The sequence below is a fragment of the Sinomonas sp. B1-1 genome (assembly GCF_050474465.1).
GTDB lineage: Bacteria > Actinomycetota > Actinomycetes > Actinomycetales > Micrococcaceae > Sinomonas > Sinomonas flava.
On record NZ_JBCHVF010000004.1, the window covers coordinates 55,739 to 166,958 of the forward strand.

The following is a 111,220-nucleotide window of genomic DNA, read 5'->3' on the forward strand; positions in this document are numbered from 1 at the left end:
TACTTCGGAGCGGCCGCGACAGCGGATTGGACGTCTTTCAGCCGCCCAGCATCCCCCGCAGGGTCAGGGCGTTGCGGACGGCGTTCCCGCCGCCGTCGTTGTTGAAGTACGCGAAGACTTCGTGCCCGGCGGCATCCCACTCGCGGATGCGTCCCGCCCACCAGCCGAGGTCCGCATCCGAGTAGGAGCCGGCGTAGAGGTGCTGGTGGTCGGGGCCGTGGAGCCGGACGTAGACGTGGTGGGCCGTGGCCTCGAGGATGCACGGCAGCCCGGCCCCGCTCATGACGCAGTACGCCGCGCCGTGGCGGCGCAGGAGGTCGAAGACTGCGGGGTCGTGCCAGCTCGGGTGGCGGAACTCGACGGCCGCGCGGATCCACGGCGGCAGGCTGCCGAGGAACCAGTCCAGCCGGGCGTCGTCGCGCGCGTGGTGCGGGGAGAGCTGGACGAGGAGCACGGCGCGGCGCGGCCCCAGCTCGTGCCACGAGGCCGCGATGCGGGCCGCCCATGCCTCGGGGGCATAGAGCCGCTTGGCGTGCGTGAGGCCGCGCGGGGCCTTGACCGAGAGGAGGAAGCCTTCGGGGAGCCGACGGCGCCAGGAGGCGAACGCCGTCGTGCGCGGCCAGCGGTAGAAGCTTGCGTTGAGCTCCACGGTTGAGAAGGTGCGTGTGTAGAGGCCCAGCCGGTCCCAGGGCCGGGTTCCCGGTGGGTACAGGGTGTGCTCCCAGTGGTCGTAGCTCCAGCCCGAGGTCCCGATGTGCCACGCCATGGGTTCAGCCTAGTGACCGCATCCGGCGGACCGGCGGCCTCAAGCAGACTGGGCAGCCCCGCTTCGCGCAGGGCCGCCCAGATGCTCATTGCCGGAGGCGGGGATCAGAGGTCCTCATGGAGCCCCCGCTTGTAGCGCTCGGGGAGCAGGAGCGTCGCAATCGCCGACAGCACCACGAGCCCGACGCCCATGAGGGTCAGCGCGAGCGTGCCGTTGCTCGTGTTCTGGAAGATCCATGCCGCCACGAAGGGGATCGGGGCGCCGAAGATGAGGCCGGCGAACGTCATGCCGAGCGCCGAGCCCGTGTACCGCATGCTCGTGGGGAGCGACTCGGCGAAGAACGGCGCCTGGGTCCCGGCCATGATCTGGATGCCGCACAGGGCCACGGAGATGACGGCGACGCTTGCGGGGTAGTTCATCGTGTTCATGATCGGGAACATCGTCGCGGCCGAGACGCCCATGAGGGAGAGGCCGAGGAGGAAGGCCTTCTTGCGGCCGATCCGGTCGCTCAGCCGACCGCCGAAGATCGCGGCGGGAATCGAGATGAGGTTCGCCATGACCATGAGGCCGAAGGTGATCGAGTTGTCGTAGTGCAGCTCCTTGGTCATGTAGTTCACGGCGTAGGTGACGCAGATCCAGAAGAGGCCGGCGGGCGCCGCCCAGGCGAGCACGAGCTTGACCACGGTGCCGGGGCGGCGGCGGAGAACTGCGAGGGCACGGTCCTGGGGCTCGTCAGACTCGGCCGCGATCCTCTGGCTCTCCTTGAACGCCTCGGACTCCTCGATGCGCCGGCGGATGAAGACGCCCACCACCAGGAGCAGGACACCCATGAGGAACGGGATCCTCCAGCCCCAGGACTCGAACGCATCCTTCGAGAGGAAGGCGGCGAGACCGGTGAGGGTCAGCGAGGCCATGGTCTGGGCGACAGGAGAGCCCGTGGCCAGCAGGCCGCCGAAGAATCCACGGCGCTCATCGGGAGCATGCTCGACCACGAGGATCTGGGCGCCGGTCGACTCCCCGCCGAGGGCGAACCCCTGCAGGAAGCGGAGCGCGACGAGCAGTGTCGGTGCGATGATGCCGGCCGCCGCGTAGGTGGGGAGCAGGCCGATGAGGATCGACGAGATGCCCATGAGGACCAGGGTGAACATCAGGACATTGCGGCGCCCGATCCTGTCGCCCATCGCACCGAACACGATGCCGCCGAGCGGCCGGGCCATCATGCCGGCGCCGAAAGTCGCGAATGAGGCCAGGACGGCGGTGTTGGCGTCGAAGGAAGGGAAGAACAGGTGCGGGAAGATCGTCGCCGAAAGTGTGCCGTAGACGGCGAAGTCAAACCACTCGAGGGCAGTGCCGAAGGTGCCGCTCGCGACGGCGCGACGGGCACCCTTGCCGTCGACGGTCGGAGCAGCTGGCGTTGACGTCATCATCGGCGCGGGCTGGCTGGTCAGATCAGACATTGGGGATCACTCACTGTAGTGGGCCAATACGAACAAGCGCTCGTCCATAACAGTAGATGTGATCGCGATCTCACACAAGAGGTTCCGCTAAAACATCAGGACATAGGCTTCGGATGTCTTGAAACGAACAAGCGTTTGCTTGATACTGAGGAGGTCGGCTCCCCGACTGGAGGCAGCCGTCGAGCAGCCCACAGGGCCGATAGTGCCGCCGACGCCACCTGAAAGGACACGACGATGACCGATACCGCATTCGACATCAACCAGAACACCGACATCTTCCGCGTACACCGTGCCGCCGACCTCGCGCCAGCGCCCGGCCAGACCTCCAACGCCCGCCGCATCTCCGGCGTCAGCCGCGAGAACAGCGCCGCGGACCGCATCTGGTTCGGCAAGGTCTACACCGGCCCCGGGGAGGTCTCCGGCGCGCACCATCACGGCGAGGCGCAGACGGGCGGCTACGTGCTCAAGGGCCGCGGCTACATCCGGTATGGCGAGGGCTACGGCCAGATCGTCTACCTCGAGGAAGGCGACTTCGTCTTCGTCCCGCCGTTCATGCCCCACATCGAGGGCAACGCGAGCAAGACCGAGGAGCTCATCTGGATGACGACCCGCACGCCGGACAACATCGTCGTCAACCTCGAAGACCAGGACATCGTCGACCTCGAGATCGACTACCGCTCCTGACATTCACGTCAGGACGAGGCGGAGGGGCCGGCACGTGCCGGCCCCTCCGCCTTGTCCTGGCCCTGCCATTCCACTCTGGTCAGACCGCGGCGCCGTGTGCGCCCGCGTGCTGGCGGTCCACCCTCGCATCAGCGTCGGAGACCCCCAGTTCGCGCAGGGCGAGCTTGGTGTAGTCGCGGACGATCTCGTCCAGGGACTTGCGGCGCCCCGGCTGGTACCAGCTCGCGATATGGGTCGCCTGCGCCACAAAGCTGTAGACGTGGATGCGGGTGTCGATGAGGTCCGCGAGGCCGGCCCTCCCCGCATCCTCCACCAGGCCCCGCAGGAAGGTCTCATACTCCTGGCGCTTGTCCACGATCTTCTGGTGCGCGTCCGGGGAAAGGGAGCGCAGCTCGGTGTTGCCGATGAACACGGTCTGCGCCCGCTCGGCGTGGAACCGCAGGTGGGCTGCCAGCACCGCCTGGAGACGGTCGACGGCGTCACCGGTCGCCTCTGCGAGGGCCTGCCGTGCGTGTTCGAGGAGATCGTCGATGATCCCGCCCATGATCTGGAGCAGGAGGTCTTCCTTGCTCTCGATGTGGTTGTAGAGGCTTCCCACCTTGAGCCCGACGGCCGCGGCGACGTCGCGCAGGGACGTCGCGTTGAAGCCGCGTTCGAAGAACAGGCGGGCGGCCTCCTCGCGGATGGCCACCGCTGTCTTGCGTTCCGCTACGGGCATCGCTCCTCCTATTTCGCTGCTTCGTCCATGCTAGCTCCCGAGCGTTCGTTCGCCACGGTCCGCGACGATTCGCTCAGTGCACGAGAAGATGGGACGAGCCGGCGGCGGGCTCGTGCCCGCCGCCGGCTCATGGATGGCCCTGCCCTCAGGCCGGGCTGGCCTGGAGCTCGGTGACGGCCTCGGCGTTCCGCTTCATCAGCGCGGTGCGGCGCACGACGCACACGAGCTCGTCGCGCTGGTTGTAGCCGCGGTGCTCGATTCCCACGATTCCGGTGTCGGGCCGGGACTTGGAGACGCGCTTGTCGAGCGCCTCGGTCTCGACGCGGAGCGTGTCCCCGATGAAGACGGGCTTGGGGAACTCGATGTCCCGGAACCCGAGGTTGCCGAGGGTCGTCCCGAGCGTCGTGTCCTGGACCGGGATGCCGGTGACGAGGCCGAGGGTGAAGATGCTGTTGACGATCTGCTTGCCGTACAGGCTCTTTGCGGAGAACTCGGCGTCGAGGTGCAGCGGCTGGACGTTCATCGTGAGGGTCGTGATGAGGAGGTTGTCCGCCTCGGTGACGGTGCGGGTGACCTCGTGGCGGATGACCGCGCCCACCTCGAAGTCCTCGTAGTACATTCCGGCCATGGTCGGCTCCTTGCCTCTGGTGCTTCTCTGTCAGTTCGTGCCGGCGACGGCGAGGGCCTGCCGGGCGTGGTTGGCGTGGGCCAGGTCGATGTGGTCTCCGCGGTACGAGACCGCGCCGTGGCCGTTGCGCCGGCCCTCCTCGAAGGCCTCGACGAGGCCCTCGTAGTAGGTGCGCATGAAGTCCGAGAGCCCGTACTCCTCGTTGGCGACGGGGGCGTGCGCCGGGTGGATGAGCACCTGCCCGGTGTACCCGAGCTGGTGGTTGGCGTGCGCGAAGGCGCGCAGTCCGTCGAGGTTGCGGACCTCCTGCCACAGGCCGAGGACGATGCTCCGCAGGCCCGCGGCCCGGGCGGCGAGGACCACCCGGCTGCGCAGGAAGAGCGTCTCCTGGCCCTCCGCCGTCCACGTGAAGCCCACCTCGCGCGAGACATCGGCATCCTTGGCCGCGGCGGCCATCACGCCGCCGACCCGGGGACCGGAGAGGATTTCCTCGACCTTCTGGATCGATGCCGCGGTCTCGAGGGACGGGATCAGCTCGACGCCCCCCTGCTGGATGCCGTGGGCGAGTTCGGCGGCGGAGACGAGCGCGTCGAAGCGGACGACGTCGTCGCGCGAGAACAGCTTCGGCAGGAGGAACCCTGCGAGGTTCGCGTGCGTGACCTCGAGGACGTCCGCCCCGAAGTGCACGGTGTCCAGCGCATTGGGCCGCACAAGGACGCCCTTGTCCGCCGTGTGCGACTCGAGGGCGTCGCGGGCGTTCGCGCGCGCCAGGGCCTTGTCCTCGTCGGGCACCGAGTCCTCGAGGTCGATGATGACCGCGTCGGCGTCGGAGGCGAGGGCCTTGTCGATCCAGGCGCGCTTGTGGCCCGGGACGAACAGGAGGGAGCGGTAGGGCTTCATGCCGCGGCCCCCTCGAGGACGAGCTGGGTGAGGAGCGTGCCGGCGGCGAGGGCATCGCCGACCGCTGCGTTGACGGCACCGACAGTCCCTGCGGCAGGTGCCGTGATCGGGTTCTCCATCTTCATCGCCTCGAGCACGAACAGGACGTCGCCGGCATCGACCTTCTGGCCCTCGGCCACATTGACCTTGACGATCGTGCCCTGCATGGGAGCCTTGACGCTCCCGTCGGAGGCCTTGGCCTTGCGCGCCTTGGCGCTGCGGCCGGTGCGCTGCCCCGCCGCGCCGGCGGCCTCGGACGGCGGCGCCGCCGCGCCTCCCGCGGGAGCGCCCGGGGCCGCGGGCCGGTAGGCGGGATGCCCGAGGTCCGGGAAGACGGGGATGGTGTAGAAGCGGCCACCCACTTCGACGTCTTGGCGCGAGTACTCGTCGGGGTCCTCCGAGAAGTCCACGCTCTCCTCGAGCCACCGGGTAGAGAACCGTCCCTGGCGGAAGTCATCGTGCGCAACGATCGTGAGGGCTGCGGGTGCCGTCGTGGGCACTCCGACGATCGACAGCTGGCGAAGCCCGGCGGCGAGGCGGTCGAGGGCCTCGTCCCTGGTGGAGCCCCGGGCGATGAGCTTGCCGATGAGGCTGTCGTAGTACGGGAGCACCTCGTCGCCGGACTCGTAGCCTGCGTCGAAGCGCAGCCCCTCCCCCTGCGGGGCCTCAATCGTCTCGAGGGGACCGGGGGCCGGAAGGAAGAGTCCCTCGGCGACGTCCTCGGCGTTGATGCGCGCCTCGACCGCGGCACCGCTGGGCGTGAGCCGGTCGAGGATGGTCAGCGGCTGGCCGGCTGCAACCTTGATCTGCTCGGCGACCAGGTCCACTCCGTGCACCATCTCGGTGACCGGGTGCTCGACCTGGATGCGGGTGTTCATCTCGAGGAAGTAGAAGTCCTGGCCCTCGACGAGGAATTCGACCGTGCCCGCGCCGACGTAGCCGACGTGCTCGGCAAGGCGGACGGCCGCGGCGCCCATGGCCTGCCGAGTCTCCTCCGCGAGGCCGGGGGCCGGGGATTCCTCGATGAGCTTCTGGTGGCGGCGCTGCACCGAGCAGTCGCGGTCGCCCACGTAGACCGTGTTCCCGTGGGAATCGGCGAAGACCTGGACTTCGACGTGCCGGGCGTTGGTGAGGTAGCGCTCGAGGTAGACCTCGCCGTTGCCGAATGCCGCGGTGGCCTCGCGGGTGGCGGCAGCGACGGCGTCAGCCGCCTCGGCCTCTGAGTGGACCAGCCGCATGCCCCGCCCGCCGCCACCGGCGGAGGCCTTGACGAGGATCGGGTAGCCGTACGTGGCTCCGAACGCGACGACGTCGTCCGCGCCGGTGATCGCACCGTCCGAGCCGGGGGCGAGGGGAACCTCGGCGGAGACGGCGACGGCACGGGCCGCGACCTTCTCCCCCATGGTGGAGATGGCCTCCGCCGAGGGCCCGATGAACGTCAGGCCAGCGTCGGCGACCGCACGGGCGAACGCGGCGTTCTCGGAAAGGAAGCCGTAGCCGGGGTGGATGGCCTGGGCTCCTGTGGCGAGGGCGGCCTCGATGATCTTGGCCCCGTTGAGGTAGTTCTCACTGGCCGCGCCTGGGCCGAGGTCGACGGCCTCGTCCGCGAGGCGAACGTGCATCGACTTCGCATCGGCCTCGGAGTGGACGGCCACGGCGGCGATGCCGAGCGAACGCGCGCTGCGGATGACGCGGACCGCGATTTCGCCGCGGTTGGCGATCAGGATCTTAGTGAACATGGAGGGTCGTCCTTGTGTCGGTGGAGTCTGCGGCGGCGGCCGGGGAAGTCCGGCGATCGACGCACAGGTTCTGGGCCTGGCCCAAGGTCTCGATGGAGGTGGTGAGCACGGAATCGCGCCTGAGGTACTCCTTCGGGTCGCGGCCGTCACCCACGCCGCCGGGGGTGCCGGTCAGGATGACGTCGCCGGGACGCAGCGTCGTGATGGCCGAGATGTAGCGGACGAGCTCGACGGGGCCGAACACGAGCTCGCCGGTGCGGGACTGCTGCTTGACCACTCCGTCGACGCTGCAGGTGATCTCCAGGTCCGGTTCTGTCCCGGTCTCGTCGGCGGTGACGAGGTACGGGCCCAGCGGTGTGGTCGTGTCGAAGGTCTTGCCCTGGAGCCACTCGTTGGTCCGGCGCTGGAAGTCGCGTGCGGAGACGTCGTTGGCGACGGCGAACCCGGCGATCGCGTCCCGGGCCTCGGCCCCGTCCGCGTGGGCCACCGTTCGGCCCACGACGACAGCGAGTTCGCCTTCCCAGTCGACGGCGCCGGATCCGGCGGGCAGCACGACGTCGTCGTGGGCGCCCACAAGCGCATCCGCGAACTTCGCGAACAGGGTGGGGTACTCGGGGAGGGACCGGCCCATCTCGAGGATGTGGTCCCGATAGTTCAGGCCGACGCAGATGACCTTGCCCGGCGTGGGCACCACGGGGGCGAAGTCGGCCTGGGCACGCGGGACGGGCGCGCCGTCCACGTTGCCTGTCCAGTCGGGGGCGCCCGCCTCGAGCCAGGCGCGGACGTCGGCGAACCTCAGGGGCACAAGTCGGTCGCCGTCGAGCGCGGCGGCACGAGTGCCGTGCTGGGTGCGGATCGTGGCGAGCCTCATGCGCTGATCCATCCGAGCTGGGCCTTGAGGGCGCCCTTCTGGAGCTTGCCGGCGGCGGTGCGCGGGAGCTGGTCCGGGGTGAGGAACACCATCTGCTTGGGAATCTTGTATCCGGCGAGGTGCTCGCGCAGGAAGCTGGCCAGCTGGGCCGCCTCGGCGGTCTCGCCGCTGCGGAGGACGACGACGGCGCGCACCTCCTCGTCCCACTTCGGGTCGGGCACGCCCAGCACCACGGCCTCGAGGACGGCGGGGTGGAGGTGGAGGACCTGCTCGATCTCGGCGGAGTAGACGTTCTCCCCTCCCGTCTTGATCATCTCCTTGAGGCGGTCGCGGAAGTAGAAGTAGCCGCGCTCGTCGCGCACCGCGAGGTCCCCGGTGTGGAGCCAGCCGCCGCGCATCGCCTCGGCCGTGGCGTCGGGGCGCCCATAGTAGCCACTCATGAGCGACGGGCCCTTCACGCAGATCTCGCCGAGCTCGCCCGGCGCCACCTCGTTGCCGTCCGGGTCCTGGAGCTGCGCCTCCACGAGCAGGTACTCGGTGCCGATCGATCCGTCGACATCCGGGTTGAGCATGTCCGCAGGCTTGAGGCGCGTGACCATCGGTCCCGCTTCGGTGAGGCCGTAACGGAAGAAGAGGTCCGTCTCGGGAAGGGTCTCGGCGAAGAGCTGCTTGTCCGGCATGCGCAGGAGGCCGGCACCGGTGTGCAGGGCCTTGAGGTTCTTCCGGATGGCGGGGTCGGACAGGACGCCCTGGTCCATGAGCCGGCGCATCATGTTCGGGATCATGAAGGTGTTGGTGATGGACTCCCGGCCCACGAGGTCCACGACGGTCTCGTCGCTGAACTTCGGGGCGATGACACTCGTCGCCCCGGCCACGAAGTGCGGCACGAGCCAGCACAGGAGCGCCGCCGAGTGGAACAATGGTGTGACGATGAGTCCGCGTTCGCCGGGCCGGCTGCCCATTCCGCAGTCGTACATCTCGTTGATGGCATTCGCGAGCGCCGCCCCATGGGACAGGACGACTCCCTTCGGGATGCCGGTGCTGCCCCCGGTGTAGATGACGCACAGGGGCGACTCGGGCCCTGCGACCTCTTCGAGGGGGCCCGATCCAAGGCGCAGGGCCTCGAGCTCGACGCCCTGCCGATACACGGCGGGAAGCTCCTGCTCGGTGGCCGCGAGGATCTCGAGAGCCTCCTCGAGCAGGGGAAGGTGGGCTTCCTCCACGAGGATCGCCTTCGCGTCCGTCTCGAGGATCCCGTTCGCGAGCTCTGCGGGCGCCCAGCGCCAGTTGTAGGCGATGTAGACGCCGCCGCTCGCAGCGGCGGCGAGGAAGGCCTCGGCGTTGAACACCGAGTTGCCTGCCAGGACGCCGACACCGCTGCCGGGCGTGATCCCGGCCTTCCGCAGCCCCCGCCCCAGCTGCCAGGCCCGCTCGGCCGCCTCGCCGAAGGTCACGCGTCCATCGACGCCGACGAATGCCTCGCGTGCGGGATTCCGGCGGGCGTTCAGGCGAATCCAGTCTCCTATGGTTCGCATCGTGTGCCTCTCTGCAGCAGATGGTGCCTGTTCGGCGCCCGGGCCATACCGGCCCGCCGTGTACGAACAAGCGTACGTTAGAAATTGGTGGTGTTCAAGAGACCTGTGCGAGGCCGAGGCCGCGCAGGGCGAGCTGGCTGTAGGTGCGGCCCAGATCCTCGACACCGGACCGCCCCTCGCTCCGGTACCAGCCCGCAACGTGCGCCGCCTGGGCCAGGAGGCTGTACAGGTGCACCCGCAGGTCGAGCGGGTCGGCCGCCTCCGACGCCGCGGCGTCCTCGATGACGCCCGCGAGGAACTCCTCGTAGGCCTTCCGTCTCCCCACCACGGCCTCGCGGCCCTCGGCAGACAGGGAGCGGAGCTCGGTGTTGCCGACGAAGACCTCGGGGGACCGCTCGGCATGGAAGCGAATGTGGGCCGCCACGGCTGCACGGAGCCGTCTGGTCGGCGTGGCCTCTGCCGCCACCGCCGAGCGCGCCTCGACGAGCAGGTCGTCGAGCACTGCGCACATGATCTCTGTCAGGAGCGCTTCCTTGCCTTCGATGTGGTAGTAGAGGCTGCCGACCTTGAGCCCCGCCTCGGCTGCGATCTGCCGCAGGGCCGTCGCGTCGTAGCCCTGCTCGAAGAAGAGCCGGACAGCCGCGGCCCGGATGCTGGCGAGGGATCCGCCCTCGGCGTCGGCCGCCATCCGGCCCTCAGCTCGAGGCCGTCAGGTCGATCTCGACCTCGTCGGCGATGAACCACTGCATGCGCTCCAGGAACTCCTCCTCGTGCGCGAAGAGACGCTCCGCCTCCTCGCCCGCGTACGCAGCCCTGACGTCGGCGACGCTGTCGAACCACAGCTCCGCCATGCCGTTGAACGGCCACTCCTTGCGGTGCTCGATCGCGGGGTTCTGCCGGTACCGGCGGATCCCGGGGAGCTTCCGCACGAGCACGGGATGCTCGACGTTCCACTTGTGGAGGAATTCCTCCCGTGTGATGCCGGGCTTGGCGTTGAGCACGGCGATGACCTTGACCATTGCTTCCCCTTGCCTCAGACCGGTGTGACTGCCTGGCGACGCTCGACGGGCACAGCCTTGCGGCGTCCGTAGAGGTCGAGGCGGTGCATGAGGTCCGAGCGCAGTCCGTTGGCCGGGACGACGGCTTCGACGGCGTTGGCGTTGGCGATCTTGAACACGTCGATGCCCTCGGCGTACTCGGCGTGCTTCTCCGCGATGAACGCCTTGCGCTCCTCGGGGTCCTCGATCTCGTGGATCTGGTTGTAGTAGATGCCGTTGACTGCCGCGTCCGGCCCCATGAGCGCGGGGCGCGCGGTCGCGAGCGCGATCACGGCGTCAGGGTTCATGGGGGCGCCGGACATGGCGAGGTAGCCGCCGCCGTAGGCCTTGCGCACGAGCACGGTGATGCGGGGGACGCGGCACTCGGACACGGCGAAGATCATCTTGGCACCGTGCCGGATGATGCCCTGGCGCTCCACGGCGGACCCGATCATGTAGCCGGCGATGTCCACAAGGAAGATGATCGGGATGTTGTAGGCGTTGCAGATCCAGATGAAGCGCGCGGCCTTGTCAGAAGAGTCCGGGAAGATCGAGCCGCCCATGTGCTTCGGCTGGTTGCCTACAAGGCCCACCGGACGGCCGCCGATGCGCGCGAAGCCCGTGAGCATCTCGGGCGCGAACAGCTCCTTGTAGGGGAACCACGTGCCCTCGTCGACGAGGGACTCGACGAACTCCTCCATGTCGAAGACCTCCGCCTCGCGCAGCGGCACGATCTCCTCGAGCGTGCGGCCGGGGCGGGGCTCCGCGGGCGGCGCGATCGGCGCCGGCTGCTCCCAGTTGGACGGCAGGAAGGAAAGCCACACGCGGATGGCGGCGATAGCCTCGGCGTCGTCCTCGGCGAGCACGTCGCCGAGGCCTGAGACGGTGCAGTGCATCTCGGCGCCGCCCATCTCCTCGAGCGTGACCTTCTCGCCGGTGACCATCTCCGCCAGGCGCGGGGACCCGAGGTACGCGGTCGCGTGGCCGCGGACCATGATGGTCAGGTCGCAGAGGGCCGGCACGTAGGCCGACCCCGCCGGGGAGGGTCCGAAGAGGGCGCAGACCTGCGGGACGCGGCCCGAGATCTGGACCTGATTGTAGAAGATGTTGCCCCACGCGTGGCGGCCGGCGAAGCTCTCGAACTGCTCGTCGATGCGCGCGCCGGCGGAGTCGAAGAGGTAGACCAGCGGGATGCCCGCGGCGACGGCCTTGTCCTGGGCTGCGGTGATCTTCTCGAAGGTGCGGTTGCCCCACGTGCCGGCCTTGACGCTGAAGTCGTTGGCGATGACGCAGACCTCGCGGCCGTCGACGCGGCCGAAGGCGATGACGACGGCGTCACCGGGCAGCCCGTCCTCGAAGCGCGCCAGAAGGCCGTCCTCGATGTACTCGTTGTCGTCGAACAGGAGCGCGAGCCGCTCGCGGACCAGGAGCTTGCCGGAATCGATGATCTTGCGGCGGTTCTTCTCCGAACCGCCGAGCCGCGCCCGCTCGGTCTTCTCCGCGAGGAGTTCGTGGACGGTCTGTGGCCGCTCCGGCGCCGCAGCCTCCGGGGCGTTGGGGTCTGCAGCGTGCGGAATCGTGGACGTGCTCATGTGGGCCTCCCCGAGAAAGTCCTGAAAAAGGTTGATGACCCCAGTATACGAACAAGCGCTCGCTAGTCTAGTGTTGATCCTAAGGGCACGTAGCCTTCGAGAGACGCAAGGAGTGACATGCAGGCATTCAATGAGGACCTTGCCGCAGTCGGGACCGACTCCCCCAAGGGACGGCCGGACCACAGGTGGGACGCCCTCGTCGAGGGCGACAGGATCCACAGTCCCGGCATCACCATCACCGAGGCGCACCTCGTCCAGTGGGCCGGCCTGACGGGCGACTGGGTGTCCCTGCACCTCGACGAGGAGTACGCCTCGAAGACTCCCTTCGGACGCAGGATCGGCCACGGCCCCCTCACCCTGTCCGTCGGGCTCGGCCTTCTGACCCAGACGGGCTACTTCTCCAACGTCGCCGCCTGGCTCGGCCTCGACGAGGTGCGCGCCGTCCAGCCGGTCTTCATCGGTGACACCATCCACGTCGAGGCAACCGTCCGGCTCGCGCGCGAGACCAAGAAGCCCGATGTCGGCCTCTGGACCCTCGACTACACGGTCGTCAAGCAGGACGGCAGCACGGTCATGACCTTCACGAGCAGCTTCCTGGTAAGGCGGTAAGCACGATGACGATCTCCTCCCACGCTCTGGCCGAACCGCACGCCGTCGTGCGCTCCGTCCTCGCAGAGCACGCCCCCGCGGACCGGGTCCGCGAGTTCGACGAGGCCGAGAAGTTCGACCACGAGCTGTTCCGCGCGCTGGCCGGCGCCGGACTCCTCGCCGGGGCACTCGACGAGTCCGGCAGGCTCAACCACGCCCATCAGGCCGCGGTCCTGACCGAGCTTGCGGCGGGTCCGACCTCGATGGCAGTCGCGTTCGTCGTCCAGTACATGGCCGTCCAGCTCCTGAACGCGCATGGCACCCCCGCCCAGAAGGATGCCTATCTCGCGCCTCTGCTAGCAGGAGACGTGCACGCGTCGTTTGCGCTCAGCGAGCCCGACGGCGGCACCGACGTCGCACGGGCCATGAAGACCACCGCGACGCGGCTGCCGGACGGCTCGTATTCCATCTCGGGCCGGAAGCGCTGGATCGGCGGCGCGATGGACTGCGGCTACCTGCTCCTGCTCGCCCGCACGACGGAGATCGGGCCGTCGGCGATCGAGGGCATCACGACCTTCATCGTGCCCCGTTCGACGCCGGGCATCGTCACCCGCGAGATCGACACCATGGGGATCCGGAGCCTCGCCCAGACGGACATCTTCCTCGACGACGTCGGCGTTCCCGCGGAGAACGTGCTCGGAGAACCGGACCGCGGCTTCCGCCAGGTCATCGGCACCCTCAACGGCGAACGGCTCAACGCGGCCGCCGTGGCGCTCGGGATCGCCAGGGGCGCGTTCGACCTCGCCCTCACCTGGGCCACGTCCCGCGAGGCCTTCGGCCGCCCCATCGGCGCGTTCCAGGCCCTCCAGCACTCCCTCGTGGACGCGCGGCTCAAGATCGAGGCCGCCGCACTACTCCTGGACCGCGCAGTGAAGGCCGCCGACGCCGGTGACCCGAGCGTCGACGTCGACTCCGCCCTTGCGAAGCTCGCCGCCTCCGAGGCAGGCACGTTCACCACGGACGCCGGGATGCGGCTCATGGGAGGCTGGGGCTTCGCGCGGGAGCTGCCCATGCAGCGGTATTTCCGCGACGCCCGCCTCTACACCTTCGCACCGTTGACCGACGAGATGATCCGGAACTACCTGGGCGAGAAGATGCTCGGCCTGCCGAGGTCCTACTGATGCCGCTCGGGCTGGAGCGGCTCTTCGAGCCGGCAGAAGTGGGGGGCCAGACCTGCCCGAACAGGATGGTCCTCGCGCCGCTGACGCGCAGCCGCGCGCGGGAGGACGGCGTGCCCACGGCACTGATGGCCGAGTACTATGCCCAGCGGTCAGGCGCCGGCCTGATCGTCTCCGAGGGCACGGTCGTCTCGCCTCAGGGAGCCTCCTACGCGAGGGTTCCCGGGCTCTATTCGCCGGAGCAGGTCGAGGGCTGGAAGCCCGTCGTGGGCGCCGCCAGGAGCCGCGGTGCGATCGTCTACGCCCAGCTGTGGCACGTGGGACGGCAGGCGCACTCCTCCGCGCAGCCGGACAGGCTGCCGGGCTGGGCACCGTCGGCCATCCCAATCCTGAGCGCGCAGTACCGCTCCCCTGCCGGCCGCATCCCGTTCGAGGTGCCGCGGGAACTGAGCGCCGAGGGCATCCGTGGCGTCGTGGGCCAGTTCGCGACGGCTGCTCGGAACGCGCTCGAGGCGGGGTTCGACGGCGTCGAGCTCCACGGCGCGAACGGGTACCTCATCGACCAGTTCCTCAACGCCGGCTCAAACCAGCGGGCGGACCAGTACGGCGGCACCTTCACGAATCGGATCCGCTTCCTCGCGGAGGTCCTCGACGCACTGGGCGAGGTGATCCCTCTGGAGCGTGTGGGGCTCCGGCTCTCCCCCTCGTCCACGTGGATGGACATGCAGGACCCGGACAAGAGGGGCCTCTACTCCGCCGTCGTGCGCCTCGCCTCTGCGCGCGGACTGTCGTACCTGCACCTCGTGGAGCCGGGCATCGCGGGGTCGACAGAAGCAGCAGACGCCCGCGACACGGTGGTGTCCTCTGCCGAGCTGGGGGCGCTCTTCAATGGTCCGCTGATCGTCACCGGCGGCCACACCGCCGAGTCCGCGGCCGCTCGCATCGAGGCTGGCACGGCAGACCTCGTGGGCTTCGGCCGGCTGTTCATCGCGAACCCCGACCTGCCGTTCCGCTTCCAGACCGGGGCCGAACTCGAGCCGCTGCGGCGCGAAGGACTCTATGCGGGCGGCGCGGCCGGCTACACCGACTACCCACACCACCCTGACAACCCCCATTCCACCCGGAAGGAAGACCCGCTGTGCGCACTCTCAACACCCTGATCACCGGCGCCGGCGGAGGCATGTGCCGCGGCATCAACCGCCGCATCGCCGAAGCCGGGCACACCGTCCTATGCGTGGACCTCGACTCCGAGCGCGCCGAGGCCGCCGCAGCGGCCGTGCGCGGAGACGGCGGGAAGGCCTTCGCGTTCGCCGCCGACGTGACGAGGGCGGACGACGTCGCGAGCCTGCGCCGGGAGGTCCTCGAACAGGTGGGGCCCGTCCAGGCCATCGTGAACGCGGCCGGCGTACTGGACCGCAAGATGCTGCTGGACCACGACGCAGAGTCCTTCGCCACGGTGCTCGGCATCAACCTCGTAGGGCCCTTCGCGGTGATCCGCGAGTTCGCGCAGGACATGATCGACGCCAACTTCGGCCGGATCGTGAACGTCTCCTCCATCGCCGGCACCACCGGGTACCCCTACCCCAGCTACGCGGCGTCGAAGGCGGGCCTGTCCAACCTCACGCGGTCCCTGCTGATGGACTTCTGGGGCACTGGCATTACCGTCAACTCGGTCTGCCCCGGCGTCGTCGACACTCCCATGGTCATCCAGGAGGTCCGCGACCAGGTGCCGAACAAGGTCCCTACCGGACGGATCGTGGAGCCGGAGGAGATCGGGGCACTCGTCGCGTTCCTGCTCAGCGACGACGCGCGCAGCATCAACGGCGCCGACCTCATGATCGACGGCGGCGCCACGCAGATCTTCCGGCTCTTCGACCCGCAGCACGTCTGATGGCGGTCGAGGTCACGGGAGTCGGCCAGCGCGAGGCGTGGCTCGCGAAGCGTTTTCCGTCCGTGGAGCGGCTCGATGACGGGCTCTGGTCCGTGCCTGTCGTGTTCCCGGGCAACCCGATGCGGTACACCCTGAGCTACGTGCTGACCCAGGGCGACGAGTGCCTCGTCATCGACCCAGGTTTCGACAGCGACGAGGGCTGGGCCCAGCTGGTCGCGGGGCTCCGGCGCGCCGGTGTGGGCGCAGGCGAAGTGACGTGCATCGTGGCCACCCACTTCCACACCGACCACCTCGGGATGGCGCGACGGCTCGCCAAGGCCTCGGGCGCACCGATCGGGCTGGGGGCGGCCGAGCAACGGCACCTCTCGGTCTACGACGACGCCGAGCAGGAGGTCGAGCTGGACCGCGAGCGGATGCGCCTCTGGGGTGTGCCGGAGGGGCGGATCGAGGAAGCCGCCATGTCGGTCGGGGCGCTCGAGCACCTGCGGGACCTCGCGGACGCGGACTTCCGCCTCTCGTCCGGCCAACCGGTGCCCTTCGGCTCCCCTCATGGCGAGGTGCGGGTGGTCGAGACCCCGGGCCACACGCCGGGCCACCTATGCCTGGAGCTCCCGGGCCGCGAGATCTTCTTCAGCGGAGACCACCTCCTTCCCCGCATCACGCCCAACGTCTCGCTCGAACTGCGCGGCGACCCCAACCCGGTGTCGAGCTATCTCGACTCACTGGCGCTGGTCGAGCGAAGCAACCACTATGAGGTGCTTCCCGCGCACGAGTACCGGTTCCGGGGACTGGGGGTCCGTGCCCGGGAGCTCCGCACCGCCACAGAGGAGCGGTCGCTCCAAGTCCTCGAGGCCGCGTCCGTCCAGCGTGACCCCAGCGTGCACTCTGTGGCCCGGGACATCTCCTGGTCGCGTGGTTTCGGCTCGCTGGGCGGCCTTCAGTTCCGGCTCGCACTCAGCGAGACCGCCGCGCATCTGCAGCACCTCGCCGTGCAGGGACTGGTGGGGGGCGTTCGGGGCCTGCCTACGCTTGCGCCCCAAGTCCCCATGCTCAGGTGAGCCCCACGCCGGTGAAGCGCGCGAGTTCGTCCAGCAGGTCCTGCTGGAAGTGCTCATCGTGGACGGACGGGTGCGGCTCGCGGCGCCGCTGGTGGTGCCAGTAGCCGCCGCTCGTGAGGGCGTCGGGATCATCGCTGGTCGCGAGCCATTCCTGGGTGAGGTGCCCGAGGCGAAGGTCGTCCGGGGCTCCGCGCCCTCCCATCCGCGTGGGCACCCACCCCGGATCCACGGCGTTGCTCAGGGTGTCCGGCCAGCGGGCCGCGACGGCCGCCATCAGGGTGGTCACGAGCAGCTTGCTGTCCGAGTAGGAGCCCGTGGCGCGGCCGCCGCTCCAGTCGAGGCCAGCGAGGCGGGCGTGGCCGCTGTAGTGCATCCCGCTGCTCAGGTAGACGAGCCGGTCCGGCCGCCGCATGAGCGCGGTGAGCAGGTACGGCGCGACGACGTTGACCGGCAGGACGTCACGGCTGCCCGAGACGCCGGCGTTGTGGATGATGGCGTCCATGCGCCCCAGCCGGTTCGCCTGCTCGGCGACGTCCCGCACCTCCTCGAGGTGCGCCAGATCGCCGACGACGGCGTCGGCACCCGCCCGGATCAGCCCGTCGAGAGCGGAGAGCCGGTCGGCGTTGCGCGCGTGGACGACCACCTCGTGGCCCGCGCGGAGCAGCGTCTCGGCCGCCGCCCTGCCCAGGCCGTCGGCGGACCCCGTGACCAGGATCCTCATGTGCCTCACCTCCCCCACCCATGATGGCAGGACCGTTTGCGGCAGGGCCCCTCGGGTAGGTAGGCATGAGCGCCGGACGTCCGGGGCCGGTGCCTGACCTCAGGAGTGGCCATGGCTGCCTGCGACATGTGCGGAAACGAGTACGACAAGACGTTCACCCTCACCCAGGGCGACAGGTCGGGGACGTTCGACAGCTTCGAATGCGCCATCCACGCCTTTGCCCCCACGTGCGGGCACTGCGGGTGCCGGATCCTCGGCCACGGGGTCGAATCGGGCCAGGGCATGTACTGCTGCGCCCACTGCGCGCAGGCGAGCGGGGTCGAGGGCCTCGCGGACCGGGTGAAGTAGGCCGTGCCGGCTCCTCTGGCGGGCGTCCTGTTCGATGTCGACGGGACGCTCGTGGATTCCACTTACTTCCACACGCTCGCGTGGTGGCACGCCTTCCGCCGCTTCGACCACGACGTGCGCATGAATGCGATCCACCGCTGCATCGGCATGGGCGGGGACAAGCTCGTCGACAGCCTGCTGGGCCCGGAACGGGACAGGTCCCAGGACCAGGAGGTCATGGACACCCACGCCGCGGTGTTCTCCACGTTCTGGCCGCACCTGAGGGCGTTCGACGGCGCGCGCGACCTCCTGGCCCGCTCCCGGGACGCGGGGCTGAAGGTCGTCCTCGCGTCCTCGGCCCGGGAACAGGACCTTGGCGCGCTCCGGGCGGCCCTCGGCGCGGACGACGTCGTGGACGCGGCCACGAGCTCCGCCGACGCCGAGCAGTCCAAACCCGCACCGGACATCCTCGTGGCGGCACTCAAGGCTGTGGGCCTCGAGGCGTCGGAGGTGCTGTTCGTCGGGGACGCCGTGTGGGACGTGCAGGCCGCCGGGGCGCTCGGCATCACCACCGTCGGCGTGGCCTCCGGCGGGTACAGTGGCGCGGAGCTGACCGATGCCGGCGCAGCAGAGGTGTTCGACTCACCGCGGGACCTTCTGGACGGCTTCGAGGGGAGCCTGATCGGGAAGCGGCTGGGGGCCAGCGCGGCACTGCGGCCCGCTCCGTGAGGTGACGGGCCGCCGTCGTGCGCCTGCTAGCGGCCCTCCGTCCAGTCCCGGTCGTTGACGAACTCCCCCGGGCGGAGGTCGATGAAGGCCGCGCCGTCGAGGCCGAGGGACTCGGCGCTGGCCTGCAGCGACGAGGTCTTGGCCACCGAATCCCAGTGGCCCGTGTCGAGACGGTGGTCCATCGCACTGATCGCGGCGATGTTCTCGGCGACGGTGAAGTTGCAGTGGCCGGTGCGGTCGACGAACGCCTGGCGGAGCAGGGACTCGTTCCCGGCCCGGCGGACGGTCTCGGCGTACTCCTCCTGGTACTCCACCGGCGCCAGGAGGTCAACGTTGGTGTGGGTGGCCAGGACGGGCACCTGCAGCTTGCCGGTGGGGGTCGAGGTCTTGAGCATCCAGGCGAGGGCGTCCTGGCTCGGCGTGATGGCCGCATTGCGTGTCAGCGTCGCGAGGTCGGCGGTGAGGTCGGCGCCGGCGAGCCCGTACATGTACCTGATCTGCTCGCGCTGCGGTGACGCGCGGACCAGGGCCGCGTAGTCCACGCCCGCGTTCCACCCGCTGTCCCCGCCGGCGGCGTCGACAATGGTGTACCGGCGCTCGATCACCGTGGGCAGTGTGTCGAGGACGAGCTGCGCCTGGGCGGCAGCGAGCGCCTCGCGGTTCTGGGGGTCGACGCCGTCGAGCTGGGTGGGCGTGTTCAGCAGCGCGGCGACGAGCGCGATGCGCGCCCTGCCCTCGGCGGTCGTGGTCGCCGTCTGGAGCGCGGCCTTGAGCGCGGCGATGGTCTTCTGGGACTGCTCCGGGGTGGTGAACCCGGTCAGCTGGACGTCCTGGCCGGGCAGCAGGAGCTGGGCCGCGGCGTACGCGGCGTCGAGCTGGTAGTTGTTCAGCGCGACGCCGCCGCCGACCAGCCCGCACGTGCTCACGGCGCCGTCGATGCCAGCGCCGGGGACCTCGGCGAGGAGGCTCGTGATGAGCCCGCCCATGGAGCGGCCGACGGCGATGACCCGGGACGCCTTGCCGAACTGGCCCTGGACCGCGGCGAGGGTGTCGAGCTGGTCCTGCACCGCCGAGCCCAGCGCCCAGCCCGTCGTCGCGTAGGACGACGACGCCACCGCGTAGCCCCGGGCGATGAGCTCCCGGGCGGTGGGGGCGAACGAGGCATCCCACGCGGGATTGCTGGTCCCTCCCCGGAAGCCGTGGGAGAAGAGCACGAGCTCCCCGGTCCAGTTCGCCGGAACCTCGGCCTGCCACGTGGCACCGTCGGGGAGGGTGCCGGTGGCCACGGTGCTGGCAGCCGCAGCGCTGGGGGTGGCGCCGGCGACGGTGCTCGCGGCGGGGGCCGCGGACGCCGGGGCGACGGCGCCCGCGGCCGTGGCGAAGGCGGCGCAGAGGGCCACCGCCGAGGCGAGGACGGGCTGGCGCAGCCGGGGAAGAGAGACCATCAAATTACCTCCGCTTACGAATAGTTCACTTAATGAACTGATCCTGATCGCTCGCGGAAGGTGTGTCAAGGGTCACAGGGAAGACGGCGCCGGCGGGGCCGCGGCTAGAACGCAGCCTTGGTCAGCAGACGCGCAAGCTCCAGGCGCTCCTGGGGGGTGAGGTCGCCGAGCGATTCCTCCGTGGCGGCGTCGACGGCGGCCTTCGCCCGGGCGTAGAGCTCGCGACCCGCCTCGGTGGGAACGATGACGTTCGACCGCCGGTCGCGTGGATCGGCCGTCCGCTGCACCAGCCCGCGCCGCTCGAGCTCGTCGAGGATCGCGACGACCCTGCTCGGGAGCATGACCAGGAACTCGCTGAGCTCGCGCTGCGTGGGATTGCGGCCGCTGCACACCACGGCGAGCGCCGAGTAGCTGCGGACCTTGAGCCCCAGGCCCGCGAGCGCGCGGTTGGCGTCCGCGGAGCCGAGGGATGCAGCGCGGGCCATGAGGAAGACCGGCTCGGCCACGAGGCCGATCCCGCCGAACCGTCCAGAACCCGCGGGCCCCTTCCCGCCGGGCCCTGCCGACGCGGTGCCGGTCTCCGCGGGAGTGGGGGAAGCCATGGCAACGCTCGCTTTCAGGACGGGTCCAGCCCATCCTATCCGCGGGCCCGACGTGTCAGGATGGGCTATGCCGGACCGCCTGATGCTGCTGGACGCCGCCTCACTGTACTTCCGCGCCTTCCACGGCGTGCCCGAGTCGATCAGGCGCGACGACGGCACGCCCGTCAACGCGGTGCGCGGGCTGCTGGACATGATCGCCCGGCTCACCGCGGACTTCGAGGCCACCCACCTCATCGCCTGCTGGGACGACGACTGGCGGCCTCAATGGCGGGTCCACCTCATCCCCTCGTACAAGGCGCACCGGGTCGAACGGGAAGTCTCCGGCGGTCCGGACCTGGAGACCGTCCCACCCGGGCTCGTCGCGCAGGTCCCGCTGATCCGCCACGTGCTCGCAGTGGCGGGCATCGCCGTCGTGGGCGTGCCGGAGCACGAGGCCGACGACGTGATCGGCACCTATGCCGCCCACGCCGAGTCCCCGGTGGACGTGGTGACCGGCGACCGCGACCTCTTCCAGGTGGTCGACGACGCGCGGGGCGTCCGCGTCATCTATACCGCGCGAGGCATGAAGAACCTCGAGGTGGTGACGGACGCCGTCGTCGTGGGCAAGTACCGGGTCCTGCCCGAGCAGTACGCGGACTACGCGGTGCTGCGCGGCGACGCCTCGGACGGGCTGCCCGGCGTCGCCGGCATCGGCGAGAAGTCCGCCGCGACGCTGCTGGCACGCTACGGCACGCTCGAGGGGCTCCTCGAGGCCGCCGACGACCCGGACAGTGACATGCCCGCAGCGGCACGCACCAAGCTGAGGGCGGCCGCGGACTACCTGAAGGTGGCACCCGACGTCGTGAACGTCGCCCGCGGCCTTGAGGTGCCCCCGCCCGCCGACGCCGGGGCGCAGCTGGGCGCGGTCGACGGCGATGCCCGCCTCGAGCTCGAGCGCCTGGCCACCGACTGGAACCTCGGCGGCTCGGTCAAGCGGTTCCTCGCATCGCTCGACCGGTACCGCTGACCGGACAGATACCGCTGAAAGCCACGGAAGAGAAGCCCACAGAAGGGAGAGGGAGAGATGGGAAAGGTCATCGTGATGAACCACGTGACGCTGGATGGCGTCATGCAGGCGCCGGGGAGGACCGATGAGGACACGCGGGACGGATTCGAGCACGGGGGCTGGGCCGTCCTCCGCAGCGACGAATCGATCCCCGAGGCGATGGGAGAGCGCATGGGCCACTCGCACGCCTTCCTCTTCGGGCGCCGCACCTACGAGCAGCTGCTCTCCTCCTGGAACGACCAGGGCGGCCCGTTCAAGGACGCGCTCAACTCGACCCAGAAGTACGTCGCCTCGGCGAACCCCTCGGCGCGCCTGGACTGGCCGAACTCCACCCTGCTCGGCGGGGACGTGCCCGCTGCCGTCGCCGAGCTCAAGAGGGAGTCAGAGGACAACCTCGTGATCATGGGCAGTGGCGTCCTCATCGCCTCGCTCCTGCCCGCGGGCATCATCGACGAGTACCTGCTCATGATCCACCCCCTCGTGCTCGGCAGCGGGCACCGGATGTTCGATGCCGGAACCCGCGTCTCGCTGCGTCTCGCGGACTCCCGTCCCACGGCCACGGGAGTGCTGATCGCCCGCTACGTGCCTGACCGCAGCTAGCGCCCGCCATCGCCCCCAATCCGCCCGGGCCTGCCGCGCCGAACTGGAGCCATGGGCGAGAACATCCTGATCGGCTTCCTCGGCGGGCTCATCACCGGCATCTCGCCGTGCATCCTGCCAGTCCTCCCGGTGATCTTCTTCTCCGGCGGCCTCGACAGCGCGCGGCAGGCGTCGCGGTGGCGGCCGTACCAGGTGATCGCGGGGCTCGTGCTGAGCTTCAGCGTCGTGACGCTGCTCGGCTCGCTCGCGCTCTCGGCGCTCGGGCTCCCGCAGGACGTGCTGCGCTGGGCCGGGATCGTGATCCTGGCCGCGGTAGGAGTCGGGCTCATGGTCCCGCGGGTCGAGGAGTGGCTCGAGAAGCCCTTCTCGTGGATCCCGCAGCGCCAGGTCGACGCGCGGCGCGGCGGATTCGGCCTCGGCCTGGCGCTCGGCGCCGTGTTCGTCCCCTGCGCGGGGCCGGTGCTCGCCGCGATCACCGTCTCGGGCGCCACCGGTCGGATCGGGCCGGAGACGGCCGCGCTCACGCTCGCGTTCGCCGTCGGCGTCTCGGTGCCGCTGCTCGTCTTCGCCCTCGCCGGCCGCCGGCTCGCCGAGCGGCTGACGTCCTTCCGCAGGCGCCAGCGCGGCATCCGCATCACCGCGGGCGCACTGATGATCGCCCTCGCCGTGGGGCTGGTCCTGGACGTCCCCGCGGCGCTCCAGCGCCTCATCCCCGACTACACGGCATCGCTCCAGGACAGCCTCCGCCCCTCCGCAGGCACGCCGTTGGACCTCGGCGGCCTCGTCACCGAAGAGAACCGCGGCCTCAGCAGCTGCACTCAGGGCTCGACCGCGCTCCAGGACTGCGGCCCCGCGCCCGAGCTGCGCGGCCTCACCGCCTGGCCGAACTCCGAACCGCTCAGCCTCGAGGGGCTCCGCGGCCGAGTCGTGCTCATCGACTTCTGGGCCTACTCGTGCATCAACTGCCAGCGGTCCCTGCCGCACATCGTGCGCCTGCAGGAGGCCTACCGGGATGCGGGCCTGACCGTGATCGGCATCCACACGCCCGAGTACGCGTTCGAGCGGGAGCAGCGCAACGTCGAGGACGGCATCCGCCAGCACGGCATCACCTACCCCGTTGCCATGGACAACTCCTATGCGACGTGGACGGCGTACCGGAACCGGTTCTGGCCCGCGCAGTACCTCATCGACTCCAACGGGACCGTGCGCCACATCCAGCAGGGCGAGGGCGGGTACGCGGACACGGAGCAGCTCGTGCGCGAGCTCCTCGCCCAGGCCAGACCAGGCGTCGCACTCCCCGCGCCGGTCGAGGACGGGACCGCCGCAGGGCCGCAGGCCGGCAGCACCACGCCCGAGACGTTCCTCGGCGTCGCCAAGGAGGGCAACTACTCCGGCCCGGAGCCCTACCGCTCCGGACCCGGCACGTTCACCTACCCGGAGCAGCAGCGCGCGGATTCGTTCGCGCTCTCGGGCAGCTGGCAGCTCGAGTCCCAGCGGATCGTCGCACGGGAGCCAGCGGACGCGCACGACGCCGTTGCCTCACCGGGCGCCGCCGCGTCGCCTGCCGCTCCTGTCCCCTCAGGCGTCCGGCTGAGCTTCCACGCGCGCCAGGTCCAGGCCGTGGTCGGGGGGACGGGGACGCTCACAGTCCGCGGCCCGGACGGCGAGCGCACGCTCGACGTCGGCGGCACGCCCCGCTCCTACCTCCTCCTCGACGGGGAGGCCCAGCGCGAGGGGACTCTCGAGGTCGAGGCGAGCGCCGGCGTCGAACTCTACTCGTTCACGTTCGGGTGAGGGCCCACCGGGTAGACAGCCCGCACACGGGCGAGAAGGATCTCCACCATGACCAGAACCCACCGCATCGCTGTCATCGCCGGCGACGGCATCGGCAAGGAAGTCGTCCCGGAGGGCCTGCGGGCGCTCGGGGCGGCCGCCGAGGCCTTCGACTTCCGCCTCCAGACCACCGAATACGACTTCGCGAGCGCCGACTACTACCTGCAGCACGGCAAGATGCTCCCCGACACCTGGTTCGAGGAGCTGCGCGGCTTCGACGCAATCTTCTTCGGCGCGGTGGGCTGGCCGGAGGTGGTCCCTGACCACGTCTCGCTCTGGGACAGCCTCCTCCAGTTCCGCCGCCACTTCGACCAGTATGTGAACCTGCGGCCCGTGAAGCTGCTGGCGGGCGTGAAGAGCCCCCTCGCGAACCGGGCGCCCGGCGACGTCGACTTCTATGTGGTCCGCGAGAACACCGAGGGCGAGTACTCGAGCGTCGGCGGGAGGATGTTCGAGGGCACCGACCGCGAGACGGTCCTCCAGGAGACCGTGATGACCAGGACCGGCGTGGACCGCATCCTCAGGTACGCGTTCGATCTGGCCAAGACCCGGCCCAAGAAGCACCTGACCTCCGCGACGAAGAGCAACGGCATCTCGATCTCCATGCCCTACTGGGACGAGAGGGTCCAGGAGATGGCCGCCGGCTTCCCCGAGGTGAGGGTGGACAAGTTCCACATCGACATCCTCGCGGCGAACTTCGTCATGCACCCCGACTGGTTCGACGTGGTCGTGGCCAGCAACCTCTTCGGCGACATCCTCTCGGATCTCGGGCCCGCGTGCACGGGAACGATCGGCGTGGCCCCCAGCGGGAACATCAATCCCGAACGGAAGTTCCCGAGCCTCTTCGAGCCCGTGCACGGCTCCGCCCCGGATATCGCCGGCAAGGGGATCGCGAACCCGGTCGGGCAGATCTGGAGTGCCGCCATGATGCTGGACCACCTCGGAGAGGCCGCGGCAGCCGCCGCCGTGCAGCGGGGCTTCGAGGACGTCCTGGCCCACGGCGGCCCCGACGTGCTGACCCCCGACCTCGGGGGCCGGGGGACCACCGAGGCGCTCGGCAGGCGCATCGCGGAGGAGATCACGGCGGTGGCGCGGCTTGGTGGGTGAGGGCGCTACTGCAGCGCGTCCGCCCCGGCCTGGGCTACGGTGTGGTCGTTCTCGACGGTGCTGCCGCTGACGCCCACGGCTCCGACTACCGCGCCGTCGATTTTCAGCGGGATCCCGCCCGGGAACGTGATGAGCCCGCCGTTGGAGACTTCGATGTTGTGGAGCGGGCCGCCGGGCTGGGACAGCGCGCCGATGTCACCGGTGTTCATGTCGAAGAAGCGCGCGGTGCGGGCCTTCTTCTGGGAGATGTCGATGCTGCCGATCCACGCGCCGTCCTGCCGGCCGAACGCCTTGAGGTTGCCGCCGGCGTCGACCACCGCGATGTTCATTGCGGTGCCGATCTCGCGGGACTTCGCGAGGCTGGCCTCCACGACGGCCTGCGCCTGCTCGAGCGAGATGTCGTTCATGCCCTTCCCATCCTTCCGCTTCCGCCGCGCCCGCGCGCGGCCCGGGTGCCCCCCGAGGGAAGGCTACGTCCGGGCAGGCCGATCAGTCCCGGGTTCGCGCGCCCCGATTTCGGGCGCCCGCCGCCGCGGGAAGCCGAAGCGGTCCAGGTCCTCCGCCGCACGCACGACGGCGCCGCCCGCCCGCCGCCGTGCCTGCCCTTCCAGCTCGGCCACCTCGGTGTACCGCGAGGAGAAGTGGGTCAGCACGAGGCTCCGGGCGCCCGCGCGTCCTGCGATCGCGCCCGCCTGCCCGGCGGTGAGGTGGAGGTACTGCTCGGCGAGCGCGGCGTCGTCGTCCGCGAAGGTGCACTCGGTGACCAGCAGGTCTGCGGCCTCGGCCAGCTCCTCGGCGCCCGCGCAGGGTGCCGTGTCCATGACGAAGGCGAAGCGCTGGCCGGGCCGGGGCACGCTGACGTCTTCGAGCCGCACCCCGCGGAGCCGCCCCTCGCGCTGGAGGCGCCCGACCTCGGGGCCGGCGATCCCTGCGGCCGCGAGGCGCTCAGGCAGGAGGGTCCGCCGCGCGGGCTCGGTCAGCCGGTAGCCGAACGCGTCGATCCTGTGGCGCAGCGGCCGGACCTCGAGGTCCTCGGCGATGTGCCCGGCCGCCCCGTGCGGGACGAGGCGCAGGTCGACGCCGGGCGAGGCGACCGCGACGAGCGCCCGCACCATCGGCTCCCCCGACGCGGGGTAGTGCAGGTGCACGGGGTGCTGCACGCCGTCGAGCGCCATCCGCGAGAGCACCCCGGGCAGGCCGTAGCAGTGGTCCCCGTGGACGTGGGTGAGGCAGATGCGGGTCACCTGCGTGGCGGCGACGCCCGCATGGATCATCTGCCGCTGGGTCCCCTCCCCCGGGTCGAACAGGAGGCCCTCGCCGTCCCACCGCAGGAGATAGCCGTTGTGGTTCCGGGTGCGCGTGGGGACTTGGGAGGCCGTGCCGAGCACCACGAGTTCGCGCATGCTGCCCAGTATGGGGCGTGGCCGGTGTGAGGGGGGCACTGACAGGGCACCCCTCAGGCAGGTGTTCCGCCGCGCACTCTGGGTAGGGTACTTCGGGGAAAACATCTCGCCCGAGATCCGGGCGCATCCACCACCGCGAGGAGACGCATGCTGACCGCACACGCCTATGCCGCCACGTCCGCCACCGAACCGCTCGTGCCGACGACCATCGAACGCCGGGACCTGGGCCCGCACGATGTGCTCATCGAGATCAAGTACGCCGGCATCTGCCACTCCGACATCCACACCGTCCGTGCCGAGTGGGGCCCGGCGCCGTACCCGCTGGTCCCCGGCCATGAGATCGCCGGCATCGTGGCGGAAGTCGGCTCCGCGGTGACGAAGCACGCGGTCGGCGACCGGGTCGGAGTCGGCTGCATGGTCAACTCCTGCGGCAAGTGCGTGAACTGCCGCAAGGGCGAGGAGCAGTTCTGCCTCGAAGGGAACACCGGAACCTACGGCGCAGTGGACCGCGACGGCACCATCACCCAGGGCGGCTACTCGACCCACATCGTCGTCACGGAGGACTTCGTCCTACGCATTCCAGACGGCCTCGAGCTCGACGTCGCCGCACCCCTCCTGTGCGCGGGGATCACCACCTACTCCCCGCTGAGCCACTGGGGCGCCGGCCGGGGCAAGAAGGTCGCCGTCGTGGGTCTGGGCGGGCTCGGGCACATGGCAGTGAAGATCGCCGCCGCGATGGGCGCAGAGGTCACGGTCCTCTCCCAGTCCCTCAAGAAGCAGGAGGACGGGCTGCGGCTGGGCGCAGCGCACTACTACGCCACGGCCGACCCGTCCACGTTCGAGCAGCTCGCCGGCTCCTTCGACCTCATCCTCAACACGGTCAGCGCCCAGATCGACCTCAACGCCTACCTGTCCCTGCTCGCGGTGGACGGCGCGATGGTCAACGTCGGTGCGCCCGCCGAGCCGCTCTCCGTCCAGGCGTTCTCGCTGATCATGGGGCGGCGCTCCTTCGCCGGGTCGCTGATCGGCGGCATCCGCGAGACGCAGGAGATGCTGGACTTCTGCGCGGAGCACGGCATCGGAGCGGAGATCGAGGTCATCCCGGCGGAGAAGATCAACGACGCCTACGAGCGCGTCCTCGCCTCGGACGTCCGCTACCGCTTCGTCATCGACACGGCAACCCTCGTCTCCTAGCAGCCGCGGAGCCGGTCCTGTTCGCGTGGGGGTCTGACGGGTAAGAGTGCCCTGTCCGAGACCTACCCACGCGAACAGGAGCCGAGGATGCATCTCATAGGCAGGGCGGTCCGCGGGGCGGCTGCGGGAGCGGCGGCAACGGCCGCGATGACGGCGGTCTTCGGGGCCGCAGGAGCCTCGGGCATGATTCACCGTCAGCCGCCGGAGAGGATCGTGCGCACCTTCTTCCCCGGGGTGTCCCAGCCGGGCAAGGAGGGACTCGCCCTCGCCTCCCACTTCGGCTATGGGATGGCCGGCGGCGCGCTGTACGCCTGTGCGGTGCCGGGGCTGCTTCAGGAGCCGGGGACCGGCACGGCCTTCGGCGCACTGGTATGGCTCGCCAGCTACGAGGGCTGGCTGCCGGCGCTCGGGATCTTCCCTCCCGCCCACGAGGACAGGCCGTCGCGGGCCGTGAGCATCTTCCTCGCCCATCTGGTCGCGGGTGGACCCTCGGGTGGGCGGCACAGCGGCTGCGGCAGAAGGCCGCCGAGCGGGACGCGGATGCTACGGGGCGCCCCGCCCGGCGGGCGTCCGCGGCCTAGCTCCGCTGCAGCTCCTCGCGGGCCTCGGCGATGGCCTGGGTGAGGCGGTTCATGATGCCCGCCAGGAACTCCAGCTGCTGGGGCGTGTAGTCGGCGAGGACGGGCAGCATGTGCCGCACCATCGGGTCGAACATCTCCCTGCCGGTCTCGCGGGCGCTCGGCGTCGGGGTCACCTCGATCTGGCGCCTGTCCTCGCGCGAGTGCCTGCGTTCGAGGTGGCCCGACGCCTCCAGCCTGTCGATGACTGTGGTCATCGCCGCGGAGCTCAGGACGAGCCGCTCGCGGAGGGCACCCGGCGTTGTGGTCTCGCCCTGCCGTTCGGCCTCCATGACGGCGTTCAGCGCATGCACGTCGTTGCGGGCGAGCCCGTGCTTGCGCCGGACCGTCTCGGCGTAGCGGTCCGCCTCGGTGGTGAACTTCTGCAGGAGGAACAGGAGCTCGAACCCCGGGGCGGCGCGGAAGGCGTCGTGCGCGTGGCCGGCCGCCTCGGACGCGACCTCCACGTTCTCCGACCAGGCGAGGTCCGGCGGCCCAGGGTGTCCTGCCGCCTCGGTGCCGCGGGACGGTGTCGTCTCGTGGGGGTCGGGCTCATGATGCACGGAGGACATTCTAGGCTCGCCTCCTTCCCTCCGACTGGCCGAGCGAGCGGTACTCGTCCAGGGCCGCGGCCCTCGTCTCGGCCAGATCGACGCTCTCCTGCGGGTAGTCGGCGCTCCCGAGCTCCGGGATCCACGCCTTGGCGTAGGCGCCGTCGTGGTCGAACTTCTTCCCCTGGGTGCGCGGGTTGAAGATGCGGAAGAACGGCGCCGCGTCCGCACCCGAACCGGCCACCCACTGCCAGTTGAACGGGTTGCTCGCGGCGTCCGCATCGACGAGCGTGTCCCAGAACCACTCCTCCCCGACCCGCCAGTGCACGCCGAGGTTCTTCACGAGGAAGCTCGCCGAGACCATCCGGACGCGGTTGTGCATCCACCCGGTCGCCCACAGCTCGCGCTGGCCGGCGTCCACGAGGGGGAATCCGGTGCGGCCCGTCCGCCAGGCGTGCAGCAGCTGCTCGACGCCGCCGCCGGAGGGACCGGTGGCGGAGGGACCGGCCCCGGAGGGGTCGCCGGGCGTCCACCAGCCGTAGTCGTCGAACTCGGGCCGGAGGTTCTCGGTGGCGAGGTCCGGGTGGTGGTACAGGGTGTGCCACGCGAACTCACGCCAGCCGAGCTCCGAGGCGAAGACGGCGCTGCCCTCGGGCGCGGCCCGGCGCCGGTCCGCGACGGCGTGCCACACCTGGAAGGGGCTGACGTGGCCCCAGCGCAGGTACGGCGAGAGCCGGCTCGTCGCAGGCCTGCCGGGAAGGTCGCGCGCCTCGGGATACTCGACGAGGGCCGAGTCTGCCGTGTCCGGCCCGACGAAGCCCTTCAGCGCCTCGAGCCCGGCCGCCTCCCCGGGGGTCCACGCCCGGGCCAGCGGCCCGGACCAGTCCGGCGTCCGCGGGAGGAGGGCCCAGCTGCTGAGGCCCTCCCCCCGGGGCACCCGGTCGGGCGCCTCCCGCTGCGGCCGCGGCATGGGGAGGGGGTGGCGGTGGTCCCGGCCCGAGACCTCCTTCCAGAAGGGCGTGAACACCTTGTAGTGGTTGCCCTGCTGCGTGGCCACCTCCCACGGCTCGTGCAGGAGGGAGGCCTGGAAGCTCTCGGCCTCCCGCCCCGCTGCCCGCACGAGCGACTTCACCGCCGTGTCGGCGCGCCGCTCCGGGGCGCCGTAGCGCCTGTTCCAGACGACGAGCTCCGCACGCGCCTGCGCGGCGACCTCGGGCACGACGGCGGCCGCCGGGCCCCGCCGGAGCACGAGGGGAACGCCGAGGTGCTCCAGGGACGACGCGAGATCCTCGAGGCCGTGGTGGAGCCACCACCGGGCGGCCCCGCCGAGAGGCCGGATCCCGGGCGAGGATTCGTCGAGGACGTAGAGCGCGACGGTCGGCCCGTGCGCGAGGGCGGCACGCAGGGCCGGGTTGTCGCGGACCCGGAGGTCGTCGCGGAACCAGACGAGGGACGTGCCGTGGGCTGTGGTTTCGGTGTCGGTCATAGGTGCATCCAGACGGAGATGAGCAGGAGGGTGACGACGAAGCCCGTGACGTAGTTGAGCCAGAGGAAACGACGCCATCCCGCGCGGGTGGCGCCGGCGTCGTCATCCGTCACGGTCCAGAAGGCGCCCGCGTTGGCCGCGTACGGCAGGACGAGGATCGCCGCGAACCGGGCCGGGCCGGTGGCCGCCCCCGCGAGCGGAAGGAGGAGGGCCCCGGCAGCGAGGTAGGCCAGGACCGCGAGGCGCACGGTGGGCCGGGCGCCGAAAAGGGTCGCGATGGAGCCGATCCCGGCCTCCCGGTCGGGTCCGATGTCCTGGACCGCCCCGAACGCGTGGCTCGCCATGCCCCACAGGAAGAAGGCGCCGAGGATCGCGAGGGCCAGAGGGCCTGCCTCGCCGCCCGCGAGCGCGAGACCGTATGCCGCGGGTGAGACGAAGTGGGAGCTCGAGGTGGCCGAGTCCAGGACCGGGCGTTCCTTGAAGCGGAGGCCGGGGACGCTGTACGCGGCCACGGCGAAGAGGGAGACCGCAAGGACGGCCCAGCTCGCGGGAGGTGCCCCGGCGACGAGCGCTACGACGAAGGGCACGCATCCGCCCCACACTGCCCAGAGCGCGGGCCGGTGCAGCGGCGGCGGCAGGACTGCTCCCTCGGCCCCGCCCTTGCGGGGGTTGAGCACGTCGGAGGCATAGTCGAACACGTCGTTGGTGCCGTACATCGCGAGGTTGTAGGGCACGAGGAAGAACACCGTCCCGAGGACGAGGCGCCAGTCCACGCCGCCCCCGGCCAGGAGGTACGCCGCCGCGAACGGGTACGCGGTGTTGACCCACGACAGGGGCCTGGAGGAGATCAGGAGCGCGTGGGCCAGCCTGGGCAGTCCCCCGGGCAGGCGCCACGGGCGCGACGCGATCGGTTCGGCTGTCATTTGTGCCCCTCCACCGGTGTCTCGGCTAGTCGTGTGGCGTGGTCTCGTCGCCCCGCCCGCTCTGGTCGCCCCGCCGGCTCGGGTCCTCCGGTCCGTTCGGCGCGCGAGAGGCGAACCCACAGCGCGGGCAGGAGGACGGCCGCGGCGAGCGGGTAGGCGAAGTCCTCGAGGGGGGCGAGGCCCACCGCGAGCCCCGAGAGGGCCGCTGAGGCGTAGGAGAACAGCCCGACGGCGATCATCACGTTGTCGAACACCGCCGTCAGCGCCAGGAGGGCCACGCCCGCGATGAGCAGCGGCACCCAGGCGAGCGTGCGGCGTCGTGCGCCCGGGCGGGCCCCGCGACGCCGGGCCGAGAGCAGGGCGGCGAGCCCGGCGGCCGTGGCGAGGAACACGAGGTCCAGCAGGAGGTAGCTCACGGGGCCTTCCCTTCCTGGCGCGCCGCACGCAGCGAGAGGACGTGGACGGCGCCCGCGTAGAGGGCCAGTGCCGTGTAGCAGAAGAAGGCGAGGAACACCGGCTCCTCGAGCGGCAGCTCCGGGCCGAGCATGATGCCGGTCATGTGCGGGGACTCCCGGTGCAGGAAGATCCCTGACGCGATAGCCGCCAGATCCCACGCGAGGAAGAAGGCAGTGCCAGCCAGAACGGTGAGGGCGGTGGCGCGGGGTGCGCGCCAGAAGGCGAGCCGGAAGCGCGCGTCGAGCAGGGCTACCCCGACGGCGGAGGCGAGGAGGGCGGTCAGGTAGGCCATGCGACCCCCTCCGCCCGTGCAGCGTCCGCGAGCGCAGCTCCCCGTGCCGCGGTGCCGGCAGCGGCCTGCCCGCGCAGGGCGACCAGCGGTGGCCCGACGGGTCCGGCCCGGCGCTCGCCCCGCACGCGCTTGAGCACGAGCTCGGCGCTGATGAGGCACATCGGGACGCCGATGCCCGGACGGACGGACGCCCCGGCGTACAGCAGGCCGGAGACGGTGCGGCTCGCGTTGGCGGGGCGCAGGAAGGCGCTCTGCCGCAGCGTGTGCGCGAGCCCGAGCGCGCCGCCGCGCCACGCGTTCACGTCGTGCTCGAAGTCGGCGGGGCCGAAGGTGCGGCGCACGACGACGCGCTCGGCCAGATCCGGGATGCGGGCCCAGGCGGAGATCTGCTGGATCGCCCTGTCGGCCACCTCCTCGACTGCGGCAGCGCCCGCTCCGCCGATTCCGCCGCGTCCCCAGTCGGGCGCAGCCGCCGAGGGCACGAGGACGAACAGGCTCTCGTCGCCGGCCGGTGCGACTCCGGCGTCCGTGGCGCTGGTCCGGGAGACGTAGATCGACGTGGTCTCGGCGGGGGTGTCCCCGGCGCCGATCCGGGCGAAGTTGTCGCGCCAGTCGCGCGCGAAGAACAGGCTGTGGTGCGCCAGCTCGGGCAGCGTCCCGCGCACCCCGAGGCACGCGAGGACGGCCCCAGGGCCCGGGTCGCGCCGGTCCCACGCGCGCTCGGGATGGGTCCTCAGCTCCGCAGGGAGGAGCTCGGTCTCGAGGTGGTGGAGGTCCGCGGCGCCCACAACGACCGAGGCACCCGTGCGGTGCTCGCGGCCCTCCGCGTCGGTCCACGCGACGCCCTCGACCCGTGGGCCCCCCGGCGCCGGGCCGGTGAGGATGCGGGTTGCGCGGGCGCCGGTGCGGATCTGCACGCCCGCGCTACGGGCCAGCCGCGCCATGGCTTCCACGAGCGCCGCGAAACCGCCGTGTGGGTACAGGACGCCCTGCGTCAGGTCGAGGTGGCTCATCAGCTGGTACAGGGCGGGGGCCCGGTAGGGGGTGGTGCCGAGGAAGACCGCCGGATAGCCGAGGATCTGCCGCTCCCGCCGGTCGGTGAAGCGCCGCGAGACCCGGGTGTGCAGCGACTGCGCGAGCAGCGCGGCGAGCCGGGATCCCCGCCGCAGCACGTCCGGGTGGGCGAGCCCGCGCAGGGAGGAGAAGTCGTCGTAGAGGAACCTCTCGAGGGCGACCGCGTACGCGTCCTCGGCCTCCTCGAGGTACCGGGCCAGTGCGGCACCCGAGCCCCGGTCCAAGGAGTCGAAGAGCGCGACGGCCCCCTCGCGGCTCGCGGGGATGTCGACAGGATCCTCGTGCGCTTCGAAGAACACGCGGTAGCCGGGGTCCAGCCGCTCGAGGCGGAGTTCGTCCGGGGCGCTCGATCCCATCAGGCGGAACCAGTGGTCGATCACCTCGGGCATGAGGTACCACGAGGGTCCGGTGTCGAAGCGGAAGCCGTCCGCCTCCCACCTGCCGGCACGCCCGCCCAGCACCTCGTTCTTCTCGAGGAGCTGGACCGCGTGGCCGTCGCGGGCGAGGAGTCCGGCCGTTGCCAGGCCCGAGATCCCTCCCCCGATCACGGTGACCGTGCGGCGCGGCCGGGGCCTGCCGGGGAGCGTCCGGCCCGCCTTGGAGCGCTGGGGGCGGTTCACGCCGCCCTCCCCTCGCCCTGCGCCGGCAACCGGGCGCCGTCGCGCGCGAACGCCGGCCCGGTGCCCGCCATCGCAGCGGCCGCGAGCCGCAGCTTCACGTGGGTCGGGACCCGGATCCGAGTCGTGACGAGGACCTCTGCGGGGCAGGCGGCGATCCGGTCGGCGAGCTCCGAGAAGAGGGAGTGGGCAAGGGCGACGGCACGGCGGGCCGTTCCCGGGAGCCTGCGCAACCCCTCGAGGGCCGCGTCGAGGTCCGCGCGGAGGTCCAGCAGCAGGGCCGCCTTCTGCTCCTCGGTCAGGTGCAGGGGGTCCACGCCGGGGAAGTAGCTGCGGCCGAGCTCCTGCCCGTCCTGGCCGAGGTCGCGCAGGAAGTTGACCTTCTGGAAGGCCGCGCCGAGGCGACGGGCGGAGTGCTCGAGGCGCGCCCGCTCGGCGGGGAGGACACTGAGCCCCGCGAGGAACACTCGCAGGCACATGAGCCCCACGACCTCCGCGGAGCCGTAGATGTAGGCTCCCAGGGACGCGTCCGAGTGGCCGTGCGGGTCGCAGTCTCGGCGCATTGAGGCGAAGAAGGGCTCGATGAGCTCCGCCCCGATCCCCGCCCGCCGCGCGGTTCCGGCGAAGGCGTGGACCACGGGGTTGGTGCTGTATCCCAGGGCGATCGCGCTGGAGACCTCCTCCTGGAGCCGGTCGAGCTGGTAGAGGATGGCCTCGGTGGACAGGCCTGCCTCCGCTGCCGCGCCGTCGACGGCCTCGTCGGCGATCCGCACGAGCGCGTAGACGTTCTCGATCTCCTCCCGCTTGCCCGGCCCGAGCAGCCGGCACGCAAGGCCGAAGGACGTCGAGTAGTGACGGATCACCACCGCGGCGCCGGCCGTGGCAACGGCGGTGTACCTGGCCAGGGGCGACGGCTGCGTTCTCTCGTCCGTCTCGCGGAGCCTGGGGGCGGCCATCTCAGCGCTCCCGGTGGAGGACGTGGTTGCAGATGCGGGTCAGCTCGGAGCGCAGGGCCGAGGGGAGGTCGCACCGGCGTGCCTCGTCGAGGGCCTCGGTGACCATCGAGTGGGCGAGGGTGAGCGCGTACGTGTCGGCGCCTGCCCCCTGCAGGGCGGAGCGGACGCGGTCGACGCCGGCCGGGTCGCCGAGGGCGGCTGCCCCGGGTGCGAGGTGGCGGGCAACGTCCGGGTGCCTCCTCGCGTAGGCGGTGAGGACCGTGAGCTTTCCCTCCCTGAGGTCCGAGGTGACCGGCTTGCCGGTCTGCTGCTCGTCCCCGAAGGTGCCCAGGACGTCGTCGATCACCTGGTAGGCGGTCCCGACGAGCATGCCCACGCGGGCCACGTCCTCGGCCCGCTCTGTCGGCGCACCGGCGAGGATGGCCCCCAGCCGGAGGGGCGCCGCGAAGGAGTAGGCCGCCGTCTTGAGCTGCTCCATTTCGAGCACGTCGTCGATCGTGTGGCCCGAGCTGTGGGCCATGAGGACGTCGTCGAGCTCCCCAGCGGCGGCGTCAGAGACGGCCGCATGCATGACGTCCGTGATCCGGGCCCGCACCTCCGGCTCCTCCGAGGCGTGGTCCGCTAGACGGAAGGCACCGGCCAGAAGCAGGTCCCCGGCGATGACCGCCACCGACGAGCCGAGGTGGCGCGCCTCCGGCTCGGGCAGGCCCCTGGTGGCGGCGTCGAGCCGGTAGAGGCCGGCGATGTTCGGGCGTCCCCGGCGCACGAAGTCCCGGTCGATCACGTCGTCGTGGACCAGGAGCGCGCCGTGAAGGAGCTCGAGCGACCCGCCGAGGGTCGCGATGCCCTCCGGGTCCGTGCCGCCGAACGCCGCGTACGAGTGGAACGCGAGCAGGGGCCGCAGCCGTTTGCCGCCCTCCAGCCCCTCGCCGATCCTCTCCCACAGCACAGCGAGGCTCGGAGTGGCTGCGGTGGAGCGCGAGGAGTTCACCCAGTCGGCGAGCACCCGGTCCACTCCTGGCCCGACGTCCTCCCAGGCGATCGCCTGGGCCGGGCGTGCCCGCGAGGGCTCGGGGATGGGATCGGTCTTCGTGGCGGTTCTCATGAGGCCCTCCCAAGGGGTCAGCGACCCGTTCTCTTGATCTCTCGGTTTTCGAGAAATATGATCGACGAGAATCTTGTCGGTGTAAAGGCCCCACAGCAAACCCAGAGCCTGAGCGAGAGCCTAAGAGGGTAGCGATGAAGCGCACAGACCTTGAGAACAACTCGGAGCGGACGGCGTCCTGGACCGCCGCATCGCTGACCGCCGCCTCGGCTGTGGCCGCGCTCGCGCTGGCCTCGCTGGGGAGCGGCGCCTTCGGCGGCGTCCCGGTGCAGGACGCGGCCGGCGGCTACCTCTCCAGCACGGCCACCCCCGTCGCACCTGCCACCACCGCGTTCTCCATCTGGAGCGTGGTCTACCTCGGCCTTCTCGCCTACGCCGTGTGGCAGCTCCTCCCGGCTGGGCGCCGGAGCCCGCGACAGCGCGCCATCCGGCCGTGGGCTGCGGCGTCGATGCTGCTCAACGCGGCCTGGCTGTGGGCGTCACAGCTCGGGTCGCTTCCCGCAACGCTCGTGGTCATGCTCGCGCTGCTCGCCGTCCTCGTGCGCATCGCCGTCCTGCAGTGGGCGGTCCCGCCCGGATCACGGGCCGAGGCCATCGCCTCGGACGGCACCTTCGGGCTGTACCTAGGGTGGATCTGCGTCGCAACGGTGGCCAACACCGCGTCCCTGCTCGGGTGGGCCCTCGGCATCCGGCCCGGCGACCCCGCGCCTTCGCTTCCCGGCGGCATCCCCGCCGAAGTCGCCGCCGCCGTCGTGCTCGCGGTCGCTGCCGCAGTCGGGGTGGGCCTCGCGCTCCGGGGCAGCTGGGCGCCTCTGGTGGCGATCGCATGGGGCCTTGCATGGATCGCGGCAGCACGCCTGACCGGTCCGCTCGCCATGCCCGCGGTGGGGATCGCGGCGGGGGCCGCGGCCGCCGTCGTGCTCGCCGCAGGGGTACTCGCGCGCTTCGCTCCCTCCCGCCGTCCTCGCACGCGGGCGCCGCGGGAGGCGCACGCATGAGCCGGACAGTCGCCGTCACCGGCGCGACGGGGTACATCGGAGGCCGGCTCGTCCCGCGGCTCCTCGACGCTGGGCACCGCGTGCGGGTGCTGACGCGCGACGCATCGAAGCTGCGCGACGTGCCGTGGGGGCACGACGTCGAGGTGGTCACCGGCAGCCTCGACGACGCCGGGGCCGCGGCGGACCTGTGCGACGGCGCCGACGTCGTCTACTACCTCGTCCACTCCATGGGGGCGCACGGCGGAGAGGACTTCCCCGCCCGCGAGCGCGCGTGTGCGCGCACCCTCTCGTCCGCCGCGCTTGCGGCGGGCGTGTCCAGGATCGTGTACCTCAGCGGGCTGAACCCGGGCACCGGACTCAGCCGTCATCTCGCCTCCCGGACGGAGGTGGGGCGCATCCTCAAGCAGTCGGGGGTGCCGACGGCTGTCCTCCAGGCCGGACTGGTGATCGGCTCGGGCTCGGCCAGCTTCGAGATGGTCCGTCACCTCACGGACGTCCTGCCCGTCATGCCAGCGCCCCGCTGGGTGCTCAACCGCGTCCAGCCGATCGCCGTGCGCGACGCCCTGCACTACCTCGAAGCCGCCGCCGACCTGCCCGGCGAGGTCAACCAGGACTTCGACATCGGGGGCCCGGATGTGCTCACCTATGCGGACATGATGCGCGGGTACGCCCGAGCGGCGGGGCTGCGGGCGCCGCTCATCCTGGCCCTTCCCGTCCTGACGCCGTGGCTCGCAGCACAGTGGGTTAACCTCGTGACCCCGATCCCGCGCACGCTCGCGATACCGCTCGTCGAATCCCTGCAGAACGACTGCGTCGTGCGCGAGCACAGCATCGATGCCTACATCCCACGCCCCGAGGGGGGTCTGACCGGCTACCAGCGTGCCGTCGAGCTGGCCCTCGGCAAGATCGCCCAGGGCGAGGTTGAGACCACCTGGGCAGGGTCGTCCGCCTTGGACGCGCCGAGCGACCCGCTGCCCAGCGACCCGGACTGGTCCGGCGGGACCGTCTACACCGACCTCCGCACCGAGACCAGCTCGGCGCCGGCTGAGCGGCTGTGGGACGTGGTCGAGGGGATCGGCGGCGAGAACGGGTGGTACTCGTTCCCGCTCGCCTGGGCGGTCCGCGGATGGATCGACAAGCTCGTCGGCGGGGTCGGGCTCCGGAGGGGCCGGCGCAACCCGCACCGCCTGCAGCTGGGAGAGGCGCTCGACTGGTGGCGGGTCGAGGCGCTCGAACCCGGCAGGCTCCTGCGGCTGCGAGCCGAGATGCGGGTGCCGGGCAGGGCCTGGCTCGAGATGACGGTCGAGCCCCGTGGCGAAGGGAGCGCCTACTCCCAGCGCGCCGTCTTCGTGCCACACGGCCTGGCAGGGCGCCTGTACTGGCTCGCTGTCCTTCCGTTCCACGGAGTCATCTTCCGCGGGATGGCCTCCAGGATCGCCGCCGCCGCCGAGGCCTTGTCCCCCGCAGGCCCCGCAGACCGCACCCCGATGAAGGAGACGCACTCATGAAGGCTCGACAGCGCTGGATCCGCTGGCTGATCCCTGTCGGGCTCGTCGCCGTGTGGTTCGCGCTCAGCGGCCTGGGCGGCCCGACCTTCGGCAAGCTCTCCTCCGTCTCGAGCAACGACCAGGCGACCTTCCTCCCCGCCAGTGCAGAGTCCACGGAGGTGAGGGCGTGGCAGCAGAAGTTCACGGAGTCCAACGCGATCCCCGCCCTCGTCGTCGTGGAGAAGGACGGCGCGCTCTCCCGGACCGACCTCGCCGCTCTCGCCCCCCTCGCGGCCGAGCTCGCGTCCGTGGAGGGCGTCGCCCCAGCCCCGGCCGGCGCGCCGTCCGACGTGGTCGGCCCCATCCCCTCCCAGGACGGTCGGGCGGCGCAGTTCGTCGTCCCGATCGCCGACACTGACCAGCTGCGCGCGGTGATCGCGGGGCTCCGCGGCAAGGCCAGTGGGGTGCCGGAGGGGATGCGCGCGTGGGTGACCGGCCCGGCCGGCCTCACCGCAGACCTCGTCGCCGCGTTCGGAGGAGTCGACGGGATCCTGCTCCTGGTCGCGGTCGGGGCGGTCTTCCTGATCCTGCTCCTCGTGTACCGGTCTGCGGTGCTGCCCTTCCTGGTCCTGTTCGCCGCCGTGGCGGCGCTCTGCGCCTCGGTCCTGGCCATCTACTGGCTTGCGAAAGCGGGCTTGATCAGCCTGAGTGGGCAGAGCCAGGGCATTCTCTCGATCCTCGTGATCGGTGCCGCGACTGACTACGCCCTCCTGCTCGTCGCCCGCTACCGCGAGGCCCTGCACGAGGTCGAGTCGCGGTGGTCGGCGATCGTCCGGGCGTGGCGCGCCGCGTTCGAGCCCATCCTCGCCTCCGGCGCCACCGTGATCCTGGCGCTGCTGTGCCTGCTGTTCTCCGACCTCAACTCGAACCGCAGCCTCGGGCCGATCGCCGCCGTCGGCATCGGCTTCTCCCTGCTCTCGGCACTCACCTTCCTCCCGGCTCTGCTCGTCCTGTTCGGCCGGTCGGCGTTCTGGCCGCTGCGTCCGAAGTACGACGTCGGTCACGCACCCGCGCGGCACACCGGACCGAGCGCGTGGGCGGCGGACAGCGCCGATTCAGTGCCCGGGCTCGAGGGGGTGCGCGGGCTGTGGCGGCGGATCGGCTCCCTCATCGCGCGGCGCCCCCGGGTGACATGGATCGTGGCCCTCGTCGTCCTCGCGGCAGGCGTCGCGGGCCTGCCGCAGCTCAAGGCGAACGGCGTCGAGCAGACCCAGGTTGTGCTGACCGCAACCGACTCGGTCGAGGGCCAGAAGGTCCTGGCCCGGCACTTCGACGCCGGTTCCGGCAGCCCCGTCGTCGTGGTCGCTCGGCAGGACCGGGCCGAGGCCGTGCTCAAGCAGGTGCAGTCCACGCAGGGGATCAGCTCCGCAGCCGTGTACAGCGGTTCGGGTGCGCCGACCGCCCAGGCGCCGGGCGCCGTCGTGCGCGAGGGGCGGGTGCTCGTCAACGCCGTCCTTGCCTACCAGCCCGATTCGGCCGAGGCCGAGCAGGTGGTGACCCAGCTGCGGTCCTCGCTCGACGCCGCCGACCCCGAGGCGCTGGTCGGAGGCGTCACAGCCATCGCACTGGACACGAACCAGACCGCCCAGACGGACCTGCGCAAGATCATCCCGCTGGTGCTGGGCGTCATCCTGGTGGTGCTGATCCTGCTCCTGCGCTCCCTCGTGGCACCGCTGATCCTCATCGGATCGGTCGTGCTCTCGTACGCGGCGGCCCTCGGGGTGTCCGCGCTCGTGTTCAATCACCTCTTCGGCTTCCCCGGGGCGGACGCGGCGGTTCCGCTGTTCGGGTTCGTCTTCCTCGTGGCCCTGGGCGTGGACTACAACATCTTCCTGATGACCCGCGTGCGGGAGGAATCGCTCGCGCACGGGACGCGGCCGGGGATCCTCCGGGGGCTCGCCCTGACGGGCGGCGTCATCACGTCCGCCGGGGTGGTGCTCGCGGCCACGTTCGCCGCCCTCGGCGTCATCCCGATCCTGTTCCTCGTGCAGATCGCCTTCATCGTCGCATTCGGCGTCCTGCTGGACACCGTGGTGGTGCGGTCGCTGCTCGTGCCGGCGCTGGCCTACGACGTGGGCCCCGCGATCTGGTGGCCGTCACGCCTCGCGCGGAAGTCCGGGCCGCCGTCGGCAGCCCGGACCCCCGCGAGGGCGGAGGCGCTCTCCTAGTCCGTCGTCTGCTTCGCCCAGAGGTTGATGCCGGAGTCCACGGCGTCCTGGTCGATCGCGGCGAGCTCCTCCTCGGTCAGCGGGGGCCCGGCGAGCGCATCGAGGTTGGTGTCGAGCTGCTCGACCGAGGAGGCGCCGATGACCGCCGAGGTGACCCGCGCGTCCCGCAGGGCCCACTGGAGCGCGAGCTGCGCCAGCTTCTGACCGCGGCTGGCGGCGATCTCGTTGAGCCGCCGCACGTGGGTCAGGACCTTCTCGTCCAGATGGCCGGGCAGGATGGACGAGCCCTCGCGGGCCGCGCGCGAGTCGGCGGGGATGCCGTCGAGGTAGCGGTCGGTCAGGAGGCCCTGGGCGAGCGCGGTGAAAACAATGCAGCCCATGCCCTGGGCTGCGAGCTCGTCGAGGAGGTCCTCCTCGATCCAGCGGTTGAGCATCGAGTACGAGGGCTGGTGGATGAGCAGCGGAGTGCCGAGGCCGCGCGCGATCTCCGCGGCCTCGCGGGTCTTCGACGCCGAGTACGAGGAGATCCCCGCGTACAGCGCGCGGCCGGACCGGACCGCGGTGTCGAGCGCCATCATGGTCTCCTCGATGGGCGTCTCGGGGTCGAAGCGGTGGCTGTAGAAGATGTCCACATAGTCGAGGCCGAGCCGCCTGAGCGACTGGTCCAGGCTTGCGAGGACGTACTTCCGCGACCCGCCGCCCTGGCCGTACGGCCCCGGCCACATGTCCCAGCCGGCCTTGGTCGAGATGATCAGCTCGTCCCGGTAGGGCGCGAAGTCGTCCCGCAGGTAGCGGCCCATGTTCTCCTCGGCGCGGCCGTACGGCGGTCCGTAGTTGTTGGCGAGATCGAAGTGGGTCACGCCGCGGTCGAACGCGCGGCGCAGGATGGCCCGCTGCGTCTCCTCGGACCGGTCGGTGCCGAAGTTCTGCCACAGTCCCAGGGAGAGGGCGGGGAGCTTGAGGCCGCTCCGCCCCGTGGAACGGTACCCCATCGAGTCGTAGCGGTTCTCGGCGGCCGTGTAGGACATGGGTGGTTCCCTTCGCATTGGGTGCTTCCGCGTCACAGCCTACGGACACCGCCCTCGATGCGGAGGGATCTTCGCGGGCACTGGCCACAGCCAGTCCCGGTCTCATATGTTTTACATGTCCAATGCGAGGAGCTGGGTCCTCGCATTGGCGTCTTTGGGGGCATCCGCGGCCGCCGGGAGGCGTGGCCTCCGGCGGCCGCGGGTGACATGGAGCAGAAGTCACCGGCCGTCAGACGGCCGAGGGAATGTGCTAGATGTCCAACGAGGGTCTCAGCACTCGGGCGGCGCGCACGACGGCGGCGCTCACCTCCTCGAGGCCCGGCGAGTCGAGCGTCCACGACTGCCAGAACAGCTCGAGGTCCTCGCTCCAGGACGTGTCCAGCTCCACCAGGACCCCGTCCGGGTCCTGCTGGTCCGGCACCATGCCCCAGCCAAGGCCCGCCGCGACCGCCTCAACGTACTGCACCGAGTCGGGGATGAAGTGCTGCGGCGGCGCCGCCTCCGGCGCCACCCGCGCCAGCAGGGCGAGCTGGTGCGAGTCCTTCCGGTCGTACTGCATGACGGGTGCCGCGGCCAGAGCCTCGGCGGTCGCCCCGCCCGGGAACCACCGCGCCGCGAACTCGGCCGACGCCTTCGCCCGGTAGACCATGGTCCCCAGCGGCCGCACGCTGCACCCCTGCACCGGGCGCGGGTCGGCGGTGACGGCCCCCACCGCGTCCCCGGAACGGAGCAGGTCCGCGGTGGCGTGCTCGTCGTCGCGGAGGAGCTCGACGGCGATCCGCCCTCCCAGCGCGACCTCGCGGATCGCCGGCGGCAGCCACGTCGCGATCGAGTCGGCGTTCGCCACGATCGGCACCCGGAGCCGCTCCGGCGTCCCGGCGCGGCCGCCCGCGGGACCCTGCCCGGCGGCGTCGTGCGTTTCGGCACCCGAGGCGCGGAGGGCGAGCAGGGCCTCGTCGGCGAGCAGGAGCAGCTGGCGGGCCGAGCGCAGGAGCCGCTCCCCCGCAGGGGTGGGGACGACGGGCTTGAGCCGGCGCACGAGGACGCTGCCGACGCTGCGCTCGAGCGCCTTGATCCGCTGGCTGACGGCGGAGGGGGTGATGCGCAGCTCGTCCGCCGCGGCCTCGAAGGTCTCCTGGTCCACGACGGCGGCGAGCGCCCGCAGCTGCTCCAAGTCCATGAAGAGATCCTAATGCAGATGCAGATATGGTTAGTTGCTCTTCAGAAGCGCGCTCCGTACCGTCGAGACGTGATCCTCTCCTACCTCGCGGGCCTCGGCGCGAGCCTCGGCCTCATCGTCGCGATCGGCGCGCAGAACGCCTTCGTGCTCCGCCAGGGCATCAGGCGCGAGTGGGTGCTGCCGGTGGTGCTCGTGTGCGCGGCCAGCGACGCGGCCCTCATCTTCGCCGGAGTGGCCGGGGTCGGGGCGGCGGTGCAGAGCGCGCCGTCGCTCCTCCAGGTGGTCCGCTGGATCGGTGTGGCGTTTCTGGTCGCCTATGGGCTCTTCGCGGCCAAACGTGCGCTGCGGCCCAGCACACTGCACGCCTCCGAGGCGCGCGGCAACGGGACGGCGTGGGCCGCGGTCGCGACGGTCCTGGCGCTGACCTGGCTCAACCCCCACGTGTACCTCGACACGCTCGTGCTCCTCGGCTCCCTCGCGAACGCCCAGGGCGACGGGCGCTGGGCCTTCGGTGCCGGCGCCGCGACCGCGAGCGCCCTCTGGTTCCCGACCATCGGCTACGGCGCCCGCTCGCTGAGCGGCTTCTTCGCCCGCCCCTCGGCCTGGCGCATCCTCGACGGCTTCGTGGCCGCGCTCATGGTCACCCTCGCGGCCATGCTCGCCTTCGGCGGCTGACGCACGACGGCGGGTGGTCTCCGTCGTGCGCGCCCGCGTGGGGGCGGCCGCCGGTCGCTCGGGGGCCCACTGGGTCAGGCGGCGCCGGTGCACGCCTCGAAGAGCCTCCCCGCCACGCCTGTCTCCTCGGCGAGGACGGTGGGCTCGAGGCGGAGGCCGTGGCCGGTGTCCGCTGCGGCCATCTGCACCGCGAGCCCCACCGTGGGGCGCAGGGCTTCCGGGATCTGCTCGGCGACGACGACGGGCACCACGACAGTGTGCGGGCTGCGCCCCTGCTCGGCGGCGGCAGCGACCGCCGCGCGCTCCAGCTGCCCCGCATCGGCCACACCCGGCTGGATGTCGACGGCGTAGCGGGTGCCGGTGGCCGGGTCATCGAGGATGAGGGCGTGCACGCTGTGGGAGCGGTGGGCTGCACGGAGGGCACCCAGCCCGAGGATGTCGGGGTCGGCGGCGATCGCGTCACGCAGCCACTGGCCGGCGGCATCCACGTGCGGTGCGGGCCAGGAGGTGTCGAGCAGGACGGTGTCCCAGTGGGAGAGGTCCACGAGCACGACCCGGCCCGTCGCGTCGTCGGCGAGGCGGACGCAGCCTGCGGAGGGAGCGTCGGTGATGATGCCCGTGCGGGTCTCGGTCCCCGAACGGAGTGCGAGGCGGTCGCCCGGCGCCAGCGCGCGGCGTTCTGGCGAGTCGGCTGTGGTGCTCATGAGGTGGTCTCCTGCCGCCGGGCTGTCCCCTTCCCGGCACGCCGACTTTACATGTAAAGAAGTGCTTTCGGACAGGAACTCGCTTCGCCAGGGAAATGTATGTCCCTATTTCTTGCGGCTCTGCGCTGTCTTCTTCGTGTTTGCCTTCTCCAGCGCGTCGACCAGCTCACCCTTTGTCATGTGCGAACGGCCCGGGACGTCGAGCTTCTTGGCGAGGTCGTAGAGGTGCTGCTTCGATGCATTGGCATCGACGCCTCCATGGGTTTCGCGCCGGGTGGTCTTGCCGCCCTTGGCCTGCTCGTCCGACGGGCCCTTGCCTTCCTTGGGCTCCCAGTGGTCACCGACCTTCTCGTGCGTGTGCTTCAGGGCGGAGTAGGCGACGCGGTGGGCCCGCTCCTCGTCGTGGTAGCTCTCCTCAGCTGAATCGTGGGCCTTGGCGAAGGTCTGCTGCGCCTTTTTTCCCGAGCGCTGAATCGTCGAAGGGAGTTCGTCCTTCCTCGCCTTTCCGCTCTTGTCCGTCTTCGGCATCGCGTCCTCCGTTTCGTCGGTATTCGTCAGAGCTCGCTTTGCATGGCTGACTACCCCGAATGGCGCGGGTTATGCGGGCGAGTTCGAGGTCAGTGACCACACCATTACTCAATTGCGTCGAGCCGTTGCCTCCCGCATCAGCCGCTGCAGCACCCTCCGCGCATCCTCGGCCCTGGCCTGCGCCTTGCGCAGTCCAGCGTCTGCCGACGCCTTCTCCTGGACGGCGATGCTGAGGAGGATATCGAGCTCGGCATCGCTGAAGTCCCTCAGTCCAGCCAAGATCAGACCTCCATCCCTCGAGGGGATCGCGCTCGTGCCTAATGGGCCCCGAATAGCCGTGACCCCGGACCCATACCCGCCGCGGCACATTCGGAAACCCCGCGGCAGTCGTCGGAGGGTCGCCTACCGGAGCCGAGTCGGCGCCGTCGTGCGCCAACGCCCTCCGCGCGGCGAGGCTACCGCTGCCGGGCCCCTGAAGCGGGCGGGGGGACGACGGCGGCGAACGCGCGCGCCAATACCGGGCCGGGCTCGCCGGCGGGCGTGACGAGGGCGACGGCCGCGGTCGTCGGCTCCTCGCCCAGCTCGAGCACACGGGTCCCGGCAGGCGCGCCCATCGTGCGCAGCCACGATTCGGGCAGGATGCTGGCCCACGGCCCGGCGCCGACGTGGGCGAGCAGCGTGACGATCGAGTCCGCCTCGAGGCGCGGCGTCGCGGTGAGCCCGCGGGCCGCAAAGGCGTCGTCGACCACCTGCCGGCCCTGCATCCCGGCACTCAGCAGGCACAGGGGCAGCTCGGCGGCGTCCGCCCATTCGACCCGCGTGGGTGCCCCAGGAAGCAGGTCCGCTCCTGCGACGAGCACCTGCCTTTCCTCGTACAGCGGCGTCACGCGCAGGCCGTCGGTGTCCTGCCTGCCGGGGTGGATCACGCCGGCATCGAGGTCGAAGGCATGGATCCTGTCGATGACCTCGGCCGAACGCAGGCTCGTCTCGAGCCGCACCGTAACCAGCGGGTGCTCCGCGCAGAACGCATCCGTCAGCTCGGCCACCGTGGCGGCCGCCGCGGGCACGACGCCGACGCGCAGCTCCCCCGTCAACCCGGTGCGGAGGGCCGTGACCTCCTGACGGAGCGCGTCGTGGTCGGCGAGGATGCGGCGGGCCCAGTGGACCAGCCGCTCGCCCTCCGGGGTCAGGCCCTCGAAAGCGTGCCCGCGCCGCACGAGCGGCACCCTGAGCTCGCGCTCGAGCTTGCGGATCGCCTCGGACAGGGTGGGCTGCGAGACGAAGCACGCACTCGCCGCCCGGCCGAAGTGCCGCTCCCGGGCCAGCGCCACGAAGTACTCCAGTTGGCGGAACAGCATGCGCCCATTGGACCACGCGGGTGGCCGGCCTGCGCCCTCTCGATAGGCGACGCCGATCGACCGGTCGGAATAACCGCTTGGACGCCGGGGGAGCAGGTGGGCGAGGCTGGGAAGGACCCACCCAGGAGAAGATGTGCCGGACTACCCCCTGCCCGCCGCGCCCCAGAGGGCCGCCGCGCCCCGCCTGCCTGCCGCACCACGCTTGCCCGCCGCGCACGACGGCGCGTGGCTGCACGCGTGCCGGGTGGCCCTCGGCCTCGCGGTGCCGGGCCTGGCGCTGGTCCTGGCCGGCAGGCCGGACCTCATCATCTACGCGGTGTTCGGCTCCTTCGCCGGAATGTACGGCCGCGGCGAGCCGCGCTGGCTCCGCCTCCGCCACCAGGCCCAGGCCGGGTCGGTCCTGCTCGCGGGGGCATCGATCGGCATCCTCGTCGCGGCCGCCCAGGCGGGTCCGTGGCTCCTCGTCGCCTGCGCGGTGCCGTTCGCGTACGCGGCCGCGGTGGCGACCGATGGGCTGGGCCTGAACCCGCAGGGCCCGTTCTTCGGGATCTTCGCGCTCGGAGCACTCGCCACCGTCCCGCCGGGACGCGTCTCGCCGACCACTGGCCTGGCGATCTGTGCTGCCACCGCGGCGTTCTCGGTGGCCCTCGGGCTGCTCGGCGGAGGGTCGCCAGCCAGTCCGGTGCGCCACGAGACCGAGCCGGGGCAGTCCCGGCTCGCGCTCACCGCGGCCCATGCGGGCCGCTACGCCCTCGCGACAGCGGCCGCCGGGTCCGCCGGGGTGCTGCTCGGCGTCGACCACGCCAACTGGGCCATCGCCTCGGCCATCATCCCGCTCGCCGCGGCGGACCCAGGGCGCCACCTGCGCCCGGGTCTGCCAAGCGTCCTCCGCCGCAGCGGCCACCGGGTGCTCGGCACCTTCGCGGGGCTCGCGGTGACGCTCGCGCTGTTCGCGCCCGGGCTCGACGCCGCCACGGCGGCCCTCGCCGTCATGGCACTGCTCTTCCCGACCGAGCTGTTCATGGCCCGGCACTACGGCCTCGCGCTCGGCTTCTTCACCCCGCTCATCCTGATGATGACCCAGCTCGCCGCTCCCGAAGACCCCGCCGTGCTCGTGGCGTTCCGGGCGTTCGACACGGTCATCGGGGTCGCGGCCGGCGTCCTCGTGGCCGCGGTGGCGCTGCCCCGCACCCGGGCGAGGGTGCTCGCCGTCGTGCGCTGAGGCGCCACCCACCCCTCGCACGACGGCGCGTGGTTGCCCCCGCGCGCAGCGGGTCTCGAGGGCGACGACGCGCGGCGGCTCCCCGGTGCACGACGGCCGCGACGCCGTCGAGTTCCGGCCGTGCGCGCCACCGGCTCGAGCCGGCCGGTCCCGGGATGGAGGGTGAGGCGTGCGCTCTTCCCCACGTTTCGGCAGAGCCTCAGCTCTCCGGCGCGGCCGAGCCCAGCAGCGGCGCGGGTTGAAGCGTAAAACTGGGGAGGATCGGGCGCGAAAGCTGGGGAGGACCGACACAGCGGGTCGAAGGGACTGGCTCGCCGGCCGGAGATCCCCGCCTCAACTGGAGACGGGCGACCCCTCGACGGGCGAAAGGTGATTCTTCGACGAGGGAAGGAAGAACAGGCTCGCCGCCGCTGCGAAGCACAGCACCGCCGCGGACATCCATGCCGGCAGGTACGAGCCGGACATCTCGCGTCCCCAGCCCGCCAGGAATGCCCCGACCCCGGCGCCGACCATGTGCGAGGCGAAGACCCACCCGAACACGACCGAGGACTTGGCCGCCCCGAAGTGCTCCCGGCACAGCGCCACGGTGGGCGGCACGGTCGCGACCCAGTCCAGGCCGTAGAACACGATGAAGATCCAGAGCGGCGGGTCGACATCCGGCCCGAGCAGTGCGTTGACCGTCAGGAGCGACGCCCCGCGCAGCGCGTAGTACACGACTAGGAGGAGCCACGGCCTCATCCGGTCGGTCAGCCACCCCGACGCCACGGTGCCGATCACGTCGAAGACGCCGATGAGCGCGAGCAGCCCCGAGGCGGTGGTGGCGGGCATGCCGTGGTCGTGCGCGGCGGGGATGAAGTGGGTCTGCATGAGGCCATTGGTGCTCCAGCCACATACCCAGAAGGTGAACAGAAGGATCCAGAACGCCCTCGAGCGCAGCGACTCCCGCAGGATCGCGATCGCCTCCGCGGCGGCACTCCGGCGCACGACGGCGGCCTCCTCCGCCCGCTGCGGCGCGCTGTCCGCAGCGGCGCCGTAGGGAAGGGTGCCCGCCTCGGCGGGCGAGTTCGCGAACGGCCAGGCGAGCAGCGGCACGATCGCGAGGGCGAACACGGCGACGAGCAGTGCGGCCGTCCGCCATCCCTCGTGCGCCGCGAGGTGCACGACGACGGGCAGGAAGACCAGCTGGCCGCACGCATTCGCGGCGGAGAAGAAGCCCATGACGAGTCCGCGGCGGGCGTCGAACCAGCGGTTGGCGACGACCGCGCCGAACACGAGCGCGAGCATCCCGGTGCCGACCCCGATGAAGGCTCCCCATAGGACCCAGAGCTGCCAGGCCGCCGTCATCAACGTGGTCAGACCGCTGCCGGCGGCGACGAGCAGCAGCGCCACGGCCACGACCTTGCGCAGCGTGAACCGCTCCATGAGCACCGCCGCGAACGGGGCGACGAGTCCGTAGATGACCAGGTTCGCGGTCACCGCACCGGAGGTCTCCGCCCGGGTCCAGCCGAACTCGGCCTCGAGCGGCTCGAACAGGGCACCGGTCGTCGAACGGAAGGCGGCCGCGGCCACGAGCGCGAGCAGCGTCACGCCCGCCACGAGCCATGCGCGGTGGATCCCCCGGCTCACGACGGCGGGTGCCGCCGAGCGCTGGGACGTCTCCGTCACGCGCCGCCCTCGAGGACGCGGCGCAGGGTGTCGAGGTCGCTCTGCACGGCGGCGGCGTCGGCCTCGAAGTCCGCGTCCGTCATGTCCTCGGCGCGGCGGAGGTGGAACACGGCCAGGCTGTGCGTGCCGTCGGCGAGGATGCGGAACTGGTTCAGGACCGTGCTGCCGTCCGGCAGCCTGACCTCGTGGTCGAGGATCCCCGCATCGGTGTCCCCCACGAAGCGCACCTCGACCTCCCCCATCGACGACTCGGCGATCCACCGGCCGTGCTCCTCGCGGATGCCTCCCGCGAGGCCCTCGGCCCAGCGGGGAAGGTTCGCCGGATTGCCGGCGAAGGCCGAGACGGCGCGCGGCGACAGCGCGATCGCAGCGCTCAGATGGCGGAACTCTGACACGCGTTCAGGGTACGCCCCCGCCGTCTCGGGTACAGAAAATCGCCCTCCAGACCGTCTCGGGTACGGAAGATCGCCCCCTCACGCGTCTCGGGTACGCGCGCCGGCCGTCCGAGGCGCGCATCCGCCGTCAAGTGCCGCGAAAGGAATATGCCGCCCCACGCTCATGATCCGAGCAGCATGAACAAGGCGCGCGGAGCCCGGCGTACAGCTGGCGCCGCGCGCCTTGTTCAGTCACAGACCGAGAACCCTGCGGCACTCCGATAGGCTTGTCTCTGGCGCTTGGAACCATGCCCGGACGTGGCGGGTACACGGCAGGGAAGGGCGGAACGTGGCCGAGAGCGAAACGGAACTCCAACCTACCCTTGTCGGCGGCAGATACAGGCTCCTCGAGGTGGCTGGCAGCGGTGCGATGGCGACGGTGCATCGCGCGCGCGACGAGGTCCTGGGCCGCGACGTGGCCGTCAAGACGTTCCGGAGCGGCACGGCCGATCCCCGGCACGAGGAGCGCCGCCGCGGGGAGATGGAAGTGCTCGCGCGGCTGAGCCATCCGGGCCTGGTCCGCCTCTACGACGTCGGCACCGACACTGCCGAGGACGGGACTTCCCACCTCTCCTATCTCGTCATGGAGTTCGTGCACGGAACGGACCTCCGGCGCCGTCTGGCCTCCGGCCCCCTCTCCCCCGACGAGGTCCGCGACCTCGGCATCGACCTCGCCTCGGCCCTGGCCTACGTGCACGACCTCGGCATCGTCCACCGGGACATCAAGCCGGCCAACATCCTCGTCCCGGACGCCAGGCCCGGGAGGCGCCGGCCCGCGAAGCTCACCGACTTCGGGATCGCCCGCCTGACGGATGCCTCGCGGCTGACCCTGACGAACACGACCATCGGCACGGCGAACTACCTCAGCCCCGAGCAGGCGCGCGGCGAGAAGGTCAGCCCGACCTCGGACGTGTACTCGCTCGGGCTCGTGCTCCTGGAGTCCCTCACGGGGCGCATGGAGTTCACCGGGGGCGCGGTGGAGGCGGCCGTGGCGCGGCTGCTGCGCGACCCCTCGGTGCCCGATGTGCTCGGTGAGCCGTGGGCGGCGCTCCTTCCGCGGATGACGGCGCGCAGGGCCACCGACCGGCCCGACGCGGCCGAGGTCCTGGCCGTCCTCAAGGGAGAAGCCCCCGCCCTCGGGCCGGTCCAGGACGCCGGGCCGTCCGACGCCGCCACGACCCACGTCCTCGCGTCCGCCGCGGGAACCGAGGTGCTTCCCGCGCATGCGGCCAGCCCGACCCCGCACGACGGCGGCACGCGGGTCATGCCCGCCGGCCGGCAGACCCCCATCACGGCACAGCAGCCGTCGCTCGCGGCACATGCCACCCCGGCTCCCCCAGCATCGTTGGCCGACGAGGACGACGAGGACGACGCCGAGCGGCTGGCACCGGCAGTGCCGCGACCGCGGCGCAGGAACCGGGGCATGGCGTGGCTCGTCGCCGGCGTGCTGCTCGTGGCGGCACTGCTCGTCGTCGTGCCCCTGGCGCTGACCGCGATGGTCTCGCCGCAGCGGCAGCCCTCGCCCTCCGCCCCCGCAACGCAGGAGGCTTCCAGCCCGGCGACCGTGGACGGGCTGCCGTCCGAGACGGCGCCGCCCGACGAGGCTACCGCGGATCCGAGCGCCGCGCCCCAGCCGGACCCGGCAGCCGCCAAGGCCGCGGCGAAGGCCTCCGAGGCAGCCCGCAAAGCGGCCGAGAAGGCCTCGAAGGCGGCCAAGGGCCCCGGCGCCAACTAGTCGCCCCGCCCTCACGACGCTGGGAGCGCCGTCAGCCCTCCCGGCCGGGGACAGGAGCACCGCTGGGCAGGCCGGCGGCGACGTAGGCGTCGTAGAGGGACCCCCAGTCCGGCGGCCCGCCGGGGCCCGGCTCTGCATGCGGCCCCGCGGGAACCGCCCCTCCGAGCTTCTTCTCCAGTTCGGCCAGGCACACATGCCAGCCCGCCGCGTTGCGGGCGGCAGCCGTGTTGTCACCGAGCCAGTTGCGCAGGGTGAGCTCGGCCTCCGTGTCCGACCCTTCGACCAGGAACTCCATGAGGTCCCCTCCCCACTCGAAGGCCCAGCGCCGGGGAGGCTCCCAGTCCACGATCCGCTCGACGCTCGCGGGCTGGTTGGGGTCGCCGCTGAAGGCGATCCTCCCGGTCTCGTGCGTGATGGCCACGCGGGAGGGGAACCAGCCAGCGAGGCCGCCCTCAGTGCTCACCGCCGCCCAGACGGTGGAGGACGGGACGGAGTAGGAGCGGATGAACGTCACCGCGCCGCGCCCCTCGACCTCGGCGTACTGCCCGTCGAGCTCGTCGAGTTCGGCCACGTCAGCCCCCCAGGAACGTCGGGAGCGCGCCGCTGACCCCGTCCGCAGGCGTGGCGCGGATGGTGCGCGGACCGTTCTGGTGGATGTCCGTCCCGTTCTGCGCCCCGACTGTGAGCCTGCCCATGCGTTCCCCTCTCCAATGCCGCACGGGGCCGCCGCGGCCCCGGTCCGCATGCTAGGCACGCACGACGGCGCCGGGTCAAGGGCCGCTGCCGACTCACGGCCGGGCTAGGATCGCCGGGTGGTCGGAACCGAGGGCGGGCAGGCACCGGAGGACTTCTTCGCCGAGCACCCTGAGGGGCTGGCGTGCTATCGCGCCGTCGCGGAGGCGGTCCGGGGGCTGGGCGAGGCCGGCGTGAGGGTGACCGTGAGCCAGATCGCGTTCCGGCGGCGGACCGGGTTCGCCTTCGTGTGGCGGCCGGGCCAGTACGTGAGGAGCGAGGTTCCTGCGGTGCTCTCGATCGCCCTGCCGTATGAGGTGGCCTCCGGGAGGTTCAAGGAGGTGGCCCACCCGGCGCCCCACGTGTGGATGCACCACATCGAGCTCCGGGAGGCGGGCGACGTCGACGACGAGGTCCGCGGGTGGCTGCGCGAGGCGTACGACGCCGCCGGCTGAGGCCATTCCCGGGCACCCTGGCGCCCCGGTTTCCCCGACTCCCGGCGCAGATGGGCCCGCTCAGTGGCGGTAGACGGCGCGGACGAAGAGGTCGAAGGCCCGGTCGGGGAGGAGCCGGCGCAGGAACAGGACGATGGGCGCCCCGCCGGCCACGGGGTAGCGCGGCTTCGGCCGCTCGGACAGGACCGCGTGCAGGATCACCGCGCCGATGGCCTCGGGCTTCGCGGCCAGGGTGCCGCGGTAGGACAGGGCGAACACTCCCGCGACGCGCCGCGCGTACTTGGCGTAGGGCCCGGTCCCGGACCTCGCCAGCAGGGTGTCCCGGGCGATGCCGCTCCACTCGGACCGGACCGCGCCCGGCTCGATGATGACGACGCGCACCCCGAAGGGCCGCAGCTCGATCCGCAGGGAGTCGGAGAGGCCCTCTACGGCGAACTTGGTCGCGTGGTACCAGGTGCCGAGCGGCTCGTAGAACTTCCCGCCCATCGAGGACACGTTGACGATCGTCCCCGAACGGCGCTCGCGCATGCCCGGCAGGACGAGCTGCGTGAGCCGCGCGAGCCCGAACACGTTGACCTCGAACTGCCGGCGGCCCTCCTCGATCGGCACCTCCTCGAGGGAGCCGTAGGAGCCGTACCCGGCGTTGTTGACGAGGACGTCGATGCGCCCGGCCTCGGCCAGGATCGCCGCGGCCGCCGCGGTGATGGACGCGTCGTCGGTGAGGTCGAGCGCGAGGACGCGCGCGCCGTCGTGCACGAGCCCCTGCATGCGCTCGGTGCGGCGTGCCGCCGCGTAGACGGTGAAGCCGGCGGCGAGGAGGGCGCGGACGGTCGCCTCGCCGATCCCGCTCGACGCGCCGGTGACGAGGGCTACCTGCTGCTGCATGGACCCACGCTACCCCCGTACCCGGGAGAAGCCCCGGAGCCCGGGAAGCCCCGTGCTACTCGAGCCCGGCGGCCGTCCACGCGTGCATCCCGCCGCGCACGGAGTAGGCCGTGAGGCCTGCGGCGGCGAGCTGGCGGGCGGCGGCCGCGGAGCGCATGCCCGAGGCGCAGATGGCCACCACCTCGCGGTCCTTGCGGAGGCCGCGGATGCGGCCGGCGAGGGAGTCGAGCGGGATGTGCTGGGCCCGGCGGGCGTGGCCCGTGCGCCACTCGGCGGGGGTGCGGACGTCGACGAGGAGGGCGCCGGAGCGGACCAGCTCGGCGGCCCTGTCTGCGGAGACGGTCGTGTACGGCTTGGCGAACAGCTTGCTGAAGAAGCCCATGGGGTGGCCTTTCGGGACGGGGTGACGGAGGACGGGGTTGCGACTGGGGGTCAGGCGAGCAGCTGTACCGCTCCGACGGCGCCGGTGCCCATGCCGACGGCGACGAGGAGGGTGGCGAAGGCGCGCTGGAGCACGTGCGGGGGCACCCGGTGGCTCAGGCGGGACGCGATGAGCGAGCCGACGAGCGCGGCCGCGGCCAGGTAGCCGAGGGGGACGCCGGCCGATCCGGCGCCGAGGATCTGCTCGCTGTGCTGGAAGAGCCCCGAGATGGAGTTGACCGCGATGACCGGCAGCGACGTCGCGGCCGCCACGCGCAGCGGCAGGCGCAGGATGACGAGCAGCACGGGCGCGAGGAGGAACCCGCCGCCCACGCCGAGCAGCCCGGTGAGGAATCCGACGACGACGGCGGCGAGGACGCTCGGCGCCCAGCAGCGGAGCCGGGCGGGCACGGAGCCCTTCGCGCACCCGGGCTCCCCGGCGTGCTCGGTCTTCCGGCGCATCGCCGCGAGGGCCGCGATCACCGCCAGGACGGCGACGCCGAGCAGCAGGAACGGCCCGGGGACGTTCTTGCCCACCATCGCCCCGAGCGCCGCGGCGGGGGCGCCGAACGCCGCGAAGGTCGCGGCGATGCCCCAGCGGACATGGCGCCATGCGCCGCCCGCGAGGGCGACCACGGCCGCCGCCGTGACGACGAGCAGCGAGGCGGCGACGGCGTCGTGCGCGGACAGCCCGAGCAGCACGAACGCGGGCACGGCCAGGATGCCGCCCCCAGAGCCGAAGAGCCCGATGACGGCGCCGACGCCGAGCGCGGCGAGCAGTCCCAGGAAGAGCGTGCTCACGCCGGGATCTCGACGCGGCGGCCCTCGGACTGCCACTGCATCATGCCGCCGGCCACGCTGTACGCCTCGTAGCCGAGGGACGTCAGCGCCTCGGCGACCCGGCCGCTGCGGTTGCCCGAGCGGCACACGACGCTGACGGGCCGGCCCTTGTCGAGCTCGTCCAGGCGCGCGAGGACCTGGCCCATCGGGATGTGGCGCGCACCTGGGATCATGCCGTCGGCGACTTCGAAGTCCTCGCGGACGTCGATGATCTGGGCGCCCTGTGCTGCTGCTTCGGCGGTCTGCGCGGTGGTGGTCTCGATCATGGTTCCCTCCGGGCTGGTGGTGGTGGTCTGGCCGTCAGTGGCCCTGATCCGAGTATGCGGATACCCACAGGGGTATGTCAAAATACGGGGAGGGGTATAATTCGGAGAGCGAAACCAAGGAGGAACCGTGAACGTGGAACCGGAGAGCATGAGGTCGGCCATCAACCGGCTCAAGCGCGCGCAGGGGCAGCTGAACGCCGTGGTCCGCATGCTCGAGGAGGGCCAGGACTGCAAGGCGATCATCACGCAGCTCTCCGCCGTCTCGAGCGCCGTGGACAAGGCGGGATTCAGCATCATCGCCACCAACCTGCAGGCCTGCATGGCCAAGCCGGACTCCGACCTCGAGGTCGCAGAGCTGGAGAAGATGTTCATCAGCCTCGCCTGAGGCCGCCGGGCGGCGGGGCGGCGTGTGGCAGGCTGGAGCGCATGAGCCTCCGCCGCCTCGCCGCCTCGTCCCGCTCGCACGTCCCGCCGTTCGCGGTCATGGACATCCTGGCCCGGGTCGAGGCGCTGCGCGCGGCCGGACGCGATGTCGTGAGCCTGTGCGCCGGCGAACCCTCGGGCGGCGCTCCGGACCTCGTCTCGGCGAAGGCCGCCCAGATCCACGGCTCGGGCCTCGCCCTGTCCTACACGCCCGCCCTCGGGACCGCCGAGCTCCGCACCGCCATCGCGGGCCACTACCTTCGCTGGTACGGGCTCGACGTCGACCCCGCCCAGGTTGCCGTCACGACCGGGTCCTCGGGGGCCTTCATGCTGGGCTTCCTCGCCGCCTTCGAGGCCGGGGACCGCGTCGCCCTGGCCCGTCCCGGGTACCCCGCCTACCGGAACATCCTCGCCGCCCTCGGCTGCGAGGTCGTCGAGGTCGACGCCGGCCCGGACTCCCGCTACCAGCCCACCCCCGCGATGCTCGACGCCGCGGCCTCCGAGCGCGGGCCGCTCGCCGGCGTCGTGCTCGCCTCGCCCGCGAACCCGACCGGGACGATGGTGGACCGCGAGGAGCTCACGGCGCTGGCGGACTGGTGCGCGGCGCACGACGTGCGGCTCGTGAGCGACGAGATCTACCACGGGATCACCTACCCCGGCTCCGTGGCAGACGAGCACAGCCCGCGCGGGGTGTGCGCGTGGGAACTGGACCGGGAGTCCATCGTCATCTCGAGCTTCTCGAAGTACTGGGGGATGACGGGCTGGCGGCTCGGGTGGATGCTGCTGCCCGAGGAGCTCGTCGGGGCCGTGGACGCCCTCGCCGGGAACGTCGCGCTGTGCCCGCCCGCGCCCTCGCAGCTCGCCGCCGTCGAGGCGTTCTCGGTGGAGGCGTACGCGCAGGCGGACGCGTGGGTTGCGGGGTACGCCAAGACGCGGCAGACGCTGCTCGAGGCGCTCCCGGCGCTGGGATGGGGGCCCGCCGCACCCGCCGACGGCGCGTTCTACCTGTACGCCGAGCTCGGGGACCAGCTCACGCGGTTCGGCGACTCGCGCGAGTACTGCCGGGCCCTGCTCGAGGCCGAGGGCGTGGCCCTCGTGCCCGGGACCGACTTCGACGCCGTCCACGGGTGGCGCGCGGTCCGGCTCTCCTTCGCCGCCGGGCAGGAGGCGGTCGAGAAGGCGATCGAGCGCATCCTGAGGTTCCAGGGCTCCTAGGCCGGTCAGAACCGCGACGAGCTGCCGGCTCCCGAGAAGCTGCCGCCGCTGCTGCCGTAGCCGGTGCTCTGCGACGAGGACCGGGACGAGTTCACAGCGCTGTAGCCGGCGTTGATGCCGTTGCTGTAGGCCATGACATTGATGATCGGGAGCGTCGGGTAGGCGACATCCAGAATGCTCCCGCGGGTGCGGCGGCCCCGACGCCAGTCCTGCGCGGAGCTCTCCAGCTTGCCGCGCATGAGGTCGCGTTCCTTCTCGTTCTTCGCGTACTCGTACATCACCGCGTCGGCATGCCGGTCGAGGAGCTCGCCGACGCGCCTGCGCTCGGCCACGAGGTGGTCCAGTGCCTCGTCCGGGCTGACCCTGCGGTCCTCGAGCCACGCGGCCAGCCGCTCGACCTCGTCACGGGCGTGCTGCGCCCCTGCCCGCAGGGCGGCGGCGGTCTCGGGAGTGCCGGCGGTCTTCGCCTCGGCGAGCATCGTCTCGACGCCGTCGAGCTGCTCGACGAGATCGCCGGCCTGGTTCCGCCACGCCTCGCGCCAGCGCGAGTCGAGGTTGAGCAGGGAGTTCGAGTCGGCGATGGCGTCGTCGAGCCCGTCGAGGGTCTGGCACAGCTCCTCGTAGCGGCGGGCGTCGGCGAGGTTCTTGCCCACCGAGCGCCCCTTCGGGTCCAGCGCGGTGAGCCTGTCGCGGAGCTCGGTCGCCTCGCGGTGCTGCTGCCGGAAGCTGTGCCAGCGCTCGAGCACGAGCGCGCCGTAGGTCGACCTCTCGGGGATCGTCGACGCGTTGAGCTCGGTCTCGTCCAGCCGCATCGTCACAGAGGAGTACGAGCGGTCGCCGCTCTCGAGCGCCTCGGCGAACTTCTTCCGCCGCCACGCCCTGACCCCAAACCACGTGCCGGCGCCCGCGAGCCCCACCAGCCCGGTGACCCCTGCCGTGATGAGGACCGCCGGGGAGAGGTACCACGGCCTGGCGATCCTCGACGCCGCGGACTTGACGCCAGCGATCACGCCGTCGGTCCACTGCGCCTCTCGGAACAGCTGGTGAGTGTCGTCCTGGATGGCGGCCTGCTCGTTCAGGCTGACCTTGCGGTCCTCCCCGAAGTACGTCCCGACCTGCCGCCCGGTGGTGTCGAGGGCGAAGACGAAGAGCCCGTCGGCCCACTTCTGCCTGTCGGACGAGAGCCATTCGGGGTGCCTGTCGCGGGCGAACCGCAGGACCTCCTCGTTGAGGTTGTCGCTCGGACTGCCCGCGCGCGTGAAGACCACGACCTTGGTCGGCTCGTAGAACGAAACCTGCGCGAGCGCGGGATCAAGCTGCGGGCGGTAGAGGGCGCCGGCGGTGTCCTCGACGACCACCTCGGACGGCGGGCTCGCGACGGCGGCCGGCGTCGCGAGCCCGAGCCACCCCAGGAGCACGGCGGCGATCCAGAGGAGCACGACGACGGCAGGCGGCAGCTTCTTCACGATTCCCCCGAATCTCGCCTCGGCGCCGGCCCAGAGGTGGGCCGACGACGCCAGCCTAGCCGCCGGCGTCGTGCGCCCCTACCCCCTTTGGTCCCGTCCTCTTTGGTCCCGTCCTCTTTGGTCCCGTCCCGCGCGGCACCATCGGACCCCGGCTATGCGGCCGGGAACTCCTCGGTGTCCACGTCGGCCTGCCCGGCCGAGGAGTACCGGCCGCCGGACACGGTGCGCTCGTTCACGAGCTCGTCGACGCTGGCGAAGACAGCGGCGGGCAGCTCGAGCGAGCCCGCGGCGAGGTCCTCGTCGAGGTGGGCGGCGCTGCGCGTGCCGGGCAGCGCGACGACGTGCTCGCCGCGGGAGAGCACCCAGGCGATCGCGAGCTGCGCAGGCGAGCACCCGGCGTCGTGCGCGAGAGCGCCGAAGCGGTCGAGGAGGGCGAGGTTCGCCGGCCAGTGGTCCGCGTCGAACCGCGGAACCGTGCGGCGGAAGTCCCAGTCCGGGAGCGACTGCGGGTCGCGGAGCACCCCGCCGAACGCACCGCGGCCCACGGGGCTGAAGGCGACGAACGCAATGCCGAGCTCGCGGCAGGCCTCGAGGGTGCCGAGCTCGGGGTTTCGGGTCCAGGGGGAGTACTCGTTCTGCAGCGCGGCGATCGGGTGCTCGGCGTGGGCCCGGCGCAGCGTGTCCGCGCCGATCTCGGAGAGGCCGACGCCGCCGATCTTGCCTTCGCGCTCGAGCTCGCCGAGGGCGCCCACGGACTCCTCGATCGGGACGCGACGGTCCCAGCGGTGGAGGTAGTAGAGGTCGATCTTCTCGGTGCGCAGCCGGGACAGTGACGCGTCCACGTGGGCGCGGAGGGCCTCGGGCCGGCCGTCGATGACCCGGCCGCCGTCCCCGGCGAGCATGCCGCCCTTGGAGGAGAGGAAGAACTCGTCCCGCCGCGCCGAGAGGGTCTCGCCGAGGAGGGTCTCGTTCGCGGTCGCGCCGTAGATCGTGGCGGTATCGAAGTGCGTCACGCCCGAGTCGAGGGCGTGGAGGAGGAGCTTCGCGGCGTCCTCGCGCGCGGGCAGCGGGCCGTACGCGTGGTTCAGGTTCATCCAGCCGAAGCCCACGGGCCCCACGGACGTGCCGGCGATTACTCGGGGGTTCACAGTCATGGGGACGAGTCTTGCAGATCGGTGCGTCATCCCCGGACGGCTGGTCTTCTGGGCGTCAGACGCTGAATTCAAGCATGAGGGCTGGCAGCTCGTCGGCGAGTTCGCGGGCGAGGAACCCGAGCGGACCGAGCCGGCTGGCCAGCCGGTCGCCCGCGGAGGCGTGGAGGTGGGTGCCCCAGCAGGCCGCCTGCACGCTGCTGGCTCCCCGCGCTCGGAGCCCGGCGATCGCGCCGGCCAGGACGTCCCCGCTGCCGGAGGTGCCCAGGCCGCCGTAGCCCGTTGTGACCTGCCACAGCTCCGGTTCCTCCGGATCCAGCCCCGGCGGCTGGGCGATGAGGCTGTGGCAGCTGACGACCGCGTCGAACCTGCGGGAGATCTCGGCCAGGTCCTTTTCCAGGTGGTCCACGTCGCGGCCCAGCAGGACCGCCGCCTCCTTGGTGTTCGGGGTGAGGATCAGCCGGCCGCGCCAGGGGTCCAGGCGGTCCTCGAGCGGCGCGAGCGCGCCCAGGGCGTAGGCATCGAGGACGACGGCGGCCCCTCCCCGCCCGCCAGCGTCGCCACCCGGCCGGTCACCACCAGGCCGGTCGCCACCATCGGTCTCGCGTTCGAGCAGCGCGACGAGCAGCTGCGCGGCAAGGTCGGGGTCGTCCAGCCCCGGCCCCACCAGGATCGTGTCCGCACCGTCCAGGTAGGAGGAGATCCGGTCCAGCTCGGGCCTGACGGAGCCGTCCGCGGTTTCCGGCAGGCCAATCGAGCCGCACTCGGGCAGCGCCACCCCCAGCTGCGGGGCCACCGATTCGGCCACCGCCAGAGTGAGCTTGCCCGCTCCTGCGCGCAGGGCAGTCACCCCGGCAAGCAGCGCCGCGCCGGGGGTGGCCCGGGCTCCGCCGATCACCAGGACGGACCCGCGCGAGTACTTGTCGTGGCCCGGAGCCGGGAGCGGCCACTCCCGCAGGAGCGACGGCGTCACCGGGGTCGCGCCGGAGGGATCAGTGCGGCCGGGCACTGGTGTCTCCCCCGTGCTCGGTGACGGCGACTCCCTGCTCCGTCAGGTGGTCGGCCACGTTGAAGCTCTCCAGCGTCCACGGCCCGACGCCGGAGGGGCGGACGAACCGGGTCATGGAGGCGTTGAGGATGGTCTCGGTGGCCGCCAGGTCCAGCAGTTCCCTTTCGCTGAGGCCTTCCAGCACGTAGCGGAACAGCATGATCACGGCGTCATGGCACACGAGCATCACCCGGTGTCCCATGCCCAGACTGTTCAGCTCCGCAAGGACGGATCGCAGCCGCAGGGCCACGTCCGCCCAGGACTCGCCTCCCGGCGGCCGGTAGTAGAGCTTGCCCAGCCATGCCCGCCGCTCGGACTCCCCGGGGTAGCGGTTCTCCACGCCCAAGCGGGTGAGCCGGTCCAGGATGCCGAGCTCGCGGTCGCGCAGCCGCTCGTCGGTGCGGACCTGCAGCGGCCATCCCGCTGTCTCTACCGCTATCTCGGCCGTCTGGCGCGCCCGCGCGTAGGGGGAGGACACGACGGCGTCCGGGCGGAGGTCCGCGACGATCCGGCCCAAGGCCGCGCCGAGCGCCTTGGCCTGGTCCCGGCCGGTGCCCGAGAGGTCGACGTCTGCATCGCGGGCGGGGACGTCGATGACCTCCACACCGGCCTCACGCGCTTCCGTAGCCGCGACGTTGCCCTCACTCTCGCCGTGGCGGATCAGCAGCAGCTCGACCGCCCCCGCCTCCTGGACAGCCTCGGTAAGGCCGTCGTCGTGGGCCGAGTCCCTGTTGGCTGACGTCTCCTTCACGAAACCACCCCGTCCTTGCCCTGCCGGATGCCGGAACACAGCAAGGGCCTACCCAGTGGGCGGCGGAGAATAACGTAGGCGCAGGGACAGGACCCCTCATCCCGGCTGGGTTGTGGGGTCCTGTCCCTGCCTTTGCGGGGTCCTGCGCTTGTGGGGTCCTGTCCCTGGGGAGGGGCTCGCGTTCGGCGCCCACTACGCCCTGCCGCAGGACGAGCTGCTGAACCTGTTCAAGGCCAGCACCGGCGACAGCTGGGTCGCACGGAACTGGGACTCCGTCTCCGAATGGACCGCGGACACGGCCCTCACCGTGCTCCTGAAGGACCTCAAAGCCGCCCACCTCAAGGGCCTCGAGCACAACATCCGATGCCCTTCAACGCCCTGTCCTCCACCCAGCTCTTCCACTCCATGGGCAAGGAGCCAAAGGGCAAGTAGACCGCCCAGCAGGGGTCCCGCTATCTCCCCCGGCCTTCCCCCCGCAGCCGCTCCATCTCGCGGCGGTCCTTCTTGGTGGGCCGCCCGGCGCCGCGGTCGCGCTGCGGCAGGCCGAGGAACGGCACGGGCGGCCGCGCCGGGGTGTGGTCGGTGTAGCACTTGGACGCGGCCTCGGCGCCGACGCGTTTGACGATGAGCACGTGGACCTCGAGGATCCGCTCGAATCCGGGCTGCCGGAGCCGGATCGTGTCACCCGGGACGACGGTCTGGGACGCCTTGACCGGGTTCCCGTTGAGCCGTACATGTCCGGCGCGGCATGCAGCCGTCGCCGCGGAGCGGGTCTTGAACGCGCGGACGGCCCAGAGCCAGGAGTCGACCCTCACAGCTGCGGGGGGTGAGGATCTGGACGATGCAGGAGCAGGCGAAGGGGGCATGGTGCCCAGCATCTTACCGGCGTATCCTTCGTGAACATCGGGGGGATGATCAAAGGAGCTCAGACATGCCTGACAAGCAGCCTCACCAGCCCGAAACCCATAAGAAACCGTCCAAGACCATCAAGGAGCAGCGCGCGGCGAAGAAGGCCAAGAAGGCCGTCGCCCTCGACTCCGATCCGGTATCACACCTGCGCAAGCCGCGCAGCAAGTAGCACCGCGAAGACCGAACGGACGACGCCGGCCGGGAGGCCGCCGTCGTCCGCTTTCGTGTGTCTGAGGTGCTTAGCGCCCGGCCTTGAGACCGGCGCGCGCCATCGCGTCGGCGTAGGCGCGTCCCATGTCGATGAGCCACTCGGTCTGGCGCTCCTTCGACCCGGCGAACGCGCGGCCATGCAGGGCGCGGGCCTTGTAGACCTTGAGGCCACGACGCCAGATGAGCGGGTTGTCGGTCTTGAGGAGCATCTGGGCGAGGCGGTTGGCCTCAGTGCCGTGGGCGACGATCGCGGACACACGCGGCACCGCCTTGAGGAACGTCAGCAGCGGCTTGAGGCCGGCGTGCAGCTGCTCGGGGGCGAGCTTGCCGTTCGCCTCGCCGGGTGTGAACCAGGGGTATGCGTTCCACGGCATGATCCACTCCGGGCGCAGGCCGAGCTGGTACTGCAGGCCGAGGAGGCGGGTGGCCGCGGCGTCGTCGCCGGCCCAGACGTAGCCGTTCGGGCTCGCCTCTCCGGTGTTGGAGAAGAGGCTCACGATCCGGCATTCGTCCACGGAGTGCATGGGGTCGACGTACGGGACCTCGAAGCCCGGGCGGAGCTTGCGGAGGAACTCGACGTGCTGGTTCACCGGCGCGATGTGCGGGGCAAAGTTCGGATCCGGCGAGGTCACCCCTTCTGGCGCCGAAGTCACCTCCACCGACGCCGAGGTCACCCCTTCTGGCGCCGAAGTCACCTCCACCGACGCCGAGGTCACCTCCACGGGAGCCGAAGCGCGCGCGAGCTCAAGCTCTGCGGCGGCCCGAACGGCGGCCTCCTCAGCGGCCGCCGACGCGGCAAGCGCAGCCTCCGCGGCGTGCTCGGCCGCGGAGGCCTCCGCGGCGGCAGCCTTCGCGGCAGCGGCCTTGGCAACCGCATCCGTCACAGCCTTCTTCGCGGCGGCCGCCGCGGCGTCGGCGGCAGCGCGGGCCTGCTCAGCAGCGGCACGGGCCTCGGCCACAGCGGTCTGAACCACGGACGGCACCAACCGCAGAGCCACCGGCTCCACGGCAGGCGCGGCCTCACCAACAGCCGCAGCCTCCTCGACAACCCCAGCGGTCTCCCCCGCGACCTCAGCGACCACAGCGGCCGGCGCGGCACTCAGCGGCTGGTCGAGGTCGTCGTCGTCCGCCTCGCGCACCGGCGCGGCCGCCTGCGCAGCGAGGGCGGCCCGGCGCTCGGCGATCGTCGTCACGACCACCTCGGAAGCCTTCGGCGCGGACTTCGCGCTGACGGTCTTCTTGTGCGCCGCACCGGCCTTGGCGCCAGCCCCCGCAGCCGAAACCGCACTCGCCTTCGCGGTCGCCTTCTTCGGGGCGGCCGTCGGCTTGACCGGCTCGTCGTCATCCTCATCCTCGAAGATGTTCTCGAACAGGTCGTCGAAGCCGTCGTCCTCGTCCTCGTCCTCGAGCTGCGGGCTGAAGCCGAACCCCTCCTCGTACTTGGAATCCAACTCGGAGCGGAAGTCGGAGTCGAAGTCGTCGTAGTAATCGGGCTCGGCCAGTGCGGTCATGAGGGGCGGGCTCTCCTCTTCTCGGGCGCGGGCCGGCAGCGGGCACGCTGGCGCGCGACCGTTCCGGTCTGTTCAGGGGGCGGCTCGCAGCCCTGGAGCGGGCGGAGCTTTAAGAGCTTAGCAAGCCGCCGTTGCCGTTCGGTTCCCCCAACGTTCATCCGTGCCGAGAGTCACGCCGCCGATGGCCCGTCCCAGCAGGCCCCGCGCGGCACCACACCCGCGCCGTCCCGCCCACATCCCGAAGGGCTGAGCCCCGCAGAACGCGGCGTGTCGCGGCGACCCGGGCGTGTCGCGAGGGAGAAGTGGGGAGGAGCGCCCGGCACCTGCCAGCACGGCACCTCCCCGCGCGCCCGCGCCAGGCCTACGATCGCACCATGAGCGCCGTGACGATCGTCGGTCTGGTCAAGGCCTTCGGCTCCTTCCGCGCCCTCGACGGCCTGGACCTCGAGGTCCGCGAAGGCGAGGTCCTCGGCTTCCTCGGTCCCAACGGCGCCGGGAAGTCCACGACCCTCCGCGTGCTCCTCGGCCTCCTCCGCGCCGACGCCGGGCGCGTCGAACTCCTCGGCGGAGACCCGTGGCGCGACGTCGTCCGCCTGCACCGCCGCGTGGCCTACGTCCCCGGCGACGTGAGCCTGTGGCCTTCCCTCACCGGCGGCCAGGCCATCGACCTGCTCGGCAGGCTCCGCGGCGGCCTCGACGAGGCGCGGCGAGCCGACCTCATCGAGACGTTCGAGCTCGACCCGAGCAAGCGCGGCCGCACCTACTCGACCGGGAACCGGCAGAAGGTGGCGATCATCGCGGCCCTGGCCTCCCCAGCCGAGCTCCTCATCCTGGACGAGCCCACGGCCGGCCTCGACCCACTCATGGAGGCCCTGTTCCGCGAGGAGATCCGCCGCGAGAAGGTTGCGGGGCGCAGCGTCCTGCTCTCGAGCCACATCCTCTCCGAGGTCGAGGCCCTCGCCGACCGGATCAGCATCATCCGCCAGGGCAGGGTCGTCGAGACAGGGACCCTCGAGCAGATGCGCACCCACGCCCGCACCAACGTCGCCGCGACCCTCGACGACGCCTCCGGCCACGCCGCCGCACTCTCCCGCATCCCCGGCCTCGCAGACCTGCACGTCGAGGACCACCGAGTTCGCTTCAGCGTCGACTCCGACGGCCTCGGCCCCGCCATGAACGCCCTCGCCGCCCACGGCGTCCGGGCGCTCACCGTGACGCCGCCCAGCCTCGAGGACCTCTTCCTCCAGCACTACGGCGAGCGGATCCCGCCCGACGAGGGCACCCCCGGCCGGAGCCCCGCGCGCGGCGAGGAGACGCACGACGGCGCGTGGCGGCGTCGTGCGCACGGCCGGCACCGCGGGCACCCGCCGGGCGAGGGGGAGTGATGACGGCCTTCACGGGAACGTGGCGGCTGCTGCTCCTCGGCCTGCGGACCGACCGGTTCAAGCTCGCGCCGTGGATCCTGATCATCGCGTTCTTCCCCGCCACCGTGTACAACAGCTATTCCACGGTGTTCGCCACCCCGCAGGAGGCCAAGGAACTCGAGCAGACGCTGAGCACCAACCCGGCGTTCACGCTCCTCATCGGGCCCGCGCACCACCTCGACGACCCGTTCGGCTTCACGGTGTGGCGCATGCAGGTCTTCGCCATGTTCTTCACCGCCCTCATGGCCGTCTTCGCGGTGACCCGGCACGCCCGCGCCGCTGAGGACTCGGGGCAGGCGGAACTCGTCGACTCCGGGGCGGTGGGCCCGCACGCGCGGCTCGCGGCGGCGGTCCTCCTGGCCTGGCTCGCCTCGGCGGCAGTGGCCCTCATCGTCGCGGGCACCCTCGCCGCCTCCGGCGCTGCGCCGGCCGAGGCGTTTGCGCTGGGCGGCCTCATTGGGGGCATGGGGGTGGCGTTCGCCGGTGTGGCGGCCGTGACGTCGCAGATTGGCTCCTGGTCACGGACCGCCAACACCCTCGCGGCGGGCGTCCTCGTGGTCAGCTATGTCCTGCGCGGCGTCTCGGACACTCTCTCGGACAGCGAGTGGATGCTGTGGACGAACCCGATGGGCTGGGGCGAGCTCATCAGGCCCGCGAGTGAACGCAACGTGCTCCCGTTCGTTCTCCTCCTGGCAGCCGGGCTCGTGACCGCCGTGGTCGGCGGCCTGCTGTCGAGGCAGCGCGACTTCGGCGGCGGCCTCGTGGGGCAGCGGCCAGGGCCCGCGCGGTGGAGGGCTGGGATCTGGGGCCACACGGCCACGCTCAACCGCGCCCCGACGCTCATCTGGCTCGCGACCTTCGTGTTCCTCGGCTTCGTCTTCGGGCTGGTGACTGGGACCATGCGGGACTTCTACGAGCGCAACACCTTCGTCCGCCAGCTCCTCGCCGCCCGGGCCACCACCGAGGCCGACCTCACGCTCACGTTCGTCTCGATGCTGCTGCTCATGCTGGCCTTGGCCGGTGGCACCTTCGGGATCCAGATCGCTGCCCGCTTCGCCGCCGAGGAGGACGAGGGGCACGCCGACTGGCTCCTCTCGACCGGCATCTCCCGGCAGGGCCACTTCGCCCCCGCGACTGCGGTGGCACTCGTGGCACCGGCCGTGACCATGTCGATCGGCGGCGTCGTGCTCGCCGTCACCGCGGCGTCAACGGGCGCGCAGGTCGAGGTCGGCGACGTCACCCGCCAGGCCCTTGCGGCCGTGCCGGCGCTGTGGCTCACCGCCGCCGTCGGCCTCGCGTTCGTCGGTGCGTTCCCCACGCTGCGCTGGATCGCATGGCTCCTCGTCGTGTACTGGCTCGTCCTGACCCTGTTCGGACCGCTGCTGAAAGCGCCGGACTGGCTGCTGAACACGAGCCCGTTCCACGTCATCCCCCGCGTAACCGCGCCCGACGCCGAGTGGGCGCCCGTGTGGTGGATCCTCGCCATCACCGGTGCCCTGGTCGCGGTGGGCTTCGCGGGGTATCGGGCACGGAACATCAGGGGTGCGTGAACCAGGCCCCGCTCCCGGGTGGGGATAAGCCCAGATTCTGGAAGAATAGGTCCCCCAACCATCTGCGCGCGGGAATCACCCGGCATCTGGCGCAGTTGTACGTCTCAAACGCCGTCCTGAACCACCCTCCCAGGAGCACCCGTGCCTTCCGCACCCCCGAAGCATGAGATCAGCCGCGAGAACCGCCTCGTCGTCACGGTCCTCGTCATCGCCGCGTTCGTCGTCATCCTCAACGAGACGATCATGAACGTGGCCCTGCCGCGCCTCATGGCGGAGCTCAACGTGGACGCCTCGACGGTCCAGTGGCTCGCGACCGCGTTCATGCTGACCATGTCGGTGGTCATCCCCACCACAGGCTTCGTGCTGCAGCGCCTGACCACCCGCACCGTCTACCTCCTGGCAATGGGCCTCTTCAGTGCGGGCACGCTGCTCGCCGCTCTCGCCCCCGGATTCGGCGTCCTGCTCCTCGCCCGCGTCGTGCAGGCCTCGGGCACCGCGATCATGATGCCGCTGCTCATGACGAGCGTGCTGACCCTCATCCCGGTCGCGCGCCGGGGCCAGGTCATGGGGACCGTGAGCATCGTGATCTCGGTGGCGCCCGCCGTGGGACCCACCCTGTCAGGCCTCATCCTCCAGTTCTTCTCGTGGCGCTTCATGTTCCTCACGGTCCTCCCGATCGCCGTCGCGGCGCTCGTGTTCGGCGCCTCCAAGCTGCGGGGTGCCCCGGAGGGGGAGAGGCCACGCCTCGACCTCCTGTCGGTGGTCCTGAGCGTGCCCGCGTTCGGCGGAGTCGTGTACGGCCTCAGCCAGCTGGGCGGCGAAGGATCCGGCGGGCCGGGGCCGGTGCTGCCGCTCGTGGTCGGGGCCGTGGCCCTCACAGCTTTCGTCCTGCGGCAGCTTGCGCTGCAGAAGTCCGGCTCGCCGCTGTTGGACCTGCGGGCCTTCGCGTATCCGATGTACACCATCGCGACCGCACTGCTGATGGTGGGCATGATGGCGCTGTTCGGCATGGTGATCCTCCTGCCGCTGTACCTCCAGCAGCTGCGCGGGCTCGACACTCTGGCCACCGGCCTCCTGCTCCTGCCGGGCGGCCTCGTGATGGGGCTCCTGGCCCCCACGGTGGGGAAGTGGTTCGACCGCGTCGGGCCCCTGCCGCTGACGCTCACGGGGACCTCGCTCATCACGGCGGTGCTGTTCGCATTCAGCTTCCTCGCCCCCGACACCTCGGTGTGGCTCGTCCTCGGGCTGCACGTCGTGATGTCGCTGGGCCTCGCGCTCCTGTTCACGCCGACCTTCACGAGCGGCCTCAACCCGCTCCCGCGCCGCCTCTACAGCCACGGCTCCGCGATCCTGAGCACGCTCCAGCAGGTAGCCGGGGCGGCGGGGACGGCGCTCCTCGTCGCCGTGATGGCCAGCACCGCGCACTCGGCGGCCGGCACGCTTCCCCCTGCGGACGCGGCGATGGCCGGCTTCCGTGCGGCCTTCACCGTCGCCGGCGCTGCGGGTGCGGCGGCGGTGGTCCTCGCAGCCTTCCTGCGCAACCGCCCCTCGCTCGAGGACGATCACGGCGGCCCGGCAGCGGGACCGGATGCCGAGGTCCCCACCGAAACACGAGCGGAAACCACCCCGCGGGCCTGACAACCCACATTCCTGTGCCGGAATACTCCCTCTCCCGAATGCAGGAAGCGAAACATTCTGTGCATGGAATACTTCAGGGAGCCGAGAATCCCCCGTCCGCGTGGATGAGCTGCCCGTTGACCCAGCCGCCGGCGTCGCTCAGGAGGAAACCTACGACGCCGGCCACGTCGGCCGGGGTGCCGAGCCGGCCCCACGGCTGCCGCGCGGTCAGGGCGCGGCGGGTGTCTTCGTCCATCCACCCGGTGTCCACCGGTCCGGGGTTCACGGCGTTCGCGGCGATGCCAAGAGGTGCGAGTTCGCGGGCGGCGGCCAGCACGATCCTGTCGAGCGCTCCCTTGCTGGCTCCGTACGGGAGGTTGTGCACCGTGTGGTCCGAGGTCAGCGCGACGATCCGGCCCAGACCCGCGAGCCCGGGCGGGAACTGCTCCGCGAAGGCCTTCACGAGGAGCCAGGACGCCCTCGCATTGACCGCGACGTGTCTGTCGAAGGACTCCGTGCTCGTGGTCAGGATCCCCGAGTCCACGGACTCGGCGTGGCTCAGGACCATCGCGCGGACCGGCCGGCCCGCCCCCGCATCGGACAGCAGCCGGGTAGGGACGTCGGGGTCGGTCAGGTCCGCTTCGACGACTGATACGGCAGCGCCCAGCAGCTCGAGCTCCGCGGCGAGCCGGCCGGCGTCGTGCGTCTGGACGCCCCAGGGCATCCGCGCGTCGTAGGGCGAGTAGTACGACAACGCCAGGTCCCAGCCCTGGCGTGCGAGCTCGCGGGCGATGCCCGCGCCGATCCCCACGGCCCTGCCGACCCCCGTCACGAGCGCCAGCGGCCTGCCCGTCCCCTGCATCTCTGCCATCCGCCCATGCTAGGCGCCACTCTGCGCGGACCCTCCACAGACTGTGCACTTCTGGGGGAAAGTTATCCACAGGCTGTGGGAAAATCCGTGGATACCGGCCGGTCACCCCGAAGAACACCGCTGTAAGTTATCCACGCGGTGGACAAGGGTGTGGACAGAGGACCCTGTGGAGAGCTCAGCCCTCGAACCCGTCGACCACAAGGTCCTGATACTCCGGGTGCCGCTTGAGGAAGGCGCGCACATAAGGGCAGTAGGGGCGGATGCGCTGTCCCTTGGACCGCACATCGTCTAGGGCGAAGGTCACGAGGCGGCTCGCGAGCCCCAGCCCCGAGTAGCCGTCGCTGACCTCGGTGTGGTCGAACGCCACGACCGCGCCCTCCTCCTTGAGCCGGTACTGGGCAAACCCGACCGTCGCCTCGCCCACGTGCACCTCGTAGCGGTGACGCTGCTCGGCGTGGACGAAGTGGGCCGCATGACGGGCGGCGGTCGATTCCTCCGGTGTGTCCTGCACTGCGGTCATGAGATTCCTTTCTGTCTGCGCGCTGCCGGTGCGCGCGCCCGGACGCGGTCTCAGCCTCACGTGGGGAAGTGGCGGAGCCGGGAGGGGCCCCTCGCCGCCGGTGAGGCCCACGACCGGGGCGAACCGGGCGGCGTCGTCCTCGCCGACTGCCGCCGCCTCGACCCCGATCTGGGCGTTCCACGCGGATCGGTACGCGACGATCTCCTCGTGCGAGCGGCCGACGAAGTTCCACCACATTGTGATCTCCTCGCCGAAAGGCGGCCCTCCGAGGATCACCGCGCGCAGCGGCGTCTGGCCCGGGTTGCGGAGGCGCAGGCGCGCCCGCCCGGGGGAGAGGTAGGCGAGGTGGGCGGCCGCGATCTGCTCGCCCTCCACCTCGGCGTCGCCACCGTCCGGCAGGACCGCGTGCTCGAACTCGGGCTCGACCGCGAAGTCCACGGCGGCGCCGGGTTCAAGGACGAGCTCGGCGCCAAGGATCGCGCTGTACGTCAGCACCGGCGAGGCGGAGCCGTGGAGCTCGCCGAGGAAGACCCGCAGCTCGCCGAGCCGCCCCCCGTCGTCGCCCTCGAGCACGACGGCGCGCGGCACGTAGCGCTCGAAGCCCGGCGCAGCGTTCCGGAAGGGTTCGGGGAGCGCGGTCCACAGCTGCACGCCGTGCAGGACGGTGGTGGATGGGGTGGAGTACTCGGAGTGGTTGATGCCCCGTCCGGCCGTCATCAGATTGAGCTCGCCGGGCCTGACCATCGCCTGGTGCCCCGCGCTGTCCCGGTGCTCGATCTCGCCCGTGAAGAGCCAGCTGACGGTCTGCAGCCCGGTGTGGGGGTGGGGCGGAACCCGCATGCCTCCGGTCGTCGAGACGTCGTCGGGACCATAGTGGTCGAGGAAGCACCAGGCACCTACCAAGGAGCGCTGTTTCGACGGCAGCGTCCTGCGCACCGGCATCGCCCGCGGTCCGCCGAGGGGCACATCGCGCGGCTCGATCACCTCGACGCCGGGCGGCGCCGGGGACTCGGCGCACAGGGTCTCCGGGGGATCAAGTTCAAGATTGCTCATCGCCGCACCTTCATGGCCAGAGCCTACGCCGGGGCACCGACAAAGAGCAGGGGCCCTAGGCGCCGATGAAGTCCTCGAGGCGGACCACGGTGAGTCCGGCGGCGAGGTGGGCAGCGCGGAAGGCCGCCAGGTCCGCGGCAAATTCCTCGCGGAAGTGCATGAGCACGATGTCCCCGGGGCGCAGCGCATTTCCGTACTGGTAGTCCATCTTGCCGGCGTTCGCCTTCGTCTCCCAGTGGATGATCGCCTTGAGCCCGGCGTCCGCCACCGCCTTGCGCATCGTGCTCGAGTACGCTCCGCCGGGTGGCCGGAAGAGGGTCGGCGCGACGCCGTAGGTCGCGGCGATGTAGTCCTTCATCCCCTTGATCTCGCCCAGCTGGTATGCATATGCCTTGGTGCTCATAGACGTGTCGTGGCTGAGGGTGTGGTCCTGGATGCGGTCGCCGGTCTTCTGGAAGTCCGTGAAGAACCCGGGGTTGTCGCCCATGGCCGACTTCGCGAGGAACAGCGTGGCCGGGTAGTCGTACTGGGTGAGCAGTGCCAAGGACTCGGGATGCTTCACGGCGCCGTCGTCGATCGTGAGGAAGACGACAGGCTGGCTCGTCGCCACTCGCGTAATGACGGGGGCGAGCCCGCCTTGGACCGGCGGGATCGTGTAGTCGGAGACAAAGCGCGGCCGTGTGGGGGTCGGGGTGGGAGTGGGCGGCGGTGCAGGAGAGTCCGAGGGGGCGCCCGTAGGGCCGCCGGCCGAGGGATCACTCCCCCCGGAGTCTCCGTCGGACAACGCCGCCGGGGCGATGTCATCGCAGCCGGCGGCCGCAGCGCCGATCATTCCGGCCAGCCCCGCGAGGAGTGCCCTCCGACTGACGCGCGGTGCGTCCACCGCTGCCTCCTTCTCCACGCCGCCCAGCGGCGGCTCTGTGCTGATCATAGGTCAGTGCCCGGGCTTTCCTCCGCCAACCCATGCCTCGCTCTTCCCACAGCGTTGTCCACTTTCCAACAGGGTTTATGCCCAGAGTTGTCCACAGCTGGGGAAAACGGCGGCTGGCGGACGGCGTACGCTCCGGCATCCCCGCCGCTGCAGCGTCGAGGCCCGTGAACTACAGGAATGTAAGTTACGCACACTGTGGATAAGTCCTGTGGATTGACGCTTGACCGCTGAGGGATATGAGGCGTAACGTCGAATTATTCAACTAGAAGGTTGATCAACGGTTAAGTTGACTACGACGTTGATGACACCGCATCCTCCGTCCCCCTTCCGGGAAGGGACGGACGGCAGACCGGAGGAACGCCATGGCTTCGTCGACTCCCGCTTCCGCGGACCTGGAGACTGCAGCCGCGGTCGAGGACCGGCTCAACCGCGCCTTCGCGGCACTCTCCGACCCGCTGCGGCGGAAGCTCGTGACACGGCTCGCCCACGGCGACGCGACCGTGAACGAACTGGCCGAGCCGTTCACCGTGACCCTCCAGGCCGTGTCCAAGCACCTCAAGGTGCTCGAGGACGCCGGCCTCATCTCCCGCAGGCGCGACGCCCAGCGCCGCCCCTGCCATCTGGAACCCAGCGCATTCGGCCCCCTCGCCCTGTGGATCGAGGCGTACCGGGATCGGACCGAGGAGAAGTACCGCCGCCTCGACGCCCTCCTGGCCGCCGAGGAAGGAAACCAGCCATGAGCACCACCACCAACACCACCGACATCCGGGCCGACGCAGGCTCGCCCTACATCGACATCGTCCGGGAGTTCGACGCACCGCGGGAACGCGTTTTCCGCGCCCACTGCGATCCGGAGCTCTTCGCCCAATGGATCGGTCCCGACCGGCTCGAGACCGTCGTCGAGCACATGGAGGCGCGCACCGGAGGCTCCTACCGCTTCGTCCAGCGGGACCCGTCCGGCGGGGAGTATGCCTTCCGCGGTTCCTTCCACGAGGTCGTCGAACCCAGCCGCGTCGTCATGACGTTCGAGTTCGAGGGTGCACCCGGACACGTCGAGATGGACACGAGCACGTTCACGGACCTCCCGGGAGGCCGCTGCCGGCTGGAGATCCACTCGACCTACGAGTCCGTGGAGGACCGCGACGCGATGCTCGCCGCCGGGATGGAGGGCGGCGTGACCGAAGGCTACGCCAAGCTCGACGCCCTGTTGTCTGACGGCGCACTCTGAACCGACCCCATCCCGGGTCCCGCTCTGTCCACACCCGTCCACAGGGTCGGGGGCAAAGTTGTCCCCAGCATGGGGACGGCCGTCCGCGGACAGGCGCCCCAACACCCGGGATGCGTGCCCCACCCCCGTCCTGCCGGGGATACGGGCGAGTAACTACAGTCCTGTAAGTTGTGCACAATGTGGAAAACCCCTGTGGATAGGTCCACAGGGGTTCTCCTTCAGCCCCTTCCGGGGCTGCGCACTTCTACGCAGCTACACCGCCCGGCCCGAGGTCGAGGGCCGTCACCCGCACCACGGTGACGACGGCAAGCGCGACGGCGATCACCACCATCCCGCCCACCTGCACCGGGGTGCGGAGACGGCCGCGCGGTGCATAGGCGATGGCCGCCGTGGCGAGGGCGCCAGTGACGAGGCCGCCGAGATGCGCCTGCCAGGCGATCTGCGGGATGACGAACCCAAGGACCGCGTTGATGGCGATGAGGACGAGGAGCTGGCGCGAATCGCCTCCCCGCTGGCGCATCACCACGAACAGGGCACCGAAGAGGCCGAACACCGCTCCCGAGGCGCCGACCACTCCGCCGAGTCCCGGCGGCGTGAGCAGGAAGTACCCGACTGAGCCGCCGACGGCGGAGAGCAGGTACACCGCGAGGAAGCGGACGCGCCCGAGCACCGGCTCGAGCGCCTGCCCGAAGATCCACAGCGTGTACATGTTCACCACGATGTGGAGCACGAACGACTGCGCGTGCAGGAAGGCGCTCGTGAGCATCCGGTAGGGCTCGATCCCCGTCAGGAGGGTCGCGTAGGCGAAGTTCTGGTAGACGGCGTCGTTCGGGATGACCCACTGCAGCACGTAGACGAGGGCGCACGCCGCGATGAGCGCGAACGTGACCACCGGGCGGCCGCCCGGCCGGGCGGTGCCGCCGTAGACGGTCCGCGTCGAGGACTGCGCGCTGAGCTCGCGGACGCAGTCGACGCACTGGAAGCCCACGGCGGCCGGGCGCTGGCACTCGGGGCACGCCGGCCGGCCGCACCGCTGGCAGCTCACATAGGAGACGCGGTCAGGGTGGCGGGGGCAGACCGGGACGGCCTCCGGCCCGGCCGCCGGGCTTCCATAGCTCACAGTTCGTCTGTCCAGTGCTTGTCAGTGCAGGGGCGTGCGGCTCTAGAGCTGCTCGACGTCGATCGACGAGATGACGACGTCCTCGACCGGACGGTCCTGCATCCCAGTGCGCACGCCCTCGATCTTGTCGACGACCTTCTTGGACGCGTCGTCCGCGACCTCGCCGAAGATGGTGTGCTTGCCGTGGAGCCAGCTCGTGTCCACCGTGGTGATGAAGAACTGGGAGCCGTTGGTGCCCTTGCCGCCCTGGATGCCGGCGTTGGCCATGGCGAGCTTGTAGGGCTCCTTGAAAGTCAGCTCGGGGTGGATCTCGTCGTCGAAGCGGTAGCCGGGGCCGCCGATGCCCTTGCCCAGGGGATCGCCGCCCTGGATCATGAAGTCCTTGATGATGCGGTGGAAGATGGTGCCGTTGTAGAGGGGCGTGCCGGTCTTGTCCTCGCCTGTCTCGGGGTGCGTCCACGCCTGCTCGCCGGTGGCGAGGCCCACGAAGTTCTTGACGGTCTTCGGCGCGTGGTTGCCGAAGAGGTTGACCACGATGTCGCCGTGGTTCGTGTGGATGGTTGCCTTGGCAGTTGCGATAGCGCTCATGGCCCACATTCTTCCACGGGGCACGTGGGCGTTTCCGGGGAGTCTTCAGGTTCCGCGCTCGGTGAAATCGGGTAACTGTACGGTGTCGCCGGGCGCGGGACCATAGCCCGCGCGCCTGACGTCAACGTAGGCTGGCGTTGGTTCCAGCACATTCCGGAGGTAGCCGTGAAGAAATCAGTCGAGAAGAGCCTGAACAGTACGGAAGCGATCGCCCGCGATGTGGTGCGGGACATCGAGCAGAACGTGACCGCCGGCATCGAGACCGCCAAGGACTGGGCGCAGCCTCGGGTCGACGCAGCCGTCCAGTGGGCCGTCCCCCGGATCCAGGAGGGTCTTGACTCCGCGTCGCCGAAGATCCAGGAGGGCCTGAAGTCGGCGGCCCACAACCTCGCCGAAGGGGTCGCGACCGTCACTCCGAGGATCCAGGAGGGCCTGTCCCAGCTCGCCCCCCGCATCACCGATGCGGTGGACAGCGCAGCTCCCCGCCTCCATGGCGCCGTCGACAAGGCCGCGCCCGCCATCAAGGGCGCCGCGGACCAGTACCTGCCCAAGATCTCGGAGGGCATCGCGCACGCCGCCGAGTCGGTGAACCGAGGGCTCGCCGTCGCGCCGTCCCGCGTCGACGCCGTTGCCCAGCGCCTCGCCGAGTCCGGCGTCGTCCGTCAGGCGGACGCCGCCGCGAAGGAGGCGGTCGTCGCCGCACAGAAGGCCGCGCACCGGGCGTCGGAGCAGCTCGTCCAGCCAAAGAAGAAGAAGGGCCGGGGCCTGCTCATCTTCGGCGTCGTCGCAGCCGCGGTGGCCGCCGGCGTCGCGGCGTGGAAGGCGGCCAAGCCGGTCGAGGACCCGTGGAAGACCCCGGTTCCGGTCCAGCCCGCGGGGGGCGCGGCGTCGTCCGCGAGCACCTCCTCGGCGAGCACTCCCGCTCCGGTCCCGGCCAGCGGCACCTCCACGGGCGCTGGCACCTCCACGGGCGCCGTGGGGGCCACGGCTGTCGCCGGTGCCGGCACCCCGACCGAGACGATCCCCGCCTCGGAGGCGTCGCTGACCGAGAACGCCCCGCTGTCCGAGACGGTCGCTGCCCAGGAAGCCGCCGACACCACGGCGTCCACCGCGGCAGAGGCCGAGGCCGAGGCAGCGTTCGACGCCGGCCAGGCCGCGGTGCTCGAGGAGGCGCCGGAGCAGGCTGCCGACTCCGAGCGGGCCGACGCCGAGACCGCTGCTGCGGACACCGGCTCCGACTCCCTCGGCGAGGGCAAGCACGTCGCCGAGGACCCGTCCTCTGCCATGCGCTCGGTCCACGAGGCCGCCCAGCGCGAAAACGGCAAGGGCGGCTCCGCGTCCTGACCCGGCAGGCCGCTCTCCGGGAGCGGCCGCCACCGCCCGGAGCGGGCCCCGTCATTTTGACGGGGCCCGCTCCACTGCCCGGGCGCTTTGCTAGATTTGTGGATGATGCCTCCCCAACCCGCCGCCTCCCCGACGACGACCCCGGCACCGCCGAGCGTGTCGATCGTCATTCCGGCGTACAACGAGGAGAGCGTGATCCGGCAGTGCGTCACGGCCGCGATCTACCAGTCGGTCCCGGCGCACGAGATCATCGTCGTGGACAACCTGTCGAAGGACACGACGGCGCAGATCGTCCGCCAGCTCGCGCAGGAGTACCCGGAATCGCCCATCCGCCTCCTGACGCAGGACAGGGAACAGGGCCTCATCCCCACCCGGAACTTCGGCCTTGATAGCGCGACCGGGGACGTCCTGGGACGGATCGACGCCGATTCCCTCCTCGAGCCTGACTGGGTCGAGGAGGTCCAGCGCGCCTTCATGGACCCGGAGGTCCAGGCCGCGACCGGCCCGGTGATCTACTACGACATGCCGATGCGCCGCTTCGGGCTCAAGGCCGACGACAAGGTCCGCCAGCTCCTGCTCAAGCTCTCGCGCCACGAGTACCACTTCCTCTTCGGCTCCAACATGGCGATCCGCCGCACGGCGTGGGAGACCATCCGCGGCTCGACCTGCCGCGACGAGAAGGACGAGATGCACGAGGACATCGACCTGTCCCTGCATCTGGCCGAGCACGGCCTGAAGATCCAGTACTGGCCCGAGATGGTCTCGGGCATGTCCGCGAGGCGGCTCGAGGACTCGCCCAAGGACTACCGCTACTACGTCCAGCGCTTCGACCGCACCTACAAGGCGCACAACATCAAGAAGATCGCCCTCCGGGCCCCGATGGCCGTGATCTTCTCGGTGTACTATCCCGCCAAACTGCTCCGCGCGATCCATTCGGCCAACCAGCCTCCGGTCAAGCGGGGCGGCATCTAGCCCGAGGACGGCGCAGGGAGGCAGCGATGGCGGCCGGGCAGCAGAGCGAGGCGGAGCACCACGCGCTCGCGCTGTGGGCCGCCGAGTGCGCCGAGCGCGTGCTGCCGCTCTTCGAGCGGGAGAGGCACGACGATGACCGGCCGCGCCGCGCGGTCGAGGCAGCCCGGGCGTGGCTCAGGGGGGAGATCGAGGTCGCCCAGGCGCGCGCCGCCGCCATGGCCGCGCACGACGCCGCGCAGGCGGCCCAGTCGGCCGCAGCCCGTTCCGCCGCCCGGGCGGCCGAGCATGCCGCTGCGACGGCACACGTCGCGACCCATGCGAAGAAGGCCGCCTCCTACGCCGACCGGGCCGAGCGGGAGGGCGCCGGCGCCGGCTGAGCGCACTCGAAACCCACGCCGGTTGAGCGCAGTCCAAACCCACGCCGGTTGAGCGAAGTCGAAACCCACGCCGGTTGAGCGCAGTCGACGCCGGTTGAGCGCAGTCGAAACCCCCGCCGGTTGAGCGCAGTCGAAACCCCCGCCGGTTGAGCGCAGTCGAAACCCACGCCGGTTGAGCGCAGTCGAAACCCCGGCCGCCTCAGTCCGCGCCGAGCTCCGCCTGCGCACGGGCCTCGCGCCGCGTGCGGCGCTGTCCGAGAACCACGACCGCGAGTCCGGCGAGGATGAGCCCGAGGCCGGCGTAGATCCCGGCGGGGAGCACCTCGCCGAGGAACGCGGCAGCGAGCAGGGCCGCCCCGGGGATCTCGAGCAGGATGAACATCGACACCACTAGGGGGCTCAGCGTCGCCACGAGGTAGTTGAACGCGGTATGGCCCACGAGCTGCGCCGCGACGGTGATCGCGAGGATCCCAGCCCAGCCCGCAGGCTCGAAGCCGGTGAGCCGCTGCCCGGTGGCCAGCGCCATGACGGCGACGAGGGCGGCGCAGATTCCGTAGCACAGGGCTGTGTAGGTTCCCGTGCCCATCGTCTGGCGGGCCTTGCCACCGGCCATGGTGTAGAGGCCGGCGAGGATTCCGCCGGCGAGGGCGAGGACGTCGCCGAGGAGCGCCTGCGGGGAGGAGCCGAGGTCCAGGCCCGTGATCGCAACAACGCCCGTGAACGCGAGCCCCAGTCCCACGAGCACAGGCGTGGGGAGCCGGCGCCCGCGCAGGAGCCCGAACACGGCGATCCAGCCGGACTGGAGGCACACGAGCGCGGTCGAGGCCGCGACGGAGGTGAGGGTGAGGGAGCCGATGAAGCACACGAAGTGAAACGCGAGCGCGACCCCGGCCACCGCCGACCAGAGGTACTCGCGCTTCCCGAGGCGGCCGAACTGCCGCGGGCTCCGCACGGCGACCGGCGCCGCCATGACCACGGCGGCGATCGCGTTGCGCCAGAACGCGATCGCGAGGGCCGTCACGGACGTCCCGGCGAGCGTCGCCGCGATGAGCGGCCCGGACGCGGAGACGCCCAGGACGCCGAGCACGACGACAAGGGGGATCACCCGCCCACTCTAGTACCGCCGTCGTGCGCCAGTGCGCCCGTCCCCGCTACCGCTGCGCCAGTACCGCCGCAGGCCCCGGCTGTGGTTCTCTGGTGCCGTGGGCTCCATGGGTTCCTCCCGGCTGAAGGCGCGGCGCGGACGCGTCGGGCTCCTCGTAGTGCTCGCGGTCCTGCTCGCCACAGTGCTGGTCGCCGGGTGGCTCGTCGCGGGGCGTGCCTCGTCGACGCCGTACGCGGGTCCGCCCCTGTACCCGGCACCGCAGCACATCTCGGGCGACGGCGCGGCGCTGGACTTCTCCGGGAAGGTCACCCTCGTCATGGACGAGAGCACGGACGGGGCGGCGCGGGCGGCCCTCGACACGCTCGTGAGGGAGGTCGCCCGGGAGGTCGCCACGACGTCATCCGCGCCGCAGGGCGACGCGTCGGCGGCGGGCACGGTCGTGTACCTCGGCACCCAGCACAGCGGCGGCGGTCCGCTCGAGGATGCCCTCCGGGGGGTGCGGTCCGCAGCCGACGACGGCAGCCGCACGGCCGCGCTGGGCCGTCCGGAGGGCTATGTGCTCGCCACTGGGGCGGTCTCGGGGCGGCCCACGGCGGTCTTGGCCGGCGCAGACCCCCGGGGCACCTTCTACGCTGTCCAGTCGCTGCGCCGCCTCCTGGACGGCGGGCGGCTCGCCGCGGTGAGCGTCGCCGACTGGCCCCTCATGGGGACGCGCGGGGTGATCGAGGGCTTCTACGGCTTCCCCTGGTCGACCGAGGCCCGCTCGGCCGTGCTCGACGCAATGGCGCGGTCGAAGATGAACACGTTCGTCTACTCGCCCAAGGACGACCCGTACCTGCGCGCCCGCTGGCGCGATCAGTACCCGGACGACGCCATCGGGGAGATCCGCGACCTCGTCGCGGCGGGCCAGCGCAACCACATCGACGTGGCCTATGCTCTCTCCCCGGGCCTCGACATCTGCTATTCCCGCGCCTCGGACCTCGACACCGCGGCCGCCAAGATCGCGTCGGTCCACGCCCTCGGGATCCGCCAGTTCGTGATCCCGTTGGATGACATCGGCGGCGGCCTGACCTGCCCGGAGGACCGCAGCCGGTTCACCGCGGGTGGCTCGGCGGGGCTCGCACAGGCCCAGGCCTGGTTCCTCAACCGTCTGCGCGACCGGCTCGAGGCCGACCTGCCCGACCTCGCCCCGCTCCAGATGGTGCCGACCGAGTACAGCGGCGCCGAGACGAGCCGGTACAAGTCGCGGCTCGGCCGGGACCTCGACGCGCGCATCATCGTGCAGTGGACGGGCGAGGAGATCGTCTCGCACAGGATCACCTCGGCCTCGGCCGGCGCGGCGCGCAGCACCTATGGGGCGCCCGGGAAGCCCCGGAGCATCCTGGTGTGGGACAACTTCCCGGTCAACGACTTCGCCCAGGACCGACTGTTCCTGAGCGCCGTCGAGGAGCGGGACGGCGACCTCTACAAGAGCCTCGTGGGCATGGTCTCGAACCCGATGATCCAGCCGTACGCGTCCCTGCCGGGCATCGCGACCTACGCGGACATGACCTGGAACGGGCCAGCCTATGACCCGGGCGCCTCCCTCGACGCCGCCCTTGCCGATCTCGCGGGCGGGGACGCAGACGCCCTCGCCGCCCTCCGGGCCTTCACCGACCTGAACCAGAACTGGCAGCTCGACTACCACCCGCACCCCGCCCCGGCGCTGTCCCAGGACGTGGACGCGTTCTGGTCCGCCTACCGCTCCGGGCGCACGACGCCGGCCGGACTGGCCGAGCGCGCCCGCCTCCTCGAGCGCGTGCCCGAGCTCCTGACGCACCTCCACCAGCCCGGGTACGCCACCGATGTCGCGGCGTGGTCCGCCGCCGCGGCGCACTACGGGACGGCGATCGCCAGCGCGGTGCGCATGCTGGGGGCGGTGCACGACGGCGACGCTGACGCTGCCGACGCCGCCCGGTCCGCCACGCTCGCGGCGCGGGATGCCGCCGTCGTGCGGGCCCAGCCGACCCTGGACCGCGGCACCGTCGTCGCGGTGACGGGGGACGGCGTCGTCCAGCAGTTCATCGACGAGGCACTGAAGGAGTACGCGAAGGCGTTCGGCCGGTGAGCCCTTTTCCATGGGCCGCGGGAGCGGCGCGGGGACGGAAATGCGGAAGGACCCGGCACCGTGGGTGCCGGGTCCTTCCGCATGGGTGGAGGCAAGGGGACTCGAACCCCTAACCCCCTGCTTGCAAAGCAGGTGCGCTACCAATTGCGCCATGCCCCCGCTGCCCGCGGACGGTGCTACTCGACCGTGTCGGTCGAACCGCTCCAGATGTCCTTCTGGGCTTCGGACTCCTTCGCCTTCCGATACAGGAAAGCGCCCGCAAGAGCGGCGATCACGAGTGCGATCATTCTCTTCACGGGCACCTCCGATGCCGGTAAGCAGGGTCCGTGGGCGTACCAGGACTTGAACCTGGGACCTCTTCGTTATCAGCGAAGCGCTCTAACCGCCTGAGCTATACGCCCCTGTGGCCCTCGGGCCGAGACATGACTCTACAGCACATCCCAGCCCGCGGCCAAATCGCCGTCGCCGGCGCGGGCGGGTCTCAGTCGTCGGTGAGGGTCACGCCGATGCCGCCCACGAGCGTCGCCGAGATGTTGTACAGAACGGCAGTGAGCATCGCGAGCGCGGTGAGGAGCACGACGTTAACGACGGCGATGATGGTCGCGAACGAGGCCACCTGCCCGAGGGAGGCGACCTTCTTGAGGTCGAACCCGCCGCTCTCCGCGCCGGCGACCTCGCCGAGCAGTCCGTTGATCTTGTCGAAGATCCCGGTGACGTCGAGGATCGTCCACAGGACGATCGACGCGACGACGGTGACGATGCCGAGCGCGACCGAGAGCAGGAAGGCCATCTTGAGCACGGACCACGTGTCGACCTTGCTCACGATCAGCCGGGCACGCCGCTGCTTCGCCTTGGGCGCGGGACGGACGAGCGTGGGCTGGCCGGGGCGCTGGTTCGGGCGCGGGCCCGTGGGACGCTGCTGGGCGGCGGTCGCCGTGAGCGGCCGCTCGGCCGGACGCTGGGGGGCGTTCGACGGCGGCACCGAGGGCCGCTGGGGCGGGCGCGACGGGGGTGCCGCCTGCGGGTAGCCGCCGCTGGACGACGGCGCATTCTCGGGCGTGCTCACTCGTTACCTCCCGGATTCTGGTCCTGGTCTCCAGCCAACGTTACGGCATCCGCCTGCCCCGGGGCATCGCCGGACTGCCTGCTGGACTCCTCGGCGGGCGCCTCTGCGGACTCCTCACCGGCCTGGCCGTCAGCGGCTTCCTCGCCGGGCTCCTCGCCGGCCTGGCCGTCAGCGGCTTCCTCGCCGGGCTCCTCGCCGAGGGCCCGCTCGCTGTTCCTGGCCACCGCGATGATGCGGTCGCCCTTGTCCGGCTTGGCGAAGATGACGCCCATCGTGTCGCGCCCCTTGGCGGGGACGCCGGTGACGGCGGAGCGGACCACCTTGCCGCCCTCCATGACCACGAGCGCCTCGTCCTCCTCCTGGACGATGAGGGCGCCGACGAGATGCCCGCGCTCCTCCTGGTACTTGCCGACCTTGATGCCCAGGCCGCCGCGGCCCTGCACCCGGTACTCCTCGACCGAGGTCCGCTTGGCGTAGCCGCCCTCGGTCACGATGAAGACGAAGGACCCGTCGGTCACGACGTCGGCGGTGAGGAGCTCGTCGTCGTCACGGAACTTCATGCCGGTCACGCCGCTCGTCGCACGGCCCATGGGGCGCAGCGCGTCGTCGTCGGCCGTGAACCGCAGTGACTGGCCGTGCCGGGAGACGAGCATGAGGTCGTCCGTCTCGCTCACGAGCTGGGCGGAGACCACCTCGTCGCCGTCGCGCAGGTTGATCGCGATGACGCCGGCAGAGCGGTTCGTGTCGTAGTCCTCGAGGCGGGTCTTCTTCACGAGGCCGCCCTTGGTCGCCAGGACCAGGTAGGGGGCCTGCTGGTAGTCGCGGAGGTCCAGGACCTGGGCGATCCGCTCGTCGGGCTGGAACGCGAGCAGGTTCGCCACGTGCTGGCCCTTCGCGTCGCGCCCGCCCTCCGCGAGCTCGTACGCCTTGGCCCTGTACACGCGCCCGAGGTTCGTGAAGAAGAGCAGCCAGTGGTGCGTGGTCGTGACGAAGAAGTGCTCGACGACGTCGTCCCCGCGCAGCTGCGCGCCGCGCACGCCCTTGCCGCCGCGGATCTGCTGGCGGTACTGGTCGCTGCGGGTGCGCTTGACGTAGCCGCCGCGGGTGATGGTGACGACCATCTCCTCCTCGGGGATGAGGTCTTCGACGCTCATGTCCCCGTCGAATCCGGCCACGATGCGGGTGCGGCGGTCGTCGCCGTACTTCTCGACGATCCCGGTGAGCTCCTCCGAGATGATCTGCCGCTGGCGCGCCGGATCCGCGAGGATCGCGTTGTACTCGGCGATGAGGGCCTCGAGCTCGTTGTGCTCGTCGACGATCTTCTGGCGCTCGAGGGCCGCGAGCCGGCGCAGCTGCATGTCGAGGATGGCCTGCGCCTGGATGTCGTCGATCTCGAGGAGGGACTTGAGGCCTTCGCGGGCCTCGTCCACGGTGGGGGACCGGCGGATGAGGGCGATGACCTCGTCGAGCATGTCGAGGGCCTTCAGGAGGGCACGCAGGATGTGCATGCGCTCCTCGGCCTTGCGCAGCCGGAACCGGGTGCGCCGGACGATCACGTCGATCTGGTGGGTGACCCAGTGCCGCACGAAGGCGTCGAGCGAGAGGGTACGGGGCACGCCGTCGACGATCGCGAGCATGTTCGCGGCGAAGTTGTCCTGAAGCTGGGTGTGCTTGTACAGGTTGTTGAGCACGACCTTGGCCACGGCGTCGCGCTTGAGCACGATCACGAGGCGCTGGCCGGTCCGGCCCGAGGTCTCGTCGCGGAGGTCGGCGATGCCGCCGATCTTGCCGTCCTTGACGAGCTCGGCGATCTTCATCGCGAGGTTGTCCGGGTTCGCCATGTACGGCAGCTCGGTGACCACGAGGCACGTGCGGCCCTGGATCTCCTCGACGTTGACCACGGCCCGCATGGTGATGGAGCCGCGGCCCGTGCGGTACGCCTCCTCGATGCCCCTGCGGCCCAGGATCGTCGCGCCGGTGGGGAAGTCGGGGCCCTTGACGCGCACCAGGAGGGCTTCGAGGAGCTCCTCCCGGGTGGCCTCTGGGTTCTCGAGGTACCACTGGACGCCGTCGGCCACCTCGCGCAGGTTGTGCGGCGGGATGTTGGTGGCCATGCCGACCGCGATGCCGGAGGAGCCGTTGACGAGCAGGTTCGGGAACCGCGCCGGCAGGACCGTGGGCTCCTGGTTCTTGCCGTCGTAGTTGTCCTGGAAGTCGACGGTCTCCTCGTCGATGTCCCGGACCATCTCCATGGCCAGCGGGGCCATCTTGGTCTCGGTGTAGCGGGGGGCGGCGGCGCCGTCGTTGCCGGGGGAGCCGAAGTTCCCCTGGCCGAGGGCCAGCGGGTACCGCATGACCCAGTCCTGGATGAGGCGGACGAGGGCGTCGTAGATCGCCATGTCGCCGTGGGGGTGGTACGTGCCCATGACGTCGCCGACCACGCGCGCGCACTTGTTGAACGCGCGGTCGGGGCGGTAGCCGCCGTCGAACATCGCGTACAGGACGCGGCGGTGCACGGGCTTGAGCCCGTCGCGGACGTCCGGCAGGGCGCGGCCCACGATGACAGCCATCGCGTAGTCCAGGTAGGACCGCTGCATCTCGGTCTGCAGGTCGACCTGCTCGACACGGTCCACCAAGACGCCTTCGACGGGGGAGCCGCCGACCTCGGTGCCGTCGCCGGAGCCGGGGTTCTCGGGAGTCTCGTCGCTCACAGATTCTCTCCTCTAGTTGCTCTCGGGACGGCTCAGATGTCCAGGAAGCGGACGTCCTTGGCGTTCTGCTGGATGAAGTGGCGGCGGGACTCCACGTCGTCGCCCATGAGGACGGTGAAGGTCTGGTCCGCGGCCGCCGCGTCCTCCATGGTCACCTGCAGCAGGGTGCGCCGGTCGGGGTCCATGGTCGTGTCCCACAGCTCGGTGTAGTCCATCTCGCCGAGGCCCTTGTACCGCTGGATGCCGTTCTCCTTCGGCAGCCGCTGCCCGTTGGCGAGGCCGGTGCGGATGGCCTCGTCGCGCTCACGGTCGCTGAACACGTAGTCGTGCGCGTGGTTCGACCACTTGATGCGGTACAGCGGCGGCTGGGCGAGGTACACGTAGCCGTTCTCGATCAGCGGGCGCATGTACCGGAACAGGAGGGTCAGCAGCAGCGTGGTGATGTGCTGGCCGTCCACGTCGGCATCCGCCATGAGGACGATCTTGTGGTAGCGCAGCTTGGAGATCTCGAAGTCCTCGCCGATCCCGGTGCCGAACGCCGTGATCATCGACTGGACCTCGGCGTTGCCCAGGGCCTTGTCGAGGCGCGCGCGCTCGACGTTGAGGATCTTGCCGCGCAGCGGCAGGATCGCCTGGGTCTCGGGGTTGCGGCCGCGCTTCGCGGAACCGCCGGCCGAGTCGCCCTCCACGAGGTAGACCTCGCAGCGCGAGGGGTCCTTGCTCGAGCAGTCGGAGAGCTTGCCGGGCATGCCGAAGGACTCGAGCGGGCTCTTGCGGCGGGCGTTGTCGCGGGCCTTGCGGGCCGCCATGCGGGCCTGGGAGGCCTGGATCGCCTTGCGGATCACCTCGCGCGCGGGATTCGGGTTGCGCTCGAGCCAGTCCCCGAGCTGGTCGGTGACGACCCGCTGGACGAAGCCCTTCGCCTCGGAGTTGCCGAGCTTGGTCTTCGTCTGGCCCTCGAACTGCGGCTCGGCGAGCTTGATGCTCACGACGGCGGTGAGGCCCTCGCGGATGTCGTCCCCGGTGAGGTTGTCGTCCTTCTCCTTGATGATGCCCTTCTCGCGCGCGTAGCGGTTCACGAGCGAGGTCAGCGCGGCGCGGAAGCCCTCCTCGTGGGTGCCGCCCTCGTGGGTGTTGATGGTGTTCGCGTAGGTGTGGACCGACTCGGCGTAGGCCGTGGTCCACTGCATCGCGACCTCGAGGGCCATCTTGCGCTCGTGGTCGGTGCTCTCGAAGGCGATGACCTCGTCGTGGATCACCTCGATCTTCTTCGAGGAGTTGAGGTGCTTGACGTAGTCCAGCAGGCCCTCGTCGTACCTGTAGTCGACGACGCGGCGCGTCGGGGTGGAGGCGGACTCCTCGGCGGGCACCGTGGCATCGGCGTCCTCGCCGGCGACCTCGCTCTCCTCCTCCTCGCCGCGGCGCTCGTCGGTGAGGGTGATGCGCAGGCCCTTGTTGAGGAAGGCCATCTGCTGGAAGCGGGCGCGGAGGGTCTCGAAGTCGAACTCGGTGCTCTCGAAGATCGTCGGGTCCGGATAGAAGGTCTGGATCGTCCCGGTCGCGTCCGTCGCCTCGCCCTCTTCGAGGCCTCCCACGGGGTGGCCGCCGTCGCGGAAGGACATGCGCCACACCCTGCCCTGGCGGCACACCTCCGTGTCCACCCGGCTCGAGAGCGCGTTCACGACCGAGATGCCGACGCCGTGCAGACCGCCCGAGACCGCGTACCCGCCGCCGCCGAACTTGCCGCCGGCGTGGAGGATCGTCATGACAACCTCGACCGTGGGCTTGCCCTCGGTCGGGTGGATGTCCACGGGGATGCCGCGGCCGTTGTCCTCGACGCGCACGCCGCCGTCGTCCTGCAGGGTCACCTGGATGTGGTCGCAGTAGCCGGCCAGCGCCTCGTCGACCGAGTTGTCGACCACCTCGTACACCAGATGGTGGAGGCCGCGCGGGCCGGTGGAGCCGATGTACATGCCAGGGCGTTTGCGGACGGCTTCGAGGCCCTCGAGCACCGTGATGCTGCTGGCACCGTACTCCTTGGCGTCCCTCCGGTCTCCGCTGGGAGCGCCCTGCTGATCGCTGGACGGGTTCACTGCACTCTCGTCAGCCACAGGCGGTCTCGACCCCTCTTCAGTTCGGCAGGCATAACGTGTCAATTCTACCGGTTCGCGCGCGCGGGAACGGACAACACGGCCGCGGATGCCGCTCAGCGGGCCAGAAAGCGTCCAAAGCGACGCTAGACAAGGCCCGATCAAGGGGGAGTGTGGGTCCCGGGCTTCTGAGCGGCCTGCGCGCCGTCCACGGGATCGCCCCTCCTCCCGTCTGGGGGTCACCTCCTGAGGGTCACCTCCTGAGGGTCACACGTAGCGGGTCGCGGGCGCGGCTCACCCGTAGGTGTCCCGCGGGCCCCGGCCGCGCACGTGGCGCGGACCCTTGCGCCAACTCGGCGCGGCGGGCCCGAGGATCTGCAGCCGGGTCACGACGCCGTCGCCCAGCTCCCGCCGGAAGCGGTCCAGGAGCGCCGTGCTCAACAGGCGCAGCTGCGTGGCCCACGCCGTCGAATCGCAGCGGACCTGCAGGACAGTGCCCTCGAAGGTTTCCGGGGTGCAGTGCGCGGCGACCTCCGGCCCGACCAGCTCGCGCCAGCGGGACATGACAGACCCCACCGCGACCGGCGAGGACCAGCCGCGCTCAGCGACCATCCGGTTCACCACGCTGCCGAGCCCGAGCGGGTCCCGCCCGCTGTAGCCCTCGGGCGCGCGCTGCCGGGACTTCTTCGGGGCCGGTGCGCCCGGCCCGGGCACGAGCGGCCCGGTCGCGCGGACCCGGACCTCCCCCCGGGCCTCCGCGGCGCCGCGGACCCGGTTGAGCGCGGCGCGCGCGGCGTCGACACCCTCCGCGGCGCGCTCGGGACTCGCCTTCCCGGGCTGGCCGACGGGATCCTTCCCGCTCCGCGGACCCTCATCCACGGTCGGACTCCGGCACAGGGGCCTCGGCGTCATCGACGCCCCCGGGCACCACGCGCACCCGGCGCCCGCCCAGCTCGGGCGGGATGTCGGCGTCGACCGCGGCGGTGACGAGCACCTGCTCCGCCTTCGCGACGATCGCGGCGAGACGCGCACGGCGCGTGGCGTCCAGCTCGGCGAACACGTCGTCGAGGATGAGGATGGGCTCGTCGCCGGCCACGGAGGAGTCGTCGAGCATGACGTAGTAGGAGGCGAGCCGCAGCGCGAGCGCGAACGACCACGTCTCGCCGTGCGAGGCGAAGCCCTTCGCCGGCGCGTCGCCGAGCAGCAGCTCGAGGTCGTCGCGGTGCGGGCCCACGAGCGTGAGGCCGCGCTCGAGCTCCCGCGGCCGCGCCTCGGCGAGTGCGGCCAGGAACCGCTCGCCGATCTCCGCCACGCTGAGCCCCGCGAGTCCGCGGCCGCCGCCGGAAGGCGAACCGGCGTCGTCGTCCGCTGTGCCGTCCGCAGGTTCCCGGCCCGCCGCCGCGTCCCCGCGCACGACGCCGCCCGCCTCCTCGGGCGCGCCGGCGTCGGCATCGTCGTCGGGCACCGCGCCCTCGATGCTTGACCTGTACACGGCCCGGGCGACCTTCGACCCGTCGGTGAGCTGCGCGTAGGCGGCGTCGAGGTGGGGACCCAGGCGGTCGACGAGCGTCAGTCGCGCCGCGAGCAGCCGGGCGCCGGCCTGGGCGAGGTGCGCGTCCCACACGTCGAGGGTGGACTCCACGGTGGCGCCGCCCGAGGAGTCCCGGGAATCGGGGCCGGAGGACCGGCGGGGGAACCGCGAGGCCCGGGCGCTCTTGAGCAGCGCGTTGCGCTGCTTGAGGACGCGGTCGTAGTCGGCGCGGGTGCCGGCGAGGTGGGGGAGCAGCACCGTCAGGAGCTCATCGAGGAACTTCCGGCGCGCTGATGGGTCGCCCTTCACGAGGGCGAGGTCCTCGGGGGCGAAGAGGACGGTGCGGGCGATGCCCAGCAGGTCGCGGGCGCGCAGGGGGCTGCCGCGGTTGATGCGGCCGCGGTTCGCGCGTCCCGGGTTGATCTCGAGCTCGAGCGTGGAGCGCTGCGCCCCGCGCACGAAGCCCGCGCGCACGAGGGCACGGTCGGCGCCGAAGCGCACGAGAGGGGCGTCAGAGCTCACGCGGTGGGAGCCCAGGGTGGAGAGCATCCCGAGGGCTTCGACGATGTTGGTCTTACCGACCCCGTTCTGGCCCACCAGCACGGTCACACCGGGGGAGAGCTCGAGGTCCGCCTGGGTGTAGGAGCGGAAGTCGGTCAGGGAGAGGCGTTCGACGTACACCGGGGCGCGGGGCTCCGCTCTACTTGGCCGGGCGCGTGGCGTGCCCGCCGAACTGGTGCCGCAGCGCCGAGACCATCTTCATCGCCGGCGAGGAATCCGTGCGGGACTCGAACCGGGCGAACAGGGCGGCCGTGATCGCCGGGGCGGGGATGGCGTTGGCGATGGCCTCCTCCACGGTCCAGCGGCCCTCGCCGGAGTCCTCGACGTAGTCGTCGATGTTGACCAGGCCGGGGTCCTCCTCAAGGGCCTTGACCACGAGGTCCAGGAGCCAGGAGCGGACCACGGTGCCCTTCTGCCATGCCCGGAAGGTGCCCGGGAGGTCGGTGATGATGTCCTTCGAGGCGAGGAGCTGGTACCCCTCGGCGTAGGACTGCATGAGCCCGTACTCGATGCCGTTGTGGACCATCTTGGCGTAGTGGCCCGCGCCGACGCCGCCGACGTGCACGAAGCTGTCGGCGCGCTCGCCCTCGGGCCGCAGCGCATCGAAGAGCGGCATGGCGCGTTCGATGTCCTCCGGTGCGCCGCCGGCCATGAGCCCATAGCCGTTCTCGAGCCCCCAGACCCCGCCGGAGACGCCGCAGTCGGCGAAGCGGATGCCCTTGGACGCGAGGAGTTCGCCGTGGCGCTGGTCCTCGGTGAACCGCGAGTTGCCGCCGTCGATCACGAGGTCGCCGGGTGTTAGCTTCTCCGAGAGCCCTGCGATGACCGCGTCCGTGACCTGGCCGGCGGGCACCATGACCCAGATCGTCCGCGGCGCGGGGACGCCGGCGATGAGCTCGTCGACGGAGGCGACGTCGGTGACGTCCGGGTTGCGGTCGTAGCCCGTGACTTCGATCCCGCCGCGGCGCAGCCGCTCGCGCATGTTGAAGCCCATCTTCCCCAGGCCGATGAGTCCGATGTGCATGGTCGGTGTCCCTTCGTTGAGCGGAGCGGGCTGGTTGCTGCGGGCGGCGGCGCGCGGACGGGCCTCAGTTGGGCAGGCGGACGGGCATCACGAGGTAGCGGTAGTCGTCCTCGTCCTCGCCCTCGAGCTCGCGCTGGGCGGTGATCATGGCCGGCTTCGGTGCGCTCGTGAACGAGAAGCGGACAAAGGGCGTCTCGATCACGCTGAGCCCCTCGATGAGGTAGTGCGGGTTGAACGCGACCGTGATCTCCTCGCCGGTCAGCTGGGCCTCGAGCTCCTCGGACGCCTGGGCGTCCTCGCCGGTTCCGGCGTCGAGGGTGACGAGGCCTTCGGTGAAGGCGAGCCGGACGGGGGTGTTGCGCTCGGCGACGAGGGAGACGCGGCGCACGGCCTCCACGAGCTCCTGGGTGGAGACCACGGCGTGGATCGGGGTCGAGTCGGGGAAGAGCGAGCGGATCTTGGGGTAGTCGCCGTCGACCAGGAGCGACGTCGTGGTGCGGCCGCCGCTCTCGAAGCCGACGAGGCGCGACTCGTCGTCCGCGAGGGCCAGATTCAGCTCGCCCGACCCGCCGAGGGTCTTGGCGACCTCGTTGAGGGTCTTGGCCTTGACCAGAGCCGAGGTCGACGTGCCGGGGTTGGCAGGCTGCCACGGCACCTCGCGCATGGCCAGACGGTACCGGTCGGTGGCCAGGAGGGTGATGAGCTCGCCCTCGATCTCCATCCGCACGCCGGTCAGGATCGGGAGCGTGTCGTCCTTGCTGGCCGCGATGATCACCTGCGAGACGCCCTTGGCGAACGTGTCGCCCGAGACCGTGCCGAGCGTGTCGGGCACGGCGGGCAAGGACGGATACTCCCCCTCAGGCATCGTGGCGAGGTGGAACGAGCTGCGTCGGCATGTCAGGGTGACCTTCGTCCCGTCGGTCTCGACGTCGACCGGGGCGGCAGGGAGGCTCCGGCAGATGTCGGCAAGGAGCCGTCCGGAGACCAGGATCGTCCCCTCCTCCCGGATTTCGGCGGGGATCTCCAGCCGGGCGGAGGTTTCGTAGTCGAAGCTGCTCAGGCTCACGACGCCGTCGTGTGCTTTGAGGAGCAGGCCTGCAAGGACGGGGACCGGCGGGCGCGGCGAAAGCGAGCGGGCAGCCCAGCTCACGGCCTCGGTGAGGACATCCCGTTCGACTCGGAACTTCACGGAGGTCTTCCGCCTTTCGTCGCTGTCTCGTCATGGCCGCTGGGGCGCAGGTTCAGGGCAGCGGGCCGCGAATGACACGAAAGGTGCGGACTCGGCGCGCTGACCACAGCTTAGCCCCATGACTGGAGCCGCGTTCAAGCGGGAGTGGGACTGGGGATCGACGCGTGGGGGTCGCCGGGACGCGGCGACGGGTAGCTGTTATTCAGGGATCTTCAGATTCTTGGGATTCGTGGTGTTAATAACTGCTGTGGAAACTGTGGAAAACCGCTTCTGGCCGCGGAGTGGCGCGGTTTTGGGGTGTTCACGGGATGTTGATCGGCTGCGGATGCAGCCGGGGGAGGCTGTGGACGCCACGATTCTTGTCATTCGTCCCTTCCACAGGCCCGGGAGGGGTTTTAAGCCCATGCCCTGCGGATGTGCACTTAACTATCCACAGGCTTGTCCACAGCGCCCTGTTAATAAGGTGCGCGAATGACACGAATCCTTGTGATTCGCCTCCGCGGTGTGGAGGACTAGAGCCCGCGCTGGGCCTGCTTGATCTTGTTGGTCAGCTCCGTGACCTGGTTGTAGATCGCCCGCCGTTCTGCCATCAGTTCCCGGATCTTCCGGTCGGCGTGGATCACCGTGGTGTGGTCCCGCCCGCCGAGTACCTGGCCGATCTTGGGCAGGGACATGTCGGTCAGCTCCCGGCACAGGTACATCGCGATCTGGCGCGCGGTGACGAGCGTGCGGGTGCGGGACTTGCTGTTCAGTTCCTCGACCGAGAGCTTGAAGTACGCCGCGGTCTCGGTGAGGATCTGCTCCGCGGTGATCTCGAGGGCCGAGTCGTCCGTGATGAGGTCCTTGAGCACCATCTCGGCGAGGGCCACATCGACGGGCTGCTTGTTGAGGCTCGCGAAGGCCGTGACGCGGATGAGCGCGCCCTCGAGTTCGCGGATGTTCGCCGAGATGCGCGAGGCGATGTACTCGAGCGCGTCGTCGGGCGCCGAGAGGCCGTCGTTGTTCGCCTTCTTGCGGAGGATCGCGATGCGCGTCTCGAGTTCGGGCGGCTGGATGTCCGTCAGGAGCCCCCACTCGAAGCGGGACTTCATGCGGTCCTCGAAGCCGTGCAGCATCTTCGGCGGCTGGTCCGAGGTGATGACGACCTGCTTGTTGCTGTTGTGCAGGGCGTTGAACGTGTGGAAGAACTCCTCCTGGGTGGCGTTGCGCCCGGCCAGGAACTGGATGTCGTCGATGAGGAGCAGGTCCACGTTGCGGTACGTGGTCTTGAAGCTCGTGCCCTCGTCGTCGCGGATGGAGTTGATGAAGTCGTTCGTGAACTCCTCGGAGTTCACGTACCGGACGCGGATGCCGTTGTAGAGCCGGCGGGCATAGTGGCCGATCGCGTGCAGGAGGTGGGTCTTCCCCAGACCCGAATCGCCGTAGATGAACAGCGGGTTGTACGCCTTCGCGGGAGCCTCCGCCACGGCCACTGCAGCGGCGTGGGCAAACCGGTTCGAGGCGCCGATCACGAACGTGTCGAACACGTACTTGGGGTTGAGGCGGCTGACCTCCTGGGAGGTGGTCGGCGGAGTCGGCGCCGGCCGGAGGTCCTCGCGGATCTCGGGCCGCTTGACCGGCTCGAACGTCTCCTCGCGGACCGGGACCATGTCGGTGTCGACGTCGATCGCGCAGCGGATGTCCTCGGAGAAGACCGAGCGGAGGGCGTCGTCGAGCGCGGACTTGATCTGGCCCTGGAGCACCTCCCGTGTGAGCTCGTTCGGGACGGCCACGAGCAGCGTCGAACCGATGAGGCCCTGGGCCTGGGCCAGGGACACGAAGCCGCGCTGGCGCGGCGAGACCCGGTCGTCCTCCTCGAGGAGACGCACGACACGGCGCCACGAACTGCCAAGCGTGTTGGCCTCGTTGGCTTCCTCAGGTCCCATGGACTCCTCTAACTCCTGCCGGCAGGGCGGCGTGTGACGTGATGTGACCGACGATGGCGTCCCCTCGGCACGGGGTCGCGGTCCAGTTCCCCCGGCCGGCTCCATCCACAGGGATACCCACAGGCGTGGAAGAGGGCACTGGGACAGCCTAGATGATCGGACAACCCGGACGATAGCTGGGTTCAGGGGCCCTATGAATTACACTGGTGAAGTTCGCCGCCTGCCCCGCGGGGGGACGCTGTCCACAGGGCTGTGAGTGCCGTTGGACACAGGCTGGGGAAAGAGCGCCGGCAGTCCCGCGGCGCAGCTCGCGCGCACCCGAATTGACGCCGCGCGCCGTCGTGCCCTAACGTCGTTAAGTCCTATGTGTCTGCCTACTGTCCTGTCGCATGCCCTCGGACGCCGCCACGATGCCAACCCTGAACGGGAAGGTTCCTGGCCGGCGTACGGCATGAGGCGCGGCGGGGCGGCAGGCCCCCAATACGCAGCGTCCGCCAGTTCATTTCCGTTCTGCAGGCGCCCTGGATCCACTGGAGTGAGACCGTGAGCAAGCGGACTTTTCAGCCGAATAACCGCCGTCGTGCCAAGAAGCACGGCTTCCGTCTTCGTATGCGCACCCGCGCCGGCCGTGCCATCCTGGCGGCCCGCCGTTCCAAGGGCCGCGCTGACCTGTCGGCCTGAGTCCTGACTCGGCCCCCCCGGGACAGCAGGCACGCGCTGAGGTCGTGAGACGATGCTTGCCGCGACCCACCGCCTGCGCACCGGCGCCGACTTCACACATACCGTACGTTCCGGCGTCCGACAAGGACGCCGGAACGTCGTGCTGTATGCGGCCGGCACGGGCACCGAAGCGAGCCGCTTCGGATTCATCGTCTCCAAGGCCGTAGGGAACGCAGTCACCCGGAACCTCGTTAAGAGGAGGCTGAGGGAAGCGGCTGCCGCGACCCTCAGACGCCACCCCACCGGCATCGATGTCGTCGTGCGCGCCCTTCCGGCTTCAGCCCGGTCCACCTGGGCCGAGCTCACGAAGGACTACGAGTCCGCGCTCGGCACTGCGCTGCGCAGGCTGGGGCGCGATGCCACCATCGAGGGACGCGGAGAGGAGACGAACCGGCATGACAGCGGCCGCTGAGACTCACGGATCGCCGCGACGAGCCGGCCTGCCACGGTGGGTCCGCGCCGTCGTGCGTGCGGTCTGGACCCTCCCGCAGCGGGTCCTGATCCTGCTGCTGATGGCCTACCGGGCCGTGATCTCCCCCCTCTACGGACAGGTGTGCCGGTTCTTCCCGACCTGCTCCGCCTACGCACTCGAAGCGGTCACTGTCCACGGCGCTGTGCGAGGATCGTACTTGGCGGTGCGGCGGCTGCTCCGCTGCCACCCGTGGAACGCGGGCGGGATCGACAACGTGCCGGAAGGCCACACGCACTGGCCGGACGATCGCGTCCCCCGGATCGTGGTGCTCAACCACCCCGATCGCTACTGGAAAGACTGACGATGACGACACGAGGAAATAACTGATGGACATCTTGGGCGCAATCATGGAGCCCTTCCGGTGGCTGGTCTCCTTTGTCATGGTGGCCTTCCACGAGGGGCTGACGTTCATCGGCCTGCCCGCGGCGTCCGGCTGGACCTGGACGTTCTCGATCATCGGCCTCGTGATCGTGATCCGCGCCGCCCTCATCCCCGTCTTCGTCAAGCAGATCAAGGCCCAGCGCGGCATGCAGCTGCTGCAGCCTGACCTGCAGAAGCTGCAGGCGAAGTACAAGGGGAAGACCGACCAGCTGTCCCGCCAGGCCATGGCGCAGGAGCAGATGGCGCTCTACAAGAAGCACGGCACGAACCCCTTCTCGGCCTGCCTCCCCATGATCATCCAGATGCCGTTCTTCTTCGCGCTGTTCCAGGTGCTCTCCGGCATCTCGAACGCCGAAAAGAGCTCCACCGGCATCGGTGCCATGACGCACGACCAGGTGGTCCAGTTCGAACAGGGCTCGATCTTCGGCGCGCCGCTCTCGGCGTCCCTCCTGCACGGCGGCGGCGGCAACGCGGTCTCGGTGGCCGTCCTCTCGATCCTGATGATCGTCGCGATGACCGCTTCGCAGTTCATCACGCAGAAGCAGATCATGGCCAAGAACATGTCCGAGGCGGCCATGGCCAGCCCGTTCATGCGCCAGCAGAAGATCCTGCTCTACATCCTCCCTCTCGTCTTCGGCATCGGCGGCATCAACTTCCCGATCGGCGTCCTCATCTACTGGACCATCTCCAACCTCTGGACCATGGGACAGCAGTTCTACGTCATCCGCCGCATGCCCGCCCCCGGGTCTCCGGCAGCGAAAGCCCTCAATGAGCGCCGCGCCGCCAAGGGGCTGGCCCCCATCGACGTCACCACGGGCAAGACCATGAAGCCCGAGGACATGCCCCCGCCGCCGGAGCCCAAGGCCCAGCGCCAGCAGCCGGTGCGGAAGAACAGGAAGAAGAAGCCATGACGTCAGAGAGCACTGCCGTGAACCTGCCCGAAGGCGACGACGCCGACGATACCGCCGCCATGACCCCGCTCAGCCGCCTCGAGGAAGAGGGCGACGTCGCGGCCGACTACCTCGAGGAACTCCTCGACATCGCGGACATCGACGGGGACATCGACATCGAGGTCCGCAACGGGCGCTCCTACCTCTCTGTGGTGGGCGACGACGACGCCGAGGGACTCGACATCCTCGTGGGCCAGGACGGCGAGGTCCTCGAAGCGCTCCAGGAGCTCACCAGGCTTTCCGTCCTCTCGGCGACCGGCAACCGCTCGCGCCTCGTGCTCGACATCAACGGCTACCGCGGCGAGCGGGGCGTCCGCCTCCAGGAGATCGCGGAGAAGGCCGTCGCGCGGGTCAAGGCCGGGGAGGCCACCGTGCACCTCGACCCTATGAGCTCCTACGAGCGCAAGATCGTGCACGACGCCATCGCCGAGCTCGGGTTCACCAGTGAGTCCGAGGGTGAGGGCGCCCGCCGGCACATCGTCGTCTCGGCCGACTGAGCCGATGGCAGATCATGCGGAGGCGGCCGACGCCACCCTGGGGACCGCCCCCGAGCTGGTAGGCGCCGAGCTCGAGGCTGCAACGAAGGTCTTCGGTGACCGGCTCCAGCTCGCGCGCCGCTACGTGGAGCACCTCGCGACCTCCGGCCTCGAGCGCGGCCTGATCGGGCCCCGGGAGGTCCCGCGGCTCTGGAGCCGGCACGTGCTGAACTGCGCCGTCATCGAGTCCGAGTTCCCGGTCGGTGCCGCGGTTGCCGATGTCGGCAGCGGCGCTGGCCTCCCGGGTCTGTGCCTCGCGATCGCCCGCCCCGACCTGCGGTTGACGCTCATCGAACCGCTCGAACGCCGCGTGACGTGGCTCGAGGAGGTCATCGACGATCTCGGCCTGGAGAACGTCACGGTGCTCCGTGCGCGCGCAGAGCAGGCTGTCGGAGAGGTCGACGCCGAGTTCGTCACCGCCCGCGCTGTGTCCGCTCTCTCCACCCTGGTTCCCATGACGCTTCCGCTGCTTGCCGGCTCCGGGGTCCTTGTCGCGATCAAGGGCCGGAGCGCCTCCGAAGAGGTGGAGAAGGCTGCCAAGGCCATCAAGAAGTACAAGGGCCATTCACCGGTGGTCCGCGCAGTCGGGCAGGACCTCCTCGCCGAGCCGACGACCATTGTGCGCATCACCGTCGGACACCCCTGACCTGCCTCTGCCGGCGGCTCCAGCCGCTAGTCTAGAAGGAGGCAAACGACGCAAGGTGAGAGTGAGTACCCAGTGAGCAGTGGAGAGACGGCAGCGCAGAGAATCCCTCCGTTCCTGACGCTCGGCTCAGCCCGTCCCCTCGCTACGGCGCCCACCTCGGTTTCGACGCAACCTGTTCCGGTTGTCTCTGAGGTTTCACGTGAAACCTCCTCCTCTTCGTCGGGTCCGACCTTCCTCGACCTCCTCGACGAGGGCAGTCCGATTGCGAGCCAGCTTGCCAATGAGGCTCGTCGGCGCGAACGCCTGCAGGGACGAGCCTTCCGGCGTCCTGCGAAGACCCGAGTCTTCACTGTCTCCAACCAGAAGGGCGGGGTGGGCAAGACCACGACGACGGTCAACATCGCCGCCGCCCTGGCCTCGGCTGGACTCAATGTGCTGGTCATCGATATCGACCCCCAGGGCAACGCCTCCACTGCGCTCGGCATCGAGCACCACGCGGAGGTCGAGAGCATCTACGACGTCCTGATCAACGACGCTCCGCTCGGTGATGTTGTGGCCCAGTGCCCCGACGTCGAGCACCTCGAATGCGCGCCCGCCACGATCCATCTCGCTGGCGCGGAGATCGAGCTTGTCTCGCTCGTGGCCCGGGAGCAGCGGCTCCGCCGGGCGATCGAGAACTATGCCAAGCAGCGCAAGGCTGAGGGGAAGCCCCGGCTCGACTACATCTTCATCGACTGCCCGCCGAGCCTCGGCCTGCTGACCGTGAACGCGTTCTGCGCGGCGAGTGAAGTCCTCATCCCGATCCAGTGCGAGTACTACGCGCTGGAGGGGCTGAGCCAGCTTCTGAAGAACATCGAGATGATCCAGAAGCACCTCAACGCGGACCTCAGGGTGTCGACCATCCTCCTGACGATGTACGACGGTCGCACGAACCTTGCAGCCCAGGTCGCCGCGGAGGTACGGGAGCACTTCCCTCAGCAGGTCCTCGAGGCCGTGGTGCCGCGGTCAGTGCGCATCTCCGAGGCACCGAGCTACCAGCAGACCGTCATGACGTACGACCCTTCCTCCACAGGTGCGCTGTCCTATCTCGAGGCCGCAGCCGAGATTGCCGAGCGATAGGGCCTTCGGGTTCCCCGACACGCAGCAAGCACTCAGACAGCCAGTTTGCCCAGTAAACGGTGGGCATGAGGGAGGATTACCGCTATGAGCGAGAAGCGCCGAGGACTGGGCAGGGGGCTGGGTGCCCTGATCCCCAGCACGGCTCCCGCCGCGGGGAATACCACGTCACCTTCATCTCGCCCCGTCGACCTGTTCTTCCCCGACAGCGCCCGACGGTCCGACGCTGCCGTCGGTCTTGAAGAGGACCAGGCACGGCCGGCGACAGGCGATGCCGCAACCGCCGAGAGTGGCGTGACCGAGGCGGAGAAGAGTGCTCGCATGGCTCCGTCCAGCGATGGAGACAATGCGGCCGCCGAAGAGCCGGCGCCGTCCTCGACCTCTCGGGCTAGGGACACTGAATCCGCTGATGGTCAGACCGACGCTGGCCGGTCTGCAGGTGCGGGGCGGCGTGGCAGCCGGTCGGCTGCCAAGGGCGCCTCGACGGACGACTTGGACCTCGTCGAGGTCCCGGGAGCTCAGTTCGCCGAGCTCCCCGTCTCGGACATCCATCCGAACCGTAAGCAGCCGCGGACCGTGTTCGACGAGGAGGAGATGGCCGAACTTGTCCACTCCGTCAAGGAGATCGGCATCCTGCAGCCGATCGTCGTTCGGAAGTCAACCGAAGACGGTAGTGAACCCTACGAGCTCGTCATGGGTGAGCGCCGGTGGCGTGCCTCCAAAGAGGCCGGCCTCGAGACCATTCCCGCCATCGTCCGCGATACGGGCGACGATGCCCTGCTTCGCGATGCACTGCTCGAGAACCTCCACCGGAGCCAGCTGAATCCGCTTGAAGAGGCTGCCGCCTACCAGCAGCTCCTTGAGGACTTCGGTGCGACGCATGAGGAGCTCGCCGACAGGATCGGTCGCTCTCGTCCCCAGGTCTCAAATACCATCCGGCTGCTCCGGCTGCCGCCTCTGGTTCAACGCCGTGTGGCTGCAGGAGTCCTCTCTGCTGGCCACGCGCGGGCACTGTTGTCCCTTCCTGATGACGTCGCGGTCGAGCGCATGGCGCAGAAGATCGTGGCGGAGGGGCTTTCTGTTCGTGCGACGGAGGAGGCTGTCGCGCTCTACCAAGAGCCGGCAGACTCCCGGCGGTCTGCCCCTCGTCCCAACGCGCGCCACGAGCGCCTCGACTTCCTGGCTTCTAATCTTGCTGATCGGCTCGACACGAACGTGAAGATCACGCTCGGTGCCCGGAAGGGCAAAGTGAGCATCGAGTTTGCATCGGTCGAGGATCTGAATCGCATCATGGCGCTCATCAGTCCAGACGAGGAGTGATCCGCGAGCAAGGTGAAGAAGGGGGCGTTTCACGTGAAACGCCCCCTTTTCTGTGCCACAGGCAGGAGTCTCGGCGTGCGTGGTGGACCGGAAGCGGACAGTGGGATCGGGGCTCGCAGCCACCGTTCCCTATAGTCAAACGGTTGATCAGTGCAGTGTCTGCGCTGTCGACGGTCGTTTTCACGAAGCTCTGACTGCGCAAAGGATCCGCTGAACTCACCTCCTGATTGAAAATCCGTTTCCAAGACGCGCTGCTGCAAGAGAAGGTCCGCGCGTCCGAGGCATCATTTCTCCCGATGCGGTCACCCCGCACTTGGGGGAGAAGGGCGCGCCAAGCGAACTGTCGGTCCCCGGTAATAGAACGCCGCCGTGACAGAGCGCCGCCACATGGGGAGCGGGCGTCGAGCGAGAATAGGACGAAAGCCGATGACGACTGCTTATGGCGGCAGTGTGGTTCTTGGACCAGGTGGATCTAGCCGCGTGGCGAGGCAGCGCACTTGTGAACCCGGTAAACGACGGTCTTAGTCCCGCGAGGTCACTGTGGGCGCCCGGGTGTACGTCTTGTGGGTTAGTACGTCTATGCGACGTGCCCCTTTCCGTCCCGGTGCGGCCACTGGGAGGGAAAAGCGGTCAGCAGTGCCCACCATCTTCACCACGCTGTCATAAGGAGCACCGGGAGCGGGCCCGGCGTTCTTGGGTGTGCCGAGGGAGGATGTGCTGGCGGCATTACGCCGCCGCCGCCCCCCGGGATACCCACTCGCCATCGTTCGATGGCGACGCTTTGCCCGGTCAGGCATACGCTATGAGAAATCCAGCTGTCTTCGTCGTCGCGATCCAATGGCGGGCATGTGTCTAGTCTGTGGCGAGAGTCTGGTGCGGCCGACCGCTGAGTGGATCGGCGAACGCCCGGAATCGGTGCTCCTTCTGTTTCACGTGAAACACCCGGTCTACTCTTCGGCCGTAAAGGATGAGCCCAAAGGATCAGCTACTCGAAGCGCGACCTGAGCGCGAATCGATCCAGGGCGCATCGTCTCGAGGTCGGCCACGCGGAAGGTCCATACGCCCGTACAGCAACGACGAACCTACTGTGGATGGCGAAGCTATCAAGCGTCGCTGTAACCAGCCGTGCTCAGCCCCCAACGATCCAGCGAAGGCTCAGTCGGAAGGATCGATACCCCGAACCCCGGCGTGTCGCCGAGTAAGAGCACTCGAGCAGCCGGCTATGCGAAATCTATTACGCCCGGGCCGCTTCTTCCTCGACGAGCGACGACAACTCATCCATTCGTTCTGTTTCACGTGAAACCTGAGTCCCGATTGCCGTGACGTATGGGCGGACCGCGGCCTGGGCAGAGTTGGCCAGCACGACTGGGGATGTGCCCGGAGGGGCTTAGCCCATTGGAGCGACTCGGCAGCTATGCCCCGGTCGCATCAGTGGCGGTGCACGCACCTATTCGTGCGTGCATCTGCCTCCTCCCTGCACACCCTGAGCGCTCCGCGGTGACGCCTTCTGTGTCAAAGTGCCCGCGCGAATAGGGCTCACGGCAGCGGCACACGTCCAGCTCGGCGTCGACTTATGGCCGAGGTCGGACCCCGACGAATTGGCCCTCAGCGGTGACTGCCTCTACCCGACGCTGGACGAGGGTTCGCGGTCTGACCCGAGGTTCAGCGTAGTCCTCGGGCGTTCCGCGGGCTCGTGGGCCTTCCCGGAGGATGATGGCGCGTATGGGTAGAAAAGGGGCCGTCGTGCCACTTCGGGCTCCCAAGGCGAACTCGCTCCTCCGGGTAGCCCCTCTCATGGGGACACCCACCTCTCGTCAGACGTGCGGCGGTGGACTCCATGTCCTTCGACATCGCCTGAGAAGTGCACGGTCTTCCCGGCGGGGAGCTATGTCCAGGTCAAACCGAGCCTGTGGATATCGGTGTGGGAATCTCGGGCCCCCTGCTGCACTCTCCTGTGGATAACCGTGTGGATAGCCGCTGTGGACATTAGCCCGGGGGAGTCCATCCCGGCAATCATGCGCCCACCGCGGCGGTGGTGCGACACGATTCGATGTACGTCATGAGGCGACAGCCCTGCAACCCCGCGGGCGAGCGAGGGTGAGGCGACCGAGCTCTACCTGAATCCGCTGCAGAAAAGCATCGGTGAGGCCAGAATCTTGCATCCTCCAGCTCGGAAATTCCCGATCCCGGTCCGCCGCGTTGCACCGTCGCTGAACCAAGAAGACGCATCTCGGGGCGGCGGTGAAGCATGGCCGCTCAGCGAACTGTGGATTGTGTCTATCTGACTGTGGACAGTGCCTGTGGATTCAGCTGTGGATAAAGTGAACCGATTGTCGCCATGGTTGACGAGCCCGTCCCCTATGGACTGCCCTCGGGCAAGGCCCGAGTGTTCCTAGTTGGCCCGGTCAGGGGACTCTCACCCCCTCAAAGGGACGCCGGGAGCAGGGCCGACGACGGCCCGCTTCATGCGCACCATTGGTCCTGATCTGAAGCAGCTTGTTTCGGTCGGGTGGGGCCTAGGTGCACGCCCAGCGGGCCGAGTGCGTACCCGGGTATGGTTCTCGTATCACGGGAGAGACTGCTAGGTGACGTCCGCGCGCCGGAGCCGCCGACGCGGCACGGCCCGTGCTACGCCGGACGGCCCGTGCTACTGCCGTTGTTTCACGTGAAACGTGATCGCTGGGGACACCGCTGACTTGCTTTCTGTTCCAAGCGGCAAGGGCGCAGGAGACGGCGCACGCAGTAGTTGGGTGGGAGGTACTGCTGACCGACTCCGAGACGTCGAAGGGCAATACAGCCGCGACGGCAATGCCAGCTCGATCTAGCGTTCGGGCGGTGGGCACGTCGGTCCTGGTTCGTCTCGACAGGGACGGGCCGAGACCCTAGTGGAGGCGCTCGGAATATGAGGTCATGACGTGCATGTGTCTTTGGGGACGTGCGCGGGGGGGATGGGCGGCGGACGCCATGGGTGGCCGATCGATCATCCCACTGCCGACCGCGGCATTGTGCGGGCTTCGGCTTTGGCCAGTACTACATGTCTTTTCGGTCAGCAGGTACTCAGCAGATAATGCGTGCCGCATTGGTCAGTAACACAGACCAGGCTAGAGCGCTTACCGGTCGGATCCGAAGAGGCTGGAGCTTGGTGGAAGCCATCTGACTCCCGAATGGGTCGAAGCTCTTGAACCGAGGCCGGCTAGTGGATGTCTTTCCCTGGCAGAGAGGACTTGAGCAGCGCTTGTGGCTCGCATCTGCTTCCGCGTCCATAGGCCCCTCGCTCCTACCGCGCCCTCTGTGGTACACGAATCTCACGCATGTACGGCGGCTTCTCGCGTCGCGCGGCGTCGACGGTCCAATGTGCGGCCAATGTGCTCTTTCATCTGGCCCGGCAGGTCGCACGGTCAATGCTCGGAAGGGCGGAAGTCTGGCTGCGTATTCCGCAGTTCTCGAATGAGACCCCGGAGGCGCGTCGAGGTGAGCGCGTGATGGCTTGCGCGCGGTGGTACTGCTGATCAGCGCCCGCCAGCCTTTCTCGCTGGAGTCTCACTGATTCCCCAGACCAAGCACGAAAAGGCTGGGACGAGCGGACGGCGAAGCTGTGTCTGGGGGCGCACGTCTTGTTTCACGTGAAACAGCGGCCGCAGATCGTGGGACCGATCGGAGGCGTAAGCCAGTGAGTGTGCCTGGGGTCACACGATGATTGGGTCGAGGTGGCGCCGGATGCCTGATGCGTCGCGCGCGACAGCAGCGCCAGAAGACCCCTGCTTCGACGCTCTATCCCGATCTCTATCAACAGGACAGTAGATCTACTTCATCATTTCGAGCACTGGGCGGAGGTTTGAGCTTCAGGCTTTGTGTGCACGGAAGCCGTCCGTGCCGCAAGGGCGTTCTCTCGCGGTGTTTGGACGCACGGCCAGATTTGCCCGACACTCCGATCGGCCATGAACGTCGCCACTCGTCATGGCGGGGGTGATACACAACGAAGCGAAGTTGGGCACTGCAGAGAGGTGCGCTTGCTGACGTTCGCATTGCGGGGCATTGCGGGGCATTGCGGGCCGGGGAATCCGAAGACCTGCACCCACGGCGCTGTAGTCCAGAGCTGCTCGGCGTCGACACTCCAATCTTGGTGGATGGATGCTGAGAAACCGAACGAGGGTGTTCTGGCATTCAGATGCTCTCTGTACTGGGATGTGGAGCTCAGTGAGCTGGGCCGGAAGGCGATCTTCTGGTTGTGGTCGTGGGGGAAGGCCGGCGCGCCGCAGGGATAGAAGGCGCACCCCGGTCTGTTTCATGTGAAACGACTAGCCGAGACGCCGAACAGCCTGTGGGGGCCGCAGTCGAAAACGCCTCATCTCCGGCGCCGATGGAGCTTCGTTTCACGTGAAACGCGGTCAATCGATGGGGCGTAAATAGCAGAAAGGGCGCGAACCGTTCGGTTCGCGCCCTCCCTCGGGGGCAGTAAAACGTTCTACTTGGAGAGGACCTCGCTCCATTCCTTCTCGAAGTACTGCTTCGGTCGGGCCCCGATCACGGTGCCGGTGACCCGGCCCTTCTCGAAGAGGTAGACAGCAGGGATCGAGGTGATCCCGTACTCGGCGGCGATGTTGGGGTTGTTGTCGACATCCACCTTCACAACCTCGACCTGGTCCGCATACTCGACGGAGATGTCGTCAAGGATTGGTCCGAGCTTGCGGCACGGACCACACCATTCGGCCCAGAAGTCCACGATGACGGGCTTCTCGGCCATGAGGACCGAATTGGTGAAATCAGCGTCGGTGACGTTCTTGGCGTTGCTCATACCTGGTATCCGATCTTTTGTGGTTTCTCAGGCCTGCTGTGCGAGGGCGCGGGCTTCGACGTCGGCAAGGTAGTGCTCGACGTCGAGGGCAGCAACGCAGCCGGAGCCGGCAGCGGTGATGGCCTGACGGTAGGTGGGATCGACGACATCGCCAGCGGCGAAGACGCCGGGAACGCTTGTCTTGGAAGAGCGACCCTGCACGGCGATGGTGCCTTCCGCCGTCAGCTCGAGGACGTCCTTCACGAGGGCGGTACGGGGATCGTTGCCGATGGCGACGAAGACGCCGGTGACGTTGATCTCGGACTCGGATCCGTCGATGGTGCTCCGCAGCCTGAGTGCAGAGACCTTGTCGTCACCGACCACGTCTGCGACCTCGGAGTTCCAGGCGAAGCGGATCTTCTCGTGCGCGAGTGCACGATCTGCCATGATCTTCGAGGCGCGAAGGCTGTCACGGCGGTGCACGATCGTCACCGAGCGCGCGAACTTGGTCAGGAAGAGCGCCTCCTCCATCGCGGAGTCACCACCGCCGACCACGGCAATGTCCTGATCCTTGAAGAAGAAGCCGTCGCAGGTTGCACACCAGCTGACGCCGTGGCCCGAAAGCCGCTTCTCGTTCGGGAGGCCGAGTTCGCGATAGGCCGAGCCCGTCGCGATGATGACGGAACGCGCGCGGTACGTCTCGCCGCTGGCAAGCGTGACCGACTTGACCTCACCCTCGAGGTCCACCGACTCGACGTCCTCGAACTCGATCTGCGCGCCGAACTTCGCGGCCTGCTGCTCAAGCTTGTCCATGAGCTCCGGGCCCATGACGCCCTCGGGGAACCCGGGGAAGTTCTCCACCTCGGTGGTGTTCATGAGCTCACCGCCAGCGGTCACGGACCCCGCGAAAATCAACGGCTTCAGGTTGGCTCGTGCAGTGTAGATGGCAGCGGTGTATCCGGCCGGGCCAGAACCGACGACAATGACGTCGCGGATGTCTGCGGCGGTCTCTTCAATGCTCACAGGGTTTGTGCCTCTCCCTTGTTGATCTTGGCGCGGGCCGTTAGGAGCCACAACATATCGACGGGCGTCGATATTCCGGGGCGCTCTCGTCCAAGCGTACCCAAGGAAGCAGTGGGGCCCCGGAGAAGTCCGGGGCCCCACGGGCTCATCTTCACGCGCCCGGGAGACCTGCCCTCCGGGACGCCGCTGCTACTCGACCTTGATCTCAGTGAGGCGCAGACCGAAGTTGTACTGCGTCTTCGGCGCGGACAGCCTGGGAAGCGAATTGATCTGGATGATGACGTACTTGGCGCTCGGGCTGTTCGCCACCGGGACAGAAACCTGCGGTCCGGTGAACGACGTCGTTCCTGCGAGGGTGGCACCGGAGAGGCTGGGCTGGTCATTCGTGTAGATGCTCAGGTTGCCGCCGGAGCCGCCGGACTGGCTGAGAGTGACCTGCTTGACCGGAACCTTGTCCTTCAGTTCGACGGCCAGGGAGACGCTCCGGACGAACCCGCCCCAGTCCTCTCGCGCGAACTCCATGTCCGACCAGTAGGTCGCCGTGTTCCCGTCGAACGTGGCAGCGAGCTTGCTGTCGTAGTTCAGGGCGAACTGGAGGTCGTTCGGATTGATCCGCGTGACGTTGTCGATGGCTGGCGGCGCGGCCGGCGCGGTGGTCGGCGCATTCGAGGGAGCCGACGGCGCTGGCGACGCGCCCTGGTTCTGCGTCGGCTGCTGCTGGCCGCCAGCCGTCTGCTGAGGCTGCTGCGGCTGGAAGAGTCCGCCAAGCGTGGTGAAGGCGAAGATGAGGGCAGCGATGAGCACCACGGCGAGCACCCCGCCGACCAGCCACGGCACCGAACGGGGGCGGGTCTCCTCGTCGTCCTCGTCGTCGTAGTCGGTCGACGCCGCAGTCGCCCTCGCCTGCGGAGGGAGCGACGCAGCCGGGCGTGAGGAGGGATAGTGCGGACGGCCCTGGTCCGCATCCCGCGAGGCTGCTGCGTTCCCGCCCCGGGCGGCCGCGCCCGCAGCGGCGCCGGCGGCCACTCCTCCTGCGGCGGCTGCGCCCGCACGGCCCGCGTCGCCCGACGGCAGGCGGGACGGCTGCGCCCGGGTTGCAGGCTCAGAGGAAGGCCGGACCTGCGGCGCCGCGGCGGTGGGCGCCTCCCTGCCGGAGGGCTGCTGCGCAGCAGATCCGGGCTTGGCCGGCCATGGAGTCACCTTGGGGCTGGCACCGCCCGCGGTTCCCTCCTCGCCGGGACCGGTGCCGTCCGTCTGGCCCGGCGCAGAGCGCGGCGGAGTGGGCGGTGGCGGCGGGATCGACGCTGCCCCGGCTCCAGCTGCCGCCGCACCACCGGCAGCACCCGCTGCGGCGGCGCTCCCCGAACCCGAAGCCCGACCAGAACCCTGCGACGGCGTCGGGAAGCGTAACGGGGTCTGCTCCTGCGTGCCCGCGGGCGCGGCCCCGTTCCGTCCCGCACCGTTCCGCCCCGACTCGTCCTGGCCGTAGTCGTCGTACTGGATGTACCGGTCGCGGTGGTTGGGATCGTACGAGCCGTCGTACGTCTCGGGCTCGTTGGACCGCCGCTGTCCGAAGATCTCGCTGCCCAGGGTGTCCGTGAAGAACGGCTCGACGTACGGGGTGTCCTGCGGGACGATCAGGTCGAGCAGGTCCGCCGGAGACGTGTGGTTGGTGATGAGGTAGGTGGATCCGTGGCTGATGCCGAGGTCGAGGACCTGCACGGCGCCGTGGCGTTCGCCCGTGGCGACCTCACGGGCGCTCTGCGCGAGCTGGTCAGCGTTGGACGGTCCCGACACGAGGATGCTCACGGGACGGTTGAGGACCTGGTCCACGCCGTCGAGGACGAGATCGCCCTCTTGGGACGACACGATCGAGGACGTGACCTTGTACCGCCCCCCGAGCACTGTGCCGACGTCGATGGACTGGGACACGGAAACCTCCTGGTCGCTGGCGCGGGCGCGGCCGTCGGCGTTGCCCTGTGCTGCTAGTGATCCTAGCGGACCGGGCCCGCGCGCCCCTGAGCGGCGGGGTGCTCAGTCCTCGGGGAAATGCGGGTTCTGCCCCGGGGGACCCTGGAACGTGCGCCGCCCGGGCACCCGCTCGATCCGCGCGCTGGACGGCCGAGCCCGGTACATCACCGGGTCGAACTGGCCCGAGATGCGGGGGATGATGCCCGTGTCGTCGGAGATGATCTGCAGTGCGGCGGTGGCCGGGTTCTCCTCGTCGGCGCGCGCGCGGGCGGCGGCAGCGGCGCCGTCGTGCGCGGTGGCCGGCGACGGCGCCCCGGCGACCCGGGCGCCCAGCCTCCCGAGCAGCGGGCGGAGGAGGTCCTGCAGCTCGGTGACCCGGAAGAGCCGCAGGAGCACGAAGTACACGACGAGCATCGGGACCGCGATGATCGCGATGGCGGCCAGGGCAGCCCAGTTCGAGCTCCAGATGAAGCCCTCGGGCCGGTACCCGCCCAGGAGGCCGACGGCGACCGCCCCCACGAGTGCGGAGCCCGTGGCGGCGTAGCCCATGCGGATGTAGGAGCGGGCCACGTGGGCGCCGTCGAGATGGCCGAGCTGCTTGCGCAGGTAGTGGCTGCTGAGCACGACCGACAAGATGTTGCCCACGGTGTAGAGGCTCGCGATGGAGAAGATGATGTACCGCGGCGGCACGTACTGGATGGCGAAGGCGCCGACCACGTTCAGGATCGCGAGCCACAGCTGGATCTTGAACGGGGTGCGGGCGTCCTCCTTCGCGTAGAAGACGCGGGCCATCATGAAGTTCGCGCTCATGAAGGGTGTGCTCAGCGCGAGGATGCTGAGGGTCTGCGCGAGCATGACGCCGTCCGAGGCGCTGCCGCCCGAGAAGAACATGCCCAGCGGCGCCGCCAGGGCGAACAGCGCCAGCGCCGCGAAGACGGTGGCGACGGCCATGGTGCGCAGGCCGTGCGAGAGGGCCTCGCGGACGCCCGCACGGTCGCCTGCCTGCGAGGCCTCGGTCATCCGGTTGAAGAGGACTGTCGCCAAGGAGAGCGCGATGATCGAGTGCGGCAGCAGGTACAGCTGGGAGGCGATCTCCAGCACGGTGTTGCCGGGGATCTGCTGCCACAGCGGGTCGCCGGCCTCGCGCAGCCGCTCGCGCTCGGCGCCGGGCTGGGAGGCGATCTTCATGACATAGAGGAAGGTCAGCTGGCCCACGGCGGTCGTCGCGAGCGTCCACGCGCCAAGGCGGGCCGCCGTGCCGAGGCCGACCCCGCGCCAGCCGAAGGCCGGCCGGAGCCGCAGGCGGAGCCGGATGACCGGCAGGAGCAGCAGGGCCGTCTGGACGAGCACGCCGATCGTCGAGAGCCCCGCGATGAAGAACGTGTGCGCGCCGGTCCAGTTGTCCAGACTGTGTGGGTTCGTCCGGTTCGCCCCGAAGATCCACACGAACATCCCGAGGCCCGCGATCGCCACGATGTTGTTGACGATGGGCGCCCACATCGCCGGCCCGAAGGCACCGTGCGCGTTGAGGACCTGGGTCAGGAGGGCGTAGAGGCCGTAGAAGAAGATCTGCGGAAGGCACCAGAACGCGAACACCGTCGCGAGGGCCAGCTGCTGCGGGCTGTACCCCGAGGTGGTCAGCTGCATGACCCATGGCGCGGCGAGCGTGACGGCGGCCGTAAGCGTGAACATCACGAGGACGCCCAGTGTCAGGAGCCTGCTGATGTAGTCCGCTCCGCCGTCGGCCGCCTTGCTCGCCTTGATGATCTGCGGCACGAGGACCGCGTTGAACACCCCGCCTGCCACGAGGAGGAAGATCAGGTTGGGGAGGTTGTTCGCGTTGACGAAGGTGTCCGCGACCGTGGATCCGAGGCCGAGAGCGAGGATGAGCATCCATGAGCGGATGAAGCCGAGCGCCCTGGAGATGAGCGTGCCGGCGGCCATGATGGCGCTCGAGCGCGCCTCGGACGCCGGGACGGACTTGGGAGAGGCCATGCCTACCTCACGAGAGCAGGTGCTCGGGCAGCACCTCGCGGGCCAGGTCCGCGATGCGGCGCTCGTTCGGGAAGGACAGGCGCCGGGCAAGCTCCGAGATGGGGACCCACGCGACGTCGACCGCCTCGTGGTCCGGGTCGTTCTCGATGGTCAGGTCTCCCGAGACGGCGCGCAGGAGATAGTGGTGGACGGTCTTGTGCACGCGGTGCCCGGTGACCGTGAACCAGTAGTCGATGCTCCCGAGCGGGGCGAGGATCTCGCCCCGGATGCCGGTCTCCTCGCTGATCTCACGGACCGCCGCGTGCTCGTTGGACTCGCGCCCCTCCGGGTGGCCCTTGGGGAGGCACCACTCGAGCCGGCCGCCGCGGTTGAGCCGGGCGATGATCGCGACCGGCAGGTTCGGGTCGCTCGTCTCGACGACCACGCCGCCCGCCGAGACCTCCTCGACCGTGGGGAGGGAGGAGGGATAGCCGTGCCCAGCCGGGGCGATGTGCGGCCCGATTGCCGACGGCAGGGGCGCACTCCTCCTCTTCTGAGGATCGCTCGGCAACGGGATGACCATGCAGTCCACTGTAACGAACACGGCCCCTGCCGCGATTGCGCTCGGCGCGGGAGGGTCGCCCGCGCCGGGATCTGCCAAGCTTTAAGGACTATGGCATCAGATGAGACGACAGCGCAGGGCAGGCACGGGGCGGGCCTGAAGGACAAGGGCCCCCACAGCACGGGTTCGAAGGACACGATCCCCGGTGCCGGCGCGGAGGCCGCGGCCGAGACGGCCGAGGCCTTCGAGGTCGATCCGGTGGTCCTCGAGCTCGGCCGGCGCTTCGCGGAGGCGGGCTTCGAGCTCTCCCTGGTCGGCGGCCCCGTCCGCGACCTCTTCCTGGGGCGCACGTCTCCGGACCTCGACTTCACCACGGATGCCAGCCCGGACCAGACGATCGCGGCCATCAGGGGCTGGGCGGATGCGCACTGGGACATCGGCCGGGAGTTCGGCACGATCGGCCTGCGGAAGGGCGGCCATCAGATCGAGGTGACGACCTACCGGGCGGAGGCCTACGACCCGGACTCGCGCAAGCCCGCCGTCGCCTTCGGCACCGACCTCGTCGCGGACCTCCAGCGGCGGGATTTCAGCATGAACGCGATGGCGCTCCGCCTGCCCTCGCTCGAGCTGGTCGACCCCTTCGGCGGCCTCGACGACCTCCACGCCGGCGTCCTGCGCACGCCCGGCACCCCGGAGCTGTCCTTCTCGGACGATCCTCTGCGCATGATGCGCGCAGCCCGGTTCGCCTCCCAGCTCGGCGTCGACGTGGCGCCGGAGGTTCGGGCCGCGATGACCGAGATGGCCCAGCGCATCGAGATCATCTCGGCCGAGCGGGTGCGGGACGAGCTCGTCAAGCTCGTCAACGGGGCCGCCCCCCGCGCGGGGATCGACCTCCTCGTCGACACCGGCCTCGCCGCCATCGTGCTGCCCGAGATCCCGGCGCTCCAGCTCGAGGCGGACGAGCACCACCGGCACAAGGACGTCTACCACCATTCCCTCACGGTCCTCGAGCAGGCTGCCGAGCTCGAGACCGGCCCCGACGGGCCCGTCCCCGGCCCGGACTTCGTGCTGCGGTTCGCCGCGCTCATGCACGACGTCGGCAAGCCGGCCACGCGTCGGTTCGAGCCGGGCGGCGCGGTCAGCTTCCGTCACCACGACGTGGTCGGGTCCAAGCTGGTGAAGAAGCGCATGAAGGCCCTCCGGTTCGACAACGACACGATCAAGGCCGTGGCCCGCCTCGTCGAGCTGCACATGCGCTTCTACGGGTATGGGGAATCGGGCTGGACCGACTCCGCCGTCCGCCGGTACGTGACCGACGCCGGGCCGCTCCTCGAGCGCCTCCACCGGCTCACGCGCTCCGACGTCACGACACGGAACCAGCGCAAGGCCGACCGCCTCTCCTTCGCCTACGACGACCTCGAACGGCGGATCGCCGAGCTCGCGGAGCAGGAGGAGCTCGCGGCCATCCGTCCGGACCTGGACGGGCAGCAGATCATGGAGGCCCTCGGAATCCGCCCGGGGCCGCTCGTGGGACGCGCCTACGCATTCCTGCTCAACGAGCGGATGGAGAACGGGCCCGCCTCCGAGGACGAGGCGCGGGCCCGGCTGCTCGACTGGTGGGCGCAGCAGCCAGAAGCAGCCGCAGCGCCCGACGCCGCGGCAGAGGAAGAGGAGCACTAGATGCACAGCATGGGCCTCCCGGGCCAGGAAGACTACGGCCTCACGCGGCTCTGGCTCCTGCGCCACGGCGAGACGGAATGGTCCCGCAGCGGCCAGTACACCGGCCTCACCGACCTCCCCCTCACCACCGAGGGCGAGGACCAGGCGCGTCAGGCGGGCAAGACGCTCGACGGCGTCGGGTTCGGTCTCGTGCTGACCTCACCCCTGCAGCGCGCACGCAGGACGGCGGAGCTCGCCGGCTTCCCGGACGCCGAGCTGGAGCCGAACGCGGTCGAGTGGGACTACGGCGACTACGAGGGTGTGCGCTCTGCCGATGTGCGCAAGCAGAATCCCGGCTATCTCATCTGGAACGACGGGGTGCCCAACGGCGAGCTGCTGACGCACGTGGGTGACCGGGCCGATCGGATTGTCGAGAGGGTGCGGACTTCCGGCTGCGAGAACGTGCTCGTGGTAGCGCACGGCCACTTCTGCCGCATTCTGGCCGCGCGGTGGCTCGGGCTCCCCGCGACCGAAGGGCGGCACTTCATCCTCGGCACGGCGAAGGCCTGCCGGCTCGGATGGGACAAGAGGACTCCCGCGATCGAAGCCTGGGGACTGTAGCCTCCTGCCCGTACCCTCCTGCCCCGACAATTTCTTCTGGTATTTTCTTCAGCCTCCCCTTGCCTTTTATCCAGAGGCTGGGCTAGCTTTATTTCCGTGCCCGGGAATAGTTCCTCGGCGGCCCCTGAATGTCACCACGGCAGCGAAGGAGGGTGGACCAATGATCGTCACCAAGGTTCTCAACCACGGCGGCAATGATGCGGCGTGGCGGTTCCACGGCGTCCTCCCGTTCCGTGTCGAGGCATCTTCCTGACCTCTTCCTCGACGCGATCCGCGTTCTGACGGGCGGACGGTCCTGACTTC

Annotated in this window: 106 protein-coding genes and 2 tRNA genes; 42 read left to right on the top strand and 66 right to left on the bottom strand. The window is 70.4% G+C overall.

The window, feature by feature from the left end:
* Positions 1-37: 37 nt before the first annotated feature.
* Both ACQ5BE_RS08805 and ACQ5BE_RS08810 read right to left on the bottom strand, forming a co-directional pair.
* A complete protein-coding gene (locus tag ACQ5BE_RS08805) occupies positions 38-766 on the bottom strand; it encodes a DUF72 domain-containing protein (RefSeq protein ID WP_430296665.1) in 729 nt (242 codons plus the stop codon).
* Between the two features lie 104 nt (positions 767-870).
* Entirely contained in the window at positions 871-2,223 is a 1,353-nt protein-coding gene (locus ACQ5BE_RS08810; protein WP_430296666.1) for an MFS transporter, read from the bottom strand.
* Positions 2,224-2,457: 234 nt separating this feature from the next.
* Between ACQ5BE_RS08810 and ACQ5BE_RS08815 the strand changes: the two genes are divergently transcribed.
* Entirely contained in the window at positions 2,458-2,907 is a 450-nt protein-coding gene (locus ACQ5BE_RS08815; RefSeq protein ID WP_430296667.1) for a cupin domain-containing protein, read from the top strand.
* 79 nt (positions 2,908-2,986) lie between these two features.
* On the opposite strand, the gene ACQ5BE_RS08820 is transcribed toward ACQ5BE_RS08815, so the two are convergent.
* The 9 genes from ACQ5BE_RS08820 to ACQ5BE_RS08860 form a co-directional block, all read right to left on the bottom strand.
* Positions 2,987-3,625, bottom strand: a complete 639-nt coding sequence (locus tag ACQ5BE_RS08820) for a TetR/AcrR family transcriptional regulator (protein WP_430296668.1) — start codon at positions 3,623-3,625, stop codon at positions 2,987-2,989.
* 145 nt (positions 3,626-3,770) lie between these two features.
* Complete coding sequence (locus ACQ5BE_RS08825) at positions 3,771-4,253, bottom strand: MaoC family dehydratase (protein WP_430296669.1); 483 nt, start codon at positions 4,251-4,253, stop codon at positions 3,771-3,773.
* A 30-nt stretch (positions 4,254-4,283) separates the two neighbouring features.
* Positions 4,284-5,153, bottom strand: coding sequence for an HpcH/HpaI aldolase/citrate lyase family protein (locus ACQ5BE_RS08830; RefSeq protein WP_430296670.1), 870 nt, complete (start codon positions 5,151-5,153; stop codon positions 4,284-4,286).
* Positions 5,150-6,931: an acetyl-CoA carboxylase biotin carboxylase subunit gene (locus tag ACQ5BE_RS08835; protein ID WP_430296671.1), complete on the bottom strand. Its 1,782-nt coding sequence runs from the start codon at positions 6,929-6,931 to the stop codon at positions 5,150-5,152. Before ACQ5BE_RS08835 ends, ACQ5BE_RS08830 begins: the two co-directional genes overlap by 4 nt.
* On the bottom strand, positions 6,921-7,802 hold the full coding sequence (locus ACQ5BE_RS08840) for a fumarylacetoacetate hydrolase family protein (RefSeq protein WP_430296672.1): 882 nt from the start codon (positions 7,800-7,802) through the stop codon (positions 6,921-6,923). Before ACQ5BE_RS08840 ends, ACQ5BE_RS08835 begins: the two co-directional genes overlap by 11 nt.
* Positions 7,799-9,337, bottom strand: coding sequence for a class I adenylate-forming enzyme family protein (locus ACQ5BE_RS08845; protein WP_430296673.1), 1,539 nt, complete (start codon positions 9,335-9,337; stop codon positions 7,799-7,801). The genes ACQ5BE_RS08840 and ACQ5BE_RS08845 overlap by 4 nt, the downstream gene beginning before the upstream one ends.
* A gap of 94 nt (positions 9,338-9,431) precedes the next feature.
* Positions 9,432-10,025, bottom strand: coding sequence for a TetR/AcrR family transcriptional regulator (locus ACQ5BE_RS08850; RefSeq protein ID WP_430296674.1), 594 nt, complete (start codon positions 10,023-10,025; stop codon positions 9,432-9,434).
* A gap of 7 nt (positions 10,026-10,032) precedes the next feature.
* A complete protein-coding gene (locus ACQ5BE_RS08855; RefSeq protein WP_430296675.1) occupies positions 10,033-10,356 on the bottom strand; it encodes an EthD family reductase in 324 nt (107 codons plus the stop codon).
* 14 nt (positions 10,357-10,370) lie between these two features.
* Entirely contained in the window at positions 10,371-11,966 is a 1,596-nt protein-coding gene (locus ACQ5BE_RS08860) for an acyl-CoA carboxylase subunit beta (protein WP_430296676.1), read from the bottom strand.
* 117 nt (positions 11,967-12,083) lie between these two features.
* Between ACQ5BE_RS08860 and ACQ5BE_RS08865 the strand changes: the two genes are divergently transcribed.
* The 5 genes from ACQ5BE_RS08865 to ACQ5BE_RS08885 are packed head-to-tail and all read left to right on the top strand — an operon-like array spanning position 12,084 to position 16,681.
* A complete protein-coding gene (locus ACQ5BE_RS08865; RefSeq protein WP_430296677.1) occupies positions 12,084-12,575 on the top strand; it encodes a MaoC/PaaZ C-terminal domain-containing protein in 492 nt (163 codons plus the stop codon).
* A gap of 5 nt (positions 12,576-12,580) precedes the next feature.
* Positions 12,581-13,735 carry an acyl-CoA dehydrogenase family protein gene (locus tag ACQ5BE_RS08870; protein ID WP_430296678.1) on the top strand — a complete coding sequence of 385 codons (1,155 nt, stop codon included), beginning with the start codon at positions 12,581-12,583 and terminating at the stop codon, positions 13,733-13,735.
* Positions 13,735-14,892 (top strand): alkene reductase, encoded by a 1,158-nt coding sequence (locus tag ACQ5BE_RS08875; RefSeq protein WP_430296679.1) that lies wholly within the window; start codon positions 13,735-13,737, stop codon positions 14,890-14,892. The genes ACQ5BE_RS08870 and ACQ5BE_RS08875 overlap by 1 nt, the downstream gene beginning before the upstream one ends.
* Positions 14,871-15,623 carry an SDR family NAD(P)-dependent oxidoreductase gene (locus tag ACQ5BE_RS08880; protein ID WP_430296680.1) on the top strand — a complete coding sequence of 251 codons (753 nt, stop codon included), beginning with the start codon at positions 14,871-14,873 and terminating at the stop codon, positions 15,621-15,623. The genes ACQ5BE_RS08875 and ACQ5BE_RS08880 overlap by 22 nt, the downstream gene beginning before the upstream one ends.
* The gene (locus tag ACQ5BE_RS08885; protein ID WP_430296681.1) at positions 15,623-16,681 is read left to right on the top strand and encodes an MBL fold metallo-hydrolase; all 1,059 of its coding nucleotides are present in this window, start codon (positions 15,623-15,625) and stop codon (positions 16,679-16,681) included. Before ACQ5BE_RS08880 ends, ACQ5BE_RS08885 begins: the two co-directional genes overlap by 1 nt.
* Here ACQ5BE_RS08885 and ACQ5BE_RS08890 read toward each other — a convergent pair.
* Positions 16,674-17,402 (bottom strand): SDR family NAD(P)-dependent oxidoreductase, encoded by a 729-nt coding sequence (locus ACQ5BE_RS08890; RefSeq protein WP_430296682.1) that lies wholly within the window; start codon positions 17,400-17,402, stop codon positions 16,674-16,676. The genes ACQ5BE_RS08885 and ACQ5BE_RS08890 overlap by 8 nt on opposite strands.
* Positions 17,403-17,513: 111 nt before the next feature.
* Here ACQ5BE_RS08890 and ACQ5BE_RS08895 point away from each other — a divergent pair, with 111 nt between their 5' ends.
* Positions 17,514-17,750: a hypothetical protein gene (locus ACQ5BE_RS08895; protein ID WP_208711082.1), complete on the top strand. Its 237-nt coding sequence runs from the start codon at positions 17,514-17,516 to the stop codon at positions 17,748-17,750.
* A gap of 3 nt (positions 17,751-17,753) precedes the next feature.
* Positions 17,754-18,458 carry an HAD family hydrolase gene (locus ACQ5BE_RS08900; protein ID WP_430296683.1) on the top strand — a complete coding sequence of 235 codons (705 nt, stop codon included), beginning with the start codon at positions 17,754-17,756 and terminating at the stop codon, positions 18,456-18,458.
* 26 nt (positions 18,459-18,484) lie between these two features.
* Here ACQ5BE_RS08900 and ACQ5BE_RS08905 read toward each other — a convergent pair whose 3' ends face one another.
* Together ACQ5BE_RS08905 and ACQ5BE_RS08910 are read right to left on the bottom strand one after the other, a co-directional pair.
* Positions 18,485-19,903 (bottom strand): alpha/beta hydrolase family protein, encoded by a 1,419-nt coding sequence (locus ACQ5BE_RS08905; RefSeq protein WP_430296684.1) that lies wholly within the window; start codon positions 19,901-19,903, stop codon positions 18,485-18,487.
* 104 nt (positions 19,904-20,007) lie between these two features.
* Positions 20,008-20,505, bottom strand: coding sequence for a MarR family winged helix-turn-helix transcriptional regulator (locus ACQ5BE_RS08910; RefSeq protein WP_413249439.1), 498 nt, complete (start codon positions 20,503-20,505; stop codon positions 20,008-20,010).
* 67 nt (positions 20,506-20,572) lie between these two features.
* Between ACQ5BE_RS08910 and ACQ5BE_RS08915 the strand changes: the two genes are divergently transcribed.
* The 4 genes from ACQ5BE_RS08915 to ACQ5BE_RS08930 are packed head-to-tail and all read left to right on the top strand — an operon-like array spanning position 20,573 to position 25,090.
* Entirely contained in the window at positions 20,573-21,511 is a 939-nt protein-coding gene (locus ACQ5BE_RS08915; RefSeq protein WP_430296685.1) for a 5'-3' exonuclease, read from the top strand.
* A gap of 57 nt (positions 21,512-21,568) precedes the next feature.
* Entirely contained in the window at positions 21,569-22,150 is a 582-nt protein-coding gene (locus tag ACQ5BE_RS08920) for a dihydrofolate reductase family protein (protein ID WP_430296686.1), read from the top strand.
* A 51-nt stretch (positions 22,151-22,201) separates the two neighbouring features.
* The gene (locus ACQ5BE_RS08925; protein WP_430296687.1) at positions 22,202-23,944 is read left to right on the top strand and encodes a cytochrome c biogenesis protein DipZ; all 1,743 of its coding nucleotides are present in this window, start codon (positions 22,202-22,204) and stop codon (positions 23,942-23,944) included.
* A gap of 48 nt (positions 23,945-23,992) precedes the next feature.
* On the top strand, positions 23,993-25,090 hold the full coding sequence (locus ACQ5BE_RS08930) for a tartrate dehydrogenase (RefSeq protein ID WP_430296689.1): 1,098 nt from the start codon (positions 23,993-23,995) through the stop codon (positions 25,088-25,090).
* A gap of 5 nt (positions 25,091-25,095) precedes the next feature.
* Here the strand turns inward: ACQ5BE_RS08930 and ACQ5BE_RS08935 are convergent, their stop codons facing one another.
* Together ACQ5BE_RS08935 and ACQ5BE_RS08940 are read right to left on the bottom strand one after the other, a co-directional pair.
* Entirely contained in the window at positions 25,096-25,497 is a 402-nt protein-coding gene (locus ACQ5BE_RS08935; RefSeq protein ID WP_430296690.1) for a GlcG/HbpS family heme-binding protein, read from the bottom strand.
* A 63-nt stretch (positions 25,498-25,560) separates the two neighbouring features.
* Positions 25,561-26,493 carry a ribonuclease Z gene (locus ACQ5BE_RS08940; protein ID WP_430296691.1) on the bottom strand — a complete coding sequence of 311 codons (933 nt, stop codon included), beginning with the start codon at positions 26,491-26,493 and terminating at the stop codon, positions 25,561-25,563.
* Between the two features lie 147 nt (positions 26,494-26,640).
* Between ACQ5BE_RS08940 and ACQ5BE_RS08945 the strand changes: the two genes are divergently transcribed.
* On the top strand, positions 26,641-27,687 hold the full coding sequence (locus tag ACQ5BE_RS08945; RefSeq protein WP_430296692.1) for an NAD(P)-dependent alcohol dehydrogenase: 1,047 nt from the start codon (positions 26,641-26,643) through the stop codon (positions 27,685-27,687).
* Between the two features lie 577 nt (positions 27,688-28,264).
* Here ACQ5BE_RS08945 and ACQ5BE_RS08950 read toward each other — a convergent pair.
* Genes ACQ5BE_RS08950 through ACQ5BE_RS08985 form a run of 8 tightly spaced genes read right to left on the bottom strand, consistent with a single transcriptional unit; the run spans position 28,265 to position 35,764 of the window.
* Positions 28,265-28,867, bottom strand: coding sequence for a MarR family winged helix-turn-helix transcriptional regulator (locus tag ACQ5BE_RS08950; protein ID WP_430296693.1), 603 nt, complete (start codon positions 28,865-28,867; stop codon positions 28,265-28,267).
* A gap of 10 nt (positions 28,868-28,877) precedes the next feature.
* Complete coding sequence (locus ACQ5BE_RS08955; protein WP_430296694.1) at positions 28,878-30,341, bottom strand: cryptochrome/photolyase family protein; 1,464 nt, start codon at positions 30,339-30,341, stop codon at positions 28,878-28,880.
* Entirely contained in the window at positions 30,338-31,264 is a 927-nt protein-coding gene (locus tag ACQ5BE_RS08960; protein WP_430296695.1) for a prenyltransferase, read from the bottom strand. The genes ACQ5BE_RS08955 and ACQ5BE_RS08960 overlap by 4 nt, the downstream gene beginning before the upstream one ends.
* A complete protein-coding gene (locus tag ACQ5BE_RS08965) occupies positions 31,261-31,680 on the bottom strand; it encodes a lycopene cyclase domain-containing protein (RefSeq protein WP_430296696.1) in 420 nt (139 codons plus the stop codon). Before ACQ5BE_RS08965 ends, ACQ5BE_RS08960 begins: the two co-directional genes overlap by 4 nt.
* A complete protein-coding gene (locus ACQ5BE_RS08970) occupies positions 31,677-32,012 on the bottom strand; it encodes a lycopene cyclase domain-containing protein (RefSeq protein ID WP_430296697.1) in 336 nt (111 codons plus the stop codon). Before ACQ5BE_RS08970 ends, ACQ5BE_RS08965 begins: the two co-directional genes overlap by 4 nt.
* Positions 32,000-33,706 carry a phytoene desaturase family protein gene (crtI, locus tag ACQ5BE_RS08975; RefSeq protein WP_430296698.1) on the bottom strand — a complete coding sequence of 569 codons (1,707 nt, stop codon included), beginning with the start codon at positions 33,704-33,706 and terminating at the stop codon, positions 32,000-32,002. Before crtI ends, ACQ5BE_RS08970 begins: the two co-directional genes overlap by 13 nt.
* Complete coding sequence (locus ACQ5BE_RS08980) at positions 33,703-34,659, bottom strand: phytoene/squalene synthase family protein (protein ID WP_430296699.1); 957 nt, start codon at positions 34,657-34,659, stop codon at positions 33,703-33,705. Before ACQ5BE_RS08980 ends, crtI begins: the two co-directional genes overlap by 4 nt.
* 1 nt (position 34,660) lies before the next feature.
* Positions 34,661-35,764 carry a polyprenyl synthetase family protein gene (locus tag ACQ5BE_RS08985; protein WP_430296700.1) on the bottom strand — a complete coding sequence of 368 codons (1,104 nt, stop codon included), beginning with the start codon at positions 35,762-35,764 and terminating at the stop codon, positions 34,661-34,663.
* Between the two features lie 134 nt (positions 35,765-35,898).
* On the opposite strand from ACQ5BE_RS08985, the gene ACQ5BE_RS08990 reads away from it, so the two are divergent.
* From ACQ5BE_RS08990 to ACQ5BE_RS09000, 3 genes are read left to right on the top strand one after another with little or no spacing between them, the layout of a single operon-like run.
* Positions 35,899-36,762 carry a TspO/MBR family protein gene (locus tag ACQ5BE_RS08990; protein WP_430296701.1) on the top strand — a complete coding sequence of 288 codons (864 nt, stop codon included), beginning with the start codon at positions 35,899-35,901 and terminating at the stop codon, positions 36,760-36,762.
* Positions 36,759-38,270 (top strand): SDR family oxidoreductase, encoded by a 1,512-nt coding sequence (locus tag ACQ5BE_RS08995; protein ID WP_430296702.1) that lies wholly within the window; start codon positions 36,759-36,761, stop codon positions 38,268-38,270. The genes ACQ5BE_RS08990 and ACQ5BE_RS08995 overlap by 4 nt, the downstream gene beginning before the upstream one ends.
* A complete protein-coding gene (locus ACQ5BE_RS09000) occupies positions 38,267-40,477 on the top strand; it encodes an MMPL family transporter (protein ID WP_430296703.1) in 2,211 nt (736 codons plus the stop codon). The genes ACQ5BE_RS08995 and ACQ5BE_RS09000 overlap by 4 nt, the downstream gene beginning before the upstream one ends.
* Here ACQ5BE_RS09000 and mgrA read toward each other — a convergent pair.
* Positions 40,474-41,505: an L-glyceraldehyde 3-phosphate reductase gene (gene mgrA, locus ACQ5BE_RS09005; RefSeq protein ID WP_430296704.1), complete on the bottom strand. Its 1,032-nt coding sequence runs from the start codon at positions 41,503-41,505 to the stop codon at positions 40,474-40,476. The genes ACQ5BE_RS09000 and mgrA overlap by 4 nt on opposite strands.
* A gap of 250 nt (positions 41,506-41,755) precedes the next feature.
* Entirely contained in the window at positions 41,756-42,685 is a 930-nt protein-coding gene (locus tag ACQ5BE_RS09010; RefSeq protein WP_430296705.1) for an ArgP/LysG family DNA-binding transcriptional regulator, read from the bottom strand.
* A gap of 69 nt (positions 42,686-42,754) precedes the next feature.
* Between ACQ5BE_RS09010 and ACQ5BE_RS09015 the strand changes: the two genes are divergently transcribed.
* Positions 42,755-43,360 carry a LysE/ArgO family amino acid transporter gene (locus ACQ5BE_RS09015; protein ID WP_430296706.1) on the top strand — a complete coding sequence of 202 codons (606 nt, stop codon included), beginning with the start codon at positions 42,755-42,757 and terminating at the stop codon, positions 43,358-43,360.
* 74 nt (positions 43,361-43,434) lie between these two features.
* On the opposite strand, the gene ACQ5BE_RS09020 is transcribed toward ACQ5BE_RS09015, so the two are convergent.
* From ACQ5BE_RS09020 to ACQ5BE_RS09035, 4 genes are all read right to left on the bottom strand, one after another.
* A complete protein-coding gene (locus ACQ5BE_RS09020) occupies positions 43,435-44,064 on the bottom strand; it encodes a hypothetical protein (protein WP_430296707.1) in 630 nt (209 codons plus the stop codon).
* A gap of 105 nt (positions 44,065-44,169) precedes the next feature.
* Positions 44,170-44,592: a ChaB family protein gene (locus ACQ5BE_RS09025; RefSeq protein WP_344300088.1), complete on the bottom strand. Its 423-nt coding sequence runs from the start codon at positions 44,590-44,592 to the stop codon at positions 44,170-44,172.
* Positions 44,593-44,700: 108 nt separating this feature from the next.
* Entirely contained in the window at positions 44,701-44,871 is a 171-nt protein-coding gene (locus ACQ5BE_RS09030) for a hypothetical protein (RefSeq protein WP_413249415.1), read from the bottom strand.
* 176 nt (positions 44,872-45,047) lie between these two features.
* Positions 45,048-45,950, bottom strand: a complete 903-nt coding sequence (locus ACQ5BE_RS09035) for a LysR family transcriptional regulator (RefSeq protein ID WP_430296708.1) — start codon at positions 45,948-45,950, stop codon at positions 45,048-45,050.
* A 133-nt stretch (positions 45,951-46,083) separates the two neighbouring features.
* Between ACQ5BE_RS09035 and ACQ5BE_RS09040 the strand changes: the two genes are divergently transcribed.
* On the top strand, positions 46,084-47,172 hold the full coding sequence (locus ACQ5BE_RS09040) for an FUSC family protein (protein WP_430296709.1): 1,089 nt from the start codon (positions 46,084-46,086) through the stop codon (positions 47,170-47,172).
* A gap of 333 nt (positions 47,173-47,505) precedes the next feature.
* Here ACQ5BE_RS09040 and ACQ5BE_RS09045 read toward each other — a convergent pair whose 3' ends face one another.
* Complete coding sequence (locus ACQ5BE_RS09045) at positions 47,506-48,837, bottom strand: MFS transporter (RefSeq protein WP_430296710.1); 1,332 nt, start codon at positions 48,835-48,837, stop codon at positions 47,506-47,508.
* Entirely contained in the window at positions 48,834-49,232 is a 399-nt protein-coding gene (locus ACQ5BE_RS09050; protein ID WP_413249409.1) for an SRPBCC family protein, read from the bottom strand. Before ACQ5BE_RS09050 ends, ACQ5BE_RS09045 begins: the two co-directional genes overlap by 4 nt.
* A 328-nt stretch (positions 49,233-49,560) precedes the next feature.
* Between ACQ5BE_RS09050 and ACQ5BE_RS09055 the strand changes: the two genes are divergently transcribed.
* Positions 49,561-51,006, top strand: coding sequence for a serine/threonine-protein kinase (locus ACQ5BE_RS09055; protein WP_430296711.1), 1,446 nt, complete (start codon positions 49,561-49,563; stop codon positions 51,004-51,006).
* A 31-nt stretch (positions 51,007-51,037) separates the two neighbouring features.
* Here the strand turns inward: ACQ5BE_RS09055 and ACQ5BE_RS09060 are convergent, their stop codons facing one another.
* Together ACQ5BE_RS09060 and ACQ5BE_RS09065 are read right to left on the bottom strand one after the other, a co-directional pair.
* The gene (locus tag ACQ5BE_RS09060; RefSeq protein ID WP_430296712.1) at positions 51,038-51,577 is read right to left on the bottom strand and encodes an SRPBCC domain-containing protein; all 540 of its coding nucleotides are present in this window, start codon (positions 51,575-51,577) and stop codon (positions 51,038-51,040) included.
* A 1-nt stretch (position 51,578) separates the two neighbouring features.
* A complete protein-coding gene (locus ACQ5BE_RS09065) occupies positions 51,579-51,701 on the bottom strand; it encodes a hypothetical protein (protein ID WP_430296713.1) in 123 nt (40 codons plus the stop codon).
* A 117-nt stretch (positions 51,702-51,818) separates the two neighbouring features.
* Between ACQ5BE_RS09065 and ACQ5BE_RS09070 the strand changes: the two genes are divergently transcribed.
* Positions 51,819-52,193 (top strand): DUF5655 domain-containing protein, encoded by a 375-nt coding sequence (locus ACQ5BE_RS09070; RefSeq protein WP_430296714.1) that lies wholly within the window; start codon positions 51,819-51,821, stop codon positions 52,191-52,193.
* Positions 52,194-52,253: 60 nt separating this feature from the next.
* On the opposite strand, the gene ACQ5BE_RS09075 is transcribed toward ACQ5BE_RS09070, so the two are convergent.
* The 4 genes from ACQ5BE_RS09075 to ACQ5BE_RS09090 are packed head-to-tail and all read right to left on the bottom strand — an operon-like array spanning position 52,254 to position 54,604.
* Positions 52,254-53,078 (bottom strand): oxidoreductase, encoded by an 825-nt coding sequence (locus tag ACQ5BE_RS09075; RefSeq protein WP_430296715.1) that lies wholly within the window; start codon positions 53,076-53,078, stop codon positions 52,254-52,256.
* A 55-nt stretch (positions 53,079-53,133) separates the two neighbouring features.
* Positions 53,134-53,460, bottom strand: a complete 327-nt coding sequence (locus ACQ5BE_RS09080; RefSeq protein ID WP_430296716.1) for a rhodanese-like domain-containing protein — start codon at positions 53,458-53,460, stop codon at positions 53,134-53,136.
* A gap of 50 nt (positions 53,461-53,510) precedes the next feature.
* On the bottom strand, positions 53,511-54,299 hold the full coding sequence (locus tag ACQ5BE_RS09085) for a sulfite exporter TauE/SafE family protein (RefSeq protein WP_430296717.1): 789 nt from the start codon (positions 54,297-54,299) through the stop codon (positions 53,511-53,513).
* Positions 54,296-54,604: a rhodanese-like domain-containing protein gene (locus ACQ5BE_RS09090; protein WP_430296718.1), complete on the bottom strand. Its 309-nt coding sequence runs from the start codon at positions 54,602-54,604 to the stop codon at positions 54,296-54,298. The genes ACQ5BE_RS09085 and ACQ5BE_RS09090 overlap by 4 nt, the downstream gene beginning before the upstream one ends.
* A gap of 148 nt (positions 54,605-54,752) precedes the next feature.
* On the opposite strand from ACQ5BE_RS09090, the gene ACQ5BE_RS09095 reads away from it, so the two are divergent.
* Together ACQ5BE_RS09095 and ACQ5BE_RS09100 are read left to right on the top strand one after the other, a co-directional pair.
* Positions 54,753-54,989 (top strand): metal-sensitive transcriptional regulator, encoded by a 237-nt coding sequence (locus ACQ5BE_RS09095; RefSeq protein ID WP_344300203.1) that lies wholly within the window; start codon positions 54,753-54,755, stop codon positions 54,987-54,989.
* 41 nt (positions 54,990-55,030) lie between these two features.
* Entirely contained in the window at positions 55,031-56,242 is a 1,212-nt protein-coding gene (locus ACQ5BE_RS09100) for an aminotransferase class I/II-fold pyridoxal phosphate-dependent enzyme (RefSeq protein WP_430296719.1), read from the top strand.
* 5 nt (positions 56,243-56,247) lie between these two features.
* Here ACQ5BE_RS09100 and ACQ5BE_RS09105 read toward each other — a convergent pair whose 3' ends face one another.
* The 5 genes from ACQ5BE_RS09105 to ACQ5BE_RS09125 all read right to left on the bottom strand — a co-directional run bounded on the left by ACQ5BE_RS09105 (position 56,248) and on the right by ACQ5BE_RS09125 (position 61,524).
* A complete protein-coding gene (locus tag ACQ5BE_RS09105) occupies positions 56,248-57,708 on the bottom strand; it encodes a DUF5129 domain-containing protein (protein WP_430296720.1) in 1,461 nt (486 codons plus the stop codon).
* A 152-nt stretch (positions 57,709-57,860) separates the two neighbouring features.
* A complete protein-coding gene (locus ACQ5BE_RS09110; protein WP_430296721.1) occupies positions 57,861-58,862 on the bottom strand; it encodes an aldo/keto reductase in 1,002 nt (333 codons plus the stop codon).
* Between the two features lie 55 nt (positions 58,863-58,917).
* Positions 58,918-59,868, bottom strand: coding sequence for an ADP-dependent NAD(P)H-hydrate dehydratase (locus ACQ5BE_RS09115; RefSeq protein WP_430296722.1), 951 nt, complete (start codon positions 59,866-59,868; stop codon positions 58,918-58,920).
* Positions 59,852-60,658: a histidine phosphatase family protein gene (locus ACQ5BE_RS09120; RefSeq protein WP_430296723.1), complete on the bottom strand. Its 807-nt coding sequence runs from the start codon at positions 60,656-60,658 to the stop codon at positions 59,852-59,854. The genes ACQ5BE_RS09115 and ACQ5BE_RS09120 overlap by 17 nt, the downstream gene beginning before the upstream one ends.
* A gap of 452 nt (positions 60,659-61,110) precedes the next feature.
* On the bottom strand, positions 61,111-61,524 hold the full coding sequence (locus ACQ5BE_RS09125; RefSeq protein ID WP_430296724.1) for an RNA-binding S4 domain-containing protein: 414 nt from the start codon (positions 61,522-61,524) through the stop codon (positions 61,111-61,113).
* Positions 61,525-61,589: 65 nt separating this feature from the next.
* Here ACQ5BE_RS09125 and ACQ5BE_RS09130 point away from each other — a divergent pair, with 65 nt between their 5' ends.
* Positions 61,590-61,736 (top strand): hypothetical protein, encoded by a 147-nt coding sequence (locus ACQ5BE_RS09130; protein WP_208711029.1) that lies wholly within the window; start codon positions 61,590-61,592, stop codon positions 61,734-61,736.
* Positions 61,737-61,806: 70 nt separating this feature from the next.
* Here the strand turns inward: ACQ5BE_RS09130 and ACQ5BE_RS09135 are convergent, their stop codons facing one another.
* The gene (locus tag ACQ5BE_RS09135) at positions 61,807-62,301 is read right to left on the bottom strand and encodes a uracil-DNA glycosylase (RefSeq protein WP_430296801.1); all 495 of its coding nucleotides are present in this window, start codon (positions 62,299-62,301) and stop codon (positions 61,807-61,809) included.
* 1,361 nt (positions 62,302-63,662) lie between these two features.
* Between ACQ5BE_RS09135 and ACQ5BE_RS09140 the strand changes: the two genes are divergently transcribed.
* From ACQ5BE_RS09140 to ACQ5BE_RS09150, 3 genes are all read left to right on the top strand, one after another.
* A complete protein-coding gene (locus ACQ5BE_RS09140; protein WP_430296725.1) occupies positions 63,663-64,673 on the top strand; it encodes an ATP-binding cassette domain-containing protein in 1,011 nt (336 codons plus the stop codon).
* Entirely contained in the window at positions 64,673-66,262 is a 1,590-nt protein-coding gene (locus ACQ5BE_RS09145) for an ABC transporter permease (RefSeq protein ID WP_430296726.1), read from the top strand. The genes ACQ5BE_RS09140 and ACQ5BE_RS09145 overlap by 1 nt, the downstream gene beginning before the upstream one ends.
* 141 nt (positions 66,263-66,403) lie before the next feature.
* Positions 66,404-67,900 carry an MDR family MFS transporter gene (locus ACQ5BE_RS09150; protein WP_430296727.1) on the top strand — a complete coding sequence of 499 codons (1,497 nt, stop codon included), beginning with the start codon at positions 66,404-66,406 and terminating at the stop codon, positions 67,898-67,900.
* A gap of 73 nt (positions 67,901-67,973) precedes the next feature.
* On the opposite strand, the gene ACQ5BE_RS09155 is transcribed toward ACQ5BE_RS09150, so the two are convergent.
* From ACQ5BE_RS09155 to ACQ5BE_RS09165, 3 genes are all read right to left on the bottom strand, one after another.
* On the bottom strand, positions 67,974-68,750 hold the full coding sequence (locus ACQ5BE_RS09155; RefSeq protein WP_430296728.1) for an SDR family oxidoreductase: 777 nt from the start codon (positions 68,748-68,750) through the stop codon (positions 67,974-67,976).
* Between the two features lie 175 nt (positions 68,751-68,925).
* Entirely contained in the window at positions 68,926-70,323 is a 1,398-nt protein-coding gene (locus tag ACQ5BE_RS09160; RefSeq protein ID WP_430296729.1) for a bifunctional pirin family protein/GNAT family N-acetyltransferase, read from the bottom strand.
* 55 nt (positions 70,324-70,378) lie between these two features.
* A complete protein-coding gene (locus tag ACQ5BE_RS09165; RefSeq protein ID WP_430296730.1) occupies positions 70,379-71,206 on the bottom strand; it encodes a polysaccharide deacetylase family protein in 828 nt (275 codons plus the stop codon).
* 410 nt (positions 71,207-71,616) lie between these two features.
* Here ACQ5BE_RS09165 and ACQ5BE_RS09170 point away from each other — a divergent pair, with 410 nt between their 5' ends.
* A complete protein-coding gene (locus tag ACQ5BE_RS09170; RefSeq protein WP_430296731.1) occupies positions 71,617-71,994 on the top strand; it encodes an ArsR/SmtB family transcription factor in 378 nt (125 codons plus the stop codon).
* Positions 71,991-72,482, top strand: coding sequence for an SRPBCC family protein (locus ACQ5BE_RS09175; RefSeq protein ID WP_430296732.1), 492 nt, complete (start codon positions 71,991-71,993; stop codon positions 72,480-72,482). The genes ACQ5BE_RS09170 and ACQ5BE_RS09175 overlap by 4 nt, the downstream gene beginning before the upstream one ends.
* A 244-nt stretch (positions 72,483-72,726) precedes the next feature.
* Here ACQ5BE_RS09175 and ACQ5BE_RS09180 read toward each other — a convergent pair whose 3' ends face one another.
* Both ACQ5BE_RS09180 and ACQ5BE_RS09185 read right to left on the bottom strand, forming a co-directional pair.
* Positions 72,727-73,602, bottom strand: a complete 876-nt coding sequence (locus ACQ5BE_RS09180; RefSeq protein WP_430296733.1) for a rhomboid family intramembrane serine protease — start codon at positions 73,600-73,602, stop codon at positions 72,727-72,729.
* Positions 73,603-73,644: 42 nt separating this feature from the next.
* Positions 73,645-74,190 carry a peptidylprolyl isomerase gene (locus ACQ5BE_RS09185; RefSeq protein ID WP_430296734.1) on the bottom strand — a complete coding sequence of 182 codons (546 nt, stop codon included), beginning with the start codon at positions 74,188-74,190 and terminating at the stop codon, positions 73,645-73,647.
* A gap of 165 nt (positions 74,191-74,355) precedes the next feature.
* Here ACQ5BE_RS09185 and ACQ5BE_RS09190 point away from each other — a divergent pair, with 165 nt between their 5' ends.
* The 3 genes from ACQ5BE_RS09190 (at position 74,356) to ACQ5BE_RS09200 (ending at position 76,883) form a co-directional block, all read left to right on the top strand.
* Positions 74,356-75,534: a hypothetical protein gene (locus ACQ5BE_RS09190; RefSeq protein WP_430296735.1), complete on the top strand. Its 1,179-nt coding sequence runs from the start codon at positions 74,356-74,358 to the stop codon at positions 75,532-75,534.
* A 105-nt stretch (positions 75,535-75,639) separates the two neighbouring features.
* A complete protein-coding gene (locus ACQ5BE_RS09195) occupies positions 75,640-76,506 on the top strand; it encodes a glycosyltransferase (protein ID WP_430296736.1) in 867 nt (288 codons plus the stop codon).
* Between the two features lie 26 nt (positions 76,507-76,532).
* Positions 76,533-76,883 (top strand): putative immunity protein, encoded by a 351-nt coding sequence (locus tag ACQ5BE_RS09200; RefSeq protein ID WP_430296737.1) that lies wholly within the window; start codon positions 76,533-76,535, stop codon positions 76,881-76,883.
* Between the two features lie 199 nt (positions 76,884-77,082).
* On the opposite strand, the gene ACQ5BE_RS09205 is transcribed toward ACQ5BE_RS09200, so the two are convergent.
* Positions 77,083-77,988, bottom strand: coding sequence for a DMT family transporter (locus ACQ5BE_RS09205; RefSeq protein ID WP_430296738.1), 906 nt, complete (start codon positions 77,986-77,988; stop codon positions 77,083-77,085).
* 106 nt (positions 77,989-78,094) lie between these two features.
* On the opposite strand from ACQ5BE_RS09205, the gene ACQ5BE_RS09210 reads away from it, so the two are divergent.
* Positions 78,095-80,095 carry a beta-N-acetylhexosaminidase family protein gene (locus tag ACQ5BE_RS09210; protein WP_430296802.1) on the top strand — a complete coding sequence of 667 codons (2,001 nt, stop codon included), beginning with the start codon at positions 78,095-78,097 and terminating at the stop codon, positions 80,093-80,095.
* Between the two features lie 86 nt (positions 80,096-80,181).
* Here the strand turns inward: ACQ5BE_RS09210 and ACQ5BE_RS09215 are convergent.
* From ACQ5BE_RS09215 to dnaA, 11 genes are all read right to left on the bottom strand, one after another.
* Positions 80,182-80,254: transfer RNA gene (locus ACQ5BE_RS09215), tRNA-Ala, on the bottom strand.
* A gap of 17 nt (positions 80,255-80,271) precedes the next feature.
* Complete coding sequence (locus tag ACQ5BE_RS09220) at positions 80,272-80,382, bottom strand: DLW-39 family protein (protein ID WP_344300207.1); 111 nt, start codon at positions 80,380-80,382, stop codon at positions 80,272-80,274.
* A gap of 40 nt (positions 80,383-80,422) precedes the next feature.
* Positions 80,423-80,496: transfer RNA gene (locus ACQ5BE_RS09225), tRNA-Ile, on the bottom strand.
* Positions 80,497-80,576: 80 nt separating this feature from the next.
* The gene (locus ACQ5BE_RS09230) at positions 80,577-81,161 is read right to left on the bottom strand and encodes a DUF3566 domain-containing protein (RefSeq protein ID WP_344300121.1); all 585 of its coding nucleotides are present in this window, start codon (positions 81,159-81,161) and stop codon (positions 80,577-80,579) included.
* Entirely contained in the window at positions 81,158-83,872 is a 2,715-nt protein-coding gene (gene gyrA / locus ACQ5BE_RS09235) for a DNA gyrase subunit A (RefSeq protein WP_430296739.1), read from the bottom strand. Before gyrA ends, ACQ5BE_RS09230 begins: the two co-directional genes overlap by 4 nt.
* A gap of 32 nt (positions 83,873-83,904) precedes the next feature.
* On the bottom strand, positions 83,905-85,965 hold the full coding sequence (gene gyrB / locus ACQ5BE_RS09240) for a DNA topoisomerase (ATP-hydrolyzing) subunit B (RefSeq protein ID WP_430296740.1): 2,061 nt from the start codon (positions 85,963-85,965) through the stop codon (positions 83,905-83,907).
* A 291-nt stretch (positions 85,966-86,256) separates the two neighbouring features.
* Positions 86,257-86,841 (bottom strand): DUF721 domain-containing protein, encoded by a 585-nt coding sequence (locus ACQ5BE_RS09245; protein ID WP_430296741.1) that lies wholly within the window; start codon positions 86,839-86,841, stop codon positions 86,257-86,259.
* A complete protein-coding gene (locus tag ACQ5BE_RS09250; protein ID WP_430296742.1) occupies positions 86,834-88,174 on the bottom strand; it encodes a DNA replication/repair protein RecF in 1,341 nt (446 codons plus the stop codon). The genes ACQ5BE_RS09245 and ACQ5BE_RS09250 overlap by 8 nt, the downstream gene beginning before the upstream one ends.
* A 19-nt stretch (positions 88,175-88,193) precedes the next feature.
* Positions 88,194-89,078, bottom strand: coding sequence for a phosphogluconate dehydrogenase (NAD(+)-dependent, decarboxylating) (gene gnd / locus ACQ5BE_RS09255; protein ID WP_430296743.1), 885 nt, complete (start codon positions 89,076-89,078; stop codon positions 88,194-88,196).
* Positions 89,079-89,142: 64 nt separating this feature from the next.
* Positions 89,143-90,267, bottom strand: a complete 1,125-nt coding sequence (gene dnaN, locus ACQ5BE_RS09260; protein ID WP_430296744.1) for a DNA polymerase III subunit beta — start codon at positions 90,265-90,267, stop codon at positions 89,143-89,145.
* 512 nt (positions 90,268-90,779) lie between these two features.
* Positions 90,780-92,192: a chromosomal replication initiator protein DnaA gene (dnaA, locus tag ACQ5BE_RS09265; RefSeq protein ID WP_208711010.1), complete on the bottom strand. Its 1,413-nt coding sequence runs from the start codon at positions 92,190-92,192 to the stop codon at positions 90,780-90,782.
* Between the two features lie 543 nt (positions 92,193-92,735).
* On the opposite strand from dnaA, the gene rpmH reads away from it, so the two are divergent.
* The 8 genes from rpmH (at position 92,736) to ACQ5BE_RS09305 (ending at position 98,333) form a co-directional block, all read left to right on the top strand.
* On the top strand, positions 92,736-92,873 hold the full coding sequence (gene rpmH / locus ACQ5BE_RS09270; protein WP_208711009.1) for a 50S ribosomal protein L34: 138 nt from the start codon (positions 92,736-92,738) through the stop codon (positions 92,871-92,873).
* A 52-nt stretch (positions 92,874-92,925) separates the two neighbouring features.
* Entirely contained in the window at positions 92,926-93,324 is a 399-nt protein-coding gene (gene rnpA, locus ACQ5BE_RS09275; RefSeq protein ID WP_430296746.1) for a ribonuclease P protein component, read from the top strand.
* The gene (yidD, locus tag ACQ5BE_RS09280) at positions 93,308-93,685 is read left to right on the top strand and encodes a membrane protein insertion efficiency factor YidD (protein WP_430296748.1); all 378 of its coding nucleotides are present in this window, start codon (positions 93,308-93,310) and stop codon (positions 93,683-93,685) included. Before rnpA ends, yidD begins: the two co-directional genes overlap by 17 nt.
* Positions 93,686-93,710: 25 nt before the next feature.
* Entirely contained in the window at positions 93,711-94,676 is a 966-nt protein-coding gene (gene yidC / locus ACQ5BE_RS09285; RefSeq protein ID WP_430296749.1) for a membrane protein insertase YidC, read from the top strand.
* Positions 94,673-95,212 carry a protein jag gene (locus ACQ5BE_RS09290; protein ID WP_430296750.1) on the top strand — a complete coding sequence of 180 codons (540 nt, stop codon included), beginning with the start codon at positions 94,673-94,675 and terminating at the stop codon, positions 95,210-95,212. The genes yidC and ACQ5BE_RS09290 overlap by 4 nt, the downstream gene beginning before the upstream one ends.
* 4 nt (positions 95,213-95,216) lie before the next feature.
* Positions 95,217-95,897, top strand: a complete 681-nt coding sequence (gene rsmG / locus ACQ5BE_RS09295; RefSeq protein ID WP_430296751.1) for a 16S rRNA (guanine(527)-N(7))-methyltransferase RsmG — start codon at positions 95,217-95,219, stop codon at positions 95,895-95,897.
* A 114-nt stretch (positions 95,898-96,011) separates the two neighbouring features.
* Positions 96,012-97,016, top strand: a complete 1,005-nt coding sequence (locus tag ACQ5BE_RS09300) for a ParA family protein (RefSeq protein ID WP_430296803.1) — start codon at positions 96,012-96,014, stop codon at positions 97,014-97,016.
* Between the two features lie 84 nt (positions 97,017-97,100).
* The gene (locus ACQ5BE_RS09305) at positions 97,101-98,333 is read left to right on the top strand and encodes a ParB/RepB/Spo0J family partition protein (protein WP_430296753.1); all 1,233 of its coding nucleotides are present in this window, start codon (positions 97,101-97,103) and stop codon (positions 98,331-98,333) included.
* A 4,465-nt stretch (positions 98,334-102,798) separates the two neighbouring features.
* Here the strand turns inward: ACQ5BE_RS09305 and trxA are convergent.
* The 5 genes from trxA to ACQ5BE_RS09330 all read right to left on the bottom strand — a co-directional run bounded on the left by trxA (position 102,799) and on the right by ACQ5BE_RS09330 (position 108,610).
* A complete protein-coding gene (trxA, locus tag ACQ5BE_RS09310; protein ID WP_430296754.1) occupies positions 102,799-103,128 on the bottom strand; it encodes a thioredoxin in 330 nt (109 codons plus the stop codon).
* A gap of 27 nt (positions 103,129-103,155) precedes the next feature.
* The gene (gene trxB, locus ACQ5BE_RS09315; RefSeq protein WP_430296755.1) at positions 103,156-104,130 is read right to left on the bottom strand and encodes a thioredoxin-disulfide reductase; all 975 of its coding nucleotides are present in this window, start codon (positions 104,128-104,130) and stop codon (positions 103,156-103,158) included.
* Positions 104,131-104,319: 189 nt separating this feature from the next.
* Positions 104,320-106,062: an ABC transporter substrate-binding protein gene (locus ACQ5BE_RS09320; RefSeq protein ID WP_430296756.1), complete on the bottom strand. Its 1,743-nt coding sequence runs from the start codon at positions 106,060-106,062 to the stop codon at positions 104,320-104,322.
* A gap of 102 nt (positions 106,063-106,164) precedes the next feature.
* The gene (murJ, locus tag ACQ5BE_RS09325) at positions 106,165-108,096 is read right to left on the bottom strand and encodes a murein biosynthesis integral membrane protein MurJ (RefSeq protein WP_430296757.1); all 1,932 of its coding nucleotides are present in this window, start codon (positions 108,094-108,096) and stop codon (positions 106,165-106,167) included.
* Between the two features lie 7 nt (positions 108,097-108,103).
* Positions 108,104-108,610 (bottom strand): NUDIX hydrolase, encoded by a 507-nt coding sequence (locus tag ACQ5BE_RS09330; RefSeq protein WP_413251063.1) that lies wholly within the window; start codon positions 108,608-108,610, stop codon positions 108,104-108,106.
* 138 nt (positions 108,611-108,748) lie between these two features.
* On the opposite strand from ACQ5BE_RS09330, the gene ACQ5BE_RS09335 reads away from it, so the two are divergent.
* Both ACQ5BE_RS09335 and ACQ5BE_RS09340 read left to right on the top strand, forming a co-directional pair.
* Complete coding sequence (locus tag ACQ5BE_RS09335) at positions 108,749-110,317, top strand: CCA tRNA nucleotidyltransferase (RefSeq protein WP_430296758.1); 1,569 nt, start codon at positions 108,749-108,751, stop codon at positions 110,315-110,317.
* Positions 110,318-110,917, top strand: a complete 600-nt coding sequence (locus ACQ5BE_RS09340; protein WP_430296759.1) for a histidine phosphatase family protein — start codon at positions 110,318-110,320, stop codon at positions 110,915-110,917.
* Positions 110,918-111,220 lie beyond the last annotated feature (303 nt).

Excerpts from the sequence above, each read along its gene's own strand:
- ACQ5BE_RS08875 (WP_430296679.1), top strand. The coding sequence starts at position 13,735 with ATGCCGCTCGGGCTGGAGCGGCTCTTCGAGCCGGCAGAAGTGGGGGGC.
- ACQ5BE_RS09110 (WP_430296721.1), bottom strand. The coding sequence starts at position 58,862 with ATGACTGTGAACCCCCGAGTAATCGCCGGCACGTCCGTGGGGCCCGTG.
- ACQ5BE_RS09025 (WP_344300088.1), bottom strand. The coding sequence starts at position 44,592 with ATGCCGAAGACGGACAAGAGCGGAAAGGCGAGGAAGGACGAACTCCCT.
- ACQ5BE_RS09090 (WP_430296718.1), bottom strand. The coding sequence starts at position 54,604 with ATGATCGAGACCACCACCGCGCAGACCGCCGAAGCAGCAGCACAGGGC.
- ACQ5BE_RS08930 (WP_430296689.1), top strand. The coding sequence starts at position 23,993 with ATGACCAGAACCCACCGCATCGCTGTCATCGCCGGCGACGGCATCGGC.
- ACQ5BE_RS08940 (WP_430296691.1), bottom strand. The coding sequence starts at position 26,493 with ATGCGCGAACTCGTGGTGCTCGGCACGGCCTCCCAAGTCCCCACGCGC.
- ACQ5BE_RS09220 (WP_344300207.1), bottom strand. The coding sequence starts at position 80,382 with ATGATCGCACTCGTGATCGCCGCTCTTGCGGGCGCTTTCCTGTATCGG.
- ACQ5BE_RS08885 (WP_430296681.1), top strand. The coding sequence starts at position 15,623 with ATGGCGGTCGAGGTCACGGGAGTCGGCCAGCGCGAGGCGTGGCTCGCG.
- ACQ5BE_RS09000 (WP_430296703.1), top strand. The coding sequence starts at position 38,267 with ATGAAGGCTCGACAGCGCTGGATCCGCTGGCTGATCCCTGTCGGGCTC.
- trxA (WP_430296754.1), bottom strand. The coding sequence starts at position 103,128 with ATGAGCAACGCCAAGAACGTCACCGACGCTGATTTCACCAATTCGGTC.
- ACQ5BE_RS08870 (WP_430296678.1), top strand. The coding sequence starts at position 12,581 with ATGACGATCTCCTCCCACGCTCTGGCCGAACCGCACGCCGTCGTGCGC.
- ACQ5BE_RS08995 (WP_430296702.1), top strand. The coding sequence starts at position 36,759 with ATGAGCCGGACAGTCGCCGTCACCGGCGCGACGGGGTACATCGGAGGC.
- ACQ5BE_RS08895 (WP_208711082.1), top strand. The coding sequence starts at position 17,514 with ATGGCTGCCTGCGACATGTGCGGAAACGAGTACGACAAGACGTTCACC.
- ACQ5BE_RS08810 (WP_430296666.1), bottom strand. The coding sequence starts at position 2,223 with ATGTCTGATCTGACCAGCCAGCCCGCGCCGATGATGACGTCAACGCCA.
- rnpA (WP_430296746.1), top strand. The coding sequence starts at position 92,926 with ATGCTTGCCGCGACCCACCGCCTGCGCACCGGCGCCGACTTCACACAT.
- ACQ5BE_RS08865 (WP_430296677.1), top strand. The coding sequence starts at position 12,084 with ATGCAGGCATTCAATGAGGACCTTGCCGCAGTCGGGACCGACTCCCCC.
- ACQ5BE_RS09100 (WP_430296719.1), top strand. The coding sequence starts at position 55,031 with ATGAGCCTCCGCCGCCTCGCCGCCTCGTCCCGCTCGCACGTCCCGCCG.
- ACQ5BE_RS08850 (WP_430296674.1), bottom strand. The coding sequence starts at position 10,025 with ATGGCGGCCGACGCCGAGGGCGGATCCCTCGCCAGCATCCGGGCCGCG.
- ACQ5BE_RS08835 (WP_430296671.1), bottom strand. The coding sequence starts at position 6,931 with ATGTTCACTAAGATCCTGATCGCCAACCGCGGCGAAATCGCGGTCCGC.
- yidC (WP_430296749.1), top strand. The coding sequence starts at position 93,711 with ATGGACATCTTGGGCGCAATCATGGAGCCCTTCCGGTGGCTGGTCTCC.
- ACQ5BE_RS09195 (WP_430296736.1), top strand. The coding sequence starts at position 75,640 with ATGCCTCCCCAACCCGCCGCCTCCCCGACGACGACCCCGGCACCGCCG.
- ACQ5BE_RS09010 (WP_430296705.1), bottom strand. The coding sequence starts at position 42,685 with ATGGACTTGGAGCAGCTGCGGGCGCTCGCCGCCGTCGTGGACCAGGAG.
- ACQ5BE_RS08820 (WP_430296668.1), bottom strand. The coding sequence starts at position 3,625 with ATGCCCGTAGCGGAACGCAAGACAGCGGTGGCCATCCGCGAGGAGGCC.
- dnaA (WP_208711010.1), bottom strand. The coding sequence starts at position 92,192 with ATGGGACCTGAGGAAGCCAACGAGGCCAACACGCTTGGCAGTTCGTGG.
- ACQ5BE_RS09210 (WP_430296802.1), top strand. The coding sequence starts at position 78,095 with ATGGGTTCCTCCCGGCTGAAGGCGCGGCGCGGACGCGTCGGGCTCCTC.
- ACQ5BE_RS08970 (WP_430296697.1), bottom strand. The coding sequence starts at position 32,012 with ATGGCCTACCTGACCGCCCTCCTCGCCTCCGCCGTCGGGGTAGCCCTG.
- ACQ5BE_RS08815 (WP_430296667.1), top strand. The coding sequence starts at position 2,458 with ATGACCGATACCGCATTCGACATCAACCAGAACACCGACATCTTCCGC.
- ACQ5BE_RS09035 (WP_430296708.1), bottom strand. The coding sequence starts at position 45,950 with ATGCTGTTCCGCCAACTGGAGTACTTCGTGGCGCTGGCCCGGGAGCGG.
- ACQ5BE_RS09020 (WP_430296707.1), bottom strand. The coding sequence starts at position 44,064 with ATGAGCACCACAGCCGACTCGCCAGAACGCCGCGCGCTGGCGCCGGGC.
- ACQ5BE_RS08925 (WP_430296687.1), top strand. The coding sequence starts at position 22,202 with ATGGGCGAGAACATCCTGATCGGCTTCCTCGGCGGGCTCATCACCGGC.
- ACQ5BE_RS08920 (WP_430296686.1), top strand. The coding sequence starts at position 21,569 with ATGGGAAAGGTCATCGTGATGAACCACGTGACGCTGGATGGCGTCATG.
- rsmG (WP_430296751.1), top strand. The coding sequence starts at position 95,217 with ATGGCAGATCATGCGGAGGCGGCCGACGCCACCCTGGGGACCGCCCCC.
- ACQ5BE_RS08840 (WP_430296672.1), bottom strand. The coding sequence starts at position 7,802 with ATGAGGCTCGCCACGATCCGCACCCAGCACGGCACTCGTGCCGCCGCG.
- ACQ5BE_RS09155 (WP_430296728.1), bottom strand. The coding sequence starts at position 68,750 with ATGGCAGAGATGCAGGGGACGGGCAGGCCGCTGGCGCTCGTGACGGGG.
- ACQ5BE_RS09185 (WP_430296734.1), bottom strand. The coding sequence starts at position 74,190 with ATGAGCGCTATCGCAACTGCCAAGGCAACCATCCACACGAACCACGGC.
- ACQ5BE_RS09095 (WP_344300203.1), top strand. The coding sequence starts at position 54,753 with ATGAGGTCGGCCATCAACCGGCTCAAGCGCGCGCAGGGGCAGCTGAAC.
- ACQ5BE_RS08955 (WP_430296694.1), bottom strand. The coding sequence starts at position 30,341 with ATGACCGACACCGAAACCACAGCCCACGGCACGTCCCTCGTCTGGTTC.
- ACQ5BE_RS08805 (WP_430296665.1), bottom strand. The coding sequence starts at position 766 with ATGGCGTGGCACATCGGGACCTCGGGCTGGAGCTACGACCACTGGGAG.
- ACQ5BE_RS09065 (WP_430296713.1), bottom strand. The coding sequence starts at position 51,701 with ATGGGCAGGCTCACAGTCGGGGCGCAGAACGGGACGGACATCCACCAG.
- ACQ5BE_RS09080 (WP_430296716.1), bottom strand. The coding sequence starts at position 53,460 with ATGGGCTTCTTCAGCAAGCTGTTCGCCAAGCCGTACACGACCGTCTCC.
- ACQ5BE_RS08830 (WP_430296670.1), bottom strand. The coding sequence starts at position 5,153 with ATGAAGCCCTACCGCTCCCTCCTGTTCGTCCCGGGCCACAAGCGCGCC.
- ACQ5BE_RS09335 (WP_430296758.1), top strand. The coding sequence starts at position 108,749 with ATGGCATCAGATGAGACGACAGCGCAGGGCAGGCACGGGGCGGGCCTG.
- ACQ5BE_RS08990 (WP_430296701.1), top strand. The coding sequence starts at position 35,899 with ATGAAGCGCACAGACCTTGAGAACAACTCGGAGCGGACGGCGTCCTGG.
- ACQ5BE_RS08845 (WP_430296673.1), bottom strand. The coding sequence starts at position 9,337 with ATGCGAACCATAGGAGACTGGATTCGCCTGAACGCCCGCCGGAATCCC.
- ACQ5BE_RS08905 (WP_430296684.1), bottom strand. The coding sequence starts at position 19,903 with ATGGTCTCTCTTCCCCGGCTGCGCCAGCCCGTCCTCGCCTCGGCGGTG.
- ACQ5BE_RS09125 (WP_430296724.1), bottom strand. The coding sequence starts at position 61,524 with ATGCCCCCTTCGCCTGCTCCTGCATCGTCCAGATCCTCACCCCCCGCA.
- ACQ5BE_RS09135 (WP_430296801.1), bottom strand. The coding sequence starts at position 62,301 with ATGCACTCCGTGGACGAATGCCGGATCGTGAGCCTCTTCTCCAACACC.
- ACQ5BE_RS08985 (WP_430296700.1), bottom strand. The coding sequence starts at position 35,764 with ATGAGAACCGCCACGAAGACCGATCCCATCCCCGAGCCCTCGCGGGCA.
- ACQ5BE_RS08960 (WP_430296695.1), bottom strand. The coding sequence starts at position 31,264 with ATGACAGCCGAACCGATCGCGTCGCGCCCGTGGCGCCTGCCCGGGGGA.
- ACQ5BE_RS09075 (WP_430296715.1), bottom strand. The coding sequence starts at position 53,078 with ATGCAGCAGCAGGTAGCCCTCGTCACCGGCGCGTCGAGCGGGATCGGC.
- ACQ5BE_RS08860 (WP_430296676.1), bottom strand. The coding sequence starts at position 11,966 with ATGAGCACGTCCACGATTCCGCACGCTGCAGACCCCAACGCCCCGGAG.
- ACQ5BE_RS08945 (WP_430296692.1), top strand. The coding sequence starts at position 26,641 with ATGCTGACCGCACACGCCTATGCCGCCACGTCCGCCACCGAACCGCTC.
- ACQ5BE_RS09290 (WP_430296750.1), top strand. The coding sequence starts at position 94,673 with ATGACGTCAGAGAGCACTGCCGTGAACCTGCCCGAAGGCGACGACGCC.
- ACQ5BE_RS09200 (WP_430296737.1), top strand. The coding sequence starts at position 76,533 with ATGGCGGCCGGGCAGCAGAGCGAGGCGGAGCACCACGCGCTCGCGCTG.
- ACQ5BE_RS09140 (WP_430296725.1), top strand. The coding sequence starts at position 63,663 with ATGAGCGCCGTGACGATCGTCGGTCTGGTCAAGGCCTTCGGCTCCTTC.
- ACQ5BE_RS08825 (WP_430296669.1), bottom strand. The coding sequence starts at position 4,253 with ATGGCCGGAATGTACTACGAGGACTTCGAGGTGGGCGCGGTCATCCGC.
- ACQ5BE_RS09305 (WP_430296753.1), top strand. The coding sequence starts at position 97,101 with ATGAGCGAGAAGCGCCGAGGACTGGGCAGGGGGCTGGGTGCCCTGATC.
- ACQ5BE_RS09175 (WP_430296732.1), top strand. The coding sequence starts at position 71,991 with ATGAGCACCACCACCAACACCACCGACATCCGGGCCGACGCAGGCTCG.
- yidD (WP_430296748.1), top strand. The coding sequence starts at position 93,308 with ATGACAGCGGCCGCTGAGACTCACGGATCGCCGCGACGAGCCGGCCTG.
- ACQ5BE_RS09170 (WP_430296731.1), top strand. The coding sequence starts at position 71,617 with ATGGCTTCGTCGACTCCCGCTTCCGCGGACCTGGAGACTGCAGCCGCG.
- ACQ5BE_RS09145 (WP_430296726.1), top strand. The coding sequence starts at position 64,673 with ATGACGGCCTTCACGGGAACGTGGCGGCTGCTGCTCCTCGGCCTGCGG.
- ACQ5BE_RS08915 (WP_430296685.1), top strand. The coding sequence starts at position 20,573 with ATGCCGGACCGCCTGATGCTGCTGGACGCCGCCTCACTGTACTTCCGC.
- mgrA (WP_430296704.1), bottom strand. The coding sequence starts at position 41,505 with ATGTCCTACACGGCCGCCGAGAACCGCTACGACTCGATGGGGTACCGT.
- ACQ5BE_RS08855 (WP_430296675.1), bottom strand. The coding sequence starts at position 10,356 with ATGGTCAAGGTCATCGCCGTGCTCAACGCCAAGCCCGGCATCACACGG.
- murJ (WP_430296757.1), bottom strand. The coding sequence starts at position 108,096 with ATGGCCTCTCCCAAGTCCGTCCCGGCGTCCGAGGCGCGCTCGAGCGCC.
- ACQ5BE_RS08910 (WP_413249439.1), bottom strand. The coding sequence starts at position 20,505 with ATGGCTTCCCCCACTCCCGCGGAGACCGGCACCGCGTCGGCAGGGCCC.
- ACQ5BE_RS09340 (WP_430296759.1), top strand. The coding sequence starts at position 110,318 with ATGCACAGCATGGGCCTCCCGGGCCAGGAAGACTACGGCCTCACGCGG.
- ACQ5BE_RS08890 (WP_430296682.1), bottom strand. The coding sequence starts at position 17,402 with ATGAGGATCCTGGTCACGGGGTCCGCCGACGGCCTGGGCAGGGCGGCG.
- ACQ5BE_RS09130 (WP_208711029.1), top strand. The coding sequence starts at position 61,590 with ATGCCTGACAAGCAGCCTCACCAGCCCGAAACCCATAAGAAACCGTCC.
- ACQ5BE_RS08935 (WP_430296690.1), bottom strand. The coding sequence starts at position 25,497 with ATGAACGACATCTCGCTCGAGCAGGCGCAGGCCGTCGTGGAGGCCAGC.
- ACQ5BE_RS09160 (WP_430296729.1), bottom strand. The coding sequence starts at position 70,323 with ATGAGCAATCTTGAACTTGATCCCCCGGAGACCCTGTGCGCCGAGTCC.
- ACQ5BE_RS08980 (WP_430296699.1), bottom strand. The coding sequence starts at position 34,659 with ATGGCCGCCCCCAGGCTCCGCGAGACGGACGAGAGAACGCAGCCGTCG.
- gnd (WP_430296743.1), bottom strand. The coding sequence starts at position 89,078 with ATGCACATCGGACTCATCGGCCTGGGGAAGATGGGCTTCAACATGCGC.